Genomic DNA, 83,316 nt, shown 5'->3' with positions numbered 1-83,316 from the left:
AAGTGAAACGCGGTAGCGCCGATGGTAGTGTGGCATTCGCCATGCGAGAGTAGGACACTGCCAGGCACCCAATTAAACAGCGATGTGAAGAATCATGTCACTGGCTGCGAGGATGACACCTCAGAAAATGCAGCAGAAGATTTAGCGAAAGCTAACCGAATGCGGAGCGGTAGTTCAGTCGGTTAGAATACCGGCCTGTCACGCCGGGGGTCGCGGGTTCGAGTCCCGTCCGCTCCGCCACTAATTTGAAGGCCTTCCCAGATGGGAAGGCCTTTTTGCTATGGGCGTTTTTACCCACTGACCCCGATGGTTGCACACCGGAACCAACACAAAGCCCGGCTTCACGACCGGGCTTTTGTATTTTTAGCGCGTTAAACCGCCAACGTTTGGTTTTTACCTGCCGAGAGAGTGCCAGATAGCCGGTTATTTCCACCATTTTCTGGCTATATCCGAGCCCTATCAGTTTCATTCACAGCAATTTGAACGACTCTGCAGGCGGTCAAATCAGGCTTCTGCTGCCTGCTGACTACAGGGCAGCTCCATATTGACCACCCCCTCTTCCATCTGTACATCGATCTTGAAGCCCAGCGGCTTGGCTGGGTTGGGAATACCGAGATTGCCGGATTAATCAGGTACCGTTCAAGCAAAGAGGCCTTCCCGACGGGAAGGCCTCTTTGCTTTATCTATCAACTGATTACCATCACTCGGTTGATTTATCAGGGCTTCTCTTTGTTGCCAATGCTCAGGCCGAGCTTGATGGAGAGTGCTGCCAGTAGCAGCAGCATCATGATCAGGGAGAAGAAGTTGCTGCCGAGTTCCGGGTATTGCACCTTGAGCAGAGCGGAGTGGCCGAAGACACCGATAAAGAAGCAGAGCAGGGTACAGATGGGGGTGTTGCCCACCATGGGTTCATGGCGATAGTGCTGGAACAGCTGATAGGCCGCCAGCCAGAGGGCAATCAGCGGGAAGAAGGAGAAAGGCACAACCGAGTTGGTCAGCACGGCCAGAGAGGCATCGCCACAGATACCAATCAGCATGGCCATGGCGAGCGGTTTTTTCGGGATCATAAGCTGTTCAGTCATATCGTTCTCCATCCTGTGGTCATGGGTGAGGTTCACGGCGCTTCTGGTTTTGTACCTCGGCGCCCATGGCGATCATCCGCAGTTGGCGAATTGTTCGGTCGGAGAGTGCACGGCACTCTTCGCTGGTCATGTCGAGTGCATCGGCACCGGCACTGAAGACAATGGTGACCATGGCTTCTGCCTGGATGTAGGCATCTTCCCGTGGTGCTTCTGTGGTGGCTTCCAGATAATCGGTCAGCTCTGCGATAAAGTGCTGGATTTCGCGAGCCACCGCCTGACGAAAGGCGGCCGAGGTGCCGGAGCGTTCCCGCAGCAGCAGCCGGAATATGTTGGGGTTGTTCTCGACGAACTCCATAAAGGTCTGCACAGAGGTGCTGATGACACTGCCACCACCGGCAATGCGCTGGCGTGCCTGGCGCATCAGTTGGCGCAGGGTGAGACCTCCTTCGTCAACAAGGGTCAGGCCCAGCTCCTCCATGTCGCGAAAGTGGCGATAGAAAGAGGTTGGGGCGATGCCCGCTTCACGAGCGACTTCCCGCAGGCTGAGATTGGAGAAACTCCGATTGGCGCACAGTTGGCTGAATGCAGCATCGATCAATGTACGCCGGGTTTTTTCTTTTTGTTGAGCGCGAATACCCACGAAATCAGTCACCTTCAGCTTAACGAGGACAAATGATAACCCGAAGGCGCCTCAGGATCAGGTTTGTATCCTACTTTTTTACCATTGACCGTGAGGAAATCACCATAGAAAATGGCGAACAGCTGTTCGCTGAAAGGATGCAATGAGATGGCCAGACCCCCCATTATTTTGACCAATACCCTTCTGTTTTCCCTCTCCGGGATAGTGGCGTTGATTGTCGTACCCTGGTACGGCATGAGCCACGGTTACGATCTCTGGCAGTGGGCCAGTTTCCTGTTGTTGTTCTGCCTGAGTGGTCTATCCATCACCGCAGGCTATCACCGGCTCTGGTCGCACAAGGCCTACAAGGCGCACCCCGCTTTGCAGTGGTTGTTTGCCATCGGCGGTGCGTTGGCACTGCAGAATTCGGCCCTGCACTGGTCGGCCGATCACCGCCGTCACCATCGTCATGTGGATGACAACGATAAAGACCCCTACAGCGCGGGGCGTGGCTTCTGGTATTCCCACATCGGCTGGATGTTGCGGGAGCATCAAGGAGATCGCTATGGCGATTACAGCAATGTGCGGGATCTGCAGAACAACCCGGTGGTCGCGTTTCAGCACCGTCACTATCTGACGCTGGCACTGGCGGCCAATCTGGGGCTGCCGCTGCTGCTTGGCCTGTGGCACGGGGATATGCTCGGCATGTTGCTGTTGGCGGGCGTGCTGCGGATGGTGATGACTCACCACACCACCTTCTTCATCAACTCGCTGGCCCATATCTGGGGCAGTCAGCCTTATACCGACCGCAATACCGCTCGCGATAACGGCATCCTGGCTTTTTTAACCTTTGGCGAGGGGTACCACAACTTTCACCACCTGTTCGAGAATGACTACCGCAACGGCATTCACTGGTGGCAGTTCGATCCGACCAAGTGGTTGATCCGGCTCGCCTCCTGGTGTGGTCTGGCGGGGGATCTCAGATCCTCGCCGGAGGAGCGTATCGAACAAGCCCGGCTGCAGATGCAGCTGAAACGGGCACAAGCCAAGTTGCGCAAGCAGGAAGATCGCGAACTGTGGCAGGCGCTGCTGCAGGAGGAGTACGACAAGCTGAGCCAGCAGTTGCAACACTATTACGCCAGTCGCAAGCGGCTGCTGGAGCTGCGCAAACGCAAGGCGCTGGCGCGCTATGACAGCCTCAAGCTGCAACTGGAGTACCGGGCCCTGCGGGACGGCTTCATCGCTGGTAAACGCAACTGGAGTCGTTTGCTGGCAGGTATTGCATGATGCCACCCGGTTATCACAGAGACTAAAAGAGAAGACCGCCTGCTGGCGGTCTTCTCTTTTATGATTCAACTCAAGCTAGTTGGCTTGGCTCTGCTGTTGCTGCAACTGATCCAGTGCCTGTTGCTCCTGCTGGCTAAGACCCAGCTGTTCACAGGCCTGCTCAAAGCTGATCCCCGGATGGCACATCATGATATCCAATAACGGGAGGGCTTAGTTGGCTTGGCTCTGCTGTTGCTGCAACTGATCCAGTGCCTGTTGCTCCTGCTGGCTGAGACCCAGTTGTTCGCAGGCCTGCTCAAAGCTGATCCCCAGATGGCACATCATGATATCGATGGCGGGCAGATAGTTCTTCATAGCTTCTTCCATGGTGATCCTCCAGACCCGTCACTTATGCCCTGAACCACTCGGTGCGGCAATTAGACTTTAGGCTTAGTCTGTCCATTTGATAAGCACCCCTGCCACTGGGGGAGGGAATTTGTTACCCTGCACCATGATAAAAACGGTTGCCGTATGACTGCGAGCAACAGGTGAGGAGCAGGGCATGTTATTGAGTTTCTTGATCATCGCTTCAGGTTGGTGGCACATCCGTGCTGCCTACGGTTCAGACAGCCGCCAGTTCTATATCAGCAAGCCGCTGACCATGTTGCTTATCATCGCGTTGGCGTTCGGCTACCAGAGTTATGACCACGACGGTTCCCACGCCTGGATCCTGCTCGGCCTCTGCCTCTCGCTGGCGGGCGATGTGCTGCTGATGTTGCCAAGTGATCGCTTCATTCAGGGGTTGGCGGCATTTCTTGTCGCGCATCTCTGCTATATCGTCGGTTTTGCCCAAGGACCATTGCTGCTCAATCTGGTGGATGGTTTGCTGCTGTTGCTGATCGCCGGCATGGTATTCGGCCTGCTGTGGGGCAAGCTGGGGGAGATGCGGATCCCGGTCTTCTGCTACATGCTGGTGATCATCGGCATGGCCTGGGTGGCCGCAGGTGCCTGGCACGCCTCTCTCACTGCCGGTTCTGCCGCTGCTCTGGTGGGGGCGCTGATGTTCCTCTTCTCCGACAGCATGCTGGCGCTCGATCGCTTCCGCCGCCCCTTTCCCCACGCCCGCGCCTGGGTGATGAGCAGCTACTTCGCAGCGCAATTCCTGATTGCAGGGTCGCTGGCGGGATAACGTCTTCTGGTTGAGTGCAGGCAACAGATAACGAAAAACGGGCGCTTGCCCGTTTTTCGTTTTATGCCCTGCGGTTTTTCACGCCTCTAGCGGTTCGGCATCTGCTGCCCGTGGGGCGGGGGATTTGAGCAACAGCATCAGGCCGCTGGCGACCAGCAGGAAGATCCCCATGATGTAGAACACCTGGTTGTAGGCCATGATGGCTGCTTCCCGGTTGATGGTGTTGGCCAGCATGGCGTGGGCTTGCTGCTGAGCAATCTCGGGGCCTGAACCCTGCGCCATCATGCTCTGGGCCAGTTGCAGCAGATAGCTCTGCCCCTCGATACTGCTGGCGGCCAGAGTGCTGCCAATCTGCAGCACATGGGTGCGGGTATCGTTGTCGAGCATGGTCGCGATGATGGCGATACCGAACGCACCACCGAGGTTGCGCAGCACGTTGAGCAGAGTCGAGGAGGAGGGGATCTCGTCGTGGCTCAGGCTGGCGGTGGCGACCAGGGAGAGCGGCACCATGATGAAGGGCTGCCCCAGCGCCCGCACGATTAGTGACTGGATCAGCTGCGGCCCGGCGTAGTCGGCACTCATGTTGACGTTCATAAAGCAGCTGACGGCGAAGATCAGGAAGCCGAAACTCACCAGATAGCGCGGGTCTATCTTGTGGGTCAGTTTGGGCACCAGCGGCAACACCAGCAGTTGCGGTAGTCCCATCCACATCAGGACTTCGCCGATTTCCAGCGCGTTGTAGTTGTGGATCTGGGTCATATAGAGCGGCAGCACATAGATGGAGCCCATCAACGCCATGCCGAGGATCAGATAGGCAAAGCAGGCCAGCGCGAAGCGCGGGTTGTGCAGCAGCCGCAGATTGACCAGCGGGTGACGGCGGATCAGCTGGCTGATGACGAAGAACACCAGCGCTACTGCCGAGATGACCGCCAGTCGCACGATGAAGCTTGAGCCGAACCAGTCCTCCCGGTTGCCCTCTTCCAGCACCACCTCCAGCAAGCCGAGGCCGAGCGCCATGGTGACAATCCCGATGAGGTCTACCCGCTTGATCACGGCCCAGTCCACCGGTTTTTTATCCAGCCCGTGGGCCAGCATGGCCATCACCAGCAGTCCCGGCGGCACGTTGAGATAGAAGATGTAGTGCCACGACATCTGCTCGGTGAGCCAGCCGCCGAGGGTTGGGCCGATGGCGGGGGCGAAGGTGGCGCAGAGGCCGAACAGCGCCATGCCGGTGGCCCGCTTCTGTAGCGGCAGCAGGGTGACGATGAGGGAGAAGGCCATCGGGATCAGCGCCCCGCCGGTGAAGCCTTGCAGCGCCCGGAAGACGATCATACTGGTGAGGTTCCAGCTGAACGAGCAGAGCACGGAGGCAGCGATAAAGGCGCCGGTGGTCCAGAGCAGGTAGCGGCGCACACTCAGCCCCCGGCTCAACCAGCCGCTCAGGGGGATGGCGATCATCTCCGCCACCAGATAGGAGGTGGAGATCCAGGAGCTCTCGCTCAGGGTGGCCGACAGGGCCCCCTGAATATCCTTCAGAGAGGCATTGGTGATCTGGATATCGAGGATGGCCATGAAGGCGCCGATAAGGCCCCCCATGACCGCGATCCAGTTGCGACGTGGAATGGGTTCCATCAGTTGGCAGCCACCACGGGATCTGGAGTGCGGGTATCCACGATCACTTCGGTCGAGAGACCCGGCAGCAGCTTGCCAGCCAGCGGGCCCGGCTCGGGGATGCGGATCTTCACAGGCACCCGTTGCACGATTTTGGTGAAGTTGCCGGTGGCATTCTCCGGTGGCAGCAGGGCGAACTTGGCGCCGGTGGCCGGGGCCAGGCTGTCGATGATCCCCTCGACCGGTTGATCCGGGTAGGCATCGAGCACTACTTCGACCTTCTGGCCTGGCTGCATATGGGCGAGCTGGGTCTCCTTGAAGTTGGCCTCGACCCACACCTGCTGCAGCGGCACCAGGCTGGCGACCTGCATACCGGACTGGACGTAGAGCCCTTCCCGCAGGCTGCGCTTGCCGATGATACCGTCGGCCGGTGCCCGCAGCTCGGTATAACCCAGCTCCAGCTTGGCCTGCTCCAGTTGTGCTTCGCTCAATGCCAGCTTGGCCAGATTCTGTTTGCGTTCGGCATCCAGTACCAGCAGTCGCTCACGGGCCGCTTGCAGGGCGGCTTGGGCCTCCCGGGCTTGCGCCTGATTGACCTGCAGGCCGGCACGCACCTCGTCCAGACTGTCTTGCGAGCTGTAGTGGCGCTGGTTGAGCTGACTGATCCGGTTGACCTGCTGGCTGGCGCGCAGCTGTTCGGCATTGGCGGAGGCGACCTTGGCCTCGGCCTGCTGGATCAGGCTCAGTTGTTGGGTGCGGGTGGCCGCCAGATTTTCAGCCGTCGCCTGATTGAGGCGCAGGTCGGCTTCGGCCTCCGCGACCCTGGTTTTGTATTCGCGATCATCGAGCCGGGCGATCAGTTGGCCCGCTTTGACCGGCTGGTTGTCGGTGACCAGCACTTCGCGGATATAACCGGGCAGCTTGGAGCTGATCCCGGTCACTTCACTTTGCAGATAGGCGTTGTCGGTGCTTTCAAAATAGCGGCCGTGAAGATACCAGTAACCGGCGAACAGCAGACCGAGCAGAGCCAATATCATGGCTGCCAGCAGGGGAATTTTTTTGTGTTGACTCATTTTTGTGATTCCTGAACTTAAGGGGCGCAGGCTAACACTGGTCAACTGTTTCGATTAGTATTGGTTCACGAGATATACAGTTTCACTGGTGCAACAATGGATCTCAATGCCGCGTTAATTCTGGTGCGTATCGTCGACAAGGGCTCGTTTACGGGGGCTGCCCGTGAGTTGGGGATGACCAAGGCGATGGTCAGCCGCCGCATCGCCGAACTGGAACAGCGGCTCGGAGTGCGTCTGCTCTATCGCTCCACTCGTCAGCTCACTTTGACCGAGGAGGGGGAGAAGTACTACCTGCACTGCAGCAAGGCGGTCGATGCCCTGACCGAAGCCGAGCTGATGCTGAGCGCCAGCCAGCAGGAGGTGACCGGCACCCTCAAACTGGCGGTGCCTATCGAGACGGGGCAACTGGTGGTTGGGCGCTTGGTCGCCAAGTTTTTGCAGGCCTATCCCGCCCTGCAGGTGGAGCTGGAACTGACCAACCGGGTGGTGGATCCCATCAGTGAAGGGCTGGATGCGGTGGTGCGGATTGGCGACATGAGCGACTCCAATCTGGCGGCGCGCCGACTCTGGAGCACCGGAAGGCTGCTCTGTGCCAGCCCGGACTATCTGGCCCGCAGCCCGGTTATCGAGCGGCCGGAGGATCTGGCCAACCACGAGCGGGTGACGGTGAGCAGCGGGTTTCTCGCCTCTCACTGGTGCTTCGAGCTGGATGGCAAAGAGGTGCTGGTTGACCCCCCATCCCGTTTTCGGGTCAATAATATTACCTGTGCCCGGGAGGCAGCGAAGGCGGGGCTGGGGTTGGCTTCGTTACCCGCTATGCTCTGTCAGGATGAGCTTGCCAGCGGCGAGCTGGTGATCCTGCTGCCAGAGTGGCAGCAACCCAGGGTGCCGATTTATTTGCTGTTTCCGGAGCGGCAACTGATGCCGCGCAAGTTGCGGGCATTCATCGATTTCATGATTGAGAACGGCGCCGAGTTTGGCATCGACAAGTTGTTGTAAGGGGGGAGCTATGGATAACTGGATCAATCTCTATCGCGCCTCACACACCCTGGAGGCACACGCGTTGAAAGGGGCGCTGGAGGCGGAAGGGGTGCTGGTGCGCCTCAATGGCGAGGGGCTGTCGGGCGCCCTTGGCGAACTGCCGGTCGACATGTTGCAGGTGACCCTGATGGTGCGGGCCGAGGATCGCAGCAAGGCAGGACGGGTCATCGAGCGTTACCAGCAGCGTCAGGGTAACGGCTGGCTGTGCGGCCAGTGCGGGGAGGAGAACGGCGCCAACTTCGACGTCTGCTGGCGCTGTCATCACGATCCCCACGACAGCTGATCTCTCTTCCGCTAGCGCGGCGGGAACTCAATATCTTCCCCTGCGCTGGCATCGTGATAGGTCGCCAGATCCAGCTCGTTTTCGCTGCGGGCGATCAGCACCGACACCAGAATATCCCCCGATACGTTGACCGTGGTGCGCGCCATGTCGAGGATCCGGTCAATGCCTGCAATCAGTGCCACCCCTTCCAGCGGCAAGCCCACCGCCGTCAGGGTCAGGGTCAGCAGCATCAGCCCGGTGCCCGGGGTGCCAGCGGTGCCGATACTGGCCAGGGTGGCGATGCTGATGATGGTCAGGTAATCGACCATGTGCAGATCCACACCGAATGCTTGAGCCACGAACAGCGCAGTCACTCCCTGATAGAGGGCGGTGCCATCCATGTTGATGGTGGCGCCGATGGGCAGCACCTTGGCGGTGATGGCGGGGGAGACTCCCAGCCGCTTCTCGGCGCAGGCCAGACTGATGGGCAGGGTGGAGTTGCTGGAGCTGCTGGTGAAGGCCACCGCTTGGGCATCAACGATGCTCTTGAAGTAGTGCAGCGGATTGAGCCGTGCCAGCAGGAGCAGCAGGGTGCTGTAGACGCCGAGCACGTGCAGCAGGCAGCCGAGGTAGACGGCGCCGATCACCTTGAGCAGCGGCAGCAGCAGGTCGAGACCGTACTTGCCGGTCATCCAGGCCATCAGGGCGCAGACACCGTAAGGGGCGAGCGCCATCACCATCTGGGTCAGCTTGAACATCCCCTCGGCCAGCGAGGTGAAGAAGAGGATGGCGGGACGGCCACGGCGACCGCTGGCATTGAGGGCGACCGCCAGCGCCACCGCAAAGACGATTACTTGCAGGATCTTACCATCCACCATCGCCTGTACCGGGTTGCTCGGCACCAGATGGCTCAGCACGCTGGCCAGAGTGGGTGGTTCCGACATACCGACCCGCTCATAGGGGCCCATGTCGGCACCCATGCCGGGTTCCAGCAGCCAGCCCATCATCAGGCCGATGCAGATGGCGATGGCGGTCGAACAGAAGTAGAGACAGATCGCCTTGCTGCCGATGCGATCGAGGGCCTTGCCCTTGAGCAGCGAGGTGAGACCGGCGATGACCGAGCAGAAAATGAGGGGCACCATCAGCATCTGGATGGTGTTGACGAACAGGACGCCAAGGGGCTTGAGCAACAGGGCTTGCTCTTCAAAGCCGACGCCCAGACCCACCCCTGTCAGCATGCCGATCAGGGTCTTGAGCCAGAGTGGTCGGCGGGTCCAGATCTGCCAGGGCTTGAGAGCCTCTCCATGGAACAGCATGACGCCAATATCCTTATACATTGTCTGCGATGGCCAAAAAGGGGCGCCAGTGTAGCGATCCCTGACGCGGGTTGCCACATTATCGACAAAGCGGTGGCGGTGACCACTCCCCTGACCAGGAAATGCGCAATTTATTGGCCTATATCAAGATCCCTCCGGGCGGGGAGATATTTAATTGGCATTAAATATGTTCATTATTGAGGTGAGAGATGTCGCAATCGGTTCATGGTCACGAAGTGATGGAGATGATGTTGGCACAAGGGGGGCAATTTACCCGTGCCAGCCTGAAACAGGCGATGGCCGAGCGGTTCGGCGCCGAGGCCCGTTTTCATACCTGCAGCGCCAGCGAGATGGATGCGGAAGCATTGATCGACTTTCTGGCCGCCCGTGGCAAATTCATCGACTCGGCCGAGGGTTTTCAGACCCGCGCCGACAAGATCTGCAACCACGGTTAATCCCGCTGCGAGCGCATCATGGCGCTCGCTCAATTCTTCGCCCTTTGCTATATTTCGCCCCCTCTCTTTTCCCTATTCAGGGCATAGCCCGGGCGTTGTATGGATACTTTCTCTGCCGCAGTCATGCTGTTTCTGATCATGGACCCGCTGGGCAACCTGCCGGTCTTCCTCTCTATCCTGCGTCATATCGATCCCAAGCGACGTCGCAAGGTGATGGTGCGCGAGCTGCTCTTCTCGCTGGCCATCATGATGCTGTTCTTGTTCGTCGGTCAGCAGATCCTCGGCTTCCTCAACCTGCGGCAGGAGGCGGTCAGCATTGCGGGGGGCATTATCCTGTTCCTGATCGCCATCAAGATGATCTTCCCGAGTGAAGGGGGCGTGACCGGGCTGGCGGCGGGCGAGGAGCCCTTCCTGGTGCCGATGGCGATCCCGATGATTGCCGGCCCCTCGATCCTCGCCTCCTTGATGCTGCTGGCCAATCAGGAGCCGACACGGATGGTGGACTGGTCGCTGGCACTCTTTCTGGCCTGGGCTGCCAGCGCGGTGATCTTGATGTTCTACGAGGTATTCAACAAGCTGCTGGGTGAGCGGGGACTCACTGCGGTGGAGCGGTTGATGGGCATGCTGCTGGTGATGATCTCGGTCCAGATGTTGCTGGACGGGGTACATCACTATCTGGCGGTGACCGGTCAGGGCTGAGAGGTTTACATCTTGAAGTGAATGAAACGGGGCTACGCAGAGCCCCGTTTTTTTTGCCGCCGAGAAGGCGTGCCGTCACCCGTGAGTGGTCGCAGCGGGTTCCAGTTTGCTCATGATGAGGGAGAGCAGCAATTCCCGCAGCCAGCGGTGGCCCGGATCCTCGCTGTGACGCTGATGCCAGATGAGCAGATGGGAGATGCTGTCCAACCCGATGGGCAGCGGCAGCTGCAACAGCGGATAGACCTGGGTAGCGTGGCGGGCATAGAGCCTGGAGAGGGTGACTATCATGTCGGAGTGCATTCCCATCCGCAGCGCCGCCTCGAAGGAGGGCACGGTTGCCTCGATACGCCGGTAGAGATCCTGCTCTGCCAGCTTGTGATCCAGCATCCAGCGGTCCCGTCCCTCGCAGTAAGTCTGCACATGGGGATAACTGAGGTAGTGCTCCAGATTCCAGTTGGGCTCTCGCAGCGCGGGGTGGTGCTGCTGTACCAGACAGGTGAGATCATCGACCGCCAGCACTCGCTGACAGATGCTGTCGGGCAGGGTATCGAGCCGATAATCGGAGCTGATGCAGTTCTCCCGCACCGCGAAGGCGATGTCCACCTGTCCCTGACTCATCTCGGTCAGACTGTTTTCGGTCCACTCCTCGTAACGCAAGCGGATCCTTGGTGCCTGCCGCTTCAGCTCGCTCAGGTAGAGCGGGGCAAACAGGGTAAAGGCGCTGTCCATGCTGGCGATGACGAACTCTCGCTCCGAGCTGGCGGGGTCGAACTCGGGCGGCTGGATCAGGTTATCCAGCGACAGCAGGATGGGTTGCAACTGCTGTTGCAGCGCAAGGGCGCGGCCGGTGGGTTCCAGCCCGTAGGCAGAGCGGATGAAGAGGGGATCATTGAAGGTATCGCGCAGACGGCCGAGGGCTTTGCTGACGGCGGACTGGCTCAGATGAAGGCGGCGTGCGGCCTTGCTGCCGTTGCGCTCCTCCAGCAGCACCTGCAGGATAATCAGCAAATTGAGGTCGATGCGACCCAGTTGTTCCAGCAGCATGATATGAATCCTCTTCAATTCTAAGATGAATTTATACCATTTGTTTTCATATCTTGGCGATCTTATCCTCGAATGGTCTCAGGTTCGCATGAACCACTGGTACAGGATGTAGCGGTTGAGGGGACATGTAGCACAATCAATATGGCGACCTCAGGGTCGCCCTATTTTTTGGCTATGATTTATTTGCTCACTTGCACCTGCCTTGATTTTGCCCAACAATCCCTGCGCTCTATTTTGATACAAGTAACAGATATCTCTTTGTGAGGGAGTATCCCTATGGGACTCGGTGGAATTCATATCTGGCATATGTTGATCCTCTTGCTGGTCGTTGTGCTGGTCTTCGGCAGCAAGCGTCTTGCCAGTGCAGGTGAGGATCTGGGTACCGCCATCAAAGATTTTCGCAAGGCGATGCGTGACGACGCAAATCATCCGAAATAAGCAGTAGGAGTAGAAAATGTCTGTAGACGAGAAAGTTGAACTGAACGAAACCTGTGACAGCTGCGGCTGTTTTGCCGAGATCGGCACCATCATCGGCGAAGGCGACGATGTGATGGATCTGGTTATTGAAGCCGCTGCCGAGGCGGATGCCCGCGCCAAGCTGGCTGCCTATGAAGCACTGGCCAAACAGGTCACTGCCGAAGCTCAAGTGAGCAGCGAACTGACCCAGGGCGCCAACGGCGTGATCCTGAAAGCCCGCCTGAAATTCACCTGCACTGCTGAAAAACTGATTTTCGAAATGCGGGCCCGCTCTATCTGAGTTGTCTGATAACGCGGCAGGTTTGCCTGCCGTGTTGACCCTTCTGCTGTGGGTCGGCGTTCTATAGTTACTCTATCCCACAGACGTTTTTGCCCGGCGCGAGTCGGCCAACAGAAGGCGTAAACATCATGACGCAGCGATGGATCTCTGCTCCCAATCCCACCCTCTATCGTGATCGGTGCTGCCAACAGGCTGCAGTTGTGACTTCAGCACAGGGGCAGCCATCGTGATGCGACGCTGGATCTGGGCTCTGCTGGCCCTCTGCTGTTTTCCCCTGCTGGCGGCTGAACTCAAGCCACAGCGTCTGCCCCAACCCGGGGACCTTGAAAGCATTCTGCAAAAGCGCGAACTCAGGGCTCTGGTGGTCTATGAGCGCGGCTTCTATTTTCTCGATCGCGGCGCCCAGTACGGCATTCTGGTCAACCAGCTGCAAGGGTTCGAGCGCTGGCTGAACAAGACCTATCTCGCCAAAGAGAAGGTCAAACTCAAGGTGGTCTACATCCCGGTGCGGCAGGACAAGCTGCTGGACTATCTGACCGAGGGGCGTGGCGATCTGGTGGCGGCGACCATGACGGTGACCCCGACCCGGCGTGAACAGGTGGCCTTCTCCCGGCCGCTCATTTCATCCATAGAGGAGTGGGTGGTGAGCCAGCAGAGCCTACCCGCCTTCAGCCGTATTACCCAGCTTTCCGGCAGGCGGGTCTGGGTGCGCGCCAGCTCCAGCTACTACGAGAGTCTGCGCCAGCTCAACTGGTTGTTTCGCGAGCTGGGGCTGCCCCCTGTCTATATCGAAACGGTGCCCGAATACCTGCAGGATGGCGATCTGCTGGAGATGGTGGCCGCTGGCATTATTCCCCTGACGGTGACCGACAGCTACAAGGGACGGATCTGGCTGGGTGGCATGATCTCCGGCCTCAAGGCTCACAAGTTGATCCCCCTGCGCAACAACGGCACCAGTGCCTGGGCGCTGCGCAAGAACAGCCCCGAGCTGCTCAAGGCGGTCAATGGCTATCTGGCGAGTGTCAGCCGCAACAGCCTTTACAGCGACATGACCCTGCGCCGGCTGCTGGTTCGCAGCGATCAGATGAGCAATATCCTGGCGCCGGATCCTATGGGGCGCCTCGCGACCATTCGCAAGGTGCTGGAGAAGTACGCCAATCAATACGATCTCGACTGGTTGATGCTGGCGGCGCTTGGCTACAAGGAGTCCGGCCTCAATCCCAAGGCACGCTCGCCCAAGGGGGCCGTGGGCCTCATGCAGTTGCTGCCCAGCACAGGGCGGGAGGTCGGCATCAACGGCGCCAGACTCACCACGCTGGAGGGAAATGTGGAGGCAGCCTGCCGCTACATGCGGTTGATCCTCGATACCTACTTCAATGATCCCAAGCTGGATCGGCTCAACCGCCACCTGTTTGCCCTCGCCGCCTACAACGCCGGGCCAAACCGGGTGCAGGCGCTGCGAGGCAAGGCGGAGAAGCTGGGGCTCGATCCCAACGTCTGGTTCGGCAACGTGGATCAGCTGGTGGCCAACGAAGTCGGACAGGGGCCGATCAACTATGTCGGCACCATCTACAAGTACTACGTAGCCTATCGTTTCAGCCTGCCCCAGATCGAGGGCAAGGCTGCCGCTATCGAAGCGGCTCAGCCCTGAGCCGGTTGACCGGCAAGGTCGCCTGCACGGTCGGCAATTGCCAGCCACCGTCCCTGTGTTGCAGGAACCAGTGGGCGGGGCCGGTGGCCGGGATGAGATCTGGCTGGCTGAGCTGGCCCAGATAGCGCAACATCGGGGTATCATGCAGTTCCATCAGCAACTCCTTTTGAGTATGTGAGAGGCTCGCCAGCGTTATGACACCCGGCCATGACAGCAGGATGACACCATGATCCCCGGATCCTTTGCCCTGATCGACGATCCCCTGCTGGCGCTCAAGGTGCGCTGCCACTGGATCCGCCATGCCCGCGAGCGGATCCAGGCGCAGTACTACAGCTGGGAGGAGGACAGTAGCGGCAAGTTGCTGCTGAGCGAGCTGCTCCACGCTGCCCGGCGTGGTGTCAAGGTGCAGCTGCTGGTGGATGATCTCTATGCCGGTGACAACCGCTTTCTGGAGATGGTGGCTCACTACCCGGGGATCGAGGTGCGGCTATTCAACCCCTTCTGGCTGCGTGGCTGGCGCCCGCTGGCACTGCTGCTGGAGGGACTGCTCAGCTTTCGCCGCATCAACCACCGGATGCACAACAAGCTGCTGCTGGTGGATGGCAAGCTGGCGCTGATCGGCGGGCGCAACATAGGCGATCGTTACTTCGGTCTGGATCCGCAAGCCCCCTTTGTGGATCTCGATCTCGCCTGTCAGGGGGGCCTGTGTCAGCAGATGGAGCAGGGGTTCGAGCAGTTCTGGCACAGCCGCTGGAGTCATCCCATCCGCCATCTGCTGCGCCGCGAGCTGCTGCCCGCCGAAATAGAGGTGGTCAACGACTTCCTGTTCACCATGACGGATCCGGCGGTGGCGACGGTCTACGATCTGCCTGCGGCGCTGTTTGACGAGAGCGATTTGCCGCTGCAGTGGCATGAAGGGCGGGCCGAGGTGTGGTTCGACCATCCCGGCAAGGGGCTTATCTCCCGCCCCACCACTGCCCGCCAGCTTTGGCGCCAGCTGGCTGACAATCCCGGCTCGCTGGGGTTGGTGACCCCTTACCTCATCCTTACTCGCGGGTTTCGGCACCGTCTGGCGCGGCTGCGCCAGCAGGGGGTCGCCATCGACATTCTCACCAACTCGCTGGCCAGCACCGATGTGCCACTGGTCTATGGCGCCTACCAACGTTATCTCGGCTGGTTGCTGCGGCGCGGGATCCGTGTTGCCGAGTTTGACCACGGCCACGGCAGCCTGCACGCCAAGCTGATCCTGCTGGGGGAGGAGCGGGCGCTGTTTGGCAGCCTCAACCTCGATCCCCGCTCGCTGTTTCTCAATACCGAACTGATGCTGCATCTGCACTGCCCGCTGATCTGCGAGGCGCTGCGAATGTGGCTGGCTCGCTGGCAGGAGCAGGCGGGTGGATTGCCGCGCAAACCCGAAGGGTGGTCAAGGCGACTGATAGCACGCCTGAGTGACTGGTTGCCCCTGCGCCGTTGGCTGTGAGGCGGCCATTTTTTGTGCGAGATCTCGCAAAGCCTTGTAAGCCATTGCTGATACCCTTTGCGGGTGAATAACCATGCATGAATCTATCTTGCTGTTTTATAACAATTTAGTGGTGATGATAAGGCTGTTTTTTGTACTCTGATGTGAATGGAATTAGCATAAAAACGTTTTTTATTTTGTTTTTATGCGTAATATTTCAGTTGCAAGGACAAACACGGTGGCTTGTCTGCCGTGTGGATGAAGGTTGTAACGGGTAGCTGGTCGGTTGCATTGCTGCAATTGGCGCGCACTTCAGATGGGTCGCGAACTATCGGAAAGTGAAACAGAGACCCGGCGTGGCCGGACTCCAATATGGAACATGCTATTTGCGAGGGGGTGACATGGACATGTCACCCCACTTTTTTGGCCGCTCGCCACCGTTTATCTTTTTCCATGATTGTTGCTCATCGCAAGAGCCGCAGAGGGCAAGGCAATAACAAGGCAATAACAAGGCAATAAAAAGAGGGCCGCAATAGCGGCCCTCTGTCTCATCTGCCCGGTGGATTAACCGGCCTTGACGCTGCGGCGACGCTGCAGCCAGACGATCGCCCCGAACAGCAGGAAGCCCGGGATCCACATCCACTCCTTGGTCCAGCGCTCGGTCGGCGCCTTGACGGTGAGGATCTCCTGATCGAACTCCAGTCCCATGGTGGCGGCCGGGCTGCCAAAGGCGACGTTGTCGATCAGCGTCTTGCCATCCTGCTCATAGAGGCTCAGCCCCAGATTGGCCAGCCGCTCCTCGCCATTTGCTCCATCCGGTACGGCGACCAGCAGGGTGAACTTGCGTGGCTTGCCCACTGCATCTTCACCGAGGATCCGCAGCCGCAGGGTGCTCTCCGCCTCCACTTCACCCATGGTTTGGGCCAGCTGGGCAGGCGGGGTCTCGCGATAGGGGTCGTGCACCATGTCCATCCAGAAACCCGGGCGGAACAGGGTAAAGGCGACCAGTAACAGCAGCACGCTCTCGTACCAGCGGCTCTTCACCAGGAACCAGCCCTGGGTGGCGGCGGCGAAGATCAGCATGGCGATGGTCGCCACGATGAAGATCAGCACGCCGTGGGCGAAGTCCACGTCGATCAGCAGCAGATCGGTGTTGAAGATAAACAGGAACGGCAGCGCTGCGGTACGCAGGCTGTAGTAGAACGCGGTGATCCCGGTCTTGATGGGATCGCCCTTGGAGACGGCCGCTGCCGCGAAGGAAGCCAGTCCCACCGGCGGCGTCACATCCGCCATGATGCCGAAGTAGAAGACGAACAGGTGCACCGCGATAAGCGGCACGATCAGCCCGTTTTGCTGCCCCAGCGTCACTACCACCGGTGCCAGCAGGCTGGATACGACGATGTAGTTGGCAGTGGTGGGCAGCCCCATGCCAAGGATCAGGCTCAGCAGAGCGGTCAGCAGCAGCATCAGCAGCAGGTTACCCATGGAGAGGAACTCCACCAGATCCGCCAGCACCAGACCGACCCCGGTCTGGGAGACCGCACCCACGATAATCCCCGCGGTGGCAGTGGCAATGCCGATACCGATCATGTTGCGGGCACCGGCGACCAGCCCTTCCCGCAGATCCACCACGCCGTCAGCGACGGTGCCGTAGTCGTGCTTGCCGTCCTTGCGCAGCCAGTTGAGCAGCGGGCGCTGGGTCAGCAGGATGATCACCAGCATCACGGTACCCCAGAAGGCCGACAGCCCCGGCGAGAGGCGTTCCACCATCAGGCACCATACCAGTACCACCACCGGCAGCAGGAAGTGCAGGCCGGAGAGCAGCACGGCGCGGGTGTTGGGCAGCTCGGTGAGCGGCTTGTCGGGATCTTCGGCAGGCAGCGGTTCATTGCTGGCGGCGATCTTCAACAGGGCCACATAGGTGGCAGCCAGCAGTACCGAGATCCCCGGCAGGGCGTAGTCACCCAGTGCAGGTTTGAGCCAGCCGAGGCCATAGTAGACCGCCAGCGACAGGCCGCTGATGAGGGCCGCGCCAAAGGCAAAACCGGTCAGGCGACGCAGCCAGGGTTTGGGTTGATGGTTGCCGATGGGCTGCATGCCCAGTTTCAGGGCCTCCAGATGGACGATGTAGAGCAGCGCTATGTAGGAGATGGCGGCAGGCAGGAAGGCGTGCTTGATGATCTCCACATAGGGGATACCCACGTATTCGACCATCAGGAAAGCCGCAGCCCCCATCACTGGCGGCATGATCTGGCCGTTGACCGAGGAGGCCACTTCGACCGCCCCCGCTTTCTCTGAACTGAAGCCCACCTTCTTCATCATCGGGATGGTGAAGGTGCCGGTGGTCACCACGTTGGCAATCGACGAGCCGGAGATCAGGCCGGTCAGGCCGGAGGCGACCACTGCCGCCTTGGCCGGGCCGCCGCGCAGGTGACCGAGCAGGCTGAAGGCGAGCTGGATAAAGTAGTGACCGGCACCGGCCCGCTCCAGCAGGGCGCCGAACAGCACGAACAGAAACACGAAGCTGGTGGAGACGCCAAGGGCGATGCCGAACACCCCTTCGGTGGTGATCCACTGGTGGTTGGCCAGCGCGGTAAAGCCTACCCCGCGATGTGCCAGCAGTCCCGGCATCCAGGGGCCCGCCAGGCTGTAGATCAGAAAGACGATAGCGATGACCGCCAGTGCCGGCCCCAGGGCGCGGCGCGCCGCTTCCAGCAGCAGCGGAATGCCGATGCAGGCGGTCACCAGATCGGCGGTGGTGAGGGTGCCGGGACGCAGCGCCAGTGCTTCATACATTACGAACAGGTAAGAGGCGGCGCCAGCAGCGATCAGACCGAGGGCGATATCACCGAGGGGAACCCGATCCCGCGGCGAGGAGCGAAATGCTGGGAACACCAGAAAAGCGAGCAACAGGGCAAAGGTGAGGTGAATGGAGCGGGTTTCGGTGTCATTGAGTACGCCAAAACCCACCATGAAGGGGAGTGGCGAGGCGATCCAGAGCTGGAACAGCGACCAGGCCAGCGCCAGCGCTGTGATGAGCCAGCCCATGATGCCCAGCGGCAGGCGAGCGCCCACATCCTGGGCGATCAGTTCCTCGGTAGAGAGTTGTTTATCTTGCATAGGGATAACTTGTGCCAACGAGTACAACAAGAGCGACACCCGCCCCCGCAATCAGGCGGCAGACGGGTGTCGAAGAGAGTGACAAAGGCCCCGGGGCCTTCAATCAGAGCCAGCCGCGCTCTTTGTAGTAGCGGGCAGCCCCTTCATGCAGCGGTGCAGAGAGACCCACCTTGATCATGTCGGCCTCTTTCAGGTCGGCAAAGGCAGGGTGCAGGCGCTTGAAGCGATCCAGGTTGTCGAACACCGACTTGACCAGCTGATAGACCACTTCCGGATCGGTTTTGGCGCTGGTGGAGAGCACCGCTTTGCCACCGATGGAGGGGGTCGGCTTGTCGCTGCCCTTGTAGATGCCGCCCGGGATCTCGGCCTTGCTGTAGTAGCTCTTCTCGGCCAGCAGCTTGTCGATGTCGGCGCCGGCCACAGGTACCAGTACTGCATCTGTGGTGGTGGAAGCTTCCTGAATGGCGCCGTTCGGGTGACCGACGAAGTAGCTCATGGCGTCGATGTTGTTGTCACCGAGGGCGGAGGCCTGTTCGGCCGGCTTCAGCTCGGAGACCAGACCGAAGTCACCCTTCTTCCAGCCTTTGACCGCCATGATCTCTTCCATGGTGTCACGCTGGCCGGAGCCCGGGTTGCCGATGTTGACGCGCTTGCCCTTCAGATCGTCGAAGCTGGCGATCTTGGCATCGCGGCGAGCCAGGATGGTGAACACCTCGCTCTGCAGGGAGAAGACGGCGCGCATATCGTCCATGGCCCCTTCGGCCTGGAACGGTGGCAGCCCCTTCATCGCCTTGAACTGGTGGTCGGATTGCATGATGCCGAAGTTGAATTCACCGCTGCGGATGCCGTTGACGTTGGCAACACCACCGCCACTGGCCGGGGCGTTGCACTTGATCTGGTGATCGGCGGCGCCGCGATTGAGGAAGCGGCAGATGGACTGGCCAGCGACATAGTAGACGCCGGTCTGACCGCCGGTGCCTATGGTCACGAAGCGCTCCTGCGCTTGTACCGGACCACCGAATGAAACACCGACCAGAGCCGCCGACAGGGCGCATGCCAAAGTTAATCCTTTCATTTTTTCTCCCTTTTCTTTGATTTTGTTTATCCGATCCCCGGATAAATTGATGGCAGTCCCGTTCTGCGCCGGGCTTGCCCGCTCTTCTCGTTGCGCGAAAGCGGGGGAGTTGATCACCCCCTTTCCGGCAGTCACCCTCATCCTGTGGTGAGGCTACCGACCTCCTGTCGGTCGAAGATAAATTGGCCCCTGAGGGGCCAAATAAAAAGTTGCAAGCACTCCGATTAAGCACATTCACCCAACATAAATCAAACGAAATGGCAAAATAGCGGAGTTAAATCTTGAGAAACATGACCTCGATCATTCATTTTCTTGCCGAAGATTAATTTGATATGGAGGGAAATGGAAGAGGGAAAAACTACGAGAGGATTCTTATGCGGCCCTTGAATGACAAGGGCCGAGGTCATAATGGATCAGTTGGTCGGGGTGGCCAGATCCAGGATAAAAGCGTATTCCAGCGCGATATCCTCGTAGGCTTTGAAGCGGCCCGACTTGCCGCCGTGGCCGGCATCCATGTCGGTGTTCAGTAACAACTTGTTATCATCCGTCTTCAGTTCGCGCAGCTTGGCGACCCACTTGGCGGGCTCCCAATACTGCACTTGCGAGTCGTGCAGTCCGGTGGTGACCAGCAGGTTGGGGTAGGCTTGCGCCTTCACCTGATCGTAGGGGCTGTAGCTCTTCATGTAGTCGTAGTAGCGCTTCTGGTTCGGGTTGCCCCACTCGTCATACTCTCCGGTGGTGAGGGGGATCGACTCGTCCAGCATGGTGGTGACCACATCGACGAACGGCACCTGCGCTACCACGCCGCGATAGAGTTCGGGCGCCTGATTGATGACGGCCCCCATCAGCAGACCACCGGCGCTGCCGCCCATGGCGTAGACCTGATCTTTGGCACCGTAGCCTTGCTCAACCAGCGCCTTGGTGACATCGATAAAGTCATTGAAGGTGTTCTGCTTTTTCAGCAGTTTGCCATCTTCGTACCAGTGACGGCCCAGCTCTTCACCACCCCGGATATGGGCGATGGCGTAGACGAAGCCGCGATCGAGCAGGCTCAGGCGCGAGCTGCTGAAGTCGGGATCCATGCTGGCGCCGTAGGAGCCGTAGCCATAGACCAGCAACGGATTCTTGGGCGCATCGGCCTGCTCTTTCTTGAACTTGTCCTTGCGATAGACCAGCGACACCGGCACCGATACGCCGTCGCGGGCGGTCACCCAGAGCCGCTCGCTGGCGTACTGGTCGGCCTTGAAGCCTGCCACCGGCTGCTGCTTGAGCAGGGTGCGCTTGCCGCTCGCCATATCCAGCTCATAGGTAGAGGCGGGGGTGGTCATGGAGGAGTAGCCATAGCGCAGGGCACTGGTATCCGGCTCCGGGTTGTAGGCGAGCCAGGTGACATAGGCGGGATCATCGAAGGCGATCTCCTTCTCGTCACCGCTCTGCCAGTTGATCTGGCGCAGTCGGGTCAGCCCCTTGTTGCGCTCTTCCAGTACCAGCCAATCCTTGAACAGGGCGTAGCTCTCCAGCAGCACATCCGGATTGGGGGCGATCACCGCCTTCCAGCGATCGACCGGGCTCTCTTTGGTCTCGTAGAGGCCGAAGTTCTTGCCGTCCTTGTTGGAGCGCACATAGAAGCGGCCGCGGTAGTGATCCAGGCTGTATTCGTGATCCACCTGACGGGGCAGGAACAGGCGGGGCGCGTGCTCCGGCTGGTTGGCATCGATCAGCCGAGCTTCGCCGGTGGTGGTGCTGGAGAGGGCGATGACGATGAAATCTTCCGAGGTGGTGGCGTAGAGGCTGATGTAGAAGGAGTCATCCTTCTCTTCATAGACCAGCTTGTCCGTGGCCGGATCCGTCCCGAGCGTGTGGCGATAGACCTGATAGGGCAGTAGGGTCTGCGGGTGCTTGCGCACATAGAAGACGGTCTTGTTGTCGTTGGCCCACACCAGATTGCCGGAGGTATTTTCCAGTTTGTCGGTGGCCCACTGGCCGCTCTCCAGATCGAGGAACTGGATCTGGTACTGACGGCGGGAGAGGAAATCTTCCGCCACCGCCAGCCAGCGGTTGTTGCGGCTCACCTCAAGGGCGCCGAGGGCATAGAACTCGTGCCCTTCAGCCCGCAGGTTGCTGTCGAGCAGCAGACTCGCCTGCTCTTCACCGAGCTTGGTGCGCGAGTAGATCCCGTACTCCTTGCCCGGCTCATAGCGGGTCTGGTAGCGGTAGCCGTTCTTCACATAGGGTACCGACTCATCCTGCTGGGGGATGCGGGCGACCATCTCTTTGTAAAGCTGTTCGCGCAGGGGCTGGGTCGGCTTGAGCATGGCCTCGGTATAGGCGTTCTCGGCCTTGAGATAGTCCAATACCTCGGGCTTCTGCCGCTCGTCGTCACGCAGCCAGTAGTAGTTGTCGATGCGGGTATCCCCGTGTTTTTTCAGAGTGCGGGGATGTTTGGCGGCCACGGGCGGCTGGATTGGATGTTCGCTTGTCAGCATGGCGGGCTCTTCATTGGCATAAGTGGGGGGGAGAACTGTCAGAAAGGCTAGCAGCAGAACTCCTCGGGAAAAGGTAAACATGTCGCATCCTTGGCGCTGGAAAGGGTTGGTAGACCTGAGCATCGGCTCCATGAATTGGCGTTAAATCTGCCCCTTGTTGCCGGTGGTTGCAAGCAATCCCTTGTTATTGCAGGAAATGTAATCAAAAAAAGCCGCTATCTCGTGATAGCGGCCCTCTTTCTGGCCATGAGCGGCAAGAGTCCGCTCAGGTGTGCCTCACATGATATGGGAGTGCCCTCTCATGGCCAGTTTTCGTCAGCCGGGGTAGCTCGACCAGCGGTTGGTCGCGCCCTCGTTGCTGATACTCAGTACCTCATAGGGATGGCCCGGAATATCCATGCCCGGCGCACTCTGGGGCATGCCCGGAATGGTCAGGCCACGGATCGCCGGTTTTTCCCTGAGCAGCTTTTGTACATCGGCGGCCGGTACATGCCCCTCGATCACATAGCCATTTACGATACCGGTATGGCAAGAGGCCAGTTCCGGCGCGATACCGTATTGCTGCTTCACTGCGCCGAGCTGTTCGGTTTCGATGACCTCCAGTTCGAAGCCATTCTGCTCCATGTGCTCGTTCCAGCTTTGGCAGCAGCCACAATATTTGGATTTGTAGACGGTCATCTTCTCGGCCGCGAGAGCCGAAAAGCTGACGGTACCGGCCAGCATGGCCAGTAACAGGGGTTTGTACATCACTCACCTCAGATTGAAAGAAAAGATGCCCGATACGGGATGCGTTTCAGATCTGGGTGCGTGGGGGACGTTCGAGCCGCTCGCACGGAGCGTCCGGCATATAGAGAGAGGGGGAGGCGAAGTCGGGGGTATCCGGTTCCAGTACGGCGACCGTCAGGCTGTCGCTGCCTACCAGCGTCATCGAGAGGGCGGTGGTAAAGCTGCCGCAGGGCATCGCTTTTTCCAGGGTACGCTCGCTCTGGCTGCAGTGGGTGGTCAGGGTACAGAGGTCGGTTGCGGCCCGGCTGCCAAACGACATCAACACCAGCACCAGACTCCACAAGGGGAGCCAGCGACGGGCGTGAGCGAGTTGGCGACGGGTGAGAACCATGGAATGACTCGGAAAAAACAAGGGGCACATGGTAACCCTGTGCCCCGGGGGAGGGTCAAGCCCTCCCCATAGTGTCAGTCAGCCAGGATTAAGGTTGCTGACGGGTCGCCGCCAGCACGATCTCGCGCACGCAGACATTGGCAGGCTGGTTCCAGGCGTAGAGCACGGCATCGGCGATCACTTCCGGCGCAATGACGCCGCCCATCTGATCTTTCCAGTCGTGGTAACCGGCCTTGATGCTCTCGTCAGTGGTATGGCTGAGCAGCTCGGTCTCGACCGCACCCGGGGCAATGGTCACCATCCGCACGCCGACATCGGCTACCTCTTCCCGGATGTTCTCGGTCAGGGCGTGCACGGCGAACTTGGTGGCGCAGTAGGCAGCATGGTTCGGGAAGGTCTTGCGACCGGCAATGGAGCTGATGTTGATGATGGTGCCGCTGCGGCGCTCCTTCATACCTGCCAGCACTGCGTGGACGCCGTTCAGTACCCCCATCACGTTGATGTTGAGCATCTGCTGCCACTCGGCGGGATCCTGCACATCGGCCTGACCCAGCAGCATGACGCCGGCGTTGTTGACCATGCAGCCGACCGGGCCAAATTTGGCTTCTGCCTGCTGGACGGCGGCCTTCATGGCAGCGGTGTCGGTTACATCGACCCCGATGCAGAGGGTATCGGGCAGGTTCAGTGCCTGCATCGGCTCGACCCGGCGGGCCAGCAGTAGCAGCGGATGACCGGCGGCAGAGAAGGCACGGGCGATGGCGGCACCGATCCCGGCGGAGGCACCGGTGATCACGACGAGAGATTTGGACATGGGTCTTTCCTTCTGATTCAAGAGTCGGTTTGAGCAAACAGGTGGCTGGCCAGCACGGAACCCAATCACTATAGTCACTGCATCTATAAGTGATAAATATTGTTTTCCGCTGGTTATCATCTGAAAAAACTATGGTTGGTTTATGCTGGACTTGAGATTGCTGCGTTTCTTCATCGCCATCTATGAAGAGAAGAACATCACGGCGGCGGCCGAGCGCTGCCACGTCAGCCAGCCCTCCCTCTCGGCGGGGCTGCGCCAGCTGGAAGAGGCGCTCGGTGACAGCCTGTTTGTCCGGGGCAAGAAAGGGGTGGTGGCGAAAGATCCGGCCCACTATCTCTATCCTCACGCAGTCAAGCTGGTGGAGGAGGCGCGCCGTCTGCCGGAGCTGTTTCGCCAGAAAGCGACGCGTGCGAGGCTCAATATCGCCATCATGCCGGACTTGAGTCGCCGTCGGGTGGCCGGGCTGCTGCAGCAAGTACAGCGCGTGTTGCCGCAGCTGGATCTCACCCTTTCCGACTACACTACACCCGCCGACTGCCGCTTGACGCTGGATGCCTTGCGCCGGGAGGACGAGATCTTTCTGCCGCTGTGGGAGGAGGATTACGTGCTCTGTGTACCGGTCGACCATCCCCTTGCCAGTCGCGAAAGGATCGAGCTCGCCGAGCTGCAACATTATGATTTTATTGAGTGCCCGCCCTGCGAAGCCCATCAGCAGACTATCGGCCTGCTGGCCTGTGACCGCCTTACCCTCAATCTGGTGGCCAAGGCCGAGAGCAAGGGGCTGGTGATGGCGCTGGTGCTGGCGGGGGTCGGCATCAGTTTTCTGCCGGACGGGCTGGTGGAAGATGAGGCGGGTCTCTGTACCCTGCCGGTGAGCGGGCCGCGGATGTTTCGCCGGATTGGGCTCTGCTATCCCGCTCACCAGACCCTCAATCCGGCGCTGCGGGAGCTGATCCCCGAGTTGGCAGGCTATGGCGCTTCCTGATAAGGTCGCTCTCCGGTGCACCTTTACGATGCAGCTCCCCAGACTCCCCTTTTCTGTTTACCTCGCCTTGCACCGCAAGGCTTTGCTCGGGTGATGTGGTCATGAAACGCATTCTGGTTATTTTTTCCCATCCCGCGCTGCAGAGCTCGCGGGCCAACAAGCAGCTGTTGCAGGCGATTGAGGGGCTGGAGGGGGTCACGGTTCACGACCTCTATCAGCACTATCCCGACATGTTTATCGATGTGAAGCGGGAGCAGGCGCTGCTCTGTGAGCACGACATCATCGTCTTCCAGCACCCGTTTTACTGGTACTCCTGTCCGGCCATCATGAAGGAGTGGATGGATCTGGTGCTGGAGTATGGCTATGCCTACGGCCCTGAAGCCCACGCCCTCAACGGCAAGCAGTGGCTGAGCGCCATCACCACTGGCGGGGCGCCGGAGTCCTACTGCAGCGAGGGTTACAACAGCCGACCGCTGCTCGATTTTCTGCTGCCATTTCAGCAGGCTGCCACCTTGTGCGGCATGAACTGGCTGCCCCCTTTCGTGCTGCACTCCTTTCACAAGATCAAGGATCCCGCCGCCCTGCGCCGCTGTGGGCAGGACTACCGCCAGCTGCTTTGCGCCCTGCGTGACGATCAGCTGACCCCGGAGCAACTGGCCGGGCGCCCTTATCTGCGCGACTTGCTGGAGGTGCTCTGATGAAACACGGGCAGCTTGTTGGCCGTGCTTATGAGTCGGCTCAGACGTTCAAACGGAGGGCTGACTGATGGGCCACGGGATCCTGTTTGATGCCTTTATCTATCTCTCTGCAGCCGTTATCGCGGTGCCGCTGGCCAAGCGCTGGGGGCTGGGTTCGGTGCTCGGCTACCTGCTGGCGGGGATCATCATAGGCCCCTTCCTGCTGGGGCTGGTGGGGGAGCAGAAGGATGTGATGCACTTCGCCGAGTTTGGCGTGGTGCTGATGCTGTTTCTGGTCGGTCTTGAATTGCGTCCGGCCCTCTTGTGGCAGTTGAAGGGGCCGATCCTCGGCACCGGCGGCCTGCAGGTGCTGCTCACCACGGCGGCACTGACAGGCGTGGCGCACCTGATCGGTCTGCCGCTGCAACAGGGGTTGGCCATCGGCCTCATTCTGGCGCTCTCCTCCACCGCCATCGTTCTGCAGAGCCTGCAGGAGCGCAAGCTGATGCAGAGCGAGAGCGGTCGCTCCGCCTTTGCGGTGCTGCTGTTTCAGGATATTGCGGTCATTCCGATCCTGGCGATCCTGCCGCTGCTGGCCATGGCGCCGGTCGCTAGCAGTGGTGGCTCCGAGTTGGCGGGTTGGCAACATGGTCTGCTGGTGGTCGCGGCCATCTCCGGCATCGTGCTGGGTGGCCACTATCTGATGCGGCCGGTGTTTCGTGCCATCGCCCAGTCCCATATGCGGGAGATCTTCGTCGCCGCCGCCCTGCTGCTGGTGATCGCCATCGCGGTGCTGATGGAGTCGGTGGGGCTCTCGCCCGCTCTCGGCTCCTTCCTCGCCGGTGTGGTGCTGGCCGACAGCGAATATCGCCATGAGCTGGAGGCCGACATTGAGCCGTTCAAGGGCTTGCTGCTCGGCCTGTTCTTTATGTCGGTGGGGGCGGGGATCGACTTCGGGCTGTTTGCCGAACACCCTTTCCTGATACCCACTCTGGTGGTTGGCCTGATGGTGCTTAAATGGCTGGTGTTGATGGCACTCGGCTTCATCATCCGCATCTCGCCGAGCCAGCGTTGGACCTTCGCACTGGCGTTGGCGCAGGGGGGCGAGTTTGCCTTCGTGCTCTTCTCGTTTGCCGCCCAGAACCGGGTGCTGCCCGGTGAGACCATCTCGCTGCTGACGCTGGTAGTAGCACTCTCCATGGCGCTCACCCTGCTGCTGCTGATCCTCAATGATCGGGTGATCCAGCCCTGGTTCGATTACCGTAACCAGAGCGACGCGCCGCAGCATGAGCAGCCGGAGCTGGTGGAGCATCCGGTGATCATTGCGGGCTTCGGCCGCTTCGGTCAGATCGTGGGGCGTCTGCTGCATGGTCACGGCATCGGCACCACCATCCTCGAGCAGGATGCCAGCCAGATAGAGACCCTGCGCAAGTATGGCTATCAGGTCTTCTATGGCGATGCCAGCCGGATCGACCTGCTCCATGCTGCCGGGGCGCACAAGGCGAAGCTGCTGGTGCTCTCCATCAACGATCCGGCTACCTCGCTGGCGGTGATCGAGATGGTGCAGAAGCACTTCCCGCACCTGAAGATCCTGGCGCGAGCGCTGGATCGACCCCATGCCCACGAGATCCTGCGCCACGGGGTCGAGAGCGTTCACCGGGAAACCCTGGGCTCTGCGGTCGATCTGGGGGTGGAAGCCCTGACCCAGCTCGGTTTTCGGGCCAACCAGGCCTGGCGGGCGGGGCAGACCTTCAAGCAGCACGATAACTGGCTGTTGCGCGAGCAGGTCAACTATCTGGACGACGAACACACTTATATCAACAAGAGCCTGCAATACCGGGAGATCCTCTCCGATCTGTTGCAAGACGACGAGGAGGGGCAGGAGCGTATCCATGCCCACAACTGGAACAGCGGGCTACCCGACGACGACAAGGAAGCAAAATGATTGCCTATTATCCCATGTTCAAACACCTGCATATGACGCTGGCGCTGGTCAGTCTGCTGCTCTTTATCTATCGCTGGAGTCTGGCGCTGGCCGGCAGCGATCGGTTGCAGCAGAAGTGGCTGAAGATCCTGCCGCATATCAACGACACCTTCCTGCTGCTGTTTGGTGTGTTGCTGGCGGTGGCCTTGCAGTTGAGCCCGGGTCAACAACCCTGGCTGATGGCCAAGCTGATGGCACTGGTACTCTATATCGGTCTGGGTGTCATGGCGCTCAAGCGCCCGGCCCGCGGTCAGAAGCTGGTGGCCGGTGTGGCAGCGCTGGCGGTATTTGGCTACATGGTCGGTGCGGCCATCACCAAGTCAGCCTGGTCGTGGCTGATGTGAGCAAAAGGGGAGAGCTATGCTCTCCTCTGAAATCATATTCTGCGATGAATTAATTAATCGGAGTTTTATGCTAACAATAAATCGCAACATAGAACTTTCATTTGAGGGATTTTTGGCTAATTTTAGCCTCTAGCGGCTCCTTTTTTGAGTTCATTGTCTTTGAAAATCAATTGGTTAATGTGTTTTGTATGAAAATGGCGACAGTTGTCGCAGCAAAACTTGCGACATAGACTGTCGCAAGTCACGACTAGCATACAGTCAACGCTAAACCAGTGAAGGCAAGCACCATGAGCAAGAAGCTGTTACGACAACTGACCTTGGCGCGTTGCATCCCGCACCGCCCTTACAAGCTGACCGCCAGCCAACTCCAGGTAAAACTGGAAGAGGAAGGCATCCACGTCAGTCTGCGTACCGTGCAACGGGACCTGGAGGAGATGTCCGGCATGGGACTGTTCGACCTCACCTCGGACGAACGCAGCAAACCCCATGGCTGGTGCTTCGAGCGCCACGGCCTCAACGACTTTGCCAATATCATGCCGCTCTCGCTGGCGGTGGCCCTGAAAACCTGGAGTGATCAGGCGAGCCAACTGTTGCCGGCGAGTGTACTGACCGAATTGAACCCGCTGGTCGACAAAGCGAGCCAGGTGATCCGCGACAGTCAGAGTGAACTGGCCGAACGCTGGCTGGAGAGTGTCCACCAGTCACCGCGTCCGTTTGCCGGCAACCCGGAGATCCGCCGCAGCACCCTGATCCGCGATGCGCTCTGGCGTGGTCGCAAGTTCAGTGCCGAGATCCAGCGCGTGATCAAAGAGCGCACCGTGTGGCTCTGCTACGACCGTATCAACCCGCTCGGCATTCTCAATCAGCCGGACGGTCCGATCCTGCTCTGCACTCTGTCCGAGCTGGATCCCAAGGTCTACGGCATTCCGTTTGACCATATCAAGAACGTGGAGCTGACCAACTTCAGCGCCACCCAGCCGAAGGATTTCAATATCCAGAAGCTGATCCGCGATCAGGGCTATCAGGATGTGAGCGGCCCGATCCGCTTCGTCGGCCGGATCGATGCCAACAGCCAGTCGCTGGTGGATAACCAGATCCCCGGCAATAATCCGCGCATGACCCGCTATGACAAGCGCAGTGTGGTGGTGGAGACAGAAGTGCAGGACACCCCGGAGTTTCGCAGCTGGTTGAACAACATCGGCGGTGAACTGGAAGTGCTGGCACCGGAATCGCTGCGCAAGGCCTATCTCAATCCGGCCAACCGCTTGAGCTGATTAAAAGATTGGAATGTTGAAGAGTCGAGCCTGGTCTCGGCTCTTTTTTTTGCGGTTTTTTTAAGCATATTTATTCAACTAATTTTTAAGTCTTAACGTCAGGATTGAACCGTTTTCCTGCCCCGTTTTTGGGGGCGAAACCCGTGTAAGAGATCTGCCATAGCGACTGTAAGAGGCTGGCGCTTTGAGCCGTACGCGAAGCCATGCCAGAATGATCGAACTTTCCTGTGAAACTAAATAAATGGCTGATATTAAAGGATTAGTTTTTAAGTTCGTATTTTTGGATGGGAGCTGCATCGGATCTTTATCATTGGATGGCCCTTGTTCGGGGGGCGCATTTCCTTAGTATGGGTCTCACAAGGACGGAGCTGGTCCGGCAGGATGCAGGGCAGCGCATAAAGATGGAATAGTCCGCAGGATGTGGACAAGGGACACCTCAGGATGAGCTCGATAATCAGGATGATTATCGTCACGGATGAATAAAGGAACACCGCGGGATGCGGCAGGACACTCTCGGGATGGGAGCAGAACGAACGGAACCTCGTTCTTCAGGATGAACAGGACCTCGCCGGATGCGAGAGGAATACTTCAGGATGAAGTGAGATAACCCGGATGGTTATCTGTCAGGAAGACGCAAGGAACCCCACAGGACGTGGTAATGGACACCTCCAGGATGGAGACAGGGAAGCAGTTCAGGATGAATTGCCAGGCCAGGAACGCCGCAGGACACGCCAACGGATTGGAAAGGGGATATTCCAAAGGATTAGGATAACGTCAGGGATTGCAGGGAGCATTGCAGTTCTACGGACAGGACGACACGACTCTAGGGGACGGCTACCGCCGTCCCCTTTTCTTTTATGGTTTGTCCGAGAGATTGCCGCGCTGGGCGGCGTTGACGATCTCTTGCAGGCGCTGACGAATGTCGACCATGCCAAACACGCCAAATATCAGCACAGTGACAAATTCGGCCTTGGTGACAGCGAAGTAGCGTTTGCAAGCTGCCTTGATCATGCTGGCCTGCAGCCAGTGCAGCAGGGCGACGATGACGCCGCAGACCGGCAGAAAGCCGTTGAGTTTGCCGGGCAGCGGGGCAATCAGGCTCACCAGTACACCAAACCAGAAGAACAGTATCAGCCCCATCGCCAACAGATTAAAGACCCGCTTCATTGTTTACCTCCCGTAGATAGAGTTGATAACAGACCTGACCTGCCTGCTTGTCCTTGAGTAGTTGCCAACTGGCGGGCAGCGCCAGATCGGCCATCTCTTTTTCCCGCTCCAGATAGATGAGGGCGTCCGGTGCCAGCCAGCCGCGCTGCTCCAGCAGTTCGCACACCTGCGGCAGCAGCTCGCGGCGAAACGGCGGATCGAGGAACACCAGATCAAACGGCGTGGCCGGGCCTTGCAGCCAGCTCACTGCATCTGACTGGATCACCTGACCCTGACTGCTGCCGAGGGCGGTCAGGTTCTTCTTGATCTGGTCAGCGGCCCCTTTGTCCATCTCGATCAGGGTCACCTGCTCGGCATAGCGCGACAGCGCCTCCAGCCCGAGTCCGCCGCTACCGGCAAACAGATCCAGGCAGCGGGTGCCGCGAATGTGGGGGGCCAGCCAGTTGAAGATGGTCTCCTTGACGCGATCCGTGGTGGGTCTGAGCCCCTCCACATCCTTGACCGGCAATTTGCGGCCTCGCCACTGGCCGCTGATGATTCTTACAAAGCCCGATTTTCCTTGCGGGGCGGGACTCTTGCTCGGGTTGCTACGGCTGGATTTCACTCTGGGCATCGCGTTTCATCGTCAGAAAATAAAGTGGTAGTATAAGGCGGTTCATTTTTATGCCGACCCGCCAAGGGACGGCTATCTTAGCAGTCAGCCTTTGATGTGAGTATTTTTAGATGGCAAAAGGTTTGTTTTCCTGGCTGGGTTTCGGCCGCAAGAAAGAAGAGGCTGAGGCTGTCCAACCACAGACACCCCAAGCCACCCCCGTTACCGTTGAGCCCGAGGTCACTGCTACCCCCGCTCCCGTTTCCGATACCACTGTTTCCGATAGTACGCTGGCCGTTGCCCCCGAAGTGCCTGCCAGCGCACAGAATTCCGTTTTGCAAGATGATTGCTGCCTGCCGACCGAGCTGGACGATCACGGCCCGCTGGTGGTGGAGGAGTGCGCCTCCGATCTGGAGCCGGTGATCGTCAACGAAACGCTGATCGCCGAAGAGGAGCGTGCCGCTGAAGCCGCTCGCACTGCCGCAGAGGCGCAAGCCGCTGAGGTCAAGGCAGCCGAAGAGGCTCGTATTGCTGCCGAAGCTCGTGCTGCGGAAGAGGCTCGTATTGCTGCCGAGGCTCGCGCCGCGGAAGAATCTCGCATTGCCGCCGAAGCTCGCGCTGCGGAAGAGGCTCACATTGCCGCCGAAGCCCGCGCTGCAGAAGATGCTCGTATCGCTGCCGAAGCCCGTGCTGCGGAAAAGGCTCGCATTGCCGCCGAAGTTCGCGCCGCGGAAGAATCTCGCATTGCCGCCGAAGCCCGCGCCGCGGAAGAGGCGCGTATTGCTGCCGAAGCTCGCGCCGCGGAAGAAGCTCGTATTGCCGCCGAAGCCCGCGCTGCGGAAGAGGCTCGTATCGCTGCCGAAGTCCGCGCCGCGGAGGAGGCTCGCATTGCCGCCGAAGCTCAGGCTGCGGAAGAAGCCCGTATCGCCAAAGAGGCTCAGCGAGCGGAAGATATGCGCCTGGTCGCCGCGATGGAGGCTGAGGCCGCCGCCCTGGCCGCTCTGCCGCTGGCCGCCAAGGTGGACGACGACACTCAGGACAAACCGCAGCGGGAGGGCTTCTTTGCTCGCCTCAAGCGCAGTCTGGTGCGCACCAAGGAGAATATCGGCTCCGGTTTCTTCGGCCTGTTCCGTGGCAAGAAGATCGACGACGAGCTGTTTGAAGAGCTGGAAACCCAGTTGCTGACCGCCGATCTCGGCGTCGACACCACCACCCGTATCATCGAGGGGTTGGTGCAGCACGCGGATCGCAAGCAGCTCAAGGATGCCGAGGCGCTCTACGGCCTGCTCAAGCAGGACATGGGCGAGATGCTGGCCAAGGTGGAGCAGCCGCTGGTGATCGACACCAGCAAGAAGCCTTATGTGATCCTGATGGTCGGCGTGAACGGCGTCGGCAAGACTACCACCATCGGCAAGCTGGCCAAGCAGTTCCAGGCTGAAGGCAAGAGCGTGATGCTGGCAGCGGGTGACACCTTCCGTGCCGCTGCGGTCGAACAACTGCAGGTGTGGGGTCAGCGCAACAACATTCCGGTGATTGCCCAGCATACCGGTGCTGACTCCGCTTCCGTCATTTATGACGCCATCGAGGCTGCCCGCTCCCGAGGGGCTGACGTGCTGATCGCCGACACCGCCGGCCGCCTGCAGAACAAGAGCAACCTGATGGAAGAGCTCAAGAAGGTGGTGCGGGTGATGAAGAAGCTGGACGATGCGGCGCCCCACGAGATCATGCTGACGCTGGACGCCGGCACCGGCCAGAATGCCCTGAGCCAGGCCAAGCTGTTCAGCGAGGCGGTTGGCCTGACCGGCATCACCCTCACCAAGCTGGATGGCACGGCCAAGGGCGGCGTCATCTTCGCGGTGGCCGACAAGTTCCAGATCCCGATCCGCTACATCGGGGTGGGCGAGGGGATCGACGATCTGCGTCCCTTCGTTGCCAACGACTTCATCGAGGCGCTCTTCAGCCGCGATGAATAAGTCCGGCCGTGATGAGTCAGCTCAGCCGTGATGAGTAAGTGTTCCATGCCCCGACTCCGGTCGGGGTTTGTCAATTTCAGGGAACCGTTATGATTCGTTTTGACAAGGTCAGCAAGGTATACAGCGGCGGCCATCAGGCGCTGCAAAAGGTCAGCTTTCACCTGCGCAAGGGAGAGATGGCCTTTCTGACCGGGCACTCGGGGGCGGGCAAGAGTACCCTCCTGAAACTGATCAGCGTGATGGAGCGCCCGACCGATGGTCGTGTCTTCTTTCATGGCGATGATGTCAGCCATATCCAGCGCAGCCAGATCCCCTATGTTCGTCGTCAGATCGGGATGATCTTTCAGGATCACCGGCTGTTGATGGACAGAACCGTGTTCGACAACGTGGCGCTGCCGCTGGTGATCGATGGTTACAGCCATGCGGACATCAACAAGCGCGTGGCTGCGGCGCTGGACAAGGTGGGACTGCTCGGCAAGGAGCGTTACCAGCCGCGCATGCTCTCCGGTGGTGAACAGCAGCGGGTCGGCATCGCCCGCGCCATCGTCAACAAGCCGCCGCTGCTGCTGGCGGATGAACCGACCGGCAACCTGGATCCCCAGCTCTCCATGGACATCATGCGGCTATTTCAGGAGTTCAACAATTTTGGGGTCTCGGTACTGATTGCCACCCACGATCTGGGGCTGATCGCCCGCATGCGCTATCGCACCCTGACCCTCAAGGCGGGCCGCATGTATTCGGCCGGGGAGGAGCTCTGATGGCTATCGTTCGTCATAAACAACCGCCGCTGCGCCGTCTGATGATGTACGGGGTTGACCATGTGCGGCAGGCGTTTGCCAGTCTCGGGGAGCTGTGGCGCAATCCGCTCGCCTCCCTGATGACGCTGGCGGTGCTCGGCGTCAGCTTGGCACTGCCATCCTGCTTCCACGTGCTGCTGAAAAACGCCGAGGTGGTGGAGGGGAGCTGGCAGAGCAGTTCCCAGATCTCCCTTTACCTGCGCAAGGATCTGCCGGAGCAGAGCATTCTTGATCTGCAGCACCGGATCCTGCTCTATCCCGAGGTGGATTCGGTCACCTACCTGAGTCGTGACGATGCGTTGCGGGAGTTTCGCGAAATCTCCGGCTTTGGTGATGCTCTCGATTATCTGGACAGCAACCCGCTGCCGCCTGTGCTGAGCGTCATTCCGGATCCACGCTGGCAAAACCCGGAAGGGGCCGCCGAGCTGCTCAGCAAGCTCAACAACGAGGTGGGGGTCGAACAGGGCAAACTGGATCTGCAGTGGCTGACTCGGCTGCAGGGGATCATGAACCTGCTGCGCCACACCATTACCGGTATCGCGGTGCTGCTGCTCTCCGCCGTGTTGCTGATCGTCGGCAATACCCTGCGTCTCAACATCCTCAACCAGCGTTCCGAGATTGAAGTGCTCAAGCTGGTGGGGGCGACCGATTCCTTTATTCATCGTCCTTTCCTCTATACCGGTATCTGGTTCGGGGTCATCGGCGGCATGCTGGCCTGGTGGCTGACCGAAGTGATGGTGATCTGGAGCGAAGGGGTGGTGAAGGAGCTGGCGGGCTTGTATAACAGTAACTTCCGGCTGGTTGGCATGGGGGCGGTAGACGGGATCAATCTGATCTTGCTGGGCGCCCTGCTGGGGCTGATTGCCTCCTGGTTCTCGGTCCATCGCCACATTCGCGACATCGAACCATCCTGATTACTTTATCATCAAAGTAAATCGCTGGATTTTGAGAGGCGGATCAAGTAAAAGAGGGGCCGTTTCTGGCTTGGCCCCCATAGTCAGAGTATTCTGAATAACAATGATCTTCCGGATCTTCGCTAGATCCAGTGAACCTTCTGATTTATAAGCAGTCTATTAAAGCTGAAGCATTTATACGGGTGTGGCCCCTCTGCCTTGCTCGTCAGACTTGGCAAGCATGTGAAGGTTGCGAGCTCCGCAACAATGGACTTAGCATGCTACTTTTCGGGGGTCCTTCATTGTGACCCCCTTTTTTTGACTGTTCATTCATGATTCATCCTGCAGGCTTAAGATAAGCCGGTCTAAAACTGGGCATGTTCTTTGATACACGCCGCAGAATGGCATCCGGTCAGTAGACAGACCCTCTCAGGGTGTTAGACTGATTCGATTGAAAAGTAAGAGGTAACAGATGGGAACTTCATTGCAGCGCACTATGGCTCTGATTCCGCAAGGTAGTCTGGAAGGCTATATCCAGGCAGTAAACTCTATTCCTGTGCTGAGCGCAGAGGAAGAGCGTGAACTGGCTGAGCGTTTGCAGCAGGATGGCGATCTCGAGGCTGCTCGTCAGCTGGTTATGTCGCATCTGCGCTTTGTCGTTCATGTCGCCAAGAGTTATGCCGGTTACGGTCTGCCTCAGGCCGATCTGGTTCAGGAAGGCAACATCGGCCTGATGAAGGCGGTCAAGCGCTTCGACCCGACGGTCGGCGTGCGTCTGGTCTCCTTTGCCGTGCACTGGATCAAGGCCGAAATTCACGAATATGTCCTGCGCAACTGGCGCATGGTCAAGGTGGCGACCACCAAGGCCCAGCGCAAGCTCTTCTTCAACCTGCGCAAATCCAAAAAGCGTCTGGGCTGGCTGAACCACGAAGAGGTTCAGGCCGTGGCGGCCGATCTCGGCGTCTCCGCAAGCGATGTGACCGAGATGGAAGCGCGGATGGCCAACTACGATCAGGCGTTCGATCTGGTGGGTGATGATGAAGAAGAGGGCGGTTTCGCTCCGGTTCACTATCTGGAGGACAAATCCTCCGATCTGGCCGCGACCATCGAGAATGACAACTGGGACGATCACGCGACCCGTCGCCTGAGCTCGGCCCTCGCCACCCTGGATGAGCGCAGCCAACACATCATCCGCGCCCGCTGGCTCGATGATGACAGCAAGACCACTCTGCAGGAGCTGGCCGATACCTACGGCGTCTCTGCCGAGCGTGTGCGTCAGCTTGAGAAAAACGCACTCAAGAAGCTGAAAGATGCCATGGAAGCCTGATGCTTCCTCTCATAAAAACAGGGCCTGATGGCCCTGTTTTTGTTTCGCAAGGATCTGGTCGGCCTTGCTTTGGTTACCCTTGAGTGTGTTATGTTGCCGCCACTGCCACATTAGGGAGAGCAGAAGTGAAACTGTTGAACGACCTGTTTACCAACAACCGTGAGTGGGCCGAACGGATCAAAGCCGAAGATCCCAATTTCTTTGCCACTCTTTCTGCCCAGCAGGCCCCCGAATACCTCTGGATCGGTTGTTCCGACAGCCGGGTCCCTGCCAACCAACTGATGGGGTTGCTGCCGGGGGACGTCTTCGTCCACCGCAACGTCGCCAATCTGGTGGTACATACCGATTTCAACTGCCTCTCCGTGCTGCAATACGCGGTAGAAGTGCTCAAGGTGAAGCACATCATCGTCTGCGGTCACTATGGCTGCGGCGGCGTCAAGGCCGCGATGCAGAATCAGGAGCTGGGTCTCATCGACAACTGGCTGCGCAACATCAAGGATGTCTACTTCAAATATGGTGAAGAGCTCGAGGCCATCGAGGATGAACATGAGCGCTTCGACTATCTGTGCGAGCTGAACGTGGCCGAGCAGGTTGCCAACGTCTGCCACACCACCATCATCCAGAACGCCTGGCGCAAGGGGCAGGAGCTGGCCGTCCACGGCTGGATCTACGGGATCAAGGATGGCTTGCTGCATGATCTCGATCTCTGCATCAGCGGGCCGGATCAGATCCCCGATGTCTATCGCGCCTGGCCGGACATGCGTCCGCCCCACCGTCGGCGCTAGGGAGCTTCATGGTGGTGCCAGCCCTCTATCTGCAGATCAAGCAGCATATTCTGGACGGGATCCGCGAACGCCACTATCAGGCGGGGGACAGGATCCCGACCGAAGCGGCCCTGTGCGAGCAGTTCACCGTGAGCCGGATGACGGTCAACCGTGCGTTGCGGGAACTGGTGGCGGAAGGGTGGTTGGTGCGTACCGCCGGTTCCGGTAGCTTCGTGGCGGACAGGCGCACCGAGTCACCGCTGCTGGCTATTCGCAATATTGCCGACGAGATCGCCGAGCGTGGCGGTGAGTACAGCGCCCGGGTGATCCGGCTGCAGCGACTGGCCGCTGACGAGAAGGTGGCGGTACAACTGGGGCTGCGGGTGGGCGCCCCCATCTTTCACAGCCTGATCGTCCATCAGGCCGATGGGGAGCCGTTGCAATTGGAGGAGCGCTTCGTCGATGCCGGGCGCCTGCCTGGCTATGGCGAGCAGGATTTTACCCAACAGACCCCCAACCGCTATCTGATGGATGTCTGCCCCCTCTCCGAGATGGAGCACGTGGTGGAAGCTGTGTTGCCCAGCGCCGGTGAGGCGGGATTGTTGCAGATCCGCGTAGATTCCCCCTGTCTGTTGTTGCACCGGCGTACCTGGTCGGAGGGGCATCTGGTCTCCTACGCCCGTTTGCTCTCCCCCGGTTCCCGCTACAAGCTCAGCTCCAAGACTCAGCTGGAGTGAATGTCTATACAACTCGATTTTGCAAAGCCCACCTCCTGGTGGGCTTTTTTGTGCTTAAACTCTAAGTTTGATGCTGTTATCAGGATGTGAACTTCGCTCTTTCTTTCGTCATAGAGATCGACTATAAGAATATGTATATACATTTGAGGTCGCTATGAACAAGGAACTGTTGAACTGCGAGCGGGTCTGGCTCAACGTGATACCCGCCACCCTGAATGATGAGCTAGCCGACTACGGCCTGCTGCCGCTCCACGCCATCGGCGTGAAGGATGGCAAGATCCACGCGCTGGTGCCGATGGCCGAACTGAAGGGGCCCCATCCTGCTCACTGGCAGGATATGCAGGGCAAGCTGGTCACTCCCGGCCTTATCGATTGTCACACCCATCTGGTCTTCGCCGGCAGCCGTGCCGAAGAGTTCGAGCTGCGTCAGCAGGGAGTGCCCTATGCCGAGATAGCCCGTCGGGGCGGTGGCATCATCAGCACGGTGCGTGCCACCCGTGCCGCCAACGAAGAGCAGCTCTTTAAGCTGGCGTTGCCGAGGGTCAAATCCCTGATCCGCGAAGGGGTCACCACGGTGGAGATCAAGTCCGGCTATGGCCTGACGCTGGATGACGAACTCAAGATGCTGCGGGTGGCCCGCCGACTGGGAGAGGCGTTGCCGATCCGGGTCAAGACCACTCTGCTGGCGGCCCATGCGGTGCCGCCGGAGTATCGCGACGATCCCGACAGCTGGGTCGAGACCATCTGTCAGGAGATCATTCCGGCCGCCGCCGAGGCGGGTTTGGCCGATGCGGTAGATGTCTTCTGCGAGCACATCGGCTTTTCGCTGGCCCAGACCGAGCAGGTCTATCTGGCGGCGGATCAATACGGCCTGCCGGTGAAAGGGCATATGGATCAGCTCTCCAACCTCGGTGGCAGCACGCTGGCCGCCCACTTTGGCGCCCTCTCGGTGGATCATCTGGAGTATCTGGATCCGGAAGGGATCCTGGCGTTGGCCCACCGTGGCGTGGTCGCCACCCTGCTGCCCACCGCCTTCTACTTCCTCAAAGAGACCAAGCTGCCGCCGGTCGCCGCGCTGCGCAAGGCGGGGGTAGGGATGGCGGTCTCCTCCGATATCAACCCGGGTACCGCGCCCATCGTCTCGCTGCGGATGGCGATGAACATGGCCTGTACCCTGTTTGGCCTGACCCCGCTGGAGGCCATGGTCGGGGTGACCCGTCACGCCGCTAAAGCGCTCGGCGAGCAGGATCGCCTTGGCCAGCTCAAGGCGGGCATGGCGGCCGATTTTCTGATCTGGCACTGCGCCCATCCGGCCGAGCTGAGCTACATGGTCGGCGTCGATCAGCTGGCAGGCCGCATCTTCAACGGCGAGGAGACCCTCCATGGATAAGTTCAACCCGGTCGATATGTCGCTCTGGCAGGGACGACAGGATCCGGAAGATGGCGAACTGGCCCTGCGTTGGCACGACAAGGTGCAGCCCTGGGCCGCCGGGGCACAAGAAGCAGCTGGTGTAGTGCTGCTCGGTTTTGCCTGCGATGAAGGGGTTCGCCGCAACAAGGGGCGCATTGGTGCTGCCGGTGCGCCGCTGGCGGTGCGCAAGCTGCTGGCCAACACTGCCTGGCATCTAAATCGACCCGTCTACGATGGTGGGGATGTGAGTTGCCCCGACGGCGATCTCGACGCCGCCCACGGCCATCTGGCCGAGCGGGTCGCCGCTGCGCTTGATCTGGGCCACTTCCCGATGGTGCTGGGGGGCGGTCACGAGGTGGCCTTCGGCAGCTGGAGCGGCCTTAACCGTCATCTGGGTGGCAGTGGCAAGGTCGGCATTATCAACCTCGATGCTCACTTTGACCTGCGCATGAAGCAGGAGCAGGCCAGCTCCGGCACCCCCTTCTTCCAGATCGCCGAGCAGTGCGCCGCTCAGGGCACACCGTTTCGCTACGCCTGCCTCGGGGTGGCCGAGACCGCCAATACCCAGGCGCTGTTTGCACGGGCCGACGAGTTGGGGGTCTGGTATGTGAAAGATGAAGCCATGAGCGAGCGTGCTCTGCCCACCTTGCTAAGCGGGCTGGATGCCTTTATCGCCGATTGTGATCACCTCTATCTGACCATCGATCTCGACGTGCTGCCGGCGGCCGTGATGCCGGGAGTGAGCGCCCCCGCCGCCCGCGGCGTGGAGCTGGCGGTGATCGAACCGCTCATTGCCCATATCCGGGCCAGCGGCAAGCTGAGGCTCGCTGATCTGGCCGAGTACAACCCGACGCTGGATCAGGATAACCGCAGTGCCCGCGTGGCCGCGCGACTGGTTCATCTGTTGACCCGTTAACCCTTTGGCCGCCCGTCTCCAAAGGCACCCTATTGATACAACAAGGAGTGTGTATGTCTGTGCAACAGCAGGATCCCCGTCATGATCCCAATCGCTTGATCCGTGCCCCGCGCGGTACCGAACTGACCGCCAAGAGCTGGCTCACCGAGGCGCCGCTGCGGATGCTGATGAACAACCTGGATCCCGAGGTGGCCGAGCATCCCCAGTCGCTGGTGGTGTATGGCGGCATCGGTCGCGCTGCCCGCAACTGGGCCTGCTTTGACAAGATCGTCGAGGTGCTGACCCGGCTCGAGGAGGATCAGACCCTGCTGGTGCAATCCGGCAAGCCGGTCGGGGTGTTCCAGACCCACAAGGATGCGCCGCGGGTGCTGATCGCCAACTCCAATCTGGTGCCGCACTGGGCCAACTGGGAGCACTTCAACGAGCTCGATAAGAAGGGCCTGATGATGTACGGCCAGATGACCGCCGGCTCCTGGATCTACATAGGTACTCAGGGGATCGTGCAGGGCACCTACGAGACCTTCTTCGCGGTGGCCAACCAGCACTTCAACGGCTCGCCTGCGGGCCGCTGGATCCTCACCGGTGGTCTCGGCGGTATGGGCGGTGCCCAGCCGCTGGCCGCCACCATGGCCGGCTTCTCGATGATCGCCGTTGAGTGCGACGAGACCCGCATCGATTTTCGTCTGCGCACCCGTTATGTGGACAAGAAGGCTCACAGCCTGGATGAGGCGCTGGCCATGGTCGAAGAGGCCAAGCAGAGCAGCAGCGCCGTCTCCGTCGGCCTGCTCGGCAACGCCGCCGATGTATTCGCCGAATTGGTGGCCCGTGGCATCACCCCGGATGTGGTGACCGACCAGACCTCCGCCCACGACCCGGTGCACGGCTACCTGCCGCAGGGTTGGAGCGTGGCCAAGTGGCGCGAGCTGCAACAGAGTGCCCCGCAGGAGGTGAATCTGGCTGCTCGTCGCTCCATGGCCCGTCAGGTGGAGGCGATGCTGACCCTGCAAGAGCGTGGCGCGGCGACTCTGGATTACGGCAACAACATCCGTCAGATGGCGCTTGAGGAGGGGGTGAAAAATGCCTTCGACTTCCCCGGCTTCGTCCCGGCCTATATCCGCCCGCTGTTCTGCGAGGGGATAGGCCCGTTCCGCTGGGTGGCCCTCTCCGGCGATCCGGAAGATATCTACAAGACCGATCAGAAGGTGAAAGAGCTGATCCCCGATGATCCCCATCTGCACAACTGGCTCGACATGGCCCGCGAGCGCATCGCGTTTCAGGGTCTGCCGGCTCGGATCTGCTGGGTCGGGGTCAAGGATCGGGTACGCCTCGGTCTGGCCTTCAACGAGATGGTGAAAAACGGCGAGCTGAAAGCCCCCATCGTCATCGGTCGCGACCATCTGGATTCCGGCTCGGTGGCGAGCCCGAACCGCGAGACCGAGTCGATGATGGATGGCTCCGATGCCGTCTCCGACTGGCCGCTGCTCAACGCCCTGCTCAACACCGCCGGTGGCGCGACCTGGGTTTCGCTGCATCACGGCGGCGGGGTCGGCATGGGCTTCTCCCAGCACTCCGGCGTGGTGATCGTCTGTGACGGCTCCGATGACGCTGCCCGCCGCGTCGGTCGGGTGCTGCGCAACGATCCGGCCACCGGGGTGATGCGCCACGCGGATGCCGGCTACGAGATTGCCATCAACTGTGCCCATGAGGCGAAACTGGATCTGCCGATGATTGACGGCGCCAACGGTGTCAAAGGAAAGGTGTAACACCATGTTTGAATTGACTATTACTCCGGGCGAGCTGGATCTTGCCACCCTGCGCCGCGTCAGCCGCGAGCCGGTACATGTTTCACTGGATCCGGCCGCGCTGCCGGGGATCCACGCCTCCGCTGCCGTAGTTACCAAGGTGATCGAACAGAACCGGGTGGTGTATGGCATCAACACCGGCTTTGGCCTGTTGGCCAACACCCGTATTCCGGTGGAGCAGCTGGACGAGCTGCAGCGCTCCATCGTGCTTTCCCACGCGGCAGGGATTGGCGAGTACATGGATGACGCTACCGTGCGGCTGATGATGGTGCTCAAGCTCAACTCGCTGGCGCGGGGCTTCTCCGGCATCCGGCTGACGGTGCTTGAGGCCCTGATGACCCTCATCAACGCCGAAGTCTATCCGGTGGTACCGAAGAAGGGATCCGTCGGTGCCTCCGGCGATCTGGCACCGCTGGCCCATATGAGCTGCCTGCTGATCGGGGAGGGCGAGGCGCGCCACAAGGGCGAGCTGATCGACGCCGCTACTGCGCTGAAAATTGCCGGGCTCGAGCCTATCGCGCTGGCACCCAAAGAAGGATTGGCGCTGCTGAACGGCACCCAGGCGAGCACCGCCTTTGCGCTGGAAGGGCTGTTCCATGCCGAGGATCTGTTCGCTGGTGCCATCACCATAGGTGCCATGAGTGTGGAAGCGGCCCTTGGCAGCCGTCGGCCGTTTGATGCCCGCATCCACGCGGTGCGCGGTCAGCGTGGCCAGATCGACGCGGCCGCCTGCTATCGCCACCTGCTGGTGGATGGCAGCGAGATCGGCATGTCCCATCACAACTGCGAAAAGGTGCAGGATCCCTACTCACTGCGCTGCCAGCCGCAGGTGATGGGGGCTTGTCTGGCCCAGATCCGCCACGCCGCCGAGGTGCTGGTGTGCGAAGCCAATGCGGTCTCCGACAACCCGCTGGTGTTTGCCGATGACGAGGAGATCCTCTCCGGCGGCAACTTCCACGCCGAGCCGGTGGCCTTCGCCGCCGACAATCTGGCGCTGGCCATTGCCGAAATCGGCTCGCTGTCAGAGCGGCGCATGGCGCTGCTGATCGACTCTCGGATGTCCGGTCTGCCGGCGTTTCTGGTCAACAACGGCGGGGTCAACTCCGGCTTTATGATCGCTCAGGTCACCTCGGCGGCGCTGGCCTCCGAGAACAAGACCCTGGCCCATCCCGCCTCGGTGGATAGTCTGCCCACTTCCGCCAATCAGGAGGATCACGTCTCCATGGCGACCTTCGCTGGCCGCCGGCTTGCCGATATGGCCGAGAACACCCGCGGCATTCTGGCAGTTGAACTGCTGGCGGCGGCACAGGGGCTCGATTTTCGCGCGCCGCTGCGTAGTACCGAGCTGATCGAGCTGGCCAAGGGGCGACTGCGGGCAGAGGTGAGCTTCTACGACAAGGACAGGTACTTCGCGCCGGACATCGAAGCTGCCGCCGCCCTGCTGGGTCGTGCCAGCTACAACGACCTGATCCCAGCGGGAGTGCTGCCCAGTCTGTAAGCCTTGATCACCCTTCTCTCCTGGCGGGAGAAGGGTTGGGATCAGGGGGAAGCCGCTTCACAGGCGCCGGTGACAGCCGGGCGCAGATAACAAAAGACCGCCCAATCGGGCGGTCTTTGCGTTTCTGACGTTGGTTGAACGCGGTTATTCGTGTTCGAACATCAGGAACAGATAGACCACAAACAACACCAGATGGGTCGCACCATGGAGCACATTGGTTCGGCCGCTGCTGAAGGTTACTTTACAGACCATCAAGGTCGTGACCAGCAGCACCATATCGGCGGGGGAGAGGCCGAGGCGCACCTCCTGATCCAGCATGGAGCCGATAAAGAGCACGGCAGGCACGGTAAGGGCGATGGTGGCCAGCACAGAGCCGAAGTAGAGGTTCATTGCCCGCTGCAACTGGTTGTTGAAGGCGGCCTTGATGGCGCCGACTGCTTCGGGAGCCAGCACGATGCAGGCCACGATAAAGCCGCCCAGTGCGGCGGGCGCGTCCATGACATGCACCCCGTAATTGATGGGGATGGCCAGGGTCTTGGCCAGCAGGATCACCACCAGCAGGTAGGCGAGCAGCAGGATGGTGTGATAGACGTTGCTCTGCAGCGGGCCGTGGTGCTCCTCGTAATCCTCGTGATCGCTGTCGACGAAGAAGTGGCTGTGGCTGCGGGTCTGGATCAGCAGAAAAACCCCGTAGAGCAGGATCGAGATGATGATCAGCATCCATGACATGGCGCGCGACATACTGCCGATTGCACCGCCCTCGGTGAAGTTGGGCAGCACCAGACAGAGCAGGGCCAGCGGGATGATGGCCACCAGATAGGATTTCACTCCGTCCAGATTGAAGCTCTGGGTGTGGTAGCGCCAGCCGCCAAACAGCAGGGTGAAGCCCACCAGACCGGTACTCACCAGCATCACTACCGCAAACATGGTATCGCGGGCCATGGTGGGGTTGGGCTCGCCGGTCAGCATCACCGAGGAAATCATCACCACCTCCAGCGAGATGACCGAGAGGGTGAGGATCAGAGTGCCGAAGGGCTCGCCCAGCTTGATGGCGAGGGCATCGGAGTGGCGCACGACCGAGAAGATGGCCCAGGTGACGATGGCCAGTAGTGCCGCCGAAACCGGAAGATAGATCCCGAGCGGAGTTGTCTCTGTCAGCAGGTCACTGCCCAGGGTCTTGAAAAAGAGCAGGGTCAGCAGGCCAACGGGCAGGGCAATCTCTTGCCGGATAACTGTCTTCATAGGCAATGGTTCTCTATTGGGGGTCTTGACGACCGGATGACATAAACAGGTTGCTCGGTTATCGGTTGCGCAATAACCGGCTCCTTATGATAAAGGTTGTTATCCCCGTCAGGGCAGATCATTTTGTTGCTGAATGTAAATAAGGGGTGGCAGGAGACGGTTTGATTTCACCATGGAGCCGGGCCTGGGTCTGCAGGGGGATTTACCCGCCTGATGGCCGGGCTGGGTTACGGCGCTACCGCCAGCATCAACCTGATGATGTCGAGCCGCTGGCCAAACCGTTTCACGGCCAAATCCTGCCATCTCTGTGTTAGCTGGCCTTCTGGTGTTGCAACTGCCACTCCTGTTGCCAGTGGGTCAGTATCTTCAGCGGCATGGGTTTGCCGAAGAAGTAGCCCTGGATCAGATAGACGCCGTGCTGGCTCAGATAGTCGACCTGCAGCTGGCTCTCGACCCCTTCGGCGATCATCTCCATGCCCGATTCCCGACCGAAGACGATGATGGCATCCAGCACGCTGCGCTTGAGGTCGTTGGTGCCTATGGTATCGACGAACATCTTGTCGATCTTGATCTGGCGGATCCCCAGGCTCTGCAGGTAGGCAAAGCCGCCGTAGCCGGTACCGAAATCATCCAGCTTGAAGTGATACCCCATCTGTTGCAGCAGGGTGATCTCCTCGGTGGCCGCCTTGATGTCGAGGATCGGCTTGCGCTCCGTCAGCTCGAAGGTGAGCCGGGCGGGTGAGGGGTTTTGGCTGTGAGCGAGCAGGGTGCGCAGCAGGGGCTGCTCGATATGGGCCGCCACCAGATTGACGCTGACCCACTGCTCCGGTGCCAGCTGCGGCAGGTCAGTGATCACCTGCTCCAGCAACTGTTCGGTCATCGGCAGGATCAGTCCCTGCTCCTCTGCATATTCGATAAAGGTGCCCGGGGGGATCAGCTCGTTTCCCCGCTGCCAGCGGAGCAGCGCCTCGAATCCCACCACTTGGTGGGTACGGGCATCCACTATCGGCTGGTAGAGGGGAATAAATTCCTTGCGTATCAATCCTGTTTGCAGCAGTCCTTTGAGGGAGCGCCGATAGCTGCGCAGCAGCCAGTATGTGACGCTTAACAGGGCGCCGAGTGCGATACCGAACCAGAGACCGTAGTGATTGAGTTGGTCATGGGCATATTGCTCCAGCGCTTTTCCCGCCCAGACCGTCTGTTTGGTGAGTTCATTGGGATCGAAGAAACTGAGGCTGATATTGCTCTCTTCCTGTTTGATCTCCTTGTCACCACGGGGAAAGTGGACTGTGCTTGCATCGCTATCCTGTCGGCTGAACTCCAGATAGAAGCAGTGGCTGCAGGGGTGTTGCAGCAGGTCGTGGCTCCAGCTGTTATCCAGCACCCAGTAGGCGAGGTTGTCGCCGGATCGGTAAAAGGCCATCAGCTCCTGCTCGGTATTGTATTTGGCCACGGTAGCGGTGATCCCCAACTTGCCAAACTTCTGCCCGCTGTTCTGGAGCTCTTTGATCAGCGGGATCTCCACCCCCAGGCTGGAGCAGCTGTTGCCGGAGGCGAGCTCCAGCCCTTGCAGGCGGATATGAGCGCTGTAGAAGCGCGGATCGCGCAGCAGCTCCATGTCTTTGGCGCCGCAGTTGAACTCAAATTGTGCCAGTTGTTTGTTGATGGCGGCATCCAGCTCCCGGTGGCGTACGGCCATGGCTCCCTTGAGCTCGGCAACCTTCTCTTCCAGCAGATGAAAGGCCATCGGCTTGGCAAACCACAGGCCGAGAAACTGGCTGCCCACGACAGGCAGGACGAACAGCAACAGAGCGATCCAGACGGGTGATTTACGCAAAGGAAGTACCTGCCAGTTTCATGAGACACAAATGGACTTAGCCATCATAGAGCATTAGTGCAATCAATTTGAGTCCGAGTTGTCACACTTGTTGATTGATTTTTTAACTGCATGATTTTAAATGTGTTTATTATTAACTTTGGCTAGATTCAATCGCTGACCTGTCATAAATGACAATTGCTCAGCTTATCCGAACTGCATTAGAGTAGCCCTGCGGTTTGACTCACCGTGTGTTCAATACTCCTGTATCTGTTTTTTGTCAGTAGCACAGAGTGTTAGTTTTGATATGAGTGTTCCTTTTGGTCCCCTTTGAGGGACCATTTTTCTGTCTGTCATCCCGCCCTTTCCCGCGTCTGTAGCCCGTCATCCTTGGTATTCTCCCTCTGCTTTGGGTTATGCTTGCCCGCTTAAATTGCAGAAGCGGGATCTTCATCCATAGCTGTGGCCCGATCGCCGCTGCTACCATGAGGCGACATGGATGATGCTGGGCATACGGAAAGGCGCATGAAACTCACTACACAGCTTGTCTCATTTATCACCCTTTGCGTGATCGCAGCCATGGCGACCGTGCTGATTGGCGGGGTGTTCAGCTTTCGCGAGCTGGGCATGGAGTTGCAGCAAAAGAAGGTCGATGCGCTGGTTGAAGTGATCGACAAGCAGCTCGATGTTGCTCACGACATGGAGGATATGAGCCACTGGCTGCCCACCCTGCTGCGGGCTGCCCATGTGGTCGAGCTGGAGGTGCGCCAGAATAACCAGCGGGTCTACTGGTTCCGCGATGTGCGCAATCCTGTCGACGAGCAGCTGCTGGTGCCATACAGCCACCCGCTGCCCCATCAGGCCGGCATGCAGGCCAACTTCAAACTGGAGCGCCCCTTCAAGGAGGCGGAATACTCCATCAAGGCGATGTCCGGCATCTCTCTGGGCATCTTTATCGTGGTGTTCGGTCTCTGGTACTCCATCCGCTGGCTGCGCCAGCAGTTGCGCGGGGCCGAGCTGCTGGGCATTCGCGCCCAGCTGATCCTCGATGACAAACTCTCCAAACTGAGTCATGACCCCGCCGAAGAGTGGCCGGTGGCCGCCAGTCAGGCCCTCGATCATCTGCTCGCCGAGCTGGCTGATGCCCGCAAGGAGCGCAGCCGCTTCGACAACTTCATTCGCAGCAACGCTTTCGTCGACAAGATGACCGGCATCGGCAACCGGCTATTTTTCGACAACCGGCTGGAGAGCGCCATCATGGAGGCGAGCGTGATGAGCGGTGGCGTGCTGCTGATCGATCTCGCCTGTCTGGAGGAGCTGGAGGCCGATCAGTTCGAGCTGCTGGGGCACGATTTGATGATGGAGGCGAGCGCCACCATCGGTGCCTTCGTGCGCAAACACAACGGTGCCCTGCAGGCCCGCTATGCCGGTCAGGTCTTTGCGGTGCTGCTGCCCAATATGTCCGAGAGCGAGATGGTGGATAGCGCCAGCCAGCTGCTCAAGAGCCTGCAACGGCTGCATTGGCCGCAGGAGGTCAACCCGGAGACTGCAGTCTATCTCGGCGCCGTTTGTTATCAGGCACAAGACAGCCTGCTCAAGGTGCAGGAGGAGGCGGAGCTGGCCCTCAAGAGCGCTCGTCTGCAGGGGCACAACGGCTGGTTCCTCTACGAGAAGCAGCTGGATGAGGAGCAGAGCAGCAAGGGCACGGTACGCTGGCGTACCCTGATCAGCCGCCGTCTCGAAGAGCACGGCATCGAATTTTACACCCAGCCGATCCAGCAGGATCGGGGGCAGGTGGTGTTGCAGCAGGAGTTGCTCACCTATCTGCACGACGAGCAGGGGCGGGCTTTGCAGGCGGGGATCTTCATGCCGATGGCGGAGAAGGTGGGCTTGTTGCTGCAACTGGATCGGCTGGTGGCGGAGCAGACCCTCGCCCTGCTGCGCCAGCGCTCCGAGCAGAGCTGCCCCATCAGCCTGACCCTCAGTGCCCAGAGCCTGCTCAACCGCGAGTTCCAGCGCTGGCTTTTCTTCGCCCTGTTCCAGCTGCCGCGCAGCACCAACGAGCGGTTGATCCTGCAACTCTCCGAATCCCAGGTGACCCGCCACTTCGAGGCGCTCAAGCGGCCGCTGCGCTCCCTGCGGATGCTGGGCTGCCAGCTGGCCATCGATCATGCCGGTCAGGATGTGGTGAGCACCCAGTACATCAAGGAGTTCGAGATCAACTTCCTCAAGCTGCACCCCAGCCTGGTGCGGGAGATCCATGCCCGTCAGGTCAACCAGATGGCGGTACGCAGTCTGGTCGGCGGCTGCGCCAATACCCGCACCCGGGTGCTGGCAGTGGGGGTGGAGAGTGGCGACGAGTGGAAGATGCTGCGCCACCTCGGGGTGCATGCCGGGCAGGGCCCCTGGTTTGCCGAGCCCCAGCGGCTGGTGCTGGAACCGGCTGGTGATTGAGATAAACAACAGAGGGTCGCCTTGGGGCGACCCTCTGTTGTTTGCGGTGCTGTTTGCGGTTGCCGTCAGGCAGGGATTACAGTCGGCCCTGCTCCCGCAGCCCGGCGAGCCCTTGCATGCCGCCAGTGTGGATAAAGACGATTCTGCTGCCGGGGGCGATACGGCCCGCCGCCAGTTCGCGAAACAGACCCCACATCGCCTTGCCGCTGTAGATAGGCTCAAGGGGCAGATCGGTCGTGGCGCTGAAATTCTGCACCCACTGCCAGAGGTCCGGGCTGAACTTGGCATAGCCACCATCGTGGTGATCGAGCGCGATGCGCCAGCCGGGGATATTGGCAGCCGCAGGATGGAGGCGACACACCTCGTCAGCGATAAAGCCGCCACCTTTCAGTACCGCAATGGCGAGGATCTGCTCCCGATCCCGTTTGCCGGCGATCAGGCCCGCCAGAGTGCCGCCGCTGGCGCAGGGCAGTACCCAGAGATCCGGCGAGAAGAGCACTTCGCCGACCAGTTCCGCCACCCCGGGGATGGCCAGCGGGCTGCTACCCCCTTCCGGCACGATCAGGGTATCGGGGGCATCGAATTGGGCCAGCCAGCCGGGATCCTGCCGTCGCCGGTAACTCTGGCGGTCGACAAAAACGAGATCCATGCCCCAGTGCCGGGCATCCCGCAGGGTAGAGTTACTGACTGCGTCATATTCGCCCCGTATGATACCGGTAGTACGAAGACCAGATTGGCACCCCGCTGCCGCCAGCGCGTGGATATGATTGGAGTAGGCGCCGCCAAACGAGAGCAGATGCCGTTTGCCGTGCTCTTTGGCATGCAGCAGGTGGTACTTGAGCTTGCGCCACTTGTTGCCGGAGATGGCCGGATGGATCAGGTCATCCCGCTTGCACCACAGCTCGACGCCATAGCGGGTCAGCAACGGATGGTGGAGGCGTTGCAGGGGGGAAGGGAGGATGGCTTGACCCTCTGACTCGGCGGAAAGGTTGGCTTGCAATGGTGAGTCCGTCTTTTAATCTGGAGGCTAATCTGCTGTTTATGTTAATATTTCATACATTTAATCACTATTGATGGGCGGGCTTACATGAAACAACTGTTCAGACGGTCGACGCCAAGCCGCCAGGTCGGGCTCTTGCTGGCCAATGACAGGATCATGCTGGCTGCGGTGGGGAATCCCCCCGTCTTCGCGACGCGCACCATCAACGGCCCACAGGAGTGGGCAGTGGCCATGAACGAGCTGTTCAGCCGTCATGGGCTGGCCAAGTCTACGGTGCGGGTGGCCCTCGCCGCCAGCCTTTATCAACAGATCCAGATCGACAAGCCTGCCGTGCCTGACGCCGAGATGGCGGGGGCGCTCCCCTGGGCCATCAAGGATTATGTCAGCGAACCCGTGCTGCAACTGGCGATGGATTATGTGGACTTGCCCACCCCGCCTGCCGGTCGCCCTCGCATCAATGTGATTTGCTTGCCCAAGAGCCGGGTTCAACAGCTGGCCGATGCCATCAATGGCATCGCTACCCTGCAATCCATCATCAGCGACGAATTGGCGCTCACCTCTCTCTATGACGCGGATGACACGGTGCGCATGCTGCTGTGGCAGCCCAAGGGGCAGGATCTGCAACTGCTGGTCTTCCATCAGGGCGGGCTCTGCTTTTCTCGCCAGCTGCGCGGTTTTACCAGCCTGACTGGCGAACATGAACCGGACAGTATGTTGCTCGATTCGCTGGCGCTGGAGATCCAGCGCTCCCTCGACTATCTGGCGGGCCAGCTGAAATTGCCCGAGCTGGGGCAGATGCAGTTCGCCGTCGCCTCGCCCTTTATCGGTACCCTGGTGCGCCACATGGAGCAGACCTTCGGCTTTGCCGTCTCCGCCATGGCCAACAAGGCGATCCTGGCCGGCGTCGAATACCTGTCGGCCTACGCAGCCGCCATCGGGGAGGATGCGTGATGAAACGTCAGATAAACCTCTATGGCGCCGAGTTTCGCCCCAAGCGGCAGTGGGCCAGCCTCAATCAGATGGCGCTGGTATGGGGCTTTGCGCTGCTGCTGATCCTGTTGACGGGTGTCGGTTACGGCTGGCAACAGCAGCAGGTCAGCCGGGCGCTGGCGCAGCGCTCTGCCGAGCTGGAACTCAAGCGCAGCGAGGCGCAGCGGCTCGATGCCGAGTTGGCGCGCCATCAGGCGGATCCCCGGCTGCAACAGCAACTGGTCAACATGCAGGATGAGCTGACAGCCAAGCAGGGACTGATGCGCCAATTGGGCAGCCTGACCCTGCAAAAATCCCAGGGCTATGCCAGCGTGATGGCGGATCTCTCCCGCATTCGCAACAGCAACCTCTCGTTGCAGCGCATCGAGATCAACGAAGGGCGGATCAACCTCTCCGGCTTTGCCGGACGCAGTCAGGATGTACCGGCCTGGGTCAACCGCTTCAAGCAGACCCCGAGTCTGGTAGGCAAGGAGTTTGGTGAACTGACCCTCGGCCGTGACAAGGAGGGCCGTCTGACCTTCCAGTTGAGCGGCATTGCGCGGGAGAAACCCTGATGAACCTGAAAGCACAATGGCAGGCATGGGGCCAGCGTATCGCCGTGTTGAGCCAGCGGGAGCGGGTGTTGATCCTGCTGACTGGTCTGGTGCTGCTGGGCGCGGCCGGACTCTACGGCTGGCTCGATGGCGCCGATACCCGCCTGCAGCAGGATCGCATGGCCCTGAGCGCCGCCGAGCGCGACCTCGAGATCATGGAGCTGGAAAACCTCGGCAAACAGGCCCGGCTCAAGCGGGATCCCAATCAGGGAGTTCGCGACCAGCTGGCGCAAGTCGAGGCGGATCTGGCCCGGATCGACGATGAGCTCAAGGCCCAGACCGTCGATCTGATCCCGGCGCACGAGATGCCGCTGGTGCTGGAGGCGCTGCTCTCCCGCTCCGCCAACCTTCATATGCTGGCCCTCAGTTCGCTGGAGCCGACCCCGCTGATGGCGGGGGAGCAGAAGGTCAATCTCTACAAGCATGGTATCCGGCTTCAGCTTGAAGGCGGCTATTTCGATGTGTATCAATATCTTAAAGCGCTGGAAGCCTTGCCGCGCCACTTTTACTGGAAGCAGTTCGACTATCAGGTCAAAGCCTATCCCGGCGCGGTGGTGGAGATGGAGATCTACACCCTGAGTACCAGCAAGGAGTTTATCCGTGGCTAGAGTATTTGCGTTGTGCTGTTGCCTGTTCAGCTTGCTGGCACAGGCGGAGCAGGTCGAGGTATTGCAGGATCCCACCGCGCCGCTGGCTGATGTGGCGGTTGGCGCCCGTGCGACCGGCGAGAGCAGCGCCGGTTTGCCGAAGCTGCAGAGTGTGGTGCTGGGCAATGGCCCGGCACTGGCGGTACTCAATGGCAAGAGTTATCGGGTCGGACAACAGGTGGACGGCTATACGCTGGTGGCCATCAATGCCGATGCCGTGGTGCTGGAAAAGGCGGGAAAACGCCATGCGGTAACACTGTTTGCCAGCAAGATCCGGGTTTGAGTCGTGCTTGCCTCTCGAGAGGTGAATCGGCTTTATCGAGTTTAATTGCAAGTCAGGGTGCCCTAATTACATGAAAAAACACCGTCTCTGTCTGATCACCGTGGCCATGATGGCTGCAGGCTGTACCACGTATCAGCACCCCGAGCCGACCCAGGCGAAGGATGCCCTCAAACAGGCCATGAACGAACAGCAGAAACAGGCTGCCCCTCTGACCGCGTTGCCCAAATCGGTTCAAAGTGAATTGCTGCAGCTGAACCGGCCGCAGATGCCGGTCGGCATGCCGGAGAAGCGGCTGCGTATCGCGGCTCACGATGTGGAGGCGGTGGAGTTTTTCGGTTCCCTGTTCAAGGGCTCCCGCTACAGCGTGGCGGTTCACCCCGGGGTGGCCGGGCTGGTCTCCGTCGAGCTCAAGGATGTGACTCTGCCAGAGGTGCTGGCTGTGGTGGGCGACATGTATGGCTTCGACGTGCAGCGCAAGGGCAATGTCTTCCATATCTATCCGGCGGGTCTGCGTACCGAAACCATCCCGGTCAACTACCTGATGATGTCCCGTCGTGGTCTCTCCCGCACCTCGGTCAGCACCGGCGGGGTGACGGCCAATGACAGCAATAACAGCAGCGACAGCAGTTTTGACAGTGTATCGAACAACAACAGCACCAATAACTCCTCCGGCAACAACTCGAACGGCAACAGCAGCAATGGCACCCGTATCGAGACCGATACCAACAGCGACTACTGGACCGATCTGCGCGACTCTCTGCAGACCCTGATTGGCACGGGTGATGGTCGCGCGGTGATCACCAGCCCGCAGGCGGGTCTGGTCACCATTCGCGCCTACCCGAAAGAGCTCAAGGCAGTGCGTGAATTCCTGAATCAATCCGATAGTCACCTCAAGCGGCAGGTGGTGCTGGAGGCGCGGATCATCGAAGTTGCCCTCAACGAAGGGTATGAGCAGGGGGTGGACTGGAGCGGTCTCTCCGCCAGCTGGGATGGCAACAAGGGGATTACCGGTGGCGGTTCACTGGCCAATACCCAGTTACCCACCACCCCTAATCAGATCTTCACTGCACTGGGTGGCGGCGCCGGTTTCAAGGTCTCTGACGGCAACTTCAATGTGGCGGTCAACCTGCTCAAGACCCAGGGCGATGTGAATACCCTCTCCAGCCCCCGTGTCACCGCGACCAACAACCAGAAGGCGGTGATCAAGGTGGGGACGGACGAATATTTCGTCACCAATGCATCGACAACAACCGTGAGCACGACGAGCGGTGACCGAACAACTCCCAATGTAGAGTTGACCCCTTTCTTCTCAGGTATCTCTTTGGATGTAACACCACAGATCGATGAAGAGGGCAAGGTGCTGCTGCATATCCATCCCTCCGTTATCGATACTGAAGAGCAAACCAAGACCATAAAGGTGACAGACAGCGATACGCTGGTGTTGCCGTTGGCGAAAAGCTCGATACGCGAATCCGATACCGTGGTGCAGGCCAATAACGGTGACATCATCGTTATTGGCGGTCTGATGAAGACCGACAAGCAGGAGATCGTCAGCAAGGTGCCGCTGCTGGGGGATATTCCCTGGGTGGGTGAAGCCTTTACCAACCGCCGCGAGAGCACCAAGAAGGTGGAGCTGGTGATCATGCTCAAACCGACCGTGGTGGAGAAAGATACCTGGCAAAACGAGCTGCAACGCTCCTCCGAGCTGCTCGACAAGTGGTATCCGGCCAAGGGCTGACCCATGACACCAGATGCGGTCACCCTTATCCCGAACGGCCTGTGCTGCCTTGCCAGCACAGGCTGCTTGCTTGTCGTGGCAGGTGAGATCTCATGTACCTGACCCACTTCGGCCTGCAGGAGGCGCCGTTCAGCCTCACTCCCAATACCGGCTTCTACTACGGCCTGCCGCCTCACGAAGAGGCGCTGCAGGTGCTCAACTGGGCGCTGGCGCAGGGGGAGGGCTTTATCAAGGTGACCGGCGAGGTGGGTACCGGCAAAACCCTGCTCTGCCGCAAGCTGCTCAGCGAGCTGGGCTCGGAAGCACGTCCGGTGCGGCTTGCCTGGTTGCCCAATCCCCACCTCACTCCGGCCGAGCTGCGCATCGCGCTGGCGCTGGAGCTGGGGTTGGCGGTACGGGATCAGAGCGAGCTGGATCTGACCGATCGTATCCATCGTCACCTGATCAGCCTGCACCAGCAGGGCAGTCGGGTGGTGGTGCTGATCGACGAGGCGCAAGCGCTGCCGGACGAGACGCTGGAGGCGATCCGCCTGTTCGGCAATCTCGAGACCGAATCGAGCAAGCTGCTGCAGATCGTGCTGTTCGGCCAGCCGGAGCTGGATGCCAGACTGGGTAAGCCGCATCTGCGCCAATTGCGTCAGCGGATTGGCTTCTCCTACTGCCTGCGGCCGCTGCGTTTTGACGAGACCCGCGCCTATCTGGAGCACAGATTGCAGGTCTCCGGTTACCGCGGGGCACCGCTGTTTGCAGGTCGCGCCATGCGTCTGTTGTGGCGCGCATCGCGAGGGATCCCGAGACTTATCAATATCCTGGCGCAGAAGTGCCTGATGCTGGCCTATGGTCAGGGTGTGCGTCAGATCGATAGCCATCTGGTACGGCTCGCCATTCGCGATACCGACGATGCCAGCCGCTTTGCGCCACGGCGCTGGTGGCCCCTGTTACTGTTGCTGGGGTGCGCCCTGGCTTATGGAGTCTGGCCATGAGCGTTATCAACCAGATGCTGAAAGATCTGGACCGGCGCCAGCAAGGATCCGAAGGTGCTGCCGTCTATATTGCCCCTGCGCGCCAGCAGGGATGGTGGATGTTGCTGTTGACCCTGATCTGCGGTCTGGCACTGGGGATCCTCGGTTGGCGAACCTGGATCTACTGGCAGCAGACCCATACCGTGACGGCTGCCAGTGAAGTGATCGCCCCCGATGTGGTGGCAAGGGCCGCCGCGCCCGTCAGCCAGCCCGAGTCGGTCGAGGTGGCGGCCGCGCTGCCGTTGCCAAGTCAGGATGAGGTGAATGATGAGGCAGGCGAGAGTGACTCGGATAGCATGGCCGACGGTGCGCCCTTTGATGCCTCCAGCGATGTTGACGAGACGGAGCTGACCGATGAAGAGCTGCAGCCCGAGCTTTACGCCGAACTGGCTGCAGAGCAGCAGGCAGTCGCCAGCGCGCCGCGCAAGCCGAGCGTATTGAAGATCGAGACGGTCGAGCTGTCGGCCAAGGAGCTGGCGGCACTGGCTGAGCGCAAGGCGACCACCGCCATGGCCAAGGGAAGCCTGCGGGATGCGCAGGACAACTACTATCAGGTGCTGGCCCACGATCCCTACAACCAGGGGGCGCGCGAGCAGCTGGCGGGGCTGCTCTACGGCGAGGGCCGTCTGACCGAGGCGCGTCAGCTGCTGGAAGAGGGGATCCGGCTCGATCCCCAACAGGCCGATTTTCGTCTGCTGCTGGCCCGCCTTGCCATCAGCGAGGGGCAACAGCAGCAGGCGCTTGGCTGGTTGTCCGGTTATCAGCCGGATCTCGCCAGCAACATGGACTACTACGCCACCTGGGCCGGGCTGACTCAGGAGCTGGGCCAGAATGCCGATGCGGCGGCGCTCTATGTGAAGCTGCTGCGTCAGCAGCCGGATCAGGGCCGCTGGTGGCTTGGCCTCGGCGTGGCCGAGGATGGTCAGGGCCACAGCCAGCGGGCGCTCGATGCCTATCGCAACGCCTTGCTGCACGGCAACCTCGGCGAGGCGTCGACCAACTGGCTGGAACAACGAATTGGTCAACTAACCCCTTGATAAACAGCAGGTTCGATTAGCTAAGCCTAATCGGATGCGGTAACGGGTGTGAAGTAACAGAGATCGGAGCAAACATGGCACAACCCAGACTGAAAATGCGCCTCGGCGACCTGCTGGTACAAGAGCAGATCATCTCTGATGATCAGCTGCAGCTTGCCCTGCAGCAGCAGCGTCAGACCGGCCGCAAGCTGGGCACCACTCTCATCGACCTCGGCTTTATCAGCGAGGTGCAGCTGTTGCAGTTCCTCGCCCGCCAGCTGGATGTGCCCTTCTTCGATCTTAACAACCTCACCATCGACGCCGCTGCGGTGCCACTGCTGCCCGAAGTGCAGGCGCGCCGTTATCGGGCGCTGGCGGTCAACCTCACCGACGACAAGGTGACGGTGGCGATGTCGGATCCGGCGGATCTGAGCGCACTGGATGCCATCGCGGCCCTGCTCAGCCCGCGCATCATGGTGCTGGCGGTGGCGCGGGAAGGGCAGTTGCTGGAGTATTTCGACCGCCTCTATCGCCGGACCCGCGAGATCGAGAGTTTCGCCGAACAGTTGCAGGAGGAGTATCAGGACTCCGGCTTCGAGCTGGGCTCCAGCAATCTGGGGGCCAACGACGAGGGGGAGGCGACGGTGGCCAAGCTGCTGCGCTCCCTGTTCGAGGATGCGGTGCAGGTGGGGGCGTCGGATATCCACATCGAACCGGACGAGAAGGTGCTGCGGATTCGCCAGCGGATCGACGGTATCCTCCACGAGAACATCCTCAACGAGGTGCGCATCGCCCAGGCGTTGGTGCTGCGCCTCAAGCTGGTGGCGGGGCTCGATATCTCCGAGAAGCGCTTGCCGCAGGATGGCCGTTTCAATATGAAGGTGCGCGGTCGCGATGTGGATGTGCGGATGTCCACCATGCCGGTGCAGTATGGCGAGTCTGTGGTGATGCGTCTGCTGGATCAATCCTCCGGCATCTTGTCGTTGACCGAAACCGGGATGCCGCCGGAGATCCTGACCCGTTTCCGTCGCCAGCTCAAACGCCCGCACGGGATGATTCTGGTGACCGGCCCGACCGGTAGCGGCAAGACCACCACCCTCTATGGCGCCCTCTCCGAGCTCAACCAGTCCAGCAACAAGATCATCACGGTAGAAGACCCGGTGGAGTATCGTCTCTCCCGCGTCAATCAGGTGCAGGTCAACCCCAAGATCGGCCTCACCTTCTCCAACGTGCTGCGCTCCACCCTGCGTCAGGATCCGGACATCCTGCTGGTGGGGGAGATGCGTGACAACGAGACGGTGGAGATCGGCTTGCGTGGCGCCATCACCGGTCACCTGGTGCTGACCACCCTGCACACCAACGATGCGGTGACCAGTGCCTTGCGCCTAATCGACATGGGGGCGCCCGGCTATCTGGTGGCGAGCGCCCTGCGGGCGGTGGTCGCCCAGCGGCTGGTGCGGCGGGTATGTGAGCACTGCGTTGAGGAGAAGGCGCTCGACGAAGGGCAGGCCACCTGGCTCACCGTACTCTCCGGCGAGGCGCCCGGCCAACACACCTATCACAAGGGCCGGGGTTGCCAGAGCTGCAACTTTACCGGTTATTCCGGCCGGATCGGGGTCTACGAGCTGCTGGAGCTGGATCAGCCGATGATGGATGCCCTGCGCCGCAACGATGCGGAAGGGTTCGCCAAGGCGGCCCGTCAACATGAACACTATCGGCCGCTGGCCCTCACAGCCCTCGATTATGCCCGTCAGGGGATCACCTCGGTGGATGAGGTGCTGCGACTGGCCGAGGATTTGGGGTAAGCGATGGCTAACTTTGCCTACAAGGGACGTGACAGCCAGGGCAACGCCACCAGTGGCGTGGTAGAAGCGGCCAACGAGATGGCGGCCGCCGAACAGCTGATGCGCCGTGGGGTGATGCCCACCGAGCTTAAACCGGGCAAGGCCAAATCCGCTGCCATAGACTGGTCATTGTTGCTGGAAGGGGGCGTCAAGCTGGATGAGCTGGTGATCTTCAGCCGCCAGATGTATGCCCTGACCCGGGCCGGGATCCCGATCCTGCGCGCCATTGCCGGGCTGGAGGAGAGCACTCACAGCAAGCCGCTCAAGCGGGCGCTTCACTCGCTGGGGGAAGATCTCGGCAACGGTCGCCCGCTTTCGAGCTCGATGCAGGCGCACCCCAAGGTATTCAGCAGCCTGTTCGTGGCCATCATCCATGTGGGTGAGAACACAGGTCAGCTGGAAGAGTCCTTTTTGCAGCTCGCCAACTATTTCGAGCTGGAGCTGGAGACCCGCAAGCGGATCAAGACCGCCATGCGCTACCCCAGCTTCGTGATGATCGCCATCGGTATCGCCATGGTGATCCTCAATATCATGGTGATCCCGGTGTTTGCCGGCATGTTCGCCAAATTCGGGGTGGAGTTGCCGCTGGCGACCCGCATTCTGCTCGCAACCTCGCACTTTTTTGTCAACTATTGGTGGCTGCTGCTCGCCATTCTGGCTGGGATGGTGTTCGGTTGGCGCCGCTGGGTCGCCACCACCAAGGGTAAGCTGACCTGGCACCGCTGGCAGCTCAAGTTGCCGATCGTCGGCACTATCATAGAGCGCTCCCTGCTGGCCCGTTTTGCCCGCAGTTTTTCCATGATGCTCAAGGCAGGGGTGCCGCTGAACACCGCGCTGACCCTGGTGGCCGATGCGGTGGATAACGCCTATATGGCGGGGCGAGTGCGGGATATGCGCGCCGGTATCGAGCGGGGCGAGAGCCTGCTGCGCACCGCCAGCAGCAGCGGCCTGTTCACCCCGCTGGTGATGCAGATGATCGCCGTGGGGGAGGAGACAGGTCAGGTCGATGACCTGCTGCACGAAGCGGCCGAGTATTACGAACGGGAGGTGGATTATGACCTCAAGAGTCTCACCGCTCGGATCGAGCCGATCCTGATCGGGATCGTGGCAGTAATGGTATTGATCCTGGCACTGGGTATCTTCACCCCCATGTGGGACATGATGCGCGCAGTTCGCGGCAAGTAACTCGGCATCTTCACGCTTGAATGGTGGGACATGATGCGAGCCGTAAGAGGCAAGTGAGCTGTGGAGTCGAGGGCTGGATGAACAGACAGACGCAGCAAGATGATCGCTGGCTGACCGGATATCGGCGGATCGCCGTGATCATCCTGTTGATGGTGATTGTTGCTACGTTGGTGCGTAGCTATCAGGGCCACCGGGAAGAGGCGCAGCAGCTCACTCTCACCTTGCTGGGGGAGCAATTTGCCGAGCGGGCACAGCGTTTGCACGGCATTTGGCTCGATGAGCGGCGCCCGCAGACACTGCATGTCGCCGGCAAGGGGTGGCAGTTTGATGCCCGAGGGTGGCCCTTGGGGCTGGTGCCGCTGCAATCTCCTTCGGAAAATTGCCGTCAGTTGTGGTTGGCACTGATGGGTGAGACGAAGGGGGGCATGCCTCCCCTGCAGGTTCTGGCCCGCCCCGATGGCAGTGGTTGCGAGATGGGGTGGGATGGTTATTGGCTGGTTTATCAGTTTTCTGATGGGCGGGTGATGAAAAAGCCTTGAATGAAACTAATCATATGACCCAACTACATGATTTTTTTGGACCTGCATGAAATAATGTAGGGCATTACGGAGGGAGCATGACAATGAAACCAATGGCACCAACAATGCCGGAAAACGGGATGAGGAGACGGTCTGCCGGCTTCTCCCTCATTGAGCTGGTGATCGTTATCGTGATCCTGGGGATCCTGGCGGTGACTGCACTGCCGCGCTTTCTCGATGTGACTGATGAAGCGAAAAAGGCCAGCGTGGAAGGGGTCTCTGGCGGTTTTGCTACCGGCGTTTCACTGGTGCGGGCGCAATGGGAGGCGGAAGGTCGCGCCAAACAGGACGGCCTCAATACTGTGCTCTATGACGGTAGTCGCTTCTATCTGACCACTCCGACCGATACCCAGATCAGCAACGGCGAGCTGTCGCCCGGCTATCCCATGGATACCGTTGCAAGCGGTAATCCCGATGTGGATCCGGCCAATCTGACCGCCGAACGTTGTCTCAATATTTGGGAGGGGTTACTGCAAAACCCGCCCAAGGCTACGGCCAGCTTCAATGAAGTGCGCGGTAGCGGCAATGACCTGAAATACTATGCCACAGTGAGCAGTAATGGACTGGATTCGGTCTGCCGTTACTATTTGGTCAATAGTTTGAGTAAGGGCAGTGATGGCAAGTATCAGGATCCGCAAGGCAAGACTGATGCATTTATGAGTTTCAGTTACCGTCCGGCGTCCGGTCAGGTGACCACAAATATTAATTAACAGAGGAAAGTGAAATGAAAAAACAGGCGGGTTTTACCCTGATCGAACTGGTTATCGTGATCATCATTCTGGGTATTCTGGCGGTCACCGCTGCACCCAAGTTCCTGAATCTGCAGGATGATGCTCGTAAGTCTGCTGCGCAGGGTGTTCAATCTGCACTGCAGAGTGCAGCCAATTTGGTTTATAGCAAGGCTGCTTTGGAAGGCCTTGAGGCATCGTCTTCTGCCGTATCTGTTGCTGGAACTACAGTTCAGGCGATTTATGGTTATCCGACTGCTGCGACAGTTAAAAATGCACTTACATTGGATGGTTGGTCTGTCTCTCCTGCGACCCCTACAGGGAGCACTGCAGATTTTTATCCTGATAATACAAAGGGTAACTCTTGTTACGTGACCTATACACAAGCTGCTGATAAAGATACTCCTTTCAAGGTTGAATTGGCCGATACTTGTAAGTAAACGTGCAAGCGAGGCTTCGGCCTCGCTTTCTCTTTTCCCTGATGAGAAATCCCATGCCTGCAACCAAGGGCTTTACCCTGATTGAACTGGTACTGGTGATCCTGTTACTCGGGATTCTGGCCGCCTTTGCCGTGCCCAAATGGCTGGGCAAAGGCGGCTTTGAAACTCAAACCGTACGTGACGAGTTGCTGACTCGCCTGCGGCTGGTGCAGACCGTCAATATGCATGAGCCAGCCAACCGTTGTACCCAGCTGGTGGTTGCCTCTCCCCGTTTTGCCCACCGAACTTATGCTGCGTGTCCCGCCAGCGATGATCTGGATACCAATAGTGGCTGGACTCCCCAGTTGGAGACCCGTGGTCGACTGGTTACGCCCTCTGCCGGTATCTCCATCTCCCTAGATAACAACAACCGCTTCGTGCTGCGCTTCGATCAGATGGGCAGACCGCTAGGCAGCAGCTGTGCCACCGGTTGTACCTTGCTGGTGAGTGATGGTCGCGAGACCAGTCGTATCAAGATTGAATCCGAGGGGTTTATCCATGAGATCCCTTAAGCGTGGTTTCACCCTGATTGAGCTGATCGTTGGCATAGTGCTGCTGGCGGTGGCCTTGACCGGCATATTGGGGTTGCTTATCAATCAGTCGCCGCAGGCGGTGGATCCGGTGCAGCAGGTGCGGGCCGCCCAGCTGGCCCAGCGCCTCTCCGGCGAGATCTTGCAAAAGTCGTTTGATGAACATTCGGATCATAACGGTGGTCGTTATCGTTGTGGCGAGCAGGTGGCTGGGGTGACCATCTCTTCCTGCTCCACCAGTTATGGTCCGGATGGCGAGCCCGCATCCTATGCCTATAACGATGTGGATGATTTCGATACCGCAGGTAGCTGGGTGGATGCCAACACGCTGACCCAAACTGAGGTGGCAGTCAGTAGCGAGGAGTATCGCAACTATCAGGTGAAAATTGCGGTGAGTGGAGCCGATTTCAGCGACGGCACCTTCAAGAGTTGTGTCGCCCCCTGCTCTGTGGGCAAGCGTATTGATCTGCAGATCAAGCTACCGGATCAGAGCGTGCTCGACTTCTCCTTCTACCGGGGGAACTACTGATGGATCGCTCCGCTGTTGGGTGTTGCTTGCCTGTCCGAATGTCCGCGCCTGTAACCACTTCCGGCGTTCGATTACGCCTGGCGGCCAATCGAACCTACCGTAAACCTCGGGGTAATCGTGGCTTTACCCTGGTCGAGCTGGTGATGGTTATCCTGCTGCTCGGAATTATGGCGACCTTTACCAGCCAGTTTATCGGTATCGGTACCCAGATTTATGGCGATGCCAGTAGTCGTGAGCAACTGATGAGCGATGCCCGCTTCGCCATGGAGCGGCTTAACCGCGAATTGCGTGATGCGGTGCCGGGCTCGGAGCGGATCGAGACGACTGGCGGGACATGGGACGACACCGGTGCCTGTTTGCGGTTCTGGCCCATCAGCACCTCGAGCCGCTATCTGGCACTTAACCGCGCCATGTCGGGGAGCACGGCCACCCTTGAGCTGGTGATGGCGACCCCGGCTTCTGCTGCCAATCCGCTGGATGTTGATGCCACCGCCGTCAAAAAAGACGATCAGCTGATCGTATTCCCCGTGCCGGACAAAAATGTCGGATCGCTTACGGCAGGCTGCGATTATGGCCGTTGTGTAGCCAGGGTTACCGATGTGCTGACGCCCGTATCCGGAGCGCAAACCATCCGCTATACCAGTGCCGAGAGTCTGACGGGCCTCTCTCCAGGCAGCCGGGTCTACTTTGCCAATCAGCAGGTACGTTACTGTGTGGAAGGAAACACGCTGACCCGCGCTACCGCGCCCATTGGGGGACCCTTACCTGCACAGGGCGTGTTGATGGCGGATTCCCTTCGTATTGGCACCTTCTATCGGGAAACCTCGGCGTTTAACGCCGAAGGGGAGTTTGGCATGCGCTTTGTCTTCGAGCGCAAGGGGGAGTCGGTCACCTTCAACCACAAGATCGAGGTGTTCAATGTGCCCTGATCCACAGGCTTTCGGACGGATGAGAGGCAGTGCCTTGATGATCGCCCTGTTTGTGATTGTGGTGATGGCTCTGCTGGCGGCTGCAATGGGCCGTTTTCTGGTCGATAGCGGCGAGAAAAATACCGTGGAGGTGCGCAGCGTGCGGGCCCTGCTGGCCGCCCAGAGCGGGCTGGAAGTGGCGCTCTATCGGTTGTTCCCCAAACGCACGCTTGCCCAACCGAACCCACCTGCGGTCTGTCCGGCAAGCAGCCCACTGAGCTTTGCCAGCACGCCCGGATTGACCAACTGCCAGGCAGTGGTTCGTTGCGTCACGGTGCCAGTGACCTATAACGGAGCTGTGACCAATGGCTATCGTCTCGAGAGTGTCGGAACCTGTGGCAGCTCCGACCTTAACAGTGCCAACCCTGATTTTGCCGTGAGCCGAACCCTGATGGTTGAAGCTTATGATGGAGGAGCGCCATGAATCGTGATGGCGATGATGTCGGTTGTGTTAGTCACTTCTGGCTGGAGTGGTTATCGCTGTTTCAGTGCAAGTCATTCGCCTGCACTTTGTACTGACGATCGATATTGCGGCAGATGATACAAGCGGAGAGGAAAGTGATGGATTTTAAATGGCTGGTTGGTTTATTACTTTTCTGCGGTACAGCTGTGGCGCAACAATATAATTTATCCATCAATCAATACCCACCATGTAATACCACATGGCAAAAGTCAGGAAATGTTTACACCTGTACTGGTGGTAATGGTCAGGTAACATTAAACGACGGTGATGTGATTGTCGCTAGTCAAGATTCAACGCTGAGTGCAGATGCCGGGATTTCTCTCACGAATAACAAGATTGGCAGTGCCTCAAGTAGAATAAACCTTAAGGCTAGTTTTGGTGGCATTGTATCTCAAGGATATCAAAACACCATATATGGTGATATTTTAGCTGGCGGCTCAAATATTACACTGAACAATATCTACTTATACGGAAGTATTACTACCAGTGGGAACGTGTCGCTAAACTCGGGAGTTGTTCAGGGAAATATCACCAGCAGTAGTAACTCTGTCAGTGTGACTAATGTGCAGTTATCAGGAGATATCAGTGCAAATAGTTCGTTGACGATATCTGGCGGAACTTATAGTGGTAATATTACCATGCGCTCAAATAATCCAGTGACGTTCAACTCAGTTAATATGACTAGTGGAAGTGTCTCTGGGGCTAGCTCTTTTAATGCAACAGGTAGCCAACTGGGATCTCAGGGAAGTCCTGTCATTATCTCGACCACATCAAATAATATCACTGTTACCAATTCTACGGTTTATGGCAATCTGACCGCTGCAACAAATAATGCCGGTGGGGTGGTGAATGTCAACAATAGCTCTGTGACTGGTACTTGCCTACCAGTGTCAAATCCGGTAAATGCTTGTGTCCCGGCACCTGTTGCCTTGTATCAGCTTGAAGAGAGTAAGTGGACTGGTGTTGCAGGAGAAGTCAAAAACGCTGTTGCTGATGTGCTACATGGTCGCGCAATGAGGGGCGCGAAAACTAATACTGTGTCGCCTGCATTACCTGCAAACGCGAATAATCTTGGTACTTGTGGTTATGGTGAGTTTACTGGCAGCAGCAATCAATATATTGAAGTGCCACATGACGCTCGCCTGTCATTTTCCAATCAGTTAACTGTTTCTGCTTGGGTATATCCGGTAAGTCGGCCATCAGCTGGAAATTTGTATTCTATCGTGTCAAAAGATGGCAACTATGAGTTTCATCTGGATAGTCAAGGCAGAGTGTTCTGGTATTGGGAAAGAAGTTCTGGCGTGAACCAGACACTGACAACAAACACCAAAATACCGTTAAATACATGGTCCCATATAGTCATTCGCTATGATGCAATGGCTGCTGGCAATCAACGTCAAAAAATATATATCAATGGAGTCGCTGATACAGCTAGAGGTAATGATGCAAACTCGTTAAGAGCAAATACACAAAATTTGGAGATTGGCCGAGATTATATTGATAGTCGCAGCTTTAATGGCCGAATTGATGAGGTTGCTATTTATGGTTCGGCCCTGTCTGACACTCAGATAGCTGAGTTATATAGTCAACGTCATCCCTGTGGTGGCTCGACATTGATTTGTGAGACCGATGACTTCTCCCTGCCGCTCGGTGATAGGTGGGCCGTCAAGCAGAGTGCTGGAGGATTTATACCATCAATTACAGCAGACCGACGTTTACGGATGACACAAGCCAGCACGGGACAAGCAACCTCTGCGACTTATCAGCGGCTATTTCCTGCTGCTGGCAATCTGGTGACGCTGACATTTAATCACTACGCCTATGGTGGCACGAGCACTGGTGCAGATGGTATGACCGTTGTGCTTTCTGATGCGTCGGTGACGCCACAGCCAGGTGCTGCTGGGGGGCCCTTGGGTTATGGCCATTATCAACCGAGTAACTCACCTGGATTTGCTGGCGGTTGGCTCGGATTTGGCTTGGATGAATATGGCAACTTCTCATCCTTTGGGGGGGGGGGAAGTGTGGGCTATCGCCCGCAATCGGTTGTCGTGCGTGGCTCGGGATCCAATTTTTCCGGATATAACTATCTGCGAGGCACCTGTAATAACGGAACTACCAATGTTAATACCAGTTGCTTGAGTCCAAAGGTAGATGGTAACGGTAGCGCCAACCATCGTTACCGTCTGACGATTGATTCACGAACCAGTGGGCGAGCGATGGTCAAAGTAGAGCGTGATACGGGAAGCGGGTTTATTTCTCTTATCGATTCGTTTGATGCGCTGGATCCTGCATTGGGGCAAAGTCCGTTACCGCAAGACTTTTATGTGTCATTGACAGGTTCTACAGGTGCCCTGACCAATATTCACGAACTCGATAACGTAGAAATATGTGCGCTGAAATCAAGAGAGGTAGGCGTTCAGGTAGATCATTTCGAGTTGCAGTATTCGGGTCAACCTCTGACCTGCAATCCGGAAGAGATCACTATCAAGGCGTGTGCAAATCCAGATTGCAGTCTGCTGATTACCGAACAAGTTGCTGTTTCCTTGTTGCCACAGAGTCTCCAGGATGGTGGTTGGTACCCACTGTCTGGTGCCAACAATGTGAGTGGCAATACGGTGACCTTTACCGGTGGAACGGGCAAAGTTTTGTTGCGTAACAATACTCAGGCCCAAGTGACGCTTGGTGTGAACAATTCCGTTCCTGCTGTCAAACCACTCAGTGAAACCTTGTGCAAGGCCGGGGCCGGTACGCCCAGTGCGGCAGCCTGTACCCTGAACTTTGCCGATAGCGGCTTCTTCTTTGATGTGCCTGATACTTATTCCAACCAGCCTCAGGATGTGACTATCAGTGCGGTCAAAAAAGACGATATTACCAAGCAATGTGTGCCCGGATTTACCGGTGTGAGGTCTGTCGGCTTTTGGGGAACGTACAACAATCCAAATACCAATAGCTTTGGTAGCAAGATCTCCATCGATGGCAATGCCATCGCTACCTATGCCGCCAGTGTTCCTTCACCAACGCCAACCACCCTTAACCTGACTTTCGATAATCAGGGTAAGGCGACCTTGAAAAAAGTGACCTACCCGGATGCGGGTCAGATGCAGCTTTCAGCCAGTCATAATGGCAGTGGTGAGACGGCGGGTCTGGTGATGACGGGGTCCGACACGTTTGTGGCACGTCCTGTCGGCTTGTGTATAACCCCTCCGCAAGGGGTCTGCGCGGCAGGTGATAGCAGTTGTCCGGTATTCAAAAAAGCAGGGGAAACGTTCCAGGTAGATATCAAGGCGATGGCCTGGGAGTCGGCCAATGATGGGGATATCTGCGTAGGGAATCAGACTACGCCCAACTTTGCCCTGCCCAATATTGCTCTGGGCAGTACGCTGGTGGCACCCAATCCGGGCACCAATGCAACGCTGGGTACTACCGCCTATAGCCATGTGGCTGCGGCCAACAGTGCCAATAACGTTAGCCAGACCGTGAGCGAGGTGGGAGTGTTCCGGATGACGGCGACGCCACCGGCGGCAAAGCCGCCAGAAGGAAGCACTGTATCTACGGGCTATTTCGGCTATACCATCCCTCCCGCCAGCAGCATGCCGGTGGGCCGCTTCGTACCCTGGGATTACAGTTTGAGTAATGGTTTTATCACGCCTGCCTGCAATGCCTTTACATACATGAGCCAGCCCTTTGCCAGCGGTTTTGTCCTCACTGCACGCAATCTGCAGAAAGGGACGACAGAGAACTATAAGGGGGCGTTCGCTAAAGGGGTTGCTGAGATGGTGGCTGCCAATGCTCTGGATGGGGTTGCGCGTGACAAGCGTATTACACTATCTCCCTCGCTCAGCTGGGCAAGTGGTATTGCGAGCGTTAATCAGCAGTCACCTTTGGGGCTGAATACCCGCTTTGATCGTGTAGTGAGTCCAGAAGCACCTTTCGCCACGTTGAGCTTTGGTCTCAAAGTCGATGATAAGGATGGCGGGAATACACTGTTGGCTAATTCAAATATGAATACTGCTGTCGCTGGGACATGTTCCGGATCGGGGTGTAATGCGGTGCTGCTGGGTACTCAAAAGCTGTTGTACGGCCGCCTGCAGGCTGGTACGGCGGCGGGCCTGGCCTCGGCGCCGCTGGCCATTCCACTGCAGATGCAATATTACGAAGGGGGCAACTGGCTGCAAAACAAGGAAGATAAATGTACCCAGCTCTCTTTGGCCAATCAGGGGTTCACTTTCCTCAATTCGAGTCACACCTTTGATGCGGCGACTCGCGAGCTGAATCTGGGGGCGGGCCGCAAGATCAAGCTGGGGTTGGGTAGTTCTGCACCGGGTGGGGATGCTGCACTGGCGAAAGAAGGGGAGATCCTGTTCCACTTTGCCAAGCCGGACATCTCGGTGCGCATCCCCTACAAGGTCGAATTGGCAAAACAGCCATCATCGCCACTCTGGTTGTCTGACCCAACGAGTGCCAATGACGGCAACCTGCAAGGTGAGGCCATTTTCGGCTCCAGCCGGGGTAATGACAGAATTATTTATCGGCGCGAAGTATTGCATTGAATGATGTGAAAGGGGGGCTGGCTCAACAGCATCCCCCTAAATCCTTGTTTATTAGTGTTTGCAAGCGTGTGCGAGTGAGTGATGACTCGCATTTTTGTCGCGCCTGATTGATTGGCGACAGTTTGAGCGCTTGCCCATTGGGGTGGGCATTGGTAAAGTTAGCCGGTTTTCTGCACCTCCAAATTCTTAGGATTTCCCGTAGCCATGTTCAAAAAGCTCAGAGGCGTCTTTTCCAACGATCTGTCGATCGATTTGGGAACTGCCAACACCCTGATCTATGTAAAAGATCAAGGGATCGTCCTTAACGAACCCTCAGTTGTCGCCATTCGCCAAGAGCGCGGGAACGCCAAATCGGTCGCTGCTGTCGGTCATGCCGCCAAGCAGATGCTGGGCCGTACCCCGGGCAACATTTCCGCAATCCGCCCGATGAAAGACGGCGTGATCGCCGATTTCTACGTGACCGAGAAGATGCTGCAGCACTTCATCAAACAGGTTCACGACAACAACTATTTCCGCCCCAGCCCACGTGTGCTGGTGTGTGTACCGTGCGGTTCCACCCAGGTTGAGCGTCGCGCCATCAAGGAGTCCGCACTGGGCGCCGGTGCCCGCGAGGTCTACCTGATCGACGAGCCTATGGCTGCTGCCATCGGTGCCGGCCTGCCGGTGTCCGAAGCGACCGGTTCCATGGTGGTTGATATCGGTGGTGGTACCACTGAAGTGGCCATCATCTCTCTGAACGGTGTGGTTTACTCCCAGTCAGTCCGTATCGGTGGCGACAAGTTTGACGAAGCCATCATCAGCTACGTCCGTCGCAACTACGGCAGCCTGATCGGTGAAGCGACTGCCGAGCGCATCAAGCACGAGATCGGCTCCGCCTATCCGGGCGAAGAGGTGCGCGAGATTGAAGTCCGTGGCCGCAACCTGGCTGAAGGTGTACCGCGCAGCTTCACTCTCAACTCCAACGAAATCCTGGAAGCGCTGCAAGAGCCGCTGTCCGGTATCGTGGCTGCCGTCATGGTGGCGCTGGAGCAGTCTCCGCCGGAACTGGCTTCCGACATCTCCGAGCGCGGCATGGTGCTGACCGGTGGTGGTGCGTTGCTGAAAGATATCGACCGTCTGCTGATGGAAGAGACCGGCATTCCTGTCGTCGTGGCCGAAGATCCCCTCACCTGTGTGGCCCGTGGCGGCGGCAAGGCGCTGGAGCTGATCGATATGCACGGTGGCGATCTGTTCCACTACGAATAAGACCCAAAGCCGGCCAGCGTGCCGGCTCTTTTTTGACGACCCATGAAACCCATTTTTGGTAGAGGCCCTTCGCTTCAGTTACGGTTGTTTCTCGCCGTCATCATCTCCATCGCTGCCATCGTCGCGGATTCCCGCTTCGGTGTGTTTACCCATGTCCGCGTCTACCTCAGTTCGTTAGTCAGTCCCCTGCAATACATGGCCAATGCGCCGGGTACCCTGCTCGACACCATGTCGACCCAGGTGCAGACCCGCGCCGATCTCATCGAGCAAACCAAACAGCAGGAGCAACAGCTGTTTACCCTGCGTGCCCGTCTGCTCAAAATGGATCAGCTGGAGCACGAGAACCAGCGGCTGCGTGAGCTGCTGGGTTCGCCGGTGCACAAGGAGTCCCGCAAGATGGTGGCCGAGCTGCTGTCGGTGGATTCCGACCCCTTCAGCCATCAGGTGCTGATCAACAAGGGGGCGCTGGATGGCGTCTACAACGGTCAGGCGGTGATCAACGATCAGGGTGTGATTGGTCAGGTGCTCCACGTGGGCTCCACCACCAGTCGCGTGCTGCTGATCACCGACTCCAGCCACGGTATTCCGGTGCGGGTGCTGCGCAACGACTTGCGCGCCATTGCTTCCGGCAGTGGCGAGCTCGACAAGCTTGAGCTGCGCAACCTGCCGCGCAACACCGATATTCAGGTGGGTGATCTGCTGGTCACCTCGGGTCTGGGTGGCCGCTTCCCGGAAGGCTATCCGGTGGCGACTGTGACCCGCTCCGAGTATGTGGAAGGCAAGCCCTTCGCTCAGGTCGAGGCCAAGCCGCTGGTGGAGCTGGACAGACTGCGTTATCTGCTGCTGCTGTGGACCGACAAGAAGCCTGAAGTACACGATGAGGATGGCGAACGGGCGGCTCCCGCTGCGTCCGCCGCAGGAGCCACCCGCTAATGCTAGAACCCGCCAGCGGCAGGATCTGGATCTGGATCTCGATCCTGCTGGCCTTGAGCCTGTCGATCCTGCCGCTTCCTTTTGAATTTGACCCCTTCCGTCCGGACTGGCTGGCCATGGTGCTCATCTACTGGGCACTGGCCTTGCCGCACCGGACCAACGTCGGCACCGCCTGGGTGGCGGGCCTGCTGCTGGATGTGCTGCTTGGCAGCACCCTCGGTGTGCGGGCGATGGCGATGGCCATCACCACCTATCTGGCGGCCTTCCAGTTCCAGAAGATCCGCAACTTCTCCCTCTGGCAGCAGGCGCTGATCATCGGTGGCCTCTCGCTGGTGGGTAAAATGACGGTATTCTGGGCCGAGCATCTGTTCAGCCAGGCCAGCCTCAACTTCTCCTACTTTTGGTCGACGTTGACGACGATGCTAATATGGCCCTGGGTGTTTCTGGTGCTGCGCAAGGTGCGGCGCCGCTTCAATATCAGGTAAATATGAACAAAAACAACGAACCACAACTCTATCTCGCCTCGGCTTCTCCCCGTCGCCGTGAACTGCTGACCCAGATTGGCTACCGCTTCGAGGTGCTGAAACTGGATGTGCCCGAGCAGCGGGAAGAGGGTGAAAAGGCGCAGGATTATGTCTGCCGTCTCGCCCGTGACAAGGCGATGGCGGGCGTGGCGTGTGCGCCGACGGCGTTGCCGGTGCTGGGTGCCGACACCATAGTGGTGCTGGGCGACCGGGTACTGGAGAAACCGTCCGATCTGCTGGATGCCAAAGATATGCTGGAGTCCCTCTCCGGCAAGGTGCATCAAGTAATGACGGCGGTAGCGCTGGCCAGCAAGGATCGTTGTGACGTGCGTCTGGTCACCACCAACGTGGCGTTTCGCAAGCTGGACGAGGCCGAGATCGAGGCCTACTGGCAGACCGGTGAGCCCTGTGACAAGGCCGGGGCGTATGGCATTCAGGGTATTGCCGGCAAGTTTGTCAGCCGCATCGAAGGGAGCTATAGCGCCGTGGTCGGCCTGCCCCTGCTGGAGACAGACTTGCTGATCAAGCATCATCTGGAACAGCTCAAATAATTTCCCGTCAGCTGTGCTCTGCTGCGTTTCTCCCTTGCGCGCGTTGTACCGGATTGGCTCTATAGAATTCAAAACTGGAACAGGCAAGGTTACTTATGTCGGTAGAACTGCTGGTTAACGTTACCCCCTCCGAAACCCGGGTCGCTCTGGTCGAAAACGGTCTGCTGCAGGAAGTGCATGTAGAGCGTCAGGCCAAGCGCGGCATTGTCGGCAATATCTACAAAGGCAAGATCAGTCGGGTGCTGCCCGGCATGCAGGCGGCCTTCGTTGATATCGGCATGGACAAGGCAGCTTTTTTGCACGCCTCTGATATCGTCCCCCACACCGAGTGTGTGGCGGTGAAGGAGAAGGAGCAGTTCCAGGTCGGCAACATCGCCGAGCTGGTGCGTCAGGGGCAGGACATCATGGTGCAGGTGGTGAAAGATCCGCTGGGTACCAAGGGTGCCCGACTCACTACCGATATCACCCTGCCATCCCGCTACTTGGTCTTTATGCCGGGCAGTGCTCACGTCGGTGTCTCCCAACGTATCGAGTCCGAAGCAGAGCGGGAGCGTCTCAAGCGCACCGTAGCTGGTTATGTGGACGAGCTGGGTGGCTACATCATTCGCACCGCCGCCGAAGGGGTGGGGGAGCAGGAGCTGGAGCAGGATGCAGCCTTCCTTAAGCGTCTGTGGCGCAAGATCCTCGAGCGCAAGCAGAAGTATCCCCCCTGCAAGATCCTCTACGAGGATCCCAGTCTGGCATTTCGAGTAGTGCGCGACTTCGTCGGTGCCGAGCTCGACAAGATCCGCGTTGACTCGCGCCAGAGCTTCGATCAGCTAAAGCGCTTCACCGAAGAGTACGTGCCTGAGTTGGCCAGCAAGCTGGAGTACTATCCTGGCGAGTCGCCGATCTTCGATCTCTACGACGTGGAGAACGAGATCCAGCGGGCGCTGGAGCGCAAGGTAGAGCTGAAATCCGGCGGCTACCTCATCATCGACCAGACCGAAGCCATGACCACGGTGGATATCAACACCGGCGCCTTCGTCGGCCATCGCAATCTGGAAGAGACCATCTTCAACACCAACGTCGAGGCAACGGCGGCCATCGCCCGTCATCTGCGCCTGCGCAACCTTGGCGGCATCATCATCATCGACTTCATCGACATGCAGTCGGAGGATCACCGCCGTCGGGTGCTGCACAGTCTGGAGCAGGCGTTGTCGAAAGACCGTGCCAAGACCAACGTCAATGGCTTCTCCCAGCTCGGCCTGGTGGAGATGACCCGCAAACGCACCCGCGAGAGTCTGGAGCATGTGCTCTGCTCCGAGTGCCCGGAGTGCAAGGGACGCGGCCGGGTCAAGACGGTGGAATCGGTCTGCTTCGAGATCCTGCGGGAGATCATCCGGGTCAATCGTGCCTATGATGCGGATCAGTTCACCGTCTACGCAGCCCCGGCCGTGGCCGACTACCTCCATGGCGAGGAGTCCCACAGTCTGGCTGAGCTGGAAGTGTTCATCGGCAAGCAGGTGCGGGTAGTGAGCGAACCCCTCTGTGGTCAGGAGCAGTTCGACGTGGTGATGATGTAATTGGTCTATCGCTGGCTGAGTCGGGGCTGGTTGGCCCTGGGGGTCCTGTTCGTACTGATGGCCATGCTGGTCACCTTGGTACGGGTCGGGGGCCCTTTGCTGAATCAATACCGGGAGAGTCTGATCCACACTCTGCTGGGTGATTCACAACTCAAGGTCAGCGTGGAGCAAGTGGGGCTGGACTGGACACAGTCCGGGCCCGCTCTCGAACTGCAGCAACTCGCCATCGCCCCGGATTCGGGGCGTTTTGCCGTACAGCTCGGCAAAGCCTGGGTGCATCTCGACTTCTGGCGCACCATTAACGAGCTAAAGCCGGTGTTTGGCGAGCTGATCCTGAGCGATGGCGATATCACCATCGACTTGCGCCAACCGGCTGATGAGAGCCCCTCCGGCGATCCCCAGCAGGGCGCCCTGCTGCGCTTTCTGCTGACCCAGCTCTCCACCTTCGATGTGCACAACACCCGCCTCAGCGTCACCACCTCCCTCGGTGATCTGCGCGCCCTCGACATCGCCCAACTGCGCTGGCAGAACCGTGGCAAGCGCCATCAGGGGGTCGGCAAGGCTTACCTCATCAACGGGGTGGGCGAGAGCACCCTCGATCTGATTCTGGATGTGGACGCCCCGACTGCCCGGCTCGATCGCCTCAAGGGACAACTCTATCTGGGGGCCCGCCAGCTCGATATCACCCCGACCCTGGCCAAAATCCATGCGGGCGAACCCAAGGTTGCCGGTCAGCTCGACTTCCAGCTCTGGAGCGAGTTTGACAGCGGCAAGCTGGGCAATACCCTGCTGGCGTTTGGCAACAACTACCTGATCTGGAAGGATCCCAAGAAAGGGGATATGCACCGTTTCGGCCTCGATGGTGGCAAGATCCAGCTGCGCCGTGAGGGCACCGACTGGCAACTGGCCAGCCATAACGTCACCTTCAAGCTGGACGGCAAACCCTGGTTGCAGAGCCGCTTGCAGCTGGAGCGGATCGGGGATCGGGTGCAGGGCTATCTGCCCAGCATAGAGTTCGACAAGATCACCCAGATCAGTCAGCTGGTCTCGGCGCTCTACCCCACACTCTGCGAGACCCTGCGCCAGACCAATCCGCAGGGGTCGGTGCAGGAGCTGACGCTGCTGGCCAATGCCGACTGGCAGGAGCTCTCCCTCAGTGGCCGCTTCAGCAAGGTGCGCCTCAAGGCCTGGCAGGATATACCCGGGATGCAGGATCTCAACGGCGAGTTCTGGCTTACCCCGACCGGCGGTAGCGCCAGATTGGCGCTGGCGAATGACAAGGTGGATCCCGCCCGTCACTTCAAGATGCCGATCCCGGTCGACAACTTCTCGGCCCGCCTCGACTGGTGGCGCGAGGAACAGGGCTGGGTGCTCTACGGGCAGGATATCGCGCTGGATAACCCGGACCTGACCCTGTCCAGCCGTTTCCGCCTCGATCTGTTCGAGCACCCTTTCCTGGCCCTGACCGGCCGCATCGATGTGAAGAATGCGGGCCATGCGGATCGCTACTTCCCGCTGCAGGCGATGGACAAGGGGCTGGTGGATTACCTGAGCGGCGCCATCAAGGGGGGCAAGGCCAAGGGGGCCGACCTGCTCTGGTATGGGGAGTTTCGGGATTTCCCCTACGACAACGGCAAGGGCATCTTCCAGGTGGCGGTGCCGCTGGAGCAGGCCACCTACGAGTTCTTCCCCGGTTGGCAACCGCTCACCGACCTGCAGATCGACCTGTTGTTCCAGAATGCCGGTCTCGATATGCGCAGCCGATCCACCAAACTCGGCAAGGCGAGCTCCGACTCGGTGCATGCCTGGATCCCGGATCTCTCCCCTGGTGCCCATCTCTATGTGGATGCCAAGGTGCAGGGGGAGGGCAAGGCCATCAGCGACTACCTGCAGGACTCCCCGCTGGGCAGTTCGGTGGGACAGGCGCTGCGGGAGATCGAGATCCGCGGCCCGATGGCCGGTTCGGTCAAGCTCGATATTCCTCTCGATGGCGAGAGCGAGGTCAAGGCGAGTGGCGATGCCACCTTCAGCAACAACAAGGTGCGGGTCGCCAGTCTGGATCTGCCGCTGGAGAAGGTGCAGGGGCGGCTCGAATATGACAACCAGCAGACCCGTTTCAACAACCTCAAGGCGAGCCTGTGGAACCAGCCGCTGACCCTCGACTATCAGGGGCGCCAGCATCCGGATCACTATCAGGTCGACCTCGATTTCAAGGGGCAGTGGGATAGTCGCCGCCAGCCCGCCGCCATATCTTCATTCGGCATTCTCAACGGCCGCAGTAACTGGGGCGGCAAGCTCGGGTTGACCCTGCCCGACAGCAAGCCGTTCAGCTTCCAGCTGGCGCTCGACTCCAACCTGCAGGGGATGGGGCTGGATCTGCCGCTGCCGCTGGCCAAGAGCAGTGCCAGCCGGCTTCCGCTCAAGGTGATCGCCCGTGGCCGGGATGGCAGCGCCGACATTCGTGCCGTGCTGGGGGCTGATGTGGATATGCAGACCCGACTGGTCTACGGCGAAGGGGTGCCTTATCTCAGCCGGGTGCGGGTCGATGTGGGTCAGCCGGGCGCCCGGGTAATGCGCGATGCCCCCATGCTGCTCGCCATCAACCAGCAGGAGGCCGATGTCGGTGGCTGGCTGGCGCGACTCAAGCAGTGGCTGCCAGCGCAGAACCAGACTGGCAATGCGGTGGTTGGCCCCGCCTTCCTGCCGCAGGAGTGGTGGGTGGATGGACAGCTGGCTCGCGCCTATATCGGCAGTGCCACCCTCAAGGCGGCGCGTTTCACCGTGGGGCCGACCAATCAGGCGACCGAAGTGATGATCGACAGCCCCGATGTGATGGGGGTGATCCGCCTGCCTGCTGTGGCCAATCGTCCGGTCGACGCCAAGTTTGCCCGCATCTACTGGTCTGGCAAGAGTTCGGATCTCAGCCCGGATCCCGATGCCAAGCAGGACAACGCCATCATGGCATCCATCCCCTGGTTGAAGGTGAGTTGTGTCGATTGCCGCTTTGGCGAGCTGCCTCTTGGTGAAGTGAAAGGGGAGCTGGTGCCCGGCGCCAACAAGGTGACCCTCAAGGGGCTGGATGTGCGGCTGGCGGGGAGTCAGCTCACCGGCAGCGTCGACTGGCTGGCCGATGGCAACCGGATGGAGACCCGCGCTCGTGGCAAGCTGACCAGCAACAACAGTGAACTGCTGCTCAAGCGGCTCGGCTACACCTCGCCCATCGGCGATGCCCCCGGCTCCCTCGCTTTTGATCTGAACTGGCAGGATGTGCCCTATCGCCCGAGCCTGCCGACTCTGGGAGGAAGTGCCAACTATCAGCTGGAGGGTGGCACCCTGCGGGAGATCAACGACAAGGGGGCACGGCTGCTCTCCCTGCTCAGCCTCGACTCCCTGCTGCGCAAGCTGCGGCTCGATTTTCGCGATGTGTTCGACAAGGGCTTCTACTTCGAATCCATGTCTGCCTCTGCCACCATCAAGCAGGGGCTGGTCAGCAACGATGATTTCTATATGAAGGGGGCGGCAGGCAACCTGCGCGGCGAGGGGATCGCCGATCTGGTGCGCTGGCGGCTCGACTACGAGCTGAGCTTCTCTCCCAATCTGGGGGGCACCCTGCCGGTGGTGGCGGCTTTCTCCATCACGCCGGTCACGGGTCTCTATGTGCTGGCCCTCTCCAAACTGCTGGAGCCGGTAGTGGATGTGGTGACCCGCATCGATTTTCGCATATCGGGCCCGCTCGACGCACCCAAGCTGATCGAGGCGGGGCGAGATCGCGCACGCATCAAGCTCAACCAGCAGCAGAAAGAGGCGGTTGACGCCGTTGCCCCCAGCCTGCCGACCCAAGAGGTGACCCCTTTCCTGCTGAGCCCCAAACACGCAGGGCCCGCTCAACGCTGAACGAGCGGCCCGGCACCATCACAAGGAGTGAGCCATGATCCGACATATCCTGCTGATCGCTTTCAAGCCGGGCACCCAGCCTGCCCGGATAGATGCGGTGCGTACCGCCTTTCTCGCCATTCCCCATCAGGTCAGCGGCGTGACCGCTGTGGAGTGGGGTCGGGATGACAGCCCGGAGGGGCGAGCCGAGGGGTTTACCCACAGCGTGCTGATGACCTTCGCCGACGAAGCGGCCCGCCAGCGCTATCTGCCCCACCCGGATCACGATGCCCTCAAGGCCATCTTTCGCCCAGTGCTGGAGCGAATCATTGTACTGGATTACACCCTGCAGCCCGGGGATGCGGTTGCTGTCGGGGTTCCGTCATGATGAAGGATGAGCGCTGGGCTGCCATCCCGCCACTGCAGCGCGCTCTGCTGGAATCGGTTATGAAACATGGCGCAGCCCATCCTGCGATTGATGCTGGGGTAGTGGTTGGGTCGCTCGCCAAGGGCAAGGCAGACCGGGTATCCGATGTCGATCTCTTGCTGCTGACCGAGCCGGGCTTCCATAAGCAGGGAGACGAACTGGTGCGCACCATTGTGGGGGAGCGGCCCATCTTTCACTGCTGGCAAGGAAGACATGAAGAGGTCTGTTCATACTGGCGCGTCATCTTCCTCGACATGTCTAGCATCGAGATCCATATCCTTGATCGGGGGGCTGAGTTCCCCCTTGCCAAACCTTACTTGCCACTGTTCGATAAAACCTCCTCCCTTGGTGCGCTTGAGGTAGCTGGCCCCGCCCCAAGCCATTGGGACTTTCCTGCCTATATGGCCGAAGGGGATGGCCTGGTGTGGGAGTTGTTCGATTGCCTCAAATGGGCGGAACGGGGCCAGCGTGGCTTGGTCAGGCATCATCTTCGCAAGCTACTGGCCGAGATGGATAAAGACCCGAATATTGTGGATCGCGATTAACGCGGACAAGGAGAACGTCATGTGGTTAGCCGCAATACAGCTGGTATCTGGCCGTCACTGGCAGGATAACCGGGAGCAGATCGCCGCCGAACTGGCGGCCTTGCCCAAAGAGCGGCCGCTGCTGGTGCTGCTGCCGGAGAACTTCGCCCTGTTTGGCGAACGGCAGGGTTATCTGGATGGGGCCGAGGCCATAGGTGAGGGCCCGATCCAGCAGCAACTGGCTGAATGGGCCCGCGATTACGGCATCTGGCTGGTGGCCGGGGCTATGCCGACCACCATCTCAGGTTCCGACCATATCCACACCAGCTCGCTGGTGTTTGACCCAAGCGGTGAGCTCAGGGGCCACTACCACAAGATCCACCTGTTCGACGTGGATGTGGCGGACAATCACGGTCGCTACCGTGAGTCGGAGACCTTCAGCCCGGGGGAGGCGCCTGTGTTGGTGGACTCTCCCTTTGGTCCCCTCGGCCTCTCGATCTGTTATGATCTGCGCTTTCCCGAGCTCTACCGCCAGTTGGCCCGTGCTGGTGCCCGCGTGCTGCTGGTGCCTGCCGCCTTTACCGCCGTGACCGGCGAGGCGCACTGGGAGCCGCTGCTGCGGGCCCGCGCCATCGAAAACCAGTGCTACGTAGTCGCTGCCAATCAGGGCGGCACTCACGAGACGGGGCGCCAGACCTGGGGCCACAGCATGGTGGTCGACCCTTGGGGTCGGGTGCTGGCGAGCAAAGAGTCCGGGCGCGGCACTGTGCTGGCAAAGATGGAGCCCGGGCTTATCGATGAATTGAAACGCACCATGCCAGTGCTGAGGCATGCCCGGTTGCTGTGATCCCGGGGTGTTGATCGACGTAGGGTGCAACAAGCGAAGCGCATTGCACCTGTGCCGATCTTGGGGTTGGCGGCGCCATTCACGGCGCCCATTGCACCCTGCGAATACGAACTGAACACCGGGCCACACCGGATGAATTAACCGTTACGACATCTCACGTCGAGATTGGAGAAGAAGATTGAGTCTATTGAGCCAGGTTAGTGCCTCCCTGTTGGCCCCGAACGACCTCGACGAAGGGCGCCTGCAGCAGTTGCTCGGCAGCCTGATGAGCCATCAGGTGGAGTTCGGCGATCTCTATTTCCAGCGCAGCTGGCACGAGTCCTGGATGCTGGAAGATGGCATCGTCAAGGATGGCAGCTACAACATCGATCAGGGTGTCGGGGTGCGCGCCGTCAGCGGCGAGAAGACCGGCTTCGCCTACTCGGACGAGCTGAGCCTGCTGGCGCTGCAACAGTCGGTGACTGCCGCCCGCGGCATCGCCGCCGCAGGTGCTCACGGCAAGGTGAAGGCGTGGGCCCGCACCGAAGCGAACCTGCTCTATCCGGCCATGGATCCGCTGCAGACCCTCGACAAGCATCAGAAGATCGCCCTGCTGGAGCAGATGGACAAGTTCGCCAGAAGTCTGGATCCCGCCATCAATCAGGTGATGGCCTCCATCAGCGGCGTCTACGAAGAGGTGCTGGTGGCCGCCACCGACGGCACCCTGGCCGCGGATGTGCGTCCGCTGGTGCGGCTGTCGGTGACCGTGATCGCCGAGAAGGGCGAGCGCCGCGAGCGTGGCAGTGCTGGTGGCGGCGGGCGCTTTGGTTACGACTGGTTCCTCGAACTGGACGGGTTGGAGAGCCGCGCCTTTGGCTATGTGCGTGAGGCGGTGCGTCAGGCACTGGTCAATCTGGAAGCCATCGACGCGCCAGCCGGCACCATGCCGGTGGTGTTGGGCTCCGGCTGGCCCGGCGTGCTGCTGCACGAGGCGGTAGGTCATGGTCTGGAGGGGGATTTCAACCGCAAGGGATCTTCCGCATTTGCTGGCCGCATCGGCGAGCAGGTGGCCTCCAAGCACTGTACCATCGTCGACGACGGCACCCTGCCGGGTCGGCGCGGCTCCGTCTCCATTGATGACGAGGGGACACCGGGTGGCTACAACGTGCTGATCGAGAATGGCATTCTCAAGGGTTATCTGCAAGACAAGCAGAACGCCCGTCTGATGGGGGTGCCACTCACCGGCAACGGGCGCCGCGAATCCTACGCCGCCATGCCGATGCCCCGCATGACCAACACCTATATGCTGGCGGGTCAGTACGATCCGGCCGAGATCATCGCCTCGGTGAAGAAGGGGATCTATGCCCCCAACTTCGGCGGCGGTCAGGTGGACATCACCTCCGGCAAGTTTGTCTTCTCCGCCTCCGAGGCCTACCTCATCGAGGATGGCAAGATCACCGCTCCCATCAAGGGCGCGACCCTGATCGGTAACGGCCCCGAAGCGATGAGCCAGGTCTCCATGGTGGGTAGCGATCTTGCGCTGGATCGCGGGGTTGGCATCTGCGGCAAGGAGGGGCAGAGCGTGCCGGTCGGTGTCGGCCAACCCACCCTCAAACTGGACCAGCTCACCGTGGGTGGCACTTCGTAGGTTTGGGTTAGCCGCGCAGCGGCGTAACCCGATGCATTCAAACCCCGGCTCTTGCCGGGGTTTTGCTATTCAGGGAACCACAGGCAACAAAAAGCCCCGGTCGTTGGACCGGGGCTGGCGGGTGATTCGGTATCAGTTGACGGATATGGCGCGGGCGTCGATGAAATAGCGAGCGTTACCCTGTTTGTCGATCTGGATTTTGGCAACCAGCTGCTCTTGATCTTTATATTCCCAGCGTTGCTCGATCTTGGCGAGGGATGGGCTCGCAATCCCAACCACGTTCAGGTACTCGTGAAACAGGCTATGGCTCCCTATTTCGGTCAGCATCTTGTCCATCTGCATACTCTCCTGAAGTTGAGTGGGTATTCATCAACAAACCTATCAGCGTCCATCTGAATACAGTCTGTATGAAAAACAAACTAACTCATTTGTGTGTCAATAACATGATCAGGAACAAGATCAGTGCAGATCGTCAGGGACTTTTTGATACCGTTTTCAATCAGAGCCGGTGGGCTTCTGCGGCAACTGATCAAACGTGCCGGAAGCCTTTGGGAGCGCAGGTGCGGTTTGCACGGTCTGGCCGCCGTGGAAGACCGGATCCTGTGCCACTTCCTTGATGCCGTTGATGCAAAACTGCATACCCATGCAGACCAGCAGGAAGCCCATGATGCGGGTCATGGCGTCGATGCCGGTGGCGCCCAGGATCTTGCAGACCGGATCCGCCAGCTTCAATACTCCCCAGCTGATCAGGCTCATCAGGGCAAACGCCGTTACCACACCGGCGTAGATGGTGAGGCGGTTGTACTCGTCAGGCAGCTCGGCAATCTGGGCTGCCCCGCTTATTACCAGCGCCATGGTACCTGGCCCGCACATGCTGGGCATGGTGAGCGGTACGAAGGCAATGCTCTGGTTGATATCGACCCCGCTCTGCTGGCTGGGGGCGGGGAACAGCATGCGAAAGCCGATAAAGCCGATGATGAGGCCACCGGCCAGGCGCAAGCCCGGAATGGAGATCCCGAACAGATCCAGGATCGAGGATCCGATAAAGAAGGTGATGCAGAGGGTGCAGAACAGATAGATGGCGGCCAGATTGACCTGACGGCGCACGTGTTCGCGCGACATCCCCTTGCTCAGCCCCAGCAGCAGGGTGGCCGTGGTGGGCGGGTTGACCATGGGCAGCAGCGCCAGCAAGGTGAGTAATACGACCTGAAAGAACATCTTGAGCCTCGGATAAAGAGTTGGAAGCCATGGGGCGATGCGGGTGGCAGGCCCCAGAGGGAGGCTATCTTATGCTGGCGAAACTGAACATAAGCAGTACAAAAAAGCCCCGGCAGATGCCGGGGCTTGTTGTTCGGGTCAGACCGCTTGTGGCGCTTGCTGCTGCCGGATGGCCCGTTGCTGGAACCAGAGCCAGAGACCTATGGCGAAACCCAGCACCGACAGGCTCACCACATAGTGGGAGGGGGCCAGCATGTCGCTCTTCATCCAGAGGGTAACCGCCATCGGGGTGAGGCCGCCGAAGATGGCGTAGGCCACGTTGTAGGAGAACGACAGACCGGAGAAACGCACCACCGGTGGGAAGGCGTTGACCATCACGTAAGGCACTGCGCCGACAATCCCGACAGCAAAGCCTGCCAGCATGTAGAGCGGCACCAGCTGACTCGTACCGGCCGCCAGACCGTGATAGAAGGCGTAGCTGGAGCCCGCCAGCAGTAGGGAGCCGAACATGAAGGTGAGACCGCTGCCCAGCAGGTCGATCAGTCGGCCATAGACGATGCAGCCGAGGGTCAGGGCCACGATGGCCAGCGAGTTGGCGGTCAGGGCGTCAGCCGGGCTGATGCCATAGACCTTCTGCAGATAGGTGGGGGTCATCAGGATCACCACCACGATACCGGCGGAGAGCAGCCAGGTGAGCAGCATGGAGACCACCACGCTGCTCTTGTGGTTGCGCAGCACCGACTTGAGGGGCAGTTCGTCAGCCAGGGTCTTGTTGGCTTGCATCTCGGCGAAGACCGGGGTCTCGTGCAACCAGCGACGCAGGTACATGGCGATGATGCCGAAGATACCGCCCAGCAGGAAGGGCACTCGCCAGCCCCACTCGCTCACTTCGGCCGGGGTCAGGCTCTTGTTGACCGCAGTGGCGATGAGGGAGCCAAGCAGGATGCCGGCCGTCAATCCCGCCGTGAGCGTGCCGCAGGCGACCCCGACCCGACGGGCAGGGACGTGCTCGGCGACAAACACCCAGGCGCCGGGCACTTCACCGCCGATGGCGGCGCCTTGCAGGATCCGCAGGCCCAGCAGGGCGATGGGGGCGCCGATGCCGAGCACTGCATAGGTGGGCAACAGACCGATCAACAGGGTCGGCAGCGCCATCATGATGATGCTGAGGGTGAACATCCGCTTGCGACCGATGAGATCGCCAAAGTGGGCCATGATGATGCCGCCAAGCGGGCGGGCCAGATAACCGGCGGCGAAGATGCCGAAGGTCTGGAACTGGCGCAGCCACTCGGGAATATCGGCCGGGAAGAACAGCTCGCCGATGACCACGGCGAAGAAGACGAAGATGATGAAGTCGTAAAACTCCAGCGCGCCGCCGAGGGCAGCCAGACTCAGGGTTTTGTAATCCTGTCGATTGAGGGGGCGGGCGTGATCGTGCTGTTGTGTGGTCGTGGTCATATCCGTATGTTTCCCATCGGTTTTTTTAGTTATTGTCACCCCGTGCAAGGGGCATATACAGGTGATCGAGAGTATGCTGCCTGCCTCTTGTGTGTAAATCGCGCAATTCGCAACACTGTCTTGCATCTTTTTGGGGCAATCCGAGTGCCCCGCTGGCGGAGGAATGATGGAAAAGAAACGGGTACTGCTCTCCTGGAGCAGCGGCAAGGATTGCGCATGGGCACTGCATCAGTTGCGGCAAGATCCCGCCATCGAGGTGGTGGGGCTGTTTACCACCCTCAATCAGGCATTCGAGCGGGTGGCGATGCACGGGGTGCGCAAGCAGCTGTTGACCGAGCAGGCCGCCTGCGTCGGGCTGCCCCTCATCACCATCGATCTGCCCTGGCCCTGCAGCAACGAGGATTACGCCCGCATCATGACCGGCTTTATCGCCGATGTGGTGGCACAGGGGATCCGCCATATGGCCTTTGGCGATTTATTCCTCGAGGATGTGCGCGCCTACCGTGAAAAGCAGCTGGCAGGCACCGGCATCGAACCACTGTTCCCGCTGTGGGGCAGTAATACCCGTGAACTGGCGCCGCAGATGGTGGCCGCT

At 59.6% G+C, this 83,316-nt stretch carries 76 protein-coding genes and 1 tRNA gene (1 of these 77 cut by a window edge); 55 read left to right on the top strand and 22 right to left on the bottom strand.

Annotation, left to right across the window (positions count from 1 at the left end; all coding sequences use genetic code 11):
• Window positions 1-163: 163 nt before the first annotated feature.
• Window positions 164-240 (top strand) — tRNA-Asp (locus AB5Y67_RS13210).
• Between the two features lie 476 nt (window positions 241-716).
• On the opposite strand, the gene AB5Y67_RS13205 is transcribed toward AB5Y67_RS13210, so the two are convergent.
• Entirely contained in the window at window positions 717-1,082 is a 366-nt protein-coding gene (locus tag AB5Y67_RS13205) for a YijD family membrane protein (RefSeq protein ID WP_005339919.1), read from the bottom strand.
• Between the two features lie 19 nt (window positions 1,083-1,101).
• Window positions 1,102-1,722 carry an HTH-type transcriptional repressor FabR gene (gene fabR / locus AB5Y67_RS13200; protein WP_005339921.1) on the bottom strand — a complete coding sequence of 207 codons (621 nt, stop codon included), beginning with the start codon at window positions 1,720-1,722 and terminating at the stop codon, window positions 1,102-1,104.
• 147 nt (window positions 1,723-1,869) lie between these two features.
• Here fabR and AB5Y67_RS13195 point away from each other — a divergent pair, with 147 nt between their 5' ends.
• Entirely contained in the window at window positions 1,870-2,988 is a 1,119-nt protein-coding gene (locus tag AB5Y67_RS13195; protein WP_150390145.1) for a fatty acid desaturase, read from the top strand.
• 210 nt (window positions 2,989-3,198) lie between these two features.
• Here the strand turns inward: AB5Y67_RS13195 and AB5Y67_RS13190 are convergent, their stop codons facing one another.
• On the bottom strand, window positions 3,199-3,354 hold the full coding sequence (locus AB5Y67_RS13190) for a hypothetical protein (protein ID WP_005348505.1): 156 nt from the start codon (window positions 3,352-3,354) through the stop codon (window positions 3,199-3,201).
• 175 nt (window positions 3,355-3,529) lie between these two features.
• Between AB5Y67_RS13190 and AB5Y67_RS13185 the strand changes: the two genes are divergently transcribed.
• Window positions 3,530-4,156, top strand: coding sequence for a lysoplasmalogenase (locus tag AB5Y67_RS13185; RefSeq protein WP_005348507.1), 627 nt, complete (start codon window positions 3,530-3,532; stop codon window positions 4,154-4,156).
• A 78-nt stretch (window positions 4,157-4,234) separates the two neighbouring features.
• On the opposite strand, the gene AB5Y67_RS13180 is transcribed toward AB5Y67_RS13185, so the two are convergent.
• Together AB5Y67_RS13180 and AB5Y67_RS13175 are read right to left on the bottom strand one after the other, a co-directional pair.
• Entirely contained in the window at window positions 4,235-5,788 is a 1,554-nt protein-coding gene (locus AB5Y67_RS13180; protein WP_150390146.1) for a DHA2 family efflux MFS transporter permease subunit, read from the bottom strand.
• Window positions 5,788-6,840, bottom strand: a complete 1,053-nt coding sequence (locus AB5Y67_RS13175; RefSeq protein WP_005348510.1) for an HlyD family secretion protein — start codon at window positions 6,838-6,840, stop codon at window positions 5,788-5,790. The genes AB5Y67_RS13180 and AB5Y67_RS13175 overlap by 1 nt, the downstream gene beginning before the upstream one ends.
• A gap of 96 nt (window positions 6,841-6,936) precedes the next feature.
• On the opposite strand from AB5Y67_RS13175, the gene AB5Y67_RS13170 reads away from it, so the two are divergent.
• Together AB5Y67_RS13170 and AB5Y67_RS13165 are read left to right on the top strand one after the other, a co-directional pair.
• The gene (locus AB5Y67_RS13170; RefSeq protein WP_047434586.1) at window positions 6,937-7,839 is read left to right on the top strand and encodes a LysR family transcriptional regulator; all 903 of its coding nucleotides are present in this window, start codon (window positions 6,937-6,939) and stop codon (window positions 7,837-7,839) included.
• A gap of 10 nt (window positions 7,840-7,849) precedes the next feature.
• On the top strand, window positions 7,850-8,164 hold the full coding sequence (locus tag AB5Y67_RS13165; RefSeq protein ID WP_005339933.1) for a DUF2007 domain-containing protein: 315 nt from the start codon (window positions 7,850-7,852) through the stop codon (window positions 8,162-8,164).
• An 11-nt stretch (window positions 8,165-8,175) separates the two neighbouring features.
• Here AB5Y67_RS13165 and AB5Y67_RS13160 read toward each other — a convergent pair whose 3' ends face one another.
• Complete coding sequence (locus tag AB5Y67_RS13160) at window positions 8,176-9,459, bottom strand: dicarboxylate/amino acid:cation symporter (RefSeq protein ID WP_005357632.1); 1,284 nt, start codon at window positions 9,457-9,459, stop codon at window positions 8,176-8,178.
• Between the two features lie 209 nt (window positions 9,460-9,668).
• Between AB5Y67_RS13160 and AB5Y67_RS13155 the strand changes: the two genes are divergently transcribed.
• Together AB5Y67_RS13155 and AB5Y67_RS13150 are read left to right on the top strand one after the other, a co-directional pair.
• Window positions 9,669-9,914, top strand: coding sequence for a YecH family metal-binding protein (locus AB5Y67_RS13155; protein ID WP_005357633.1), 246 nt, complete (start codon window positions 9,669-9,671; stop codon window positions 9,912-9,914).
• A gap of 99 nt (window positions 9,915-10,013) precedes the next feature.
• On the top strand, window positions 10,014-10,613 hold the full coding sequence (locus AB5Y67_RS13150; RefSeq protein WP_013724175.1) for a YhgN family NAAT transporter: 600 nt from the start codon (window positions 10,014-10,016) through the stop codon (window positions 10,611-10,613).
• A 75-nt stretch (window positions 10,614-10,688) separates the two neighbouring features.
• On the opposite strand, the gene AB5Y67_RS13145 is transcribed toward AB5Y67_RS13150, so the two are convergent.
• Window positions 10,689-11,657: a LysR family transcriptional regulator gene (locus AB5Y67_RS13145; RefSeq protein ID WP_005357635.1), complete on the bottom strand. Its 969-nt coding sequence runs from the start codon at window positions 11,655-11,657 to the stop codon at window positions 10,689-10,691.
• A gap of 276 nt (window positions 11,658-11,933) precedes the next feature.
• Here AB5Y67_RS13145 and tatA point away from each other — a divergent pair, with 276 nt between their 5' ends.
• From tatA to AB5Y67_RS13130, 3 genes are all read left to right on the top strand, one after another.
• A complete protein-coding gene (tatA, locus tag AB5Y67_RS13140; protein ID WP_005339944.1) occupies window positions 11,934-12,095 on the top strand; it encodes a twin-arginine translocase TatA/TatE family subunit in 162 nt (53 codons plus the stop codon).
• 16 nt (window positions 12,096-12,111) lie between these two features.
• Window positions 12,112-12,414, top strand: a complete 303-nt coding sequence (locus AB5Y67_RS13135) for a YfcZ/YiiS family protein (RefSeq protein ID WP_199416712.1) — start codon at window positions 12,112-12,114, stop codon at window positions 12,412-12,414.
• A 229-nt stretch (window positions 12,415-12,643) separates the two neighbouring features.
• A complete protein-coding gene (locus tag AB5Y67_RS13130) occupies window positions 12,644-14,065 on the top strand; it encodes a lytic transglycosylase F (protein ID WP_150390148.1) in 1,422 nt (473 codons plus the stop codon).
• Here the strand turns inward: AB5Y67_RS13130 and AB5Y67_RS13125 are convergent.
• On the bottom strand, window positions 14,043-14,219 hold the full coding sequence (locus AB5Y67_RS13125; protein WP_005339947.1) for a hypothetical protein: 177 nt from the start codon (window positions 14,217-14,219) through the stop codon (window positions 14,043-14,045). The two genes, AB5Y67_RS13130 and AB5Y67_RS13125, sit on opposite strands and share 23 nt — an antisense overlap.
• A gap of 72 nt (window positions 14,220-14,291) precedes the next feature.
• On the opposite strand from AB5Y67_RS13125, the gene AB5Y67_RS13120 reads away from it, so the two are divergent.
• The gene (locus AB5Y67_RS13120; RefSeq protein WP_150390149.1) at window positions 14,292-15,545 is read left to right on the top strand and encodes a phosphatidylserine/phosphatidylglycerophosphate/cardiolipin synthase family protein; all 1,254 of its coding nucleotides are present in this window, start codon (window positions 14,292-14,294) and stop codon (window positions 15,543-15,545) included.
• Window positions 15,546-16,088: 543 nt separating this feature from the next.
• Here AB5Y67_RS13120 and AB5Y67_RS13115 read toward each other — a convergent pair.
• From AB5Y67_RS13115 to AB5Y67_RS13090, 6 genes are all read right to left on the bottom strand, one after another.
• Window positions 16,089-18,644, bottom strand: a complete 2,556-nt coding sequence (locus AB5Y67_RS13115; protein ID WP_005357644.1) for a TRAP transporter permease — start codon at window positions 18,642-18,644, stop codon at window positions 16,089-16,091.
• 103 nt (window positions 18,645-18,747) lie between these two features.
• The gene (locus AB5Y67_RS13110; protein WP_199428526.1) at window positions 18,748-19,719 is read right to left on the bottom strand and encodes a TAXI family TRAP transporter solute-binding subunit; all 972 of its coding nucleotides are present in this window, start codon (window positions 19,717-19,719) and stop codon (window positions 18,748-18,750) included.
• A gap of 413 nt (window positions 19,720-20,132) precedes the next feature.
• The gene (locus AB5Y67_RS13105; protein WP_190973200.1) at window positions 20,133-22,286 is read right to left on the bottom strand and encodes a S9 family peptidase; all 2,154 of its coding nucleotides are present in this window, start codon (window positions 22,284-22,286) and stop codon (window positions 20,133-20,135) included.
• A 234-nt stretch (window positions 22,287-22,520) separates the two neighbouring features.
• Window positions 22,521-22,952 carry a DUF411 domain-containing protein gene (locus tag AB5Y67_RS13100; protein ID WP_005339953.1) on the bottom strand — a complete coding sequence of 144 codons (432 nt, stop codon included), beginning with the start codon at window positions 22,950-22,952 and terminating at the stop codon, window positions 22,521-22,523.
• Window positions 22,953-22,998: 46 nt separating this feature from the next.
• A complete protein-coding gene (locus AB5Y67_RS13095) occupies window positions 22,999-23,322 on the bottom strand; it encodes a hypothetical protein (protein ID WP_088870321.1) in 324 nt (107 codons plus the stop codon).
• An 88-nt stretch (window positions 23,323-23,410) separates the two neighbouring features.
• Window positions 23,411-24,133, bottom strand: a complete 723-nt coding sequence (locus AB5Y67_RS13090) for an SDR family oxidoreductase (RefSeq protein WP_005348556.1) — start codon at window positions 24,131-24,133, stop codon at window positions 23,411-23,413.
• 142 nt (window positions 24,134-24,275) lie between these two features.
• Here AB5Y67_RS13090 and AB5Y67_RS13085 point away from each other — a divergent pair, with 142 nt between their 5' ends.
• From AB5Y67_RS13085 to AB5Y67_RS13065, 5 genes are all read left to right on the top strand, one after another.
• A complete protein-coding gene (locus AB5Y67_RS13085) occupies window positions 24,276-25,118 on the top strand; it encodes a LysR family transcriptional regulator (protein WP_005339957.1) in 843 nt (280 codons plus the stop codon).
• Between the two features lie 101 nt (window positions 25,119-25,219).
• The gene (locus AB5Y67_RS13080) at window positions 25,220-25,816 is read left to right on the top strand and encodes an NAD(P)H-dependent oxidoreductase (protein ID WP_199428528.1); all 597 of its coding nucleotides are present in this window, start codon (window positions 25,220-25,222) and stop codon (window positions 25,814-25,816) included.
• Between the two features lie 67 nt (window positions 25,817-25,883).
• A complete protein-coding gene (locus tag AB5Y67_RS13075) occupies window positions 25,884-27,740 on the top strand; it encodes a monovalent cation:proton antiporter-2 (CPA2) family protein (RefSeq protein WP_368207830.1) in 1,857 nt (618 codons plus the stop codon).
• Window positions 27,737-28,123, top strand: coding sequence for a SirB2 family protein (locus AB5Y67_RS13070; protein WP_111900333.1), 387 nt, complete (start codon window positions 27,737-27,739; stop codon window positions 28,121-28,123). Before AB5Y67_RS13075 ends, AB5Y67_RS13070 begins: the two co-directional genes overlap by 4 nt.
• Before the next feature lie 287 nt (window positions 28,124-28,410).
• Window positions 28,411-29,397 carry a YafY family protein gene (locus AB5Y67_RS13065; RefSeq protein WP_005339987.1) on the top strand — a complete coding sequence of 329 codons (987 nt, stop codon included), beginning with the start codon at window positions 28,411-28,413 and terminating at the stop codon, window positions 29,395-29,397.
• An 855-nt stretch (window positions 29,398-30,252) separates the two neighbouring features.
• Here the strand turns inward: AB5Y67_RS13065 and AB5Y67_RS13060 are convergent.
• Both AB5Y67_RS13060 and rsmD read right to left on the bottom strand, forming a co-directional pair.
• Window positions 30,253-30,564 (bottom strand): DUF1145 domain-containing protein, encoded by a 312-nt coding sequence (locus AB5Y67_RS13060; protein WP_005342853.1) that lies wholly within the window; start codon window positions 30,562-30,564, stop codon window positions 30,253-30,255.
• Window positions 30,548-31,177: a 16S rRNA (guanine(966)-N(2))-methyltransferase RsmD gene (gene rsmD / locus AB5Y67_RS13055; RefSeq protein ID WP_042081417.1), complete on the bottom strand. Its 630-nt coding sequence runs from the start codon at window positions 31,175-31,177 to the stop codon at window positions 30,548-30,550. Before rsmD ends, AB5Y67_RS13060 begins: the two co-directional genes overlap by 17 nt.
• A 110-nt stretch (window positions 31,178-31,287) precedes the next feature.
• On the opposite strand from rsmD, the gene ftsY reads away from it, so the two are divergent.
• The 10 genes from ftsY (at window position 31,288) to hutH (ending at window position 43,274) form a co-directional block, all read left to right on the top strand.
• Window positions 31,288-33,129, top strand: coding sequence for a signal recognition particle-docking protein FtsY (gene ftsY / locus AB5Y67_RS13050; protein WP_368207829.1), 1,842 nt, complete (start codon window positions 31,288-31,290; stop codon window positions 33,127-33,129).
• Window positions 33,130-33,218: 89 nt separating this feature from the next.
• Window positions 33,219-33,887 carry a cell division ATP-binding protein FtsE gene (ftsE, locus tag AB5Y67_RS13045; RefSeq protein ID WP_005339995.1) on the top strand — a complete coding sequence of 223 codons (669 nt, stop codon included), beginning with the start codon at window positions 33,219-33,221 and terminating at the stop codon, window positions 33,885-33,887.
• On the top strand, window positions 33,887-34,840 hold the full coding sequence (gene ftsX, locus AB5Y67_RS13040) for a permease-like cell division protein FtsX (RefSeq protein WP_005339996.1): 954 nt from the start codon (window positions 33,887-33,889) through the stop codon (window positions 34,838-34,840). Before ftsE ends, ftsX begins: the two co-directional genes overlap by 1 nt.
• Before the next feature lie 451 nt (window positions 34,841-35,291).
• Window positions 35,292-36,146, top strand: coding sequence for an RNA polymerase sigma factor RpoH (gene rpoH, locus AB5Y67_RS13035; protein WP_033137699.1), 855 nt, complete (start codon window positions 35,292-35,294; stop codon window positions 36,144-36,146).
• Between the two features lie 125 nt (window positions 36,147-36,271).
• Window positions 36,272-36,931, top strand: a complete 660-nt coding sequence (gene can, locus AB5Y67_RS13030) for a carbonate dehydratase (protein WP_042076162.1) — start codon at window positions 36,272-36,274, stop codon at window positions 36,929-36,931.
• A gap of 11 nt (window positions 36,932-36,942) precedes the next feature.
• On the top strand, window positions 36,943-37,647 hold the full coding sequence (hutC, locus tag AB5Y67_RS13025) for a histidine utilization repressor (RefSeq protein WP_041236096.1): 705 nt from the start codon (window positions 36,943-36,945) through the stop codon (window positions 37,645-37,647).
• Window positions 37,648-37,801: 154 nt separating this feature from the next.
• Window positions 37,802-39,037, top strand: coding sequence for an imidazolonepropionase (hutI, locus tag AB5Y67_RS13020; RefSeq protein ID WP_064338913.1), 1,236 nt, complete (start codon window positions 37,802-37,804; stop codon window positions 39,035-39,037).
• The gene (gene hutG, locus AB5Y67_RS13015; RefSeq protein WP_199428531.1) at window positions 39,030-39,974 is read left to right on the top strand and encodes a formimidoylglutamase; all 945 of its coding nucleotides are present in this window, start codon (window positions 39,030-39,032) and stop codon (window positions 39,972-39,974) included. Before hutI ends, hutG begins: the two co-directional genes overlap by 8 nt.
• A gap of 53 nt (window positions 39,975-40,027) precedes the next feature.
• On the top strand, window positions 40,028-41,737 hold the full coding sequence (hutU, locus tag AB5Y67_RS13010) for a urocanate hydratase (protein ID WP_199428532.1): 1,710 nt from the start codon (window positions 40,028-40,030) through the stop codon (window positions 41,735-41,737).
• A 4-nt stretch (window positions 41,738-41,741) separates the two neighbouring features.
• Window positions 41,742-43,274, top strand: a complete 1,533-nt coding sequence (gene hutH, locus AB5Y67_RS13005) for a histidine ammonia-lyase (protein ID WP_325794086.1) — start codon at window positions 41,742-41,744, stop codon at window positions 43,272-43,274.
• Window positions 43,275-43,418: 144 nt separating this feature from the next.
• Here hutH and AB5Y67_RS13000 read toward each other — a convergent pair whose 3' ends face one another.
• A complete protein-coding gene (locus tag AB5Y67_RS13000) occupies window positions 43,419-44,516 on the bottom strand; it encodes a calcium:proton antiporter (protein WP_005340008.1) in 1,098 nt (365 codons plus the stop codon).
• Between the two features lie 310 nt (window positions 44,517-44,826).
• Window positions 44,827-46,353, bottom strand: coding sequence for an EAL domain-containing protein (locus tag AB5Y67_RS12995; protein ID WP_199416579.1), 1,527 nt, complete (start codon window positions 46,351-46,353; stop codon window positions 44,827-44,829).
• Window positions 46,354-46,857: 504 nt separating this feature from the next.
• Between AB5Y67_RS12995 and AB5Y67_RS12990 the strand changes: the two genes are divergently transcribed.
• Window positions 46,858-48,786, top strand: coding sequence for an EAL domain-containing protein (locus AB5Y67_RS12990; protein WP_042081406.1), 1,929 nt, complete (start codon window positions 46,858-46,860; stop codon window positions 48,784-48,786).
• Between the two features lie 76 nt (window positions 48,787-48,862).
• Here the strand turns inward: AB5Y67_RS12990 and AB5Y67_RS12985 are convergent, their stop codons facing one another.
• On the bottom strand, window positions 48,863-49,786 hold the full coding sequence (locus AB5Y67_RS12985; RefSeq protein ID WP_150390160.1) for a 1-aminocyclopropane-1-carboxylate deaminase/D-cysteine desulfhydrase: 924 nt from the start codon (window positions 49,784-49,786) through the stop codon (window positions 48,863-48,865).
• Between the two features lie 87 nt (window positions 49,787-49,873).
• Between AB5Y67_RS12985 and AB5Y67_RS12980 the strand changes: the two genes are divergently transcribed.
• The 27 genes from AB5Y67_RS12980 to tldD all read left to right on the top strand — a co-directional run bounded on the left by AB5Y67_RS12980 (window position 49,874) and on the right by tldD (window position 80,045).
• A complete protein-coding gene (locus AB5Y67_RS12980; RefSeq protein ID WP_040069497.1) occupies window positions 49,874-50,737 on the top strand; it encodes a hypothetical protein in 864 nt (287 codons plus the stop codon).
• Window positions 50,737-51,330: a PilN domain-containing protein gene (locus tag AB5Y67_RS12975; protein WP_150390162.1), complete on the top strand. Its 594-nt coding sequence runs from the start codon at window positions 50,737-50,739 to the stop codon at window positions 51,328-51,330. The genes AB5Y67_RS12980 and AB5Y67_RS12975 overlap by 1 nt, the downstream gene beginning before the upstream one ends.
• Window positions 51,330-51,977, top strand: coding sequence for a hypothetical protein (locus AB5Y67_RS12970; RefSeq protein WP_005340017.1), 648 nt, complete (start codon window positions 51,330-51,332; stop codon window positions 51,975-51,977). Before AB5Y67_RS12975 ends, AB5Y67_RS12970 begins: the two co-directional genes overlap by 1 nt.
• Window positions 51,970-52,299, top strand: a complete 330-nt coding sequence (locus AB5Y67_RS12965) for an MSHA biogenesis protein MshK (protein WP_019446481.1) — start codon at window positions 51,970-51,972, stop codon at window positions 52,297-52,299. Before AB5Y67_RS12970 ends, AB5Y67_RS12965 begins: the two co-directional genes overlap by 8 nt.
• A gap of 70 nt (window positions 52,300-52,369) precedes the next feature.
• On the top strand, window positions 52,370-54,037 hold the full coding sequence (gene mshL / locus AB5Y67_RS12960) for a pilus (MSHA type) biogenesis protein MshL (protein WP_064338905.1): 1,668 nt from the start codon (window positions 52,370-52,372) through the stop codon (window positions 54,035-54,037).
• A 92-nt stretch (window positions 54,038-54,129) separates the two neighbouring features.
• Window positions 54,130-55,020: an MSHA fimbrial biogenesis protein MshM gene (mshM, locus tag AB5Y67_RS12955; RefSeq protein ID WP_064338904.1), complete on the top strand. Its 891-nt coding sequence runs from the start codon at window positions 54,130-54,132 to the stop codon at window positions 55,018-55,020.
• The gene (locus AB5Y67_RS12950) at window positions 55,017-56,096 is read left to right on the top strand and encodes a tetratricopeptide repeat protein (RefSeq protein WP_064338903.1); all 1,080 of its coding nucleotides are present in this window, start codon (window positions 55,017-55,019) and stop codon (window positions 56,094-56,096) included. The genes mshM and AB5Y67_RS12950 overlap by 4 nt, the downstream gene beginning before the upstream one ends.
• Before the next feature lie 74 nt (window positions 56,097-56,170).
• Window positions 56,171-57,880, top strand: coding sequence for an MSHA fimbrial ATPase MshE (gene mshE, locus AB5Y67_RS12945; RefSeq protein WP_064338902.1), 1,710 nt, complete (start codon window positions 56,171-56,173; stop codon window positions 57,878-57,880).
• Window positions 57,881-57,883: 3 nt separating this feature from the next.
• Window positions 57,884-59,104, top strand: a complete 1,221-nt coding sequence (locus AB5Y67_RS12940; RefSeq protein ID WP_005340027.1) for a type II secretion system F family protein — start codon at window positions 57,884-57,886, stop codon at window positions 59,102-59,104.
• A 77-nt stretch (window positions 59,105-59,181) separates the two neighbouring features.
• Complete coding sequence (locus AB5Y67_RS12935; protein WP_047434675.1) at window positions 59,182-59,643, top strand: hypothetical protein; 462 nt, start codon at window positions 59,182-59,184, stop codon at window positions 59,641-59,643.
• 77 nt (window positions 59,644-59,720) lie between these two features.
• Window positions 59,721-60,392, top strand: a complete 672-nt coding sequence (locus AB5Y67_RS12930) for a prepilin-type N-terminal cleavage/methylation domain-containing protein (protein ID WP_064338901.1) — start codon at window positions 59,721-59,723, stop codon at window positions 60,390-60,392.
• 14 nt (window positions 60,393-60,406) lie between these two features.
• Window positions 60,407-60,850, top strand: coding sequence for a prepilin-type N-terminal cleavage/methylation domain-containing protein (locus tag AB5Y67_RS12925; RefSeq protein ID WP_064338900.1), 444 nt, complete (start codon window positions 60,407-60,409; stop codon window positions 60,848-60,850).
• Between the two features lie 53 nt (window positions 60,851-60,903).
• Complete coding sequence (locus AB5Y67_RS12920) at window positions 60,904-61,401, top strand: prepilin-type N-terminal cleavage/methylation domain-containing protein (RefSeq protein ID WP_064338899.1); 498 nt, start codon at window positions 60,904-60,906, stop codon at window positions 61,399-61,401.
• Window positions 61,388-61,948 carry a prepilin-type N-terminal cleavage/methylation domain-containing protein gene (locus tag AB5Y67_RS12915; RefSeq protein ID WP_064338898.1) on the top strand — a complete coding sequence of 187 codons (561 nt, stop codon included), beginning with the start codon at window positions 61,388-61,390 and terminating at the stop codon, window positions 61,946-61,948. The genes AB5Y67_RS12920 and AB5Y67_RS12915 overlap by 14 nt, the downstream gene beginning before the upstream one ends.
• A 38-nt stretch (window positions 61,949-61,986) precedes the next feature.
• The gene (locus tag AB5Y67_RS12910) at window positions 61,987-62,877 is read left to right on the top strand and encodes a PilW family protein (protein WP_081250404.1); all 891 of its coding nucleotides are present in this window, start codon (window positions 61,987-61,989) and stop codon (window positions 62,875-62,877) included.
• A 37-nt stretch (window positions 62,878-62,914) separates the two neighbouring features.
• Window positions 62,915-63,340: an MSHA biogenesis protein MshP gene (locus AB5Y67_RS12905; protein ID WP_148660634.1), complete on the top strand. Its 426-nt coding sequence runs from the start codon at window positions 62,915-62,917 to the stop codon at window positions 63,338-63,340.
• A 137-nt stretch (window positions 63,341-63,477) separates the two neighbouring features.
• Entirely contained in the window at window positions 63,478-67,929 is a 4,452-nt protein-coding gene (locus AB5Y67_RS12900; protein WP_158512862.1) for a DUF6701 domain-containing protein, read from the top strand.
• Window positions 67,930-68,133: 204 nt separating this feature from the next.
• A complete protein-coding gene (locus AB5Y67_RS12895; RefSeq protein WP_005340051.1) occupies window positions 68,134-69,174 on the top strand; it encodes a rod shape-determining protein in 1,041 nt (346 codons plus the stop codon).
• A 42-nt stretch (window positions 69,175-69,216) separates the two neighbouring features.
• Window positions 69,217-70,107 carry a rod shape-determining protein MreC gene (mreC, locus tag AB5Y67_RS12890; protein WP_005340053.1) on the top strand — a complete coding sequence of 297 codons (891 nt, stop codon included), beginning with the start codon at window positions 69,217-69,219 and terminating at the stop codon, window positions 70,105-70,107.
• Window positions 70,107-70,592: a rod shape-determining protein MreD gene (gene mreD, locus AB5Y67_RS12885; RefSeq protein ID WP_005340054.1), complete on the top strand. Its 486-nt coding sequence runs from the start codon at window positions 70,107-70,109 to the stop codon at window positions 70,590-70,592. The genes mreC and mreD overlap by 1 nt, the downstream gene beginning before the upstream one ends.
• A 2-nt stretch (window positions 70,593-70,594) precedes the next feature.
• Window positions 70,595-71,182, top strand: a complete 588-nt coding sequence (locus tag AB5Y67_RS12880; RefSeq protein WP_005340055.1) for a nucleoside triphosphate pyrophosphatase — start codon at window positions 70,595-70,597, stop codon at window positions 71,180-71,182.
• Window positions 71,183-71,277: 95 nt separating this feature from the next.
• A complete protein-coding gene (gene rng / locus AB5Y67_RS12875; protein WP_005340056.1) occupies window positions 71,278-72,747 on the top strand; it encodes a ribonuclease G in 1,470 nt (489 codons plus the stop codon).
• The gene (locus tag AB5Y67_RS12870) at window positions 72,748-76,641 is read left to right on the top strand and encodes a YhdP family protein (protein WP_199428137.1); all 3,894 of its coding nucleotides are present in this window, start codon (window positions 72,748-72,750) and stop codon (window positions 76,639-76,641) included.
• 34 nt (window positions 76,642-76,675) lie between these two features.
• Complete coding sequence (locus tag AB5Y67_RS12865) at window positions 76,676-77,008, top strand: Dabb family protein (RefSeq protein WP_199428136.1); 333 nt, start codon at window positions 76,676-76,678, stop codon at window positions 77,006-77,008.
• Complete coding sequence (locus AB5Y67_RS12860; protein WP_199428135.1) at window positions 77,005-77,592, top strand: nucleotidyltransferase domain-containing protein; 588 nt, start codon at window positions 77,005-77,007, stop codon at window positions 77,590-77,592. The genes AB5Y67_RS12865 and AB5Y67_RS12860 overlap by 4 nt, the downstream gene beginning before the upstream one ends.
• A 19-nt stretch (window positions 77,593-77,611) precedes the next feature.
• Window positions 77,612-78,418 carry a carbon-nitrogen hydrolase family protein gene (locus tag AB5Y67_RS12855; RefSeq protein WP_064338893.1) on the top strand — a complete coding sequence of 269 codons (807 nt, stop codon included), beginning with the start codon at window positions 77,612-77,614 and terminating at the stop codon, window positions 78,416-78,418.
• A 178-nt stretch (window positions 78,419-78,596) separates the two neighbouring features.
• Complete coding sequence (gene tldD, locus AB5Y67_RS12850) at window positions 78,597-80,045, top strand: metalloprotease TldD (protein ID WP_064338892.1); 1,449 nt, start codon at window positions 78,597-78,599, stop codon at window positions 80,043-80,045.
• 132 nt (window positions 80,046-80,177) lie between these two features.
• On the opposite strand, the gene AB5Y67_RS12845 is transcribed toward tldD, so the two are convergent.
• From AB5Y67_RS12845 to AB5Y67_RS12835, 3 genes are all read right to left on the bottom strand, one after another.
• A complete protein-coding gene (locus AB5Y67_RS12845; protein WP_005340062.1) occupies window positions 80,178-80,381 on the bottom strand; it encodes a hypothetical protein in 204 nt (67 codons plus the stop codon).
• 159 nt (window positions 80,382-80,540) lie between these two features.
• The gene (locus AB5Y67_RS12840) at window positions 80,541-81,263 is read right to left on the bottom strand and encodes a MarC family NAAT transporter (RefSeq protein WP_005348656.1); all 723 of its coding nucleotides are present in this window, start codon (window positions 81,261-81,263) and stop codon (window positions 80,541-80,543) included.
• A 138-nt stretch (window positions 81,264-81,401) separates the two neighbouring features.
• Window positions 81,402-82,721, bottom strand: a complete 1,320-nt coding sequence (locus tag AB5Y67_RS12835) for an MFS transporter (protein WP_064338891.1) — start codon at window positions 82,719-82,721, stop codon at window positions 81,402-81,404.
• A gap of 166 nt (window positions 82,722-82,887) precedes the next feature.
• Between AB5Y67_RS12835 and AB5Y67_RS12830 the strand changes: the two genes are divergently transcribed.
• Window positions 82,888-83,316 carry the 5' portion of an ATPase gene (locus AB5Y67_RS12830; RefSeq protein ID WP_019446503.1) on the top strand. Its footprint extends 246 nt past the window's final position, so 429 of the gene's 675 nt are visible here — the first part of the coding sequence; its start codon is at window positions 82,888-82,890; the stop codon falls past the right edge of the window.

The sequence above is a fragment of the Aeromonas sp. s12 genome (assembly GCF_040907925.1).
GTDB lineage: Bacteria > Pseudomonadota > Gammaproteobacteria > Enterobacterales > Aeromonadaceae > Aeromonas > Aeromonas veronii.
Note: the sequence above shows the minus strand (reverse complement) of the source record. Positions and strands in the feature narration are given on the sequence as shown.

Coding starts and splice junctions, on each gene's coding strand:
- AB5Y67_RS13205 (WP_005339919.1), bottom strand. CDS start 1,082: ATGACTGAACAGCTTATGATCCCGAAAAAACCGCTCGCCATGGCCATG.
- AB5Y67_RS13195 (WP_150390145.1), top strand. CDS start 1,870: ATGGCCAGACCCCCCATTATTTTGACCAATACCCTTCTGTTTTCCCTC.
- AB5Y67_RS13190 (WP_005348505.1), bottom strand. CDS start 3,354: ATGGAAGAAGCTATGAAGAACTATCTGCCCGCCATCGATATCATGATG.
- AB5Y67_RS13185 (WP_005348507.1), top strand. CDS start 3,530: ATGTTATTGAGTTTCTTGATCATCGCTTCAGGTTGGTGGCACATCCGT.
- AB5Y67_RS13180 (WP_150390146.1), bottom strand. CDS start 5,788: ATGGAACCCATTCCACGTCGCAACTGGATCGCGGTCATGGGGGGCCTT.
- AB5Y67_RS13175 (WP_005348510.1), bottom strand. CDS start 6,840: ATGAGTCAACACAAAAAAATTCCCCTGCTGGCAGCCATGATATTGGCT.
- AB5Y67_RS13170 (WP_047434586.1), top strand. CDS start 6,937: ATGGATCTCAATGCCGCGTTAATTCTGGTGCGTATCGTCGACAAGGGC.
- AB5Y67_RS13165 (WP_005339933.1), top strand. CDS start 7,850: ATGGATAACTGGATCAATCTCTATCGCGCCTCACACACCCTGGAGGCA.
- AB5Y67_RS13160 (WP_005357632.1), bottom strand. CDS start 9,459: ATGCTGTTCCATGGAGAGGCTCTCAAGCCCTGGCAGATCTGGACCCGC.
- AB5Y67_RS13155 (WP_005357633.1), top strand. CDS start 9,669: ATGTCGCAATCGGTTCATGGTCACGAAGTGATGGAGATGATGTTGGCA.
- AB5Y67_RS13150 (WP_013724175.1), top strand. CDS start 10,014: ATGGATACTTTCTCTGCCGCAGTCATGCTGTTTCTGATCATGGACCCG.
- AB5Y67_RS13145 (WP_005357635.1), bottom strand. CDS start 11,657: ATGCTGCTGGAACAACTGGGTCGCATCGACCTCAATTTGCTGATTATC.
- tatA (WP_005339944.1), top strand. CDS start 11,934: ATGGGACTCGGTGGAATTCATATCTGGCATATGTTGATCCTCTTGCTG.
- AB5Y67_RS13135 (WP_199416712.1), top strand. CDS start 12,112: ATGTCTGTAGACGAGAAAGTTGAACTGAACGAAACCTGTGACAGCTGC.
- AB5Y67_RS13130 (WP_150390148.1), top strand. CDS start 12,644: ATGCGACGCTGGATCTGGGCTCTGCTGGCCCTCTGCTGTTTTCCCCTG.
- AB5Y67_RS13125 (WP_005339947.1), bottom strand. CDS start 14,219: ATGGAACTGCATGATACCCCGATGTTGCGCTATCTGGGCCAGCTCAGC.
- AB5Y67_RS13120 (WP_150390149.1), top strand. CDS start 14,292: ATGATCCCCGGATCCTTTGCCCTGATCGACGATCCCCTGCTGGCGCTC.
- AB5Y67_RS13115 (WP_005357644.1), bottom strand. CDS start 18,644: ATGCAAGATAAACAACTCTCTACCGAGGAACTGATCGCCCAGGATGTG.
- AB5Y67_RS13110 (WP_199428526.1), bottom strand. CDS start 19,719: ATGAAAGGATTAACTTTGGCATGCGCCCTGTCGGCGGCTCTGGTCGGT.
- AB5Y67_RS13105 (WP_190973200.1), bottom strand. CDS start 22,286: ATGTTTACCTTTTCCCGAGGAGTTCTGCTGCTAGCCTTTCTGACAGTT.
- AB5Y67_RS13100 (WP_005339953.1), bottom strand. CDS start 22,952: ATGTACAAACCCCTGTTACTGGCCATGCTGGCCGGTACCGTCAGCTTT.
- AB5Y67_RS13095 (WP_088870321.1), bottom strand. CDS start 23,322: ATGGTTCTCACCCGTCGCCAACTCGCTCACGCCCGTCGCTGGCTCCCC.
- AB5Y67_RS13090 (WP_005348556.1), bottom strand. CDS start 24,133: ATGTCCAAATCTCTCGTCGTGATCACCGGTGCCTCCGCCGGGATCGGT.
- AB5Y67_RS13085 (WP_005339957.1), top strand. CDS start 24,276: ATGCTGGACTTGAGATTGCTGCGTTTCTTCATCGCCATCTATGAAGAG.
- AB5Y67_RS13080 (WP_199428528.1), top strand. CDS start 25,220: ATGAAACGCATTCTGGTTATTTTTTCCCATCCCGCGCTGCAGAGCTCG.
- AB5Y67_RS13075 (WP_368207830.1), top strand. CDS start 25,884: ATGGGCCACGGGATCCTGTTTGATGCCTTTATCTATCTCTCTGCAGCC.
- AB5Y67_RS13070 (WP_111900333.1), top strand. CDS start 27,737: ATGATTGCCTATTATCCCATGTTCAAACACCTGCATATGACGCTGGCG.
- AB5Y67_RS13065 (WP_005339987.1), top strand. CDS start 28,411: ATGAGCAAGAAGCTGTTACGACAACTGACCTTGGCGCGTTGCATCCCG.
- AB5Y67_RS13060 (WP_005342853.1), bottom strand. CDS start 30,564: ATGAAGCGGGTCTTTAATCTGTTGGCGATGGGGCTGATACTGTTCTTC.
- rsmD (WP_042081417.1), bottom strand. CDS start 31,177: ATGCCCAGAGTGAAATCCAGCCGTAGCAACCCGAGCAAGAGTCCCGCC.
- ftsY (WP_368207829.1), top strand. CDS start 31,288: ATGGCAAAAGGTTTGTTTTCCTGGCTGGGTTTCGGCCGCAAGAAAGAA.
- ftsE (WP_005339995.1), top strand. CDS start 33,219: ATGATTCGTTTTGACAAGGTCAGCAAGGTATACAGCGGCGGCCATCAG.
- ftsX (WP_005339996.1), top strand. CDS start 33,887: ATGGCTATCGTTCGTCATAAACAACCGCCGCTGCGCCGTCTGATGATG.
- rpoH (WP_033137699.1), top strand. CDS start 35,292: ATGGGAACTTCATTGCAGCGCACTATGGCTCTGATTCCGCAAGGTAGT.
- hutI (WP_064338913.1), top strand. CDS start 37,802: ATGAACAAGGAACTGTTGAACTGCGAGCGGGTCTGGCTCAACGTGATA.
- hutG (WP_199428531.1), top strand. CDS start 39,030: ATGGATAAGTTCAACCCGGTCGATATGTCGCTCTGGCAGGGACGACAG.
- hutU (WP_199428532.1), top strand. CDS start 40,028: ATGTCTGTGCAACAGCAGGATCCCCGTCATGATCCCAATCGCTTGATC.
- hutH (WP_325794086.1), top strand. CDS start 41,742: ATGTTTGAATTGACTATTACTCCGGGCGAGCTGGATCTTGCCACCCTG.
- AB5Y67_RS13000 (WP_005340008.1), bottom strand. CDS start 44,516: ATGAAGACAGTTATCCGGCAAGAGATTGCCCTGCCCGTTGGCCTGCTG.
- AB5Y67_RS12990 (WP_042081406.1), top strand. CDS start 46,858: ATGAAACTCACTACACAGCTTGTCTCATTTATCACCCTTTGCGTGATC.
- AB5Y67_RS12980 (WP_040069497.1), top strand. CDS start 49,874: ATGAAACAACTGTTCAGACGGTCGACGCCAAGCCGCCAGGTCGGGCTC.
- AB5Y67_RS12975 (WP_150390162.1), top strand. CDS start 50,737: ATGAAACGTCAGATAAACCTCTATGGCGCCGAGTTTCGCCCCAAGCGG.
- AB5Y67_RS12970 (WP_005340017.1), top strand. CDS start 51,330: ATGAACCTGAAAGCACAATGGCAGGCATGGGGCCAGCGTATCGCCGTG.
- mshL (WP_064338905.1), top strand. CDS start 52,370: ATGAAAAAACACCGTCTCTGTCTGATCACCGTGGCCATGATGGCTGCA.
- mshM (WP_064338904.1), top strand. CDS start 54,130: ATGTACCTGACCCACTTCGGCCTGCAGGAGGCGCCGTTCAGCCTCACT.
- AB5Y67_RS12950 (WP_064338903.1), top strand. CDS start 55,017: ATGAGCGTTATCAACCAGATGCTGAAAGATCTGGACCGGCGCCAGCAA.
- mshE (WP_064338902.1), top strand. CDS start 56,171: ATGGCACAACCCAGACTGAAAATGCGCCTCGGCGACCTGCTGGTACAA.
- AB5Y67_RS12940 (WP_005340027.1), top strand. CDS start 57,884: ATGGCTAACTTTGCCTACAAGGGACGTGACAGCCAGGGCAACGCCACC.
- AB5Y67_RS12935 (WP_047434675.1), top strand. CDS start 59,182: ATGAACAGACAGACGCAGCAAGATGATCGCTGGCTGACCGGATATCGG.
- AB5Y67_RS12930 (WP_064338901.1), top strand. CDS start 59,721: ATGACAATGAAACCAATGGCACCAACAATGCCGGAAAACGGGATGAGG.
- AB5Y67_RS12925 (WP_064338900.1), top strand. CDS start 60,407: ATGAAAAAACAGGCGGGTTTTACCCTGATCGAACTGGTTATCGTGATC.
- AB5Y67_RS12920 (WP_064338899.1), top strand. CDS start 60,904: ATGCCTGCAACCAAGGGCTTTACCCTGATTGAACTGGTACTGGTGATC.
- AB5Y67_RS12915 (WP_064338898.1), top strand. CDS start 61,388: ATGAGATCCCTTAAGCGTGGTTTCACCCTGATTGAGCTGATCGTTGGC.
- AB5Y67_RS12910 (WP_081250404.1), top strand. CDS start 61,987: ATGTCCGCGCCTGTAACCACTTCCGGCGTTCGATTACGCCTGGCGGCC.
- AB5Y67_RS12905 (WP_148660634.1), top strand. CDS start 62,915: ATGATCGCCCTGTTTGTGATTGTGGTGATGGCTCTGCTGGCGGCTGCA.
- AB5Y67_RS12900 (WP_158512862.1), top strand. CDS start 63,478: ATGGATTTTAAATGGCTGGTTGGTTTATTACTTTTCTGCGGTACAGCT.
- AB5Y67_RS12895 (WP_005340051.1), top strand. CDS start 68,134: ATGTTCAAAAAGCTCAGAGGCGTCTTTTCCAACGATCTGTCGATCGAT.
- mreC (WP_005340053.1), top strand. CDS start 69,217: ATGAAACCCATTTTTGGTAGAGGCCCTTCGCTTCAGTTACGGTTGTTT.
- mreD (WP_005340054.1), top strand. CDS start 70,107: ATGCTAGAACCCGCCAGCGGCAGGATCTGGATCTGGATCTCGATCCTG.
- AB5Y67_RS12880 (WP_005340055.1), top strand. CDS start 70,595: ATGAACAAAAACAACGAACCACAACTCTATCTCGCCTCGGCTTCTCCC.
- rng (WP_005340056.1), top strand. CDS start 71,278: ATGTCGGTAGAACTGCTGGTTAACGTTACCCCCTCCGAAACCCGGGTC.
- AB5Y67_RS12865 (WP_199428136.1), top strand. CDS start 76,676: ATGATCCGACATATCCTGCTGATCGCTTTCAAGCCGGGCACCCAGCCT.
- AB5Y67_RS12860 (WP_199428135.1), top strand. CDS start 77,005: ATGATGAAGGATGAGCGCTGGGCTGCCATCCCGCCACTGCAGCGCGCT.
- AB5Y67_RS12855 (WP_064338893.1), top strand. CDS start 77,612: ATGTGGTTAGCCGCAATACAGCTGGTATCTGGCCGTCACTGGCAGGAT.
- AB5Y67_RS12845 (WP_005340062.1), bottom strand. CDS start 80,381: ATGGACAAGATGCTGACCGAAATAGGGAGCCATAGCCTGTTTCACGAG.
- AB5Y67_RS12840 (WP_005348656.1), bottom strand. CDS start 81,263: ATGTTCTTTCAGGTCGTATTACTCACCTTGCTGGCGCTGCTGCCCATG.
- AB5Y67_RS12835 (WP_064338891.1), bottom strand. CDS start 82,721: ATGACCACGACCACACAACAGCACGATCACGCCCGCCCCCTCAATCGA.